The following is a 115,343-nucleotide window of genomic DNA, read 5'->3' as shown; positions in this document are numbered from 1 at the left end:
CGCAGTCCTTGGCGAGCTGGGTGATCGAGGAGGCGGCGGCGCGTTCGGGGTCGTCGACGACCCGCTGGGCCACGCGTTGTTCCGCCGGGGCCAGCGAGGGGAGTAACGACCTGATCCGCAGGACCGTCGTGGGGACCGGCGGTGGAGGGACGTCGCCACGGCCGCCAGACGGCTTCGGGATTTGCGCCATGGAGGAAAGTTTCTTTCGGTCGTGGTGCAGAGTCAACGCACTGAAGGGAAAAACCGGGAGATTCAAGGATTTCAAGGGACGGCCCGTGCGGCAAGTGCCCCTGTTCTGATTGCGATATCCCAGCTCAGACGGCACCCTTGGAGCCGAGGCGGCACGTTCCCACCCAACACACCCGTGTCCGCCTCACAGGGGGGATGGAGCCTTGCCGCTGTACGACCCGCCAGAGGTTCGGGGCGCGGCGCCCGTCGACGCTGCCGTGACGGCCTCCCAGGGACTCCACGTCGGCCTCCTCGGCCGCTTCGGGGTCCAGGTCGACGGCGTCCCGCTGAGCCTGCGCGGCGACCGCCGCCGCGCGCTCCTGGCCACCCTGACGCTCAACGCGGGTCGGACGGTCTCCACCGACGAACTCATCGAACGCGTCTGGGACACACCGGGCCAGGCCGCCAGGGGCGCCCTCCAGGTCCACGTGGCCCGTGCGCGGGCCCTCCTCGAACGGTACCTGGGGGAGCCGCTCATCCAGGGCGCGGACGGCGGCTACCGGATCGACCTCGACGCTCACCGCTCCGACCTCCTGCTCTTCCGTTCCCTGGCCGAACGGGCCGAGCGCGCGGCGGCCCGGGGGGAGACCGACGACCACGCCGACCTGCTGTACCGGGCCCTGAGCCTGTGGCGAGGCCCCGTACTGGCCGACGTCACCGCTCCCGTACTGCACGCCCGGGACGTGGCGCGGCTGAACGAGGAGCTCCTCCGCGTGGCCGAGCGGGGGTTCGACGCGGCCCTGGCCCGGGGCGAGCACCAGCGCGTCGCCGCCCGTATCGGCCCCCTCGTCGCCGACCACCCCGAACACGAACCCCTCATCCGGGCCCAGATGATCGCCCTCTACCGTTCGGGCCGCCAGAGCGAGGCACTGCGCGTCTACGCCAGGACCCGGACGGTGCTCGCGGAGCGTCTGGGGGCCGATCCCGGACGCGAACTCCAGGAGACCTTCCACGGCGTCCTGCGCGGCGACCTCGACTCCCGGATCGGGGCCGGTCCGGCCAAGGCGACTCCACCCACGAGCACCCTCGTGCCGCGCCCGCGTACCCACAACGAGACCCGTCCCTGCGCCGCGCGCCGCGCGACGACCCGGCCGGGCAGGGGCCTCGTGCCCGCCGAGCTCCCGTCCGCGCCCCGCGCGCTGGTCGGTCGCGCCGAGGCCCTGGCCGAGCTCGACCGCCTCGTGGACCCCTGCTCTCCGGTGCCGGGCAGCGTCCTGGTCCGGGGGCCGGCCGGTGCGGGGAGCAGCGCCTTGGCCGTGCGATGGGCGCACTCGGTGGCCGCGCACTTCCCGGACGGTCAGCTGTACGTGAACCTGCGCGGCCCCGACGGCGGCCCGCGTCAGCCGGGGGAGGTGCTGCGGCGCCTGGTCCGCTCGCTCTCCGCCGGGGTCGTGGACGCCGGGGACCCGGACGGTCCGCCGACCGAACCCGACGAGGTAGCGGCCCGGGTCCGATCCCTGTTGGCGGGACGCCGGGTGCTGATCGTGCTGGACAACGCCGCCACGGCGCACCAGGTGCGGCCCCTGCTGCCGGGCGGCCAGGGAAGTTGCGCCGTGGTGGCCAGCCGCACCTGGCTGACCGACCTGTTGGTCAGGGACGGGCTGCGGGCCGTGCCGGTGGGCGCTCTGTCGGAGGAGCACGCGGTCACCCTGCTGCGCACACTGCTGGGCCCGGACCGCTGTCCGCCCGAGGCGCTGCGGCGCGTGGCCGAGCTGGCCGGCTGCCTGCCGCTGTCCCTGCGGATGGCGGTGGCCTGGCTGGACGCCCACCCGGAGCGGCCCGCCTCGGAGCTGGTGGGTCTGGTGGAGCGGGAGGACCCGGCGCACGGCGTCTCGCCCACGGCCAGGATGGCCGCGGTCCTGCGCGCCGGGCCCCTGGGGGCGGGCACGGTCGCAGGGAAGTACCGACCGGGTCCGGAACCCCGGGCCTGAGTCTCCGGGATCCGTCTTACGGTCGGCTTTCATCCAGGCGAAGTCCTCGTGTGCGGCGTGGCCGGGCCGGTGGGAGCCGGAGCCGTGAGGTGACCTGGGACTTCCGGAAAGTCCGGGTATTGGTCAGACCAACAGAGGGTTGTGAGATCGACCGAATCCTTCCCCAGGGGTGCTCAGCGGTCGGATGAGTCGCTAGTGTCAAGGCCATGACGCAGAACAACGATCCCAGCATGGACCCGGCGGGAACCACGCAGCACTTCCGCCGTTTCGTCGACGAGAACCCCGAGCCCGAGGAGGCTCCGCGCCGCCCGATCCTGCCGCTGGTGCTCGCCGGCGTCGGTGTCGCCCTGACCGTCGGCATCATCGTCGCCCTGTTCGTGGCCTTCTTCTAGTCGGAGCGGTACGAGCCGTGCCCGGCGGGTTCACCCCTTCCGGGCCAGGGCGGCGATGTGACGGGGCCGACGCGTGGTCGGATCCGAACCGGTTCGCGGCCACCCCGTGGTCCTGCTAGAGTTAACTCGTTGCCGCAGAGAGCCGGAAGGCGCGAAGCGGAGACCGGCGTCATTAGCTCAGTTGGTTAGAGCAGCTGACTCTTAATCAGCGGGTCCGGGGTTCGAGTCCCTGATGACGCACAGCGAAGGGCCCTGGTGGGTGGAGTTCGTCTCCGTCGGCCAGGGCCCTTTTCCGTGTGCCCGGGGCCTCCGGGTGGGGGTCTCCTTCGTGTTCTGGGGCACATCGGCCCGTTTCCGGCCTCGGGCGCTCCGGAGTTCGGGTAGAGTTAACTCGTTGCCGCAGAGAGCCGGAAGGCGCGAAGCGGAGACCGGCGTCATTAGCTCAGTTGGTCAGAGCAGCTGACTCTTAATCAGCGGGTCCGGGGTTCGAGTCCCTGATGACGCACAGCGAAGGGCCCTGGTGGGTGGAGTCCGTCTCCGTCCGCCGGGGCCCTTTTCCGTGTGCCCGGGGCCCGGTTCGCCCTGGTCAGGACTGACCCGCAGGAGCGAGCTCACGAATCGGTCGAAACCTTCTCGCTCCGGGGCGCGTCTGGATAGGTACGCCGATACCCCTCCCGAGTCGGTGAGCAACCAGATACCCCGTGGAGTCGTCATGTTGTCCGAAGCGCACCGCCCCCTGCTTGGTCGAATGGCCCTCGTGGCCGTGGCCACCGGTGCCGCCCTGTCCCTGTCCGGGTGCGGTCTGCCGCTGCTGCCGCCCGCCCTCACCGGGGGCAGCGACGAGCCCGTCGAGGAGTACGACCCGGAGGCGGCCGAGGAGACCGAGTACGCGGAGGAGACCGAGACCGATCTGGACGTGCCGGTCGGGGCTGAGGACCAGGACGTCAACGAGCTCGCCGTGGGCGACTGCCTGAACGAGATGTCGGCCGAGATCGACGACTCCGTCAGTACGGCGCCCGTCATCGACTGCTCCGAGCCCCACGACATGGAGGTCTACCACGGTGGCTTCCTGGACAGCGCTCTCGACTACCCGGGCCGCGAGGAGCTCATCGAGATGGTCGACGAGCAGTGCCTCGACACCTTCCAGACCTTCGTCGGCACCGCCTACGAGGATTCGGCCCTGGTCTTCCAGACCCTCTTCCCGATGGAGGAGGGCTGGGAGATGGGTGACCGCGAGTACCTCTGCCTGATCAGTCAGATGGACGGATCCCAGACCACCGGCACCCTCGCCCAGTCCCACCTGTAGGCGGCACTCGGACGCCCGGCCGCCCTGACCGCGTCGGCCCCGGAACGTGAACGAGGCCCGTGCCGCGCGAAGGCGCGGGCCTCGTCCGCCGGGCGGTACCGGAGGTCGCCCCGCGCGAGCGTTCCGCGACGGCCCCCGAATGTCACCACCCCGCGAGACGATCAGTGCGGGTCCGGGTCCTTTCCATCGCGGGAAATCCGGGAATCGTCGCCCCATCGACGGTTCCTTTCGTTTTTCACTGCCTTCCTCGTCCCGTCTCACCCGGTGGGAAAAAGAGACTCCGTGGCGTGCTCGTGGTCGTGACATGCCAGGTCAGGAGTGCTGTGTTGCCCGTGTTCGGTTACCTGGAGTATTCGAGTGCCACGCATTCGTGTTCGCCAGAAAACCAGATTGACATCGTGCGCCACCTGGTGAATTCTTTCATCCTCGCCACCACCGTGCCGACGAGAATCCACAAGCAAGAATCCCCGGAGTTCCCTCATGTCTTCTCTCTCCCCCGCCGTCCGTGGAGCCGCCCTCGCGGTCGTCTCCGCCGGTGCCGTCGTCAGCCTGTCCGCCTGTGGCGTGCTCAACTCCGTCATGGGAGGGGGCAACGTGATGGAGATCGGGGTCGGCGACTGCTTCACCGAGAGCGAGATGCAGACGGCCATGGGCAGCGGAGAGGTCGAGGACATCCCCCTCGTCGACTGCTCCGAGTCGCACGACGCCGAGGTCTTCCACGTCGAGGAGCTGCCGGACGGTGACTTCCCGGGCGACGGGTCCGTGCAGTCCTCCATGGACGACATCTGCACCGGTACCGCCTTCGCGGACTTCATCGGTGTCGACTACGCGGATTCGGAGATCTACGTCGGCGGTCTCAGCCCGACCTCCGACACCTGGGAACTGATCGACGACCGCGAGATCGTCTGCTACGTCATCTCCGACGAGGCCGTCACCGAGAGCCTCGCGGGCGCCAGCCGCTGACCCGTCACCGGCCCCTCCGTACGGAAAGGCCCGCGCCGTGCGAACGGCGCGGGCCTTCGTGCCGCGGTGGGTCGGGTCGGCGGGGCCTCCTACCCCAGGGCGATCGGCAGCAGCCACTCCTTCGGGCGCTCGACGTCGGTCAGGACGACCGGCGGGTCCTCGTCGAGGGCCGACACCTCCGGTTCGGCCGGGCGGGGGATGCCACCGCACTCGGTGTCCTCCGGAACCGCGCCGTCGAGCAGGTAGGCGTCCACGACATCGTTCACGCAGGGATAGCCCAGCTCGCCGGTGTACGGATCGGGCAGGAGATAGAACCCGTGGCCGCCCTCGTCCGTGACGGTGAGCAGGGGGCTCTCCAGTCGCTCGGCCATGGCCGGCCCGCCCGCGTAGTGCGTGTTGGCGTCGTGGTCCGCGGCGATCACCAGCGCCTCGGGGTAGCCGTCCCGCTCCAGCTCGACCGCCTTCTCGGTCGGCGCGTTCCGGGTGAAGGTGCACGCCTGCGGGGCGGTCCACAGGGCTCCCGTGCTGTACGGGTGCGCGTCCCGGTACTCACGCGACTGCTGGTGGTACAGGCCGAGCCGGTCGGGCCACTCGGCCTCGCAGACCACGGCGGAGAACAGGTCCATGTTCGTGTCGAAGACGGGGTCGAGCTCGGGCTGCTCCACCTCCTCGCCCGGGACCGGTTCACCCTCGACCAGCAGCTGGAGGAACCAGGCGTTGGCGTCCCAGTAGCCCTGGGCGCGTGAGGCGCCGAAGACCAGGCTGTCGAAGGCGGCCCCGTCGAGCAGCTCGACGTTGGGGACGTCGTCACGCGGTTCCTCGTCGAGCCGGGCCGAGGTCTCGTCGAAGAGGGCGACGATCTCCTCGGGGTCGGTCCCGAACCCGTACACGTCGTCGCGCTCCGCGAGCCAGGCGGTGTAGCGCTCCAGGTTGGCCGTTCCGGCCGGGGCCTGGCCCAGGAACACGTCCCGCCAGATCTCGTCCGGGTGCACGGACGAGTCCAGGACACTGCGGTCGAGCCGCTCCGGGAACAGGGAGCCGTACACCGGGCCCAGGTAGCTGCCGTAGGAGTAGCCGAGGTAGTTGACGGTGTCCTCGCCCGTCGCCGCGCGGAACACGTCCATGTCGCGCGCGGTGTTGGCTGAGGTCATGTGCGGGAACCGGTCGCCCTCGGCGGCGTCGCAGGCCCGGGAGTAGCGGATCTTCTCGCGCGTGTCCGCCGCGATCTGCGCGTCGCTGGCGCGGAAGCGGATCATCGGGAACTCGACACCGCAGTCGAGCGGTGAGGAGGCCCCGGTGCCGCGCGGGTCCATGCCGATGAGGTCGTAGGCACCGTGCGCGGGCGTTCCGGCCAGCACCAGCGGCATGAGGCGGGCAGCGCCGCCGGGGCCTCCGGGGTTGATCATGAGGATGCCGCGGCGCTCCTCGGGGTCGGTGGCGGCGGCGCGGCTGGCGGCGACGGTCAGCCTGGCACCGTCGGGGTCCGCGTAGTCGAGCGGGACCTCGAACTCGGTGCACTCCAGACCGGCGAGTTCGGCCTCGGGGCACTCGGCCCAGAGGATCTCCTGGTCGTGGAAGGCGGCCAGGGCGGAGTCCGGTGGAGAGCCGGGGGAGAGGGGAGCGGTGACGGGGTCGGCCGCGGCCGGGAGCGTCGCCGCCAGGGACAGGGCCAGTCCGGTGGCGGTGGCCACCGCGACGGCGCGGATGGTGTTGCGTGCTCGGGGCACGGGGGGTTCCCTCCGATGTCCTGCCGCCGGGTGGGGGAGCGGGCCCGTTCCGGCAGGCGTGAGTGGTGTCCCGTGACAGTACGAAGCGCCCATGGGGCGGCAAAACCATCAAAAGTAGCGTCTTCTGGCGTCTTCGGAAGAGTGGCCGGATGCGGCCATGGGTGAGTTGGCTATTTGTAGCCCTATGTCATCTTTTGTTCTTTTTGTGATGCCGATCCTGTCGCACAAAAGACGCCGTTTGGTCACGAGGGTGGCGTGAGCCACACCGGTGGCGTTACCGTGCTGTTCTATTAGGAAAGTTTCCTAATTAATACGTGCCTGCCCCCACCCCCCTTCCCCCCACCGCCGTGCCCCCTGCTCGAAGGAGCCTCGTGGCCACCGAAATCGCGGCCTCCCCACCACCTCCGGACACGGGTGACCCCGGGCCCGCCGCCCCCCGGACGACCCAACGCCTCCTGAACCGGATCTGGCGCAACTACGTCTTCGTGAAGCTACGCAAGGCCTTCGTCGTGGTCTTCGTGGTGGCCAACGTGACGTTCTTCCTCGGCCGCGCCATGCCGGGCGACCCCATCGACGTCATGGCGGGCCGCCTCACCCAGGGCGGCATGTCGATGAACGAGGCGCGGGCCATCGCGATCCACTCGCTGGCCTACGACCCGGACGCGCCCCTCTTCCGGCAGTGGTGGGAGTTCATCTCCGGGCTGTTCACGCTCGACCTCGGCGGCACCATCAACCGCCCCGGCTTCAGCGTCACCGACGCCATCGGCGCCTACCTCCCCTGGACGCTCTTCAGCATCGGGGTCGGCACCCTCGTGGCGATCGCCCTCGGCCTCGCCCTGGGCATGATCATGGCCTACCGCCGCAACCAGGTCCTCGACCACGTGCTCAGCGTCCTGGCCTCGGTCCTCGGCGCCATCCCGAACTACCTCATCGCGATGGTGCTGGTCGTCGGCGGCGGCATGTACCTGGGCTGGTTCAACCCCATCGAACTGCGCGGCACGCTCAGCCCCGGCGTCCAACCCGAGTTCACGCTCAGGTTCGTCGGTGACGCGTTCTTCCACGCCGCCCTGCCGATCGGCACCTACGTCCTGGCCATCATCGGCACCTGGATGCTCGTCATGAAGGCCTCCACCACCGAGGTGCTCGGCGAGGACTACGTGACCGTGGCCCGGGCCCGGGGACTGCGCGACGGCCGCATCGCCACCGCCTACGTCGGCCGCAACGCCGTCCTGCCGCTGGTCGCCCAGATCGCGATCTCCTTCGGCACCCTCGTCGGCGGCGCGATCTTCGTCGAACAGGTCCTCGTCTACAAGGGCGTGGGCGGTCTGCTCCTCGACGCGGTCAACTACCGCGACTACCCGCTCCTCCAGGGGCTGCTCATCATCATCACCTCGTGCGTGGTGATCGCCAACCTCGTCGCGGACCTGCTGTACAGCAGGCTCGACCCGCGCATCCGGAAGTAGGGGGACGCACGCATGGCCGTCACCACCGCACCAGCGTCCGCGGGCGTCTGGGGCACCATCTGGCAGGGCCTCACCCGGAGCACCAGCGGCTTCATCGGACTCTGCCTGGTCCTCAGCGTCCTGCTGTTCTCCTTCGTGGGCCCGCTCCTGATCGACCACCACAACCCCACGGACGTCAGCAGGATCTGGGGTCCGATGAGCTCCGAGCACTGGCTCGGCACCAACCACGAGGGCAAGGACACCCTCACGCAGCTGATCCTCGGCGGGCGCGAACCGATCCTGGTCGGCCTCATGGCCGCCGTCATCACCGTCGCCATCGCCGTCGCCCTCGGCGCGGTCGCCGGGTACGTCCGGGGCCGGGTCGACCACTTCCTGCTCCAGCTGACCGACATCACGATGACCATCCCGTTCATCGTGCTGATGCTGGTCATCGCCTCCTTCTACCGCACCTCCTCCCCGCTGGTCGTCTCCCTCATCATCGGTCTGGTCACCTGGCCCTACCTGATGAGGTCCATCCGCGCGCAGGTACTCACCCTGAAGGAGCGCGAGTTCATCGAGGCCGCGCGCCTCCAGGACCTCGGCACTGCCCGCATCCTCTGCGTCGAGGTGCTGCCCAACATGGCGGGCTACATCTTCATCAACTTCATCATCGCCATCACCAACGCGATCTACGCGGTCGTCGGCATGTACCTGCTCGGCCTGCTCCCCAGCACCGCCGAGAACTGGGGCCTGATGATCCAGCAGGCCTGGGACAACAACGCCTTCCTCCTCCCGCAGGCGGCGCCCTTCCTGGTCGCCCCGATGGTGATGATCATGCTCTTCCAGATCGGTCTGGTCACCATGACCCGATCCCTGGAACAGGCCCTCAACCCACGACTCCGGGACAGGTGAGCCCCGTGAACGACCTCCCCACCACCCCGGACGACCCCGGCCCCCTGCTGTCCGTCCGCGGCGTCGACGTCGGCTACCGGACCGGTCGCAGGACCCAGGTCACCGCCGTCCACGACGTCTCCTTCGACCTCCACCCCGGCCAGTCCATGGCCCTGGTCGGTGAGTCCGGCTGCGGCAAGACCACCCTCGGCCTCGGCCTGTTGCGGCTGCTCCCGCGCAGCGGCGTCGTCCCCAAGGGCGAGATCCTCTTCCGCCGCAAGGACGGCACCCGCGTGGACGTGCGCACCCTGGAGAAGGAGAAGCTGCGCCGCTTCCGCTGGAACGAGGCGGCCATGGTCTTCCAGGGCGCCATGAACGCCTTCAACCCGGTGCTGCGGATCGAGGAGCACTTCCTCGACACCTTCCGGGCCCACGAACGCGCCGGGCGGCGCCGCCCCCGCAAGGAGATCCTCGAACGCTCCGCCGAACTGCTGGAGATGGTGCGGCTCGACCCGGCCCGCGTCCTCAGCAGCTACCCGCACGAGCTCTCCGGCGGCATGCGCCAGCGCAGCCTCATCGCCCTGGCCCTCGCGCTCAGGCCCCAGCTGATCATCCTCGACGAGCCCACCACGGCGCTGGACATCCTCACCCAGCGGTCCATCGTGGAACGCCTCGCGGAGCTGCGCGAGGAACTGCGGTTCTCGATGGTCTTCATCACCCACGACCTCGGTCTGGCCGCCGAACTCGCGGACCGGGTGGGCACCATGTACGCCGGACGGCTCATCGAGACCGGGACCACCCGCGACATCTTCTACCGCTCCCGGCACCCCTACACCTCGGCCCTGATCAACGCCGTCCCGCCGGTGGTGGGCGACCTGCACGTTCCCGAGTCCCTGCCCGGCGGGCCGCCCAGCCTCAACGCCCTGCCCCCGGGCTGCTCCTTCGCGCCCCGCTGCGCCCACGCCCTGGACGTCTGCACCACCACGCGTCCCACGCTCGACGTCCTCCAGCACCGCGACGCGGGCCTGAGCCACACCGCGGCCTGCCTGCGCTCCACCGACGCCGAACTCCACGCCGAGGGGGTCTCCCGTGATTGACCGGACCGTCAACCCCGCCCACGCAGAACCGCGCCCCGACGACACCGCGCCGCGTGCCGCCAGCACCGTCGGCCACGCCGGAGCCCCCGCGTCCACCGGCCCGGCACCCGGCAGCGTGCTCGACGCCGCCAGCGCGGCCGAGGCCGTCGGGGCCGACGAGCGGCGCGCCCAGCCCCCCGTGCTGACCCTCAGGGGAGCCCAACAGGTCTTCCGGACGGCCCGGGGCGACGTCCCGGCCGTCGCGGGGGTCGACCTCGACGTCCGGCCCGGCCAGGTGCTCTGCCTGGTGGGGGAGTCCGGCTGCGGCAAGACCACCACGGCGCGCATGGCCGCCGCCCTGTCCAGCCCCACCGCCGGGGAGGTCCTGTTCCGGGGCAGGGACGTGGCCAAGATGGACCGCGGGGAGCGGGCGGCCTTCCGGCGCTCCGTCCAGTACATCCACCAGGACCCCTACGCCTCCCTGAACCCCGTGCGCACCGTCTTCTCCACGGTGTCCGCCGGATTGCGCCGCCACAAGCTGGTGAAGGACCGCCACGAGGCCCGCCGGGTCACCATCGAGCTGCTGGAGCGGGTCGAGCTCACCCCGGCCGAGGACTACCTGGACAAGTACCCCCACCAGATGTCCGGCGGCCAGCGCCAGCGCGTCGCCGTGGCCCGGGCCCTGGCGATGGAACCCGAGGTGATCATCGCGGACGAGTCCACGTCGATGCTGGACGTGTCGATCCGCGTCAGTCTCCTCAACACCCTCGGAAGGCTCCGCGACGACCTCGGCGTGAGCTTCCTGTTCATCACCCACGACCTCGCCGTGGCCAAGTACTTCGCCTGGCGGGGCGAGATCGCGGTCATGTACCTGGGCAAGGTCGTGGAGCACGGTCCCACCCCGCAGGTGGTGAACGACCCCCGGCACCCCTACACGCAGGCGCTCATCTCCGCGGTCTGCGAACCGGACCCGGACCTGGCGCGGACCAAGGAGCGGGTCCGACTGCGCAGCTCGGACATCCCCGACCTCACCGACCTGCCCCCGGGGTGCGACTTCCACCCGCGCTGCCCCCTCTACGCGGAGGGCAGCTGCGACACCGAACGGCCGCCGCTGGTCCGCAGCCACGACCGGTTGCTGGCCTGCCACGTCGTGACCCGGGGGTGAGCTGAGCTGCTGTTGCTCATCGGACGCTTCGGCCTGTTCGTCGGAGCGTTCCTCACCCTCGCCTGCACCCTCATGGTCGTCATCACATCCCCCGGCACAGCCGAGTTCGTCATCAGCGTCGTCACCGTCGGTGTCGGCCTGGCCGTTCTCTCCCTCGGTCTGCTCGCCGTCCTTCTGGAAAGGAAGCGTCAAGAATGACCTCCACCCCCTCGCGCAACGCGATCCTGAACGATCTGAGCAGAAGGCGGCTCCTCAAGGCCGTCGGTTTCAGCACGGTCGGGGTGGCCGGCGCGGGTCTGCTGTCCGCCTGTTCCGCCGACGGCGGCGGGAACTCCGACGCCACTCAGTTCACCGGGGTCTTCGACTACGACCTCGACTCCATGACGCGCAACGTCCACCGCGAGGACGGCGCGCTGCTGCTCAACTCGGTCTACAAGGACCTGTTCCTCTGTCCGGGCGGCGTCTACAACTGGGCCGACCACGAGTGGGACTACCTCCTGCTGGAGGGCCACGAGTGGGACGGCGACGACCTCGTCATGACCCTGCGCTCCGGGCTGAAGTGGAGCGACGGCACCGACCTGAACGCGGACGACATGATCCGCAGCTACGCCATGCGCGTCCTGGAGGCCCCGCCGTGGGGCTTCGGCTTCCCCCAGGTCCAGGACCTGGAGAAGCTGGACGACCTCAGCGTGCGCCTCGGGTTCGAGAACCCCTTCCCCAACATCGAGCGCAGCATCGTCAAGCACCGGATCGTCTCGAAGGTCACCTACGCGGACTTCGGTGAGCGGGCGGTCGAGATGGTCAACGACGGCGTCCGGCAGGGCGACGACGAGCACGCCGAGTGGAACTCCGGGTTCATCGAGTTCAACCCGGACGAGATCGTGTGCAGCGGCCCGTACATGTTCGACGAGGCGCAGATGTCGGACGCGCGCATCACGCTGGTGCGCAACGAGAACGGCTACCAGGGCACCGAGGTGAGGTTCGACGAGGTCGTCGTCCACAAGGGTGACAACCGGCAGTCGGCGCTGCTGGTCCAGCAGGGCGAGGTGGACTACTCCAGCCTGGCCCCCTCCGCCGCCGACCAGCAGGCCTTCCAGAGCGTCGAGGGCTTCCGCTGGGTCGAGCACGCGGGCTACGACGGCTGCGGCATCATGTTCAACCACAAGGCCAAGCCCGAGGTCCAGGACGTGCGCGTGCGCAAGGCGCTGGCCTACGTCCTCGACGGCGACCAGATCGGCCAGGTGGCCCGGGGCGAGGGCTACAGCCGCGTCACCCACTACGCGGGTCTGGCCGACATCCAGGCCGAGGAGATCCTCACGTCGGAGGAGCTGGCGGACTTCGAGACCTTCGACCAGGACCTGGACAAGGCCACGGAGCTGCTGGAGGACGCGGGCTGGACCAAGGAGGGCGGCAGGTGGCTCCTCCCGGACGGCGAGGAGGCCAGCTTCGAGGTCATCGGTGTCGCGGGCTGGGGTGACTTCGAGCTGACCGCCTCACAGGTCGAGGAGGCCTGGAACGCCTTCGGCATCAAGACCGAGGCGCGCAACGTCCCCGAGGACAACCCGTGGGGCATCTGGGGAGCCGGTGACTTCGAGGTGGCCGTGCGCCACTGGGGCAACCCGGAGCAGCCCGACTACTGGGGTGCCTTCCAGATGAACTTCCTGACCGAGAACGCCCGGACCGAGGACTCCCCGGGCCAGGGGTTCGAACTCCAGGTCGAGAGCCCCTCGCAGGGTGACGTGGACATCGAGGAGCTGGTGGACACCGCCCAGCGGGCCGAGACCGAGGAGGAGCAGAAGGAGGCCCTGAAGACACTCGCGATCGTCTTCAACGAGCTCCTGCCGCGCATCCCGATCTGGACCTACAAGTACCTCGCCCCGGCGGTCGAGGGCATCCGCGTGAAGGAGTTCCCGACGGACACCCCCACCTCGCAGAACGAGCAGTACCAGGACAACCACGTCATCCTGGCGCTGATCAAGGGCGAGCTGGAGCCGGTCGAGGGCTGAGCGACGGACGACCCCCGGTGGTGAGCCGGGGGTGACCGGGCCGGTCCCGGGCGGGGGCGGGTGCCTGTGGGCCCCGCCCCCGCCGGTGTGCCCGGACCGCACCGTGTGGTGGCCGACGCGGTGGCCGGAGCGAGCCCGTCCCTGGTGTGACCAAGACCGTACCGCTCGACGAGGCATTACGGCACATCAGTTCTGTCGGCGATCAACCCTTCTGGAAAGGTGTGTCGTCGCTGTTCACGGTAGGTGTGGCGGGGGTCGGGATCGATATCCGGACGTCCCTCCCGGGGTCGACACGGAGTATCCTCCCAAGGAGGTGACACCCGGCAAGAATCAGACATTTCATGACAAAAGCACGTCTTCTGCTCTGGTCCGAGTGGCGTATTTTCGAGTGTTCTCGCACGTCACCAGGGTCGGGCTCGGTGCCCCTTCGTCGGATCTTCGATTCTTCTGTCAAGCTGGGCGTCCTTTGTTAGTCTGACGAACCGAACGACGGTTCCCGGTGGAAGTACGGGAATTGTGCGGAGCGGGGACACTTGTCCCCCGGATCGGCGCCCTCCGCCGACCCCGGCCGCACACCACGATCCCTCTCCCGCGAGAACCGTCGAGGCGTCCCCCCGGCGTTCGGGACGTCTGGTCGTCTCACGGGCCGAAAGGACCGAGAAGCGATTTCCTCCCTGGTCAGGGCGGTGGTGCGGGGCCACCGCCATCCGCCCACCTGATGCGAGGAGACGAGATTGTGGCACAGGCGTCACCGCAGGAACGCGATGACCACTCCCTGGCCAAGATGATGTCGACGGAGGAGGGGCGTGGAGCCAGGCGCGAAGGAAGGTTCCGCCGAGCCATCTCCCGGATGGTCAAGTCCCAGGAACCCCCGTCACCGGAGACCGAGCAAGGAAATCCCGTGCATCAGCCCGTGCATCCGCACTCGCAGAACCCCGACCGAACGTCGGACGGCGAGGAGACAGCCGCGACGGAGCCCCCCACCGGACCCTTCTCCGCGTCCGCCGAGAACGGTTACCGTCCCACCTCGCGGGTGAGCGTCCCCAACCCCTACACGACCCGGAGCCTGGAGATCGACGACGTCGACACCGGTGCCAACCAGGTCGGCCAGTGGCGCGGAGTCGGGCTCAACGAGCCGGAACCGCGCAGCCCACACATCCCCGCCACCACGGACACCATGACCGACAGCCCCACACCTTCAGAGCACGCAGAGCGGCCCGAGGCCCCTGTGTCACCCACGGCACCGGCCACGCCGGACGCCACGGCCGCGCCACGGCACACGCCGGGCCCGCGCGCCGCCCATGAGACCGCGAGGACGGAACCTCCCCGAAGCACGTCAGGGGCGCCCGAGACCGCCAGCGCCCAGCGCTTCACGGCACCCGCCGAGGCGCGCCGGCCCGCGGACGACCCCGCTGAGCCCCGTGCTCAGTGGACGGCCCCTCTGGGCGACCCCGCGCCCGCGCCTTACGAGCAGCGTCGCCCCGCCCCCGCCCACCCCCAGGGGTCGGAGCAGGGACAGGAGTACCGTCCGAGCGCGCAGGACCCCCAGGCCCCGTACGGTTACCAGGGCCACCCGGAGCACGGCGGCCACCCCCAGCACCCGGGCGCACGGAACCACCAGCCCTCCCAGGGGTACCCGGAGCCCTACGGTTACCAGGAGCCCCGTTACCGTCGCGACCACGGCGGCTACCAGGAGCGCCCCGGTCACCCCGAGCAGAGCCCCCAGGGCCAGGGATACCCGGGATACGGCTACGGCCGTCCGGAGGCCGTGCCGCCCGGCTACCAGCCGCCGCACGAGGCCCAGAGCCACCCGCCCGCCCCGTACGCCGGATACGCCGCGCAGCCGCCCGCGCCGCACTACGCGCCCTACCCGCCGCCGATGCCGTACCAGAGCGCCTACCCGCTGCCCTACCAGCCTCCCGGCTACGTCCTTCCGGGCCAGCCGGTGGTCTACCCGGGCCAGTTCCCGCCCTACGGGCAGATGAACCCCTACGGCCAGCCGGTCCAGCACGTGATCGTGCTCGCCGCTGGCCAGCAGCCGCAGGTGATCACCGCCGAGTCGGCCGCCACGCTCTTCTCCGAGCGCGCCGAGCCGTCCGTCTCCCCGGAGATCGGCCAGGACCGGGCGCTCACCCGCTCCGAGACCGGGACGGACGCGGACACCGCCACCGAACCGGCCAAGGAGTCGGCCGAGCCCGAGGCCCCCGCGCGGGAGCAGGGCGGCACGGCCGTCGCCGACGCACCCGCCACGGAGAGCGTCGAGGACACGCCCGCCGAGGCGGTCGGGGCCGTCGCCCCGACCGAGGACGGGCTCCGGGGAGACCTCCTCAACGAGGCGCTGGCAGGTCTGGCCATGCGCGACCTCTCCCTGGTCGACGCCCTGCTGGAGATGGTCGAGGCCCTGGAGACCGGCGCCCAGGACCCGGACCTGCTCGACAAGCTCTTCCAGATCGACAACTTCGCGACCCGTATGCGACGCAACGGCGAGAACTTCCTGGTGCTGACCGGGCACGACGGGGGCGAGTCCGACGCCCACGACGAGATCGTGCCGCTGCTCGACGTCGCCCGCGCCGCGACCTCGGAGATCAAGGACTACCCCAGGGTCAGCCTGGGCAAGATCCCGCAGGCCTCCATCACCGGTCTGGCCGCCGACGACATCAGCCACCTCCTGGCCGAGCTGCTGGACAACGCCACCGCGAACTCGCCCGAGCACTCGCAGGTGGTGATCAGCGCCCGCGAACTGGACGACGGCCGCCTCATGATCGTCGTCGAGGACGAGGGCGTGGGCATCCCCGAGGCCCAGTTGCGGGAACTCAACAGCCGTCTGGACGGCGAGCCCGTCCTGGACGACGAGGTGCCCAAGCACATGGGCCTCTACGTGGCCAGCCGGATCGCGCGGAAGCACAACCTGGAGACCAGGCTGGAGTCCCGCTCCTTCCGAGGGGTCAGCGCCTACACCATCGTTCCCCAGGAACTCCTGCGCGTGGCCACCCCCCGGACGCCCGGGCAGCCCCGCACCGCCACGATTCCCAGCACGAGCGCGCCCGTGACCTCGACCGGCCCGATCCCTCAGCAGCCTTCCGAGAACCGTGCGGTCAAGGGCACCAGTAGCCCCACGGCCCCGCCGAAGCCCGCTCCCGGAGGGAACTCCGCGGTCACCTCGGCGGGTCTGCCCCGGCGCAGCGCCACCCCGCACGGTTCGCCGCTGCGGATGCTGCCGCACCCGGACGCACTGTCCGAGAACCCGCCGCCCCCGCCGAAGGGCCGGGGCGACACGCCGCCCCGACTCACCGGCGAGGCCCGTGCGGAGCAGATCCGTGACGAGCTCGGTGACTTCCTCGACGGGGAACGCGCCGCGCTCGACGGCGAGGAGCTTGAGGACGACAAGGAATGACCCTCCCATCGGGGGCCCGGGAGTCCCGTCCGGGTTCCCGCACCCCAGACCCCCAGCGAACACGACCTTCGGCCGAGGCAGGTAGAGCACAACCATGACTGAATCCACGAACGACAGCGTTGAGAACTTCTCGTGGCTCATCGACCGGTTCGTCCGGGACGTGCGCGGTGTCGAGCACGCCGTCGTGGTGTCCTCGGACGGCCTGGTCCTGACCCACTCCAGTGACTTCCCCGAGGTGCACGCCGAGCAGCTGGCCGCCATCGCGAGCGGGCTGCACAGCCTCGCGGTCGGCGGTGCCAGCCTGTTCCAGCGGGGGGAGTGCGAACAGCTCCTGGTGCGCTTCAACCACGGCCACCTGTTCATCATGGCCATCAGCGACGGTTCCTGCATGGCGGTGCTCACCGCACCCGGTACCGAGCTGAAGATCGTCGGTTTCCAGATGGCGAAGCTCGTGGACAACGTCGCCCACGTGCTCACTCCGCAGTTGCGCTCGCAGCTGCGCGAGGTCATCCAGAACTGACGACGGTGACCCGTAACGGTTCGGCAGGAATGAGGTTGCCGCGGCTATGAGCTTCCGCAGGCGAAGGAGTAACCGTGTTCGCCCGTTCACCTTCACGGGTGGGCGGACGCGGTCACGGCATCCGCTGATGGTGCAGACCCTGGTCTCGACGTCCGAGCCCGGGCAGGAACCTCCTGGCACCCTCATGCCGGAGTCGATCAGTATCTACAAACTGTGCCGGGAGACGCGGTCTCTCGCTGAGGTGTCGGCCGAGTTGAACATCCCCCTGGGTGTGACACAGGTTCTGGTCAGTGACCTGGCCGAGCAGGACCTGGTCTACATCCACCCGACCATCACCGGCAGCAGTCCGTCCGAAAACCAGGTTCTGGAGAGGGCTCTTCGTGGTCTCGAACGACTTTTCCAGTGACAACAGGTCGAATCGCAAGAAGATGTCGAGCAAGATCGTCATCGCCGGTGGCTTCGGTGCCGGCAAGACGACCTTGGTGCGCTCGGTGTCGGAGATTCCGCCGGTCACGACTGAAGCGATCATGACCGAGGCCAGCGTCGGACACGACGACACCTCGGTCACACCCGACAAGACGACGACCACCGTCGCGATGGACTTCGGCCGCATCACCATCGACGACGAACTGGTCATGTACATGTTCGGCACACCGGGACAGGCCCGGTTCTGGTTCATGTGGGACGATCTGGTCCGCGGCGCCGTGGGCGCCGTCGTCGTGGTCGACTGCCGGAGGCTCGCGGACTCCTTCGACGCGGTCGACTACTTCGAGACCAACAAGCGGATCCCCTACATCGTCGCGCTGAACAAGTTCGAGGGCCACCTGGACTACACCGCCGAGCAGGTCCGTGAGGCTCTGGAGGTCAGCCCGGAGGTGCCCATCATCGACTTCGACGCCCGACACAGGATGTCCGGCGGCGACGTGCTCAAGACCCTGTTGCGGTACGCGCTGGAGCACAACCGAGCGAGTGAGCCCGTCGCCTGACAGGCGGGGGGCGTTCGGTCTCCCCCTGACCGATCCTCCCCGCGGCCCCGTAGATTCCCAGGAAAGTTAGCGACACAATGCGCAAGATCCTTATCGTCGGCGCTGGCCACGCCGGCCTGCACCTGGCCCACGGTCTCCTGACCCATGGCTACGACGTCACGGTGATCACGGGGCAGTCCTCCACGGAGATCCGGACGGGGCGGCCGTCAGTCACTCAGTTCACCTTCCCGACCGCCCTGGACTACGAGCGCGAGTACGAACTGGATCTCTGGAGCGCCCTCAGCCCCCAGATCCGGCAACAGCGCATCCACCTGTATCCCGGGGCGGACCGATCGACGCTCTCCCTCAAGGGGCGGACCGGCAAGGCCAACGACTACATGGTGGCCGTGGACCGCAGGGTCAAGATGGCCGACTGGCTGGAGTTCTTCGAGGACCGTGGCGGCAAGGTGGTCATCCACGGTGTCACCGTGACGGATCTCGACTACTTCTCCCGCATGTTCGACCTCATCGTCGTCGCGGTCGGCCACGGGGAACTCGGCCAGCTCTTCGACTACGACGAGAGCCGGTTCACCGGAGCCCGCCCCCGCTCCATCGCGCAGGCCCAGATCTACGACGTCTGGCCGAGTTCCGAGGACGACGACAACGTCGGTTGGGCCTGCTCCGCCCGCGAGGCCGGGAACACCATCTTCATCCCCATGCTGAGCCAGGACGGCCCGTGCCACAACCTGCTCATGGTGGACAAGCGCGGTGGCCCCATGGACGCCTGGCCGGACCGGCCGGGCCCCGAGGAGCAGCTGCGCCGCATGAAGGACCTGCTTCGCCAGTACTCCCCGGAGTACTACGAGCGGGTCAAGGACGCCCAGCTGGTGGAGGGTGGCCGCAGCACCCTGATCGAGGACCTGACCCCGCAGGTGCGCAACCCCGTGGGCACGCTGCCGTCCGGTGGGAAGGTCCTCGGGATGGCGGACGTCGTCGTCACCATGGACCCCTACGTGGGTCAGAGCTGGAACAATTCCACTCGGTGCGCGAAGGCCTACCTGGAGGCCATCATCGAACACGGTGAGCGCCAGTTCGACGAGGACTTCCTGGTGAGGACCTTCGACAGGTTCTGGGAATTCGGTCTGCACAACCAGATGTGGTCCGAGATGAATTCCACGTTGTGGGACCAGGGTGACCTGCCCGCCCACTTCTATGAGCTGGTCGAGACGGCCTCGACGCACGCGGAGGTCGCCGACCGCTGGATCCAGGGCTGGGACTATCCTCCTGACTTCGCGTCTTGGCTCCTCGACCCGGAGGAGTCCAAGAAGTACATGGCCGAGGTCCGGGCGCGCAACGGGGGTTGACCCGTTACGAGCCCGCCTCGCAGTGCCCGATGTCCGCGGACATCGGGCATTTCCTTTTGGTAACAAGATCACGAAGTCCCCATTTTCGTCATGTTCTTAATTCGGTCAAATAAATGACCGAAAATAAGTGTTCCGTTGTCATCTGTCCTGAATCGTCGATACGATCCCCTCTGCGTATGGCTCAAAAGCGCATGTGGGGCGTCTGCTCCAGGCGTTCACGAAGCCGTGTGCGGCCTGCCCGTCCCTTCGGTCGGCCATCCGGGTTCCCGAACGCGGAGCCCGATCGGGGAACTCGTGCTGGTGGCCCACCGATCCGACCTTCGCGGACACGGCGGTGCGACTCCACCCACGCGAGACCGCGGGTCGACCCCGTAACATGCCCCGGGCCAGGACCCGTTCGGGGTGAGGACGTCGAGTTCGACCGGAGGAACGCGATGACCAGGGATGCTGACGGCGGCGACGTCTCCCGCGCGCCCATAGCCGTGGTGGGGCTGGCCTGTCGCCTCCCCGGAGCCTCGACCCCCGACTCCTTCTGGCGGTTGCTGTGCGAGGGGCGGGAGGCCATCTCCCCGCCGCCCGAGCGCCTCGGCTGGACCTCCTCCCAGCGGGACCACCACTGGGGCGGCTACCTGGACCGCGCGGAGGACTTCGACGCCGCGTTCTTCGGGGTCTCCCCACGCGAGGCCGTGGCCATGGACCCCCAGCAGCGGCTCATGCTCGAACTGAGCTGGGAGGCGATCGAGAACTCGCGCACCGCCCCCGACAGCCTGCACGGCTCCCGGACCGGCGTGTTCACCGGAGCGATCTCCTCGGACTACGCGCACCTCCTGCGCGACGTGCCCGCCTCGCACCACAGCCTCACCGGCGGCCAGCGCGGAATGATCGCCAATCGGGTCTCCTACACTCTCGGCCTGCGCGGGCCGAGCATGACCGTGGACAGCGGGCAGTCCTCGTCCCTGGTGAGCGTGCACGCGGCGATGGAGAGCCTCCGCAGCGGTGAGTGCGACCTCGCGCTGGCCGGGGGTGTCAACCTCATCCTCCTGCCCCAGAGCACCGAGTACGTGGAGCAGTTCGGCGGGCTCTCGCCCGACGGACACTGCTACACCTTCGACTCCCGCGCCAATGGTTACGTCCGGGGCGAGGGCGGCGTCGTCATCGCACTCAAGCCGTTCGACCGGGCGCTGGCGGACGGAGACCACGTGCACGCGGTGCTCTCCGGTGGGGCCGTCAACAACTCCGGCTCCACCGCCTTCCTCGCACGACCGGAGGCAGAGGGACAGGCGGAGGTCGTGCGCGCGGCGCACCGCCGGGCCGGGATCGACCCCGCCCATGTGGGCTACGTGGAGCTGCATGGCACGGGCACACCGGCCGGTGACCCGGTCGAGGCCGCCGCTCTCGGCTCGGTCTTCGCCGGGCGCCCCGCACCCGTGCGGGTGGGCTCGGCCAAGACGAACGTCGGGCACCTGGAGGGGGCGGCCGGAATCGTGGGCCTGCTCAAGGTGGTGCTCAGCCTCTCCCACGGACTCCTGCCCCCCACCCGGAACTTCTCCGCACCCAACCCCGCGATCGACCTGGAGGGCCTGGGGCTGCTGCCGCAGACCGCGCGGGAGCCCTGGCCGACCGACACCCCGTTGGCCGGGGTGTCCTCCTTCGGCATGGGCGGCACCAACTGCCACCTCGTCCTGGCGCCGCCTCCGCCTCGGCGCTCCCCCGACACCCCGCGGCAGTCGCCGGGGGAGGGGGCTCTGGACCCCGTGCCGTGGGTCCTGTCCGCGAGCTCGGAGAGTGCCCTGCGCGCCCAGGCGTCGGTCCTGCACTCCTTCGTGTCGAAGCGTCCCGGTCTACGCCCGGAGGACGTCGGCTACTCCCTCGTCAGCACCCGCACCGTGATGGACCACAGGGCGGTCATCCTGGCCGCTGGCGGCAGCGGCACCCGTGAACTGGAGTCGATCCGTCCTTCCGGCGCTCCGACGGCGGTACGGGACGGACGTGGACCGGTCATGGTCTTCCCGGGGCAGGGCGGACAGTGGGAGGGGATGGCGCGCTCGCTCCTGGACGGCGACGGCCGTCTGGCGAGGATCTTCGGTCGGCGGCTGCGTGAGTGCGAGCGCGCGCTGGACCCCCATGTGGAGTGGTCACTCAGCCGTGTGTTGCGCGGCGAGCCGGGGGCGCCGCGCTACGTCGGCCCCGGGGCGCGCGTGGACGTGGTGCAGCCGGTCCTGTGGGCGGTCATGGTCGCCCTGGCCCGGGTGTGGGAGGCCATGGGGGTGCGCCCCGCCGCCGTGATCGGCCACTCCCAGGGGGAGATCGCGGCGGCCCATGTGGCCGGGGTCCTGACCCTGGACGACGCCGCCAAGGTCGTGGCCCTGCGCAGCCAGGCGCTCGTCACCCTCGGCGGCAGCGGCGCCATGGCCTCGCTCGGCGTCTCGCCGGAGCGGGCCGGGGAACTCCTGGAGGACCTGCCCGACCTCCACCTGGCCGCTGTGAACGGGCCCGAGTCCGTGGTGGTCTCGGGATCCCCGACGTCCGTCCGTGCCGCCGTGGACCACTGTGTGGACGCGGGTGTGCACGCGGCCCTGGTGGACGTCGACTACGCCTCGCACTCGGTGCACGTCGAGAGAGTTCGCGAGACCCTCCTGGAACAGTTGGAGGGGATCTCACCACGCGAGGCCCGGACACCGGTGCTGTCGACCCTCACCGGCGGGGAGCTCGGCACTGACGGCCCGATCATGGACGGACAGTACTGGTACGAGGGTCTGCGTCACCCGGTCCGCTTCGCCGAGACCGTCTCGGCGGCCGTCGCCGACGGCCACACGACGTTCATCGAAGTCGGTCCGCACCCCGTGCTGGCTCACGGGATCGAGGGTGTGCTCGCCGCGCACGAGTCGCCGGGCTCGGTCCTGGCGACCCTGCGCCGTGCCCACGGGGACACGGCCCAACTGCTCACCGCCGCCGCTCAGGCCTTCACCTCGGGCCTGGACGTGGACTGGCGAAGCCTGTTCCGGGGGGCGGGAGCCCACCGGATCGACCTGCCCACCTATCCCTTCCAACGGACCAGGTACTGGCCGGAGTCGGTCCCCGCCGTCGAGCCCCGGGAGGCCGTGGTGACCGCCGAGGGCCGGGGAGAGGCCCCGGAGAGCGGTGGGACCGTCGGTCTGGTGACCTCGCTGTGCGCCAGGGTCCTGGAGCTGGACACGCTCACGCCCGCTGACGAACGACGGGCCTTCCGCGACCTCGGCTTCGACTCGATCATGCTGCTGGAACTGGCTGATCTGGTGGAGGACGAGACCGGTGTCCGGTTGGAGGACTCCGTCCTCTTCGAGCTCCCCACCGCGGTGGCCCTGGCCGAGCACGTCGCGAAGGAACTGGGCGAGAGTCCCACGGTCGCCGCGCGCCCCGAAGCCACGACGCGTCCGGCCGCGACCGTCTCCGCGTTCGTGCCCGGGACGGTCGACGACGATCCGATCGCCATCACCGCGATGGCCTGCCGCCTGCCCGGCGGCGTTCGCTCCCCGGAACAGCTGTGGCGACTGGTGGAGGAGGGCACCGACGCCATCGGTCCCTTCCCGGACAACCGGGGCTGGGACCTGGACGCCCTCTACGACCCCGAACCCGGAACCCCGGGACGCACCTACACGCGCAACGGCGGGTTCCTCCACGACGCCGACCTCTTCGACCCCGGCTTCTTCGGGATCAGCCCCCGTGAGGCCGACGCCATGGACCCGCAGCAGCGGTTGCTGCTGGAGACCTCGTGGGAGGCCATCCAACGGGCCGGAATGGATCCCGCCAGCCTGCGCGGAGAACAGGTGGGCGTGTTCGTGGGCGCGATGCCCACCGAGTACGGCGCCCGTCTGGCCGATCCCGCCAACAACGCGGACGGTGGGTACCGACTGACAGGGAGCACCCTGAGTGTGGCGTCCGGCCGCATCGCCTACGTGCTCGGTCTCCACGGACCCGCCCTGACCATCGACACCGCCTGCTCGGGCTCGCTGGTGGCCCTCCACCAGGCGGCCTCCGCCCTGAGGCGGGGGGAGTGCTCCATGGCCCTGGCCGGGGGCGCCACCGTCATGGCCACCCCCGGCATGTTCCTGGAGTTCTCCGCCCAGCGCGGGCTCTCCGCGGACGGTCGCTGCCGTGCGTTCGGCGCCGGGGCCGAGGGGACCGCCTGGGCCGAGGGGGCCGGTGTCCTCCTGCTGGAACGGGCCTCCCAGGCGCGTCGCAACGGTCGGCCGGTGCTGGCGCTGCTGCGCGGCAGTGCGGTCAACTCCGACGGCGCCTCCAACGGACTGACCGCACCCAACCCCGAGGCCCAGGAACGGGTGATCCGCCAGGCCCTCGCAGCCGCGGAACTCGACCCCGGTGAGGTGGACGCGGTCGAGGCACACGGCACGGGAACACGCCTCGGAGACCCCATCGAGGCCACCGCGCTGATGTCGGTGTACGGCGGCGAACGCGAACACGACCTCCTGCTGGGTTCCCTCAAGTCCAACATCGGCCACGCCCAGGCGGCGGCGGGCGTGGCCGGGGTGATCAAGACCGTGGAGGCGCTCCGCCACGGCCGCCTGCCCCGGACCCTGCACGCCGAGGAGCCCACGGACCGCGTGGTGTGGCGTGACAGCGGCGTACGCCTGCTGTCCGAGGAGGTCGCGTGGCCGGACACCGGGCGGCCCCGCCGGGCCGCGGTGTCCTCCTTCGGGATCAGCGGGACCAACGCGCACGTCGTGCTTGAGGGGGTGGCCGACGAGGGTGCCCCGGTCACGGTGCCGGACGACCCCTTCCGACGCTCCCGCCACTGGCTGCTGCCGAGCGGGCCCGAGGCCCCTCCGGTGGAATCGGTGGAGTCCCTGCTCGACGACGGCCTCAGCCTCGCCGACGGGGGAACGGTGTTCCGGGGCAGGGTCTCCGTCTCCCTTCACCCCTGGGCGGCGGACCACCGCGTGCTCGGAAGGGTGATGCTCCCCGGTACGGCGGTGGTGGACCTGGTCTCCGGGGCGGGGGCGGCCGTCGGCGCGGACACCGTCACCGACCTGGTGCTGGAGGCCCCCCTGACCCTGGCGTGGGCCGGAGCCGCCGAGATCCAGATCATCGTCGGTGCTCGCGACCCCCAGGGACACAGCGAGGTCAACGTGTACGCGCGCCGCGAGACGGACGACGCCTCGTGGGTGCGGTACGCCTCCGGCCTCGTCGCAGGACCGAACCCCGGTGGAGTGGCCGAGGTGAACGGTGCCCCGGGCATCGGTACCCTTCCCCCGAAGGGAGCCGAGCGGATTCCGGTCGACTACGCCCACCTGCGGGCTCTGGGCTACGACTACGGTCCGGCCTTCCGCGGATTGAGGTCGGTGCACCGGCACGGGGACGAACTCTTCCTGGAGGTCGAGCTTGCGGACTCCGTGCGCGGGAGCGAAGCCTTTCACGGCCCCCACCCCGCCCTGACCGACGCCGTCCTGCACGCCGCACTGCGGAACCAGGGGACCGAGCGCCACCGGGGGCCCCAGGTGCCGTTCGCCTGGAGCGGGGTCCGGCTGCTTCGGGCCGAGGACGAGCGGACGCCCCGGCGACTGAGGGCCCGGATCACCCCGTTGGGCGACGACCGCTACCGGTTGCTGGCCACCGGTCCTGACGGTGAGGGAACGCTCTGGTCCGTCGACGAGGTGGCCCTGAGGCCCCTGTCCGCGGAAACCCTCCCCGAAGCGGAGCCGGGCGAGGTCGCCGAACTGTACGAGCTCCAGTGGGATCGGGTGGAGCCCACGTCGAGCTCGGCCGCGGAGGTTCCGAGTCCCCACGCCCTGCCCTCACTGGAGGATCTGGAACCGGGGGCCCCGGTTCCCGCGCTCGTCTGTACCGAACTGCCCGCGCACGTCGTCTACGCCGGAAGCGACGCCCTTTCGGACACGGTCCGCCAGGGGCTGGAGTCCGGCCTGGAATCCGTCCGCGCATGGTTGGCGGACGAGCGCACCGCCGACTCCCGCCTGGCTCTGGTCACCTGGAGGGCCGTGGCCACGTTCCCCGGTGAACAGCTCCCCGGTGCTGCCGCCGCTCCGGTCTGGGGCCTGCTCCGAGCCGCCCAGCGCGAGTTCCCCGACCGTCTGGTGCTCGTGGACTCCGACGGCTCCGAGGAGTCCCATCGGATGCTGCCAGCGGCCCTCGGTCTCGACGAACCACAGATCGCCCTGCGTTCGGGCGCCGTCCTCGTTCCCAGGCTGAGGCGGTCCTCGGACACGGGGACGGAGTCGGTGGTCCCCTCCACACGGTCGTGGCGGCTGGACACGAGGAGCCCCGGTTCCCTGGACTCCCTGGAGGCGGTGTCCGCTCCGGAGGCGGAGGACGCGTTGGCTCCTCGGGAGGTGCGCGTGTCCGTACGGGCCGCAGGTGTCAACTTCCGGGACGTGGTGGTCGCCCTGGGGCTGGTCGACGGGGAGACCGGGATCGGTATCGAGGGGGCGGGAGTCGTTCTCGACGTCGGCTCGTCAGTGTCGGACCTGGCGCCCGGCGACCGGGTGGTCGGCATGTTCGACGGTGCCTTCGGCCCCTTCGCCGTGGCCGACCGGGCCCGGTTGGCCCGCATGCCGGAGGGCTGGAGTTTCGAGCAGGCGGCAGCCGTCCCGGTGGCCTTCCTGAGCGCCTACCACGGGCTGGTCGACCTGGCCGCCGTGCGGCCCGGCGAGAGCGTCCTGGTGCACGCGGCCGCAGGGGGGGTCGGGACCGCCGCCGTCCAGCTTGCCCGCCACATGGGCGCGAAGGTGTTCGGCACCGCGAGCCCGCACAAGTGGTCGGCGCTGACGGACCATGGCCTGTCCCCGGATCGGATGGCGTCCTCCCGCTCACTGGAGTTCGAGGGCAGGTTGCGCGAGGCGAACGGTGGCGAGGGAGTCGACGTGGTCCTCAACTCGCTGACCGGCGAGTTCGTGGACGCGTCCCTGCGCCTGCTGCGCTCTCCCAGTGACGGCCGAGGTCCGGGCGGTCGGTTCGTGGAGATGGGCAAGACCGACGTGCGCGACGCCGAAACCGTGGCCGCCGACCACCCCGGTTGCTCCTACACCGCGTTCAGCCTGCCGGACGTGGATCCGGAACGCATCGGTCACATGCTCGCTCGGGTGATGGAGCTGTTCGAGGAGGGTGCCCTGCGTCCACTGCCCACCACCGTGTACGACCTGAGCGAGGTACAGACGGCCCTGCGCGCCCTCCAACGCGGTGAGACCGTCGGCAAGCTGGTCCTTCGTGTCCCCGCTCCCTTCCCCCGGGAAGGAACCGTCCTGGTCACGGGTGGCACCGGGGGGCTGGGCCATCGCCTGGCCCGCCACCTGGTCTCGGGCTACGGAGTCCGGAACCTGCTGTTGCTCGGGCGCCGAGGCCCCGACACGCCCGGGCAGGCCGAGCGCACCGCCCAACTGGAGGCGCTCGGAGCTCGGGTGGAGGTGGTCTCCTGCGACGCGGCCGACCGCGAGGATCTGGCCCGTGTCCTGGACGCGGTCCCCGCTGACCGGCCGTTGCGTGCCGTGGTGCACGCCGCCGGGGCCCTCGACGACGCCACCGTCACGGCCCTGACCTCCGAACAACTGCGCGCGGTGCTGCGGCCCAAGGTGGACGCAGCCTGGAACCTGCACGAACTCACCGAGGACCTGTCGTCCTTCGTCCTGTTCTCCTCGGCCGTGGGCGTCCTGGGCAACCCCGGTCAGGCCAACTACGCCGCGGCCAACGTCTTCTGTGACGCCCTGGCGCACGTGAGGCGCGACGCCGGTCTGCCCGCCACGTCGCTGTCCTGGGGTCTGTGGGAGGGCGGCGGCATGACCGGCCACCTGGACGAGAACGACCTCGCCACCCTCAGCCGGAGCGGGCTCCTGCCGATGCGGCCGGAGGCGGCCCTCGACCTGTTCGACACCGCCATGGCCCGGGACCTGGTGCACGCGGTGCCCGCGTGGCTCTCCCCGGTCCCCGGCCTCAGCGTGCTCCGGGATCTCCTGCCCGACCCCGACTCGGAACGCTCCCCGATCCCGGTCACGGGGAAGGGCGCACCCGGTGAGGCGGGGAGCGGCGGGGAGGAACACGACCCGGCCGCGCGTTTCGCGGCGATGGACCCGGAGGAGCGTTCCCGGTCCCTGCTGCGCGAGGTCCGCGAGCACACCGCCGTGGTGCTCGGCCACCGGGCCGAAGCGGGCTCCGAGGTCGACCCGGACCGGCCCTTCACCGAACAGGGCACGGACTCGCTCACCAGTGTCGAACTGCGGAACAGGCTCAGCGCCGCGGTGGGTGTGCGCGTCCCGGCCACGGCCGTCTTCGACCATCCCAACCCCAGGGCGCTGGCGCGGTTCCTCACCGGACTCCTCACACCGGAGCTCCCGGCGCCGGAGGGGCGGACCGGCCAGGATCGGACCACCACGCCTCCCGGCACGGACGGCGACGGAGACGCCATCGACTCCATGGGCGTCGACGAACTGGTGAACCTCGCTCTGCGAGGCCCGAGTGTATGACGAGGAGGCTTGAGTTGAGCAGTGAAGACGAACGTCTGGTGACGGCTCTCCGGAGCGCGATGAAGGAGAACTCGCGTCTTCGCGCCGAGCTGGACCAGCGGTCCGAACCCGAGCCGATCGCGATCGTGGCGACCGGCTGCCGCCTCCCGGGCGGGGTCGACACCCCCGAACAGCTGTGGGACATGGTCTCCCAGGGGCGTGAGGCCCGGGGGCCCCTGCCGGACGACCGGGGATGGGACCTTCCAGGGCTGCTGGACGGTCTGGACGACGAACGGCGCCTCGCCATGGACCGGGGCTCGTTCCTGCGCGACGTCTTCGACTTCGACCCGGCCTTCTTCGGCATCTCGCCGCGTGAGGCCGAGGCGATGGACCCCCAGCAGCGGATCCTGCTCGAACTGGCCTGGGAGACGCTCGAACGCGCGGGCATCGCCCCGACCTCCCTGGCGGGTACCGACACCGGGGTCTACGTCGGACTCGCCTACCAGGAGTACGGGCCCCCGGTGCACGGGGTGACCTCGGACGGCGTCACCCTGACCGGTATCTCCGCGAGTGTCGCCTCCGGTCGCATCTCCTACTGCCTGGGGCTCGTCGGTCCCGCGCTGACCGTGGACACCGCGTGCTCCTCCTCCCTGGTCGCCCTCCACCTGGCCGTGCGCGCCCTGCGCGACGGCGACTGCTCGCTCGCGCTGGCCGGTGGCGCCACGGTCATGTCCGGGCCCGGCACCCTCACCGAGTTCACCCGCCTGCGAGGGGTGGCGGCCGACGGCCGCTGCAAGGCGTTCTCCGGGGGCGCCGACGGAGCCTCCTTCTCCGAGGGCGCCGGAATGGTCGTCCTGGAACGCCTCTCCGACGCACGCCGCCACGGGCACCCGGTCCTGGCCGTGGTCCGGGGCGGAGCGGTGAACCAGGACGGCGCCTCCAACGGGCTCACCGCGCCGAACGGTCCGTCACAGGCCCGCGTGATCGGCCGGGCGCTGGCCGACGCGGGACTGACCACCTCCGACGTCGACCTGGTCGAGGCGCACGGCACCGGTACGCCGCTGGGTGACCCGATCGAGGCGCAGGCGCTCATCGACACCTACGGTCGTGGTCGTCCCGAGGGGCGGCCCCTCTGGTTGGGATCGCTCAAGTCCAACATCGGGCACCCCCAGGCCGCCGCCGGGGTGGCCGCGGTGGTCAAGACGGTCGAGGCGCTGCGCCACGGCGTCATGCCGCCCACCCTGCACGCGGAGACGCCCAGCACGCACGTGGACTGGGACGGCGGGGTCCGGCTGCTCCACGAGTCCCGCCCGTGGGAGGACACCGGCGGGCCGCGCCGTGCCGGTGTCTCCTCGTTCGGCATGAGCGGTACCAACGCCCACCTGATCCTGGAACAGGCTCCCGAGCCGCAGGCCGTCGAGACGGCGACGGGGGAGCCCGCTCCCGTGGTCGGTGCGTCGGTGACCGGCGCCACCGCCTGGCCCCTCTCCGCCCGGAGCCCCGAGGCGCTCACCGCCCAGGCGGCCCGGCTCCGCGTTCACGTCAGCGAGCGTCCCGATCTCGCGCCGAGCGACGTCGGCCGGTCACTGGCCACCACGCGATCGGCGTTGGAACACCGGGCCGTGGTCGTGGGTCGCGACCGAGCGGAGCTCCTGGCCGCGCTGGCCTCCCTGGAGTCCGGGACTCCGGGCGCGAGCACGGCGACCGGCCGGGCGCGACCCGATCGCCGCCCCGTGCTGGTCTTCCCGGGGCAGGGCGGGCAGTGGGAGGGCATGGCCGTCGACCTGCTCGACTCCTCCGACGAGTTCGCCCACCACGTCGCAGCCTGCGAGAAGGCCCTGGAACCCCACGTCGGGTGGAGTCTCACCGATGTGCTGCGCCGCCGGGAGGGGGCTCCCTCCCTCGACCGGGTCGACGTCGTCCAGCCCGTTCTGTGGGCGGTCATGGTCTCCCTGGCCCGCCTGTGGATGGCGCACGGACTCACCCCGGCCGCGGTGGTCGGTCATTCACAGGGGGAGGTCGCCGCCGCGCACATCGCCGGGGCCCTGTCCCTGGAGGACGCCGCGAAGGTGGTGGCGGTGCGCAGCTCCGCCGTGCTCGACCTGGCCGGAACCGGCGCGATGGCTTCGATCGCCAGTCCTGAGCGGGCCGTGCGCGACCGCCTGGCGTCCTCGCGGGGTCCGGTCTCCGTGGCGGCGGTCAACAGCCCGACGAACACGGTCGTGGCGGGTGCGCCCGACGCCGTGGCACGGGTGGTCGAGGAGTGCGAGGCCGACGGTCTCCGAGCCCGGACGATCGCCGTCGACTACGCCTCCCACACCGCCGCGGTGGACGTCCTGGCGGACCGTGTCACGGCGGGACTCGCGGGCGTCACCCCCGGACGTCCGATGATCCCCTTCTACTCCACCGTGACCGGTGCGGCCGTGGACGACCGTCCCCTGGACGCGGAGTACTGGTTCCGGGGTCTGCGCGAACCCGTGCGCTTCGCCGAGGCCACCCGTGCCCTGGTCGACGCCGGGCACGACGTGTTCGTCGAGGTGGGGCCGCATCCGGTGCTGACTCCGGCGGTCCAGGAGACCTTGGAGGAGGCCGGGGCACGCGACGCCGTGGCGCTGGCGACCCTGCGCCGGGACGAGGGCGGACCGGTCCGGTTCCTGACATCCCTCGGGCAGGCGCACTCCCACGGGGTCGAGCTCGACTGGGCGCCGCTGTTCGACCAGGGTGCCGCGCGGGTCGCCCTGCCCACGTACGCCTTCCAACGCCAGCGCTACTGGCGGCCGGGCCCCGGCTCGGTCCCGGAGCGGGGCACCGGTGCGGCCGACGCGTCGCTCGCTCCGCCCGACGGCTGGACCTACCGCGAGGAGTGGGTGGCCGTCCCGGAGGCGGCCGCGTCCCCCTCTCCCACGGCCGGGGGCACCTGGCTGCTGGTCGGGACCCGGCTCGGGCCCGCCCTCAAGGAGTGCGTGCGGAGCCTGGAGTCGCGCGGCCACCACGTCCGTGTTCTCGACCTGCCGGACGACGCGGATCGGCACGCCGTGAGCACGATGGTCGGTGCCGCGTGCGAGGGTGTCGGGGACGTCGCCGGAGTCCTGTTGGCCACCTCCGTGGGCGCTGGCCCCGGAGTGGTCCGCCCTCCGTCCGCCGCACCCGCCCACCGGGACGCCGTTCTCCTCCTCCAGGCCCTCCTCGACACGGGTGTCGCGGCGCCGCTGTGGTGCCTGACCAGCGGTGCCGTCGAGAGCGGCCGGGGTGTGAGCGACCCCGCCGCCGCGCTGCTGTGGGGCTTCGGCCGCGTGGCGGCCCAGGAACACACTGATCGCTGGGGCGGTCTGGTCGACCTCCCCGATCCGGAGGACTCCCACAGCGGGGACGCGCTGGCCTCGGTCCTGAGCGGCCAGGCCGCCTTCGGCGAGGACCAACTCGCGGTGCACGGGTCCAGGGTGCTTGCCAGGAGGCTCGCGCGTGTGACCGTCGACACTGACGGCGCGCGCGAGTGGCGGCCCGTCGGCACCGTGCTGGTCACCGGGGGGACCGGTGGTCTCGGCGCGCACACCGCACGGTGGCTCGCCGAACAGGGCGCGAAGCACCTCCTGTTGCTCAGCCGCAGGGGTCCTGACGCTCCCGGGGCCGAGGAGCTCACCGCCGAACTTCGCGCGGCCGGCGCCGAGGTCACCCTGCTCGCCTGTGACGTCGGCGACCGCGCGCGGCTCGCCGAGGCGCTGGACGCCGTACCGGCGCACCTGCCCCTGACAGCGGTCTTCCATACGGCGGCGGAACTCGACGACGCCCCCGTGGCCGATCTCGATCCGGAGGGCATCGCCCGTGTCCTGCGCGCGAAGGCGGATGGAGCCGTGCATCTGCACGAGCTCTCGCAAGGGCATGATCTGTCCGCGTTCGTCATGTTCTCCTCGGTGGGAGCGGTCTTCGGCGTGAGCGGGCAGGGCAACTACGCGCCCGCGAACGTCTTCTGTGAGTCCCTCGCCCACCACCGCAGGTCCCTGGGTCTGCCCGCGACATCGATCGCGTGGGGAGCCTGGGAAGGTGCGGGGATGGCCGGTCGGGAGGCCGTGGCCGGGCTCCTGCGCAGGCACGGACTGCCCACCATGAAGCCCTCCCCGGCGGTGGAGGGGCTGCGCCGGGTCCTGGACCACGACCTCACGGCGTTGGCCGTCGCCGACATCGACTGGCCGCGCTTCCGACCGGCCTTCACCGCGAACCGTCCCAGCGCGTTGATCACCGAGGTCGCCCCGAGTGCCTCCGGCGGCACCGTCGCACCCGCCCGCGGACCGGGCGCCGGGTCCGCGTCCGAGCCGCTCGGGGATCTGAGGGCCCGACTGGCCGGGGCCGGGCGCGCCGACCGCGTACGTGCGCTCACCGATCAGGTGTGCCACCACGTCGCGGCCGTCCTCGGGTACGGCTCCGGCGACGTGGTTCCGGTGGACCGTGGACTGAAGGACCTGGGCATGGACTCGGTCACCGCCGTGGAGCTGCGCAACCGGCTCACCGCGCTGACCGGAGCCCGCCTCTCCCCGGCCGTCGCCTTCGACCACCCCACCTGTGACGCGCTCGGCCGTCACCTCGAGGAACGAGTGTTCGGCAGCGCGGAGCAGATCGTCCTGGAGCGCCTCGACGGCCTCGCGGCCGCGCTCGACGAGTACGAGGAGACCGACGGTTCACGTGTCGCGGAACGACTCCGCGCCCTGCTGGGGCGCCTGGAACCGGTGGCGGCGGACCGGGCGGGGCGGGACGCCGACGGCTCCGCGGTGGCGGCGACCTCGCGAGAGGAGCTCTTCGCGCTCATCGACGAGACCCTGGCCGACTGAGCCCGCCAGTTCCCGGCCACAGAGGACGGCCGATGACGGACCCCACCCACCACAGACCATTCCGGCACCAGCGCCGCGACGCGAATCGGCAAGGCCCCACCATGACTGACGACGCACAGGTTCTCGACTACCTCAAACGAGTCACGGCGGACCTTCGCCGCACCCGAGCGGAACTCGACCGACGCCGTGAGCGCGACTCCGAGCCCATCGCCGTGGTGGGCATGGGGTGCCGCCTGCCCGGAGGGGTGGACGGACCCGAGGGGCTCTGGGACCTGTTGGACCGGGAAGCCGACGCCATCGGCGACCTGCCCGAGGACCGGGGCTGGGACATCGAGGATCTGCGGGGGCGCCCCGGTATGTCCTCGGGAGGCGGATTCATCCGGGACGTGGCCGGGTTCGACGCCGCCTTCTTCGGTGTCTCCCCACGTGAGGCCGAGGCGATGGATCCGCAGCAGCGGCTCATGCTGGAGGTGACGTGGGAGTCCCTGGAACGTGCGGGGATCGATCCCCACTCTCTGGCCGAGTCCAGCACGGGTGTCTTCACGGGGATCAGCACCACCGACTACGCCCGGGTCACGACCTCGGGCCGGGTCCCCACCCCCGAGGGAGCCGAGGGCTACCTGATGACCGGCACCGCCGCGAGCGTGGCCTCGGGTCGGATCGCCTACACGCTGGGTCTTCGCGGCCCGGCGTTGACGGTGGACACGGCCTGTTCCTCCTCGTTGGCCTCCGTCCTGCTCGCCGTGCGCTCCCTGCGTCAGGGCGAGTGCACGCTGGCCCTGGCCGGAGGCGCGACCGTGATGTCCGGTCCGTCCCTCTTCCTGGAGTCCGCCAAGCAGGGAGTGCTCTCCCGTGACGGGCGGTGCAGGGCCTTCGGCGACGGGGCCGACGGAACCGGGTTCGCGGAGGGGGCCGCCTCGCTCGTACTGGAACGGCTCTCGGACGCCGAACGCCACGGTCACCCCGTCCTGGCGGTCATCCGGGGCGGCGCGGTCAACCAGGACGGCGCCTCCAGCGGACTGACCGCGCCGAGCGGCCCCGCGCAGAGCCGCGTGATCCGCGCGGCGCTCTCCGACGCCGGAGTGGGGCCCGACGACATCGACGCGGTGGAGGCCCACGGCACCGGGACCGAACTGGGCGACCCGATCGAGTCCGACGCCCTCCTGGAGGTGTTCGGTGCCCGGACCGGCGGCGAGCCCCTGTGGCTGGGGTCGGTCAAGTCGAACGTGGGACACACCCAGGGGGCCGCGGGGGCGGTCGGCGTCGTCAAGATGGTGCTGGCCCTGAACCGGGAACGGCTGCCGAGGACCCTCCACGCCGACCAGCCCACGTCTCTGGTCGACTGGGCCTCCGGCGGGGTCCGGCCGCTGGCCGAGGCACGGGACTGGCCGCGGGGGGATCGCGTGCGCCGCGCGGGGGTGTCGGCCTTCGGTATCAGTGGGACCAACGTCCACCTCGTCCTGGAGGAGGCCCCGGCCCCCGTCTCCGGGACCGACGAGACCGTCCCCCCTGAGACAGCGGCCGCGCGGCCGCTGGTCGAAGGGAGGACCGCGTGGCTGCTGTCCGCGCGCGACGAGTCCGCGCTCCGGGACCAGGCCGCGCGCCTCGCCGCTCGGTTCACCGGCGTCGCCGGTGACGCCCCGTCACCGGAGAGCATCGCTCGCTCCCTGGCCACGACGCGCGCGCGGTTCGCCGAACGCGCGGTCGTCGTCGGCGGACCGGAGTCGCTCGAGCGGGGGCTGCGCGCCCTGGCCGACGGAGAGGTCGCGGAGGGCACGGTCACCGGTGTGGCTCGGCGGTCCGGTCGCGCGGCGCGACCGGTCTTCGTGTTTCCCGGCCAGGGAGGTCAGTGGGCGGGCATGGGCCGGGACCTCATGGCCGACTCACCGGTCTTCGCGGCCTCCGTGGCCGAGTGCGAGCGCGCCCTGGCCCCCCTGGTCGACTGGTCGTTGTCCGCCGTCCTGCGCGAGGAGCCCGGGGCGCCGACGTTCACGGGGAAGGGCGCCGCCGCCGACGTCCTGCAACCCGCCGTCTGGGCGTTCCTGGTCTCCCTGGCCCGGATGTGGCGCGCCGCCGGGGTCGAACCCGCCGCCGTGGTCGGCCACTCCCAGGGCGAGGTGGCGGCCGCGTGCGTGGCCGGGATCCTGTCGATCGAGGACGGCGCCCGGGTGGTCGTCGCTCGCAGCCGTGCGCTGGCGAAGGTCGCGGGTGAGGGCGGCATCGCGGTGGTGGGGCTCGCCCCGGACGTCGTCGCGAGCCTCCTCGACGGAAGGCAGGACCGACTGGTCCTCTCCGGGATCAACGGCCCCACGACGTGCACGGTCGCCGGTACCGCCGAGGCGGTGGACGCCTTCGTCGCGGCCCGGGAGGCGGAGGGGACCTTCGTCCGTCGGCTTCCGATCGACTACGCGTCCCATTCCTTCGCCATCGACCGTGTCGAGGAGGAGGTGCGGTCCGCACTGGCCGAGATCACGCCTCGGCGGGGTACCGTGCCCTTCCACTCCACCGTCGCCCCCGGGCCGCTGTGGCGGGCGGGGGACGAGCCCCCGGCGTCACCCCTGGACGGAACCTCGCTCGACGCCGACTACTGGTACCGGAACCTTCGCCACGGAGTGCTCCTGGAACCGGTGGTGCGTCGTCTGGCCGAGGCCAGCGGGGCTTTCGTCGAGGTGGGGCCGCATCCGGTGCTGTCCGTGCCGATGCGCGAGACCCTGGAGTCCGTCGGAGCCGGAGACCGCCCCCTCGTCCACACCCTGCAGAGGGACCAGGACCCCGGAGACCGGTTCCTCGCCGCCCTCGCCGAGGCCCACTGCCAGGGGGTGGAGGTCGACTGGGGGCGCGTTCTGGGCGGGGGCGGCGGCCACGTCGACCTGCCCACCTACCCCTTCCAGCGTCGCGGGTACTGGTTGAGGGAGTCCGCGCTCTCGGACGACCCCGCGGCGATGGGCCTCAGCTCCGTCGACCACCCCCTGATCGGTGCCTGGACCACGATCGGTACGACCGGACAGACCCTCTTCACCGGTCGGCTGGACAGCGGGCGCGTCCCCTGGCTGTCCGAGCACACGGTCTCCGGCCGAGCGATCCTGCCCGGAACCGCCACGGTGGAGCTGCTCCTCCGGGTCGGGCGGCTGTGCGACCGGCCCGAGATCGTCGAACTCACCCTCACCCATCCACTGGAACTGGACCCCGACGGGCCTGGTCTCCCGATCCAGGTCGTCGTCGAGCCGTCCGAACTGCGCGGCACCCGGGCGTTCCAACTCCTGTCCTCGGCTGACGGTCGGACGTGGACCTCGCACGCCGAGGGTCTCCTGGGCCCCGCGACCAGGACGCCCGCCCCCGTGCTGGTCCCCCCGGGCGCCGAGGCGAGCGAACTCGCGCTCTCCGCCGTCTACCCGCTCTTCGAAGCCCTGGGCCTCCAGTACGGCCCCTCCTTCCGGGGCCTGCGCGAGGTTCGAACCCTCGGTTCCCGTACCTGGGCGGAGGTCGGCCCGGACGCCCTGCCCGCCGACGCCGCCGCCCTGACCGGACCGCACCCGGTTCTGTTGGACTCCGGGCTCCAGTCACTGCTCCTGCAAGAGACGGGCTCGGACGCGTCCCGGCTGCTCATGCCCTTCGAGTGGGGCGGGGTCCGGCGCTACGGGGACCGCGCCCCCGAACGGGTGCGGGTACAGCTCACCCGGACCGGTGACGACACCTACGAGGTCCTGGTCGTCGACCCCGAGGGCGCCCCCGTCCTCAGCGTCGATTCCCTCACGGTCCGGGAAGCGGCGTCGGCGGTCCGCGCGGACCGGGACGCCCTCTTCCACCTGGAGTGGGAGGAGGTCAGCGCACCTGATGCGGCCGTGACCGCCGACCCCGGAACCTGGGCCGTGTCCGGCGGTGCCGCTCTGGGCATCGACCGTCGCCCCGAGGACGGGGACGAGGCGCCCGCCGTGGTGGTCGTCGACGAGGGGCGCACAGGGGGCGCCGCCCCCGAGAGGACACACGAGCGGTTGCTCGGGACGGCCTCCCTGCGCGGCTGGGTCGAGGACGAGCGCTACACGACCACGAGGTTCGTCGTGCTCACCCGCGGCGCCGTGCGCCTGCCCGGGGACACCGAGCCGTCGATGGATCCGTCCGGAGCGGCGCTGTGGGGACTCGTCGCCACCGCGGAGACCGAGAACCCGGGGCGTTTCCTGTTGTTGGACGCCGATCGGGCCGACGTCGATCTGGTCCGGGCCGCCCTGGCCACGGGAGAACCTCGTCTGGCGGCCCGGGGCGGCCGCCTCCACGCACCGCGCCTGGCGCGTAGCCTCACCAAGGCCGACGAGGGTTCCCACCCGCCCGCCCGTAGTCCCGGCTGGCGTCTGGACGCCGACGGGCGGGGCGTCGTTGACGGGCTCACCTACGTTCCCGTGCCCGACCGCCCTCTGGCCCCTCACGAGGTGCGGGTGTCGGTCCGCGCCGCCGGACTGAACTTCCGTGACGTCCTGATGACCGTGGGCATGACCCCGGAGCCGGGTGACATCGGCAACGAGGGGTCCGGTGTGGTGCTGGAGACCGGATCCGGGGTCAGGGACCTGAGGCCGGGTGACCGCGTGATGGGGCTCTTCCCCGGGGCCTTCGGTCCCCTGGCGGTGGCCGACCACCGGTACCTGGCCAGGGTTCCGGAGAGTTGGGACCACGCGGAGGCGGCCGCCGTCCCCGCCGTCTACCTGACCGCCTACCTCGTGCTCGTCGACGAGGTGAAGCTCCGGGCGGGGGAGACCGTGCTCGTCCACTCCGCCGCCGGGGGCGTCGGCCAGGCGGCACTCGGCCTGGCCCGGCACCTGGGAGCTCGCGTGCTCGCGACGGCCAGCCCCGGGAAGTGGGACCTGCTCAGATCCTCGGGGCTGACCGACGACGAGATCGCCCACTCGCGCGAACCCGGTTTCGAGGAGCGCTTCCGCGCGGCCGCCGGAGGCGTGGACGTGGTCCTGAACTCGCTCACGGGTGACGCGATCACCGCCTCCCTCCGCCTGCTCTCGGAGGGCGGCCGGTTCGTGGAACTGGGGCACAACGAGCTGCTGGGCAGGGACGACGTTCCCGAGGACGTCACCTACCTGCACTTCAACGTCATGGAGGTGGGGCCGGAGCGCATCCAGCGGGCCTTCGCGGCACTCCTTCCCCTGTTGGTGGACGGCACCCTGACCCGTGGGCCCCTCACCCGGTACCCGATCGAGGAGGCACCGGAGGCGTTCCAGGTCATGCAACGCGGCCACAACGTCGGCAAGGCGGTATTGGAGCTGTCGACCCGCTTCCGGCCCGGGGGGACCGTCCTGGTCACCGGCGCCATGGGACGTCTCGGCGCCTTGGTCGCCCGGCACCTGGTGCTCCGGCACGGTGTCGAGAACCTGCTCCTCGTCAGCCGCCGGGGCCGGGAGGCCCCGGGCGCCGACGAACTCGTCGCCGAGCTCACCGGTCTCGGGGCGAACGTGCGTGTCGAGGCCTGTGACGTCACCGACGAGCAGCAACTGCGGCTGCTTCTCGACGACGCTCCGATCACCGCCGTCGTGCACACGGCGGCCGTGCTCGACGACTCCACCTTCACTGGTCTGACCGAGCAGGCCCTCGACCGGGTGCTGGCTCCCAAGGTCGCGGGCGCCTGGAACCTGCACCGTCTCACCGCCGACCTCGACCTGGACGCCTTCGTCCTGTTCTCCTCGGCGGCCGGAGTGCTGGGCAGCGCGGGCCAGGCCGCCTACTCGGCCGCCAACGCGTATCTGGACGCGCTCGCCGAGTACCGGAGGGAGCGGGGCCTGCCCGCGCAGTCCCTGGCGTGGGGGCGCTGGCTGGTGGAGACGCGGGAGTTCGCGGAGATGAACGAGGTCAGCGCGAACCGGATGGCCCGCACCTGGGGTGTCGAGGGGATCGGTGACCGGGAGGGGTGTGCCCTCCTCGACGCCGCCATGGCGACGAACCGTCCCCACCTGGTGCCCTCACCCCTCGACCTGGTCGGACTCCGTGCCCGGGCGGTCACCCAGGGGCCCGTTCCGGCCCTGATGCGCGGGCTGGTCCGCACACCCGACCGAACGGGGCCGGACACCGCACCGTTGGCCGCGGCGTCGCCCGGACCCGAGCGCCGGGCACTGATCACGCGCAGGATCAGGGAACGGGCAGCGGAGATCCTGGGCTACCGCGAGTACGGCGCGCGGCAGGAGTTCCCGGAGTCCGGTTTCGACTCGCTGACCTCGGTGGAGCTGCGCAACCACCTCCAGGACCTCACCGGTCTGCCCCTGCCGGTCACCCTCGTGTTCCAGCACAGCAACCCGGAGGTCCTGGCACGGTACCTGGACCAGGAGATGGGCGAACCGGTCGACGGGGGGGACCTCGTCCCGGATCGGGAGAGGCTGGGTCACACGCCCCGGGACACGAGTGCCAGGGACAGTCTGGTGGGTCTGTTCACGGACGCCTGTGTGCGACACCGACCGAAGGAAGCCGTCGGACTCGCCCTGGCCGCCTCGCGCACCCGGACGGTCTTCACCGGTGACTCTCCCCCCGCCACCACCACCCTGGCCACCGGCCCCGAGGAACCCGTCCTGATCTGCCACCCGTCTCTGGTGATGACCTCGGGCCCGCACGAGTTCGCGCGGTTCGCCAGTCGCTGGCAGGGACGCCGCCGCGTCCATGTGGTCTCCGCTCCGGGCTACCTGGAGGGCGAGGACCTCCCCGCCGATCTGGACACCTTCGTGCGGACCCAGGCCGACCAGGTGCTCACCGTCGCCGAGGGGCGCCCGTTCGTCCTGGTCGGACGGTCCTCCGGCGGATGGACGGCGCACGCCGTGGCGGAACGTCTCGCGAGCCGGGGGAGGGCTCCGGAGAAGGTAGTCCTGCTCGACTCGGTGGTGCCCGGGGACGACGAACTCCTGCCCATGGTGTCGGAGTTCGTGACCGATCGGGCCCACCAGTTCGAGCTCCTGGACACCCCCCGGCTCACCGCGATGGGGGCCTACCTCGACCTGTTCTCCGGGTGGCGCCCCTCGGAGTGGCGGGGTACGACGGTTCAGGTGCGGCCCACGGAGGCGGTGGTCACCGCCTCCGGTGCCAAGCTCGGACTGGGCTGGGGCTGGCCGACCGGGCACGTCAGGGTCGAGGTGCCGGGCGACCACTTCACCATGATGGAGGAGTGGGCGCCCCACACCGCGGAGGCCGTCGGACGAGTCGTCTCGGAGGGCGGTGCCACGGACTGACCCGGAGTCGCGGACCCCGGGTGGCCGCACGTCCGGTGTGGGCACCCGCTCCGGAACAACTCCGACATCCCGGGCGTTGCCCCTGAGGCGCGCCCGGGACGTCCGCTTCGGCACGGGCACGTGCCGTCCCGATCCGTGCCCGCCGGGAAAACCGGTTGCCAGCCCTCCTAACCTTGAGTACTGATGAGCACCACCACGCCCGCGCCCGCCACGGACCAGCTCCGTTCCCGGTTGCGCGACCTCATGCCCGCCGACCGGCACCGGCTGCGTCGCCGTATCGACGGTCTGGCCAGAATCCGTGACGAGCGCCGTCGCGCCTCGGTGACCGCCCAGATCTCGGGCGACATCGACCGCGCCGAACTCCGGGTGGGGCTGCGCCGCGAGGCCGTCCCCGAGCTCAGCTACCCCGAGGACCTGCCGGTCAGCGCCCGGCGCGAGGACATCGCGGAGGCCATCCGCGACAACCAGGTCGTGATCGTCGCCGGGGAGACCGGCTCCGGGAAGACCACCCAGCTCCCGAAGATCTGCCTGGAGCTGGGGCGCGGCGTCATGGGCACCGTGGGCCACACCCAGCCCCGCCGCCTGGCCGCCCGCACCGTCGCGGAGCGCATCGCGGACGAGATCGGCACACCCCTGGGCGAGACGGTCGGCTACAAGGTCCGGTTCACCGACTCCTCCAACGACAGCACGCTGGTCAAGCTGATGACCGACGGCATCCTGCTCGCGGAGATCCAGCACGACCGCATGCTGCGGCAGTACGACACGCTCATCATCGACGAGGCGCACGAGCGCAGCCTCAACATCGACTTCCTGCTCGGCTACCTCAAACAGCTCCTGCCCAAGCGGCCGGACCTGAAGGTCGTCATCACCTCCGCGACCATCGACCCCGAACGGTTCTCCCGCCACTTCGACGACGCGCCCATCGTCGAGGTCTCCGGGCGCACCTACCCGGTCGAGGTCCGCTACCGGCCCATCTCCGAGGACATCCTCGACCCGGAAGAGAAGAACCCCGGGCCGGGCACCGACAAGGACCAGACCCAGGCCATCCTGGACGCCGTCGACGAACTCTCCAACGAGGACCCCGGGGACGTCCTGGTCTTCCTCAGCGGAGAGCGCGAGATCCGCGACACCGCCGAGGCCCTGGAGAAGAAGAAAATCCGCGGCCTGGAGGTCCTGCCCCTCTACGCCCGGCTCTCGGTCGGCGAACAGAAACGCGTCTGGTCCCGGCACGGCGGCCGCCGCGTCGTGCTGGCCACCAACGTCGCCGAGACCTCGCTGACGGTCCCCGGCATCAAGTACGTCATCGACCCCGGCACCGCGCGGATCTCCCGGTACTCCCACCGGACCAAGGTGCAGCGCCTGCCCATCGAGGCGGTCTCGCAGGCCTCCGCCAACCAGCGCAAGGGCCGCTGCGGCCGTGTCTCCGACGGCATCTGCATCCGGCTCTACTCCGAAGAGGACTTTCTCTCCCGCCCGGAGTACACCGACCCCGAGATCCTGCGCACCAACCTCGCCTCCGTCATCCTCCAGATGGCCGCGCTGGGCCTGGGCGACGTCGCCGCCTTCCCGTTCGTGGACGGCCCCGACCACCGGCAGATCAAGGACGGCGTCAACCTGCTGGCCGAGCTGGGCGCCCTCCAGCCCGAGTCCAGGGACGAACCGAACCGCCAGCGCCGCCTGACCGCGATCGGCCGCCGCCTCGCCCAGCTGCCCATCGACCCCCGTCTGGGCCGCATGGTCCTGGAGGCCGAGAAGCGCGACTGCCTGGCCGAGGTCATGGTCATCACCTCGGCCCTGTCGATCCAGGACCCCCGCGAGCGCCCCACCGAGAAGCAGCAGCAGGCCCAGCAGGCGCACGCCCGGTTCACCGACAAGGAATCGGACTTCCTCGCCTTCCTGAACCTGTGGAACCACCTGCGCGACAAGCAGCAGGAGCTGTCCGGCAACCAGTTCCGCCGCATGTGCCGCGAGGAGTTCCTCAACTACCTGCGCGTGCGCGAGTGGCAGGACATCCACGGGCAGCTCAAGCAGGTCCTGCGCACGATGGACATCGAGGTCCCACCGCTGCGCGAGGAGGCCGCCGACCCGCGCTCCGTGCACATGTCACTGCTGGCCGGCCTGCTCTCGCACGTCGGTCTCAAGGACCCCGACAAGCACGAGTACCTGGGCGGCCGGGGGGCGCGGTTCGCGATCTTCCCCGGCTCCGCGCTGTTCAAGAAGCAGCCCCGCTTCGTGATGGTCGGCGAACTGGTGGAGACCTCCAAGCTGTGGGGGCGCATGGTCGCCAGGATCGAGCCGGAGTGGGCCGAGGAGCTCGGCGTCGACATCGTCAAGCGCGGCTACAGCGAACCGCACTGGGAGCGCAAGCGCGGCGCCGTCATGGCCTACGAGCGGGTCACCCTCTACGGGGTGCCCATCGTCGTCCAGCGCAAGGTCTCCTACGGGAGGATCGACCCCGAGCTCTCCCGTGAGCTGTTCATCCGCCGTGCCCTCGTCGAGGGCGACTGGGAGACCCGGCACCAGTTCTTCCACGACAACCGCAGGCTGCTCGACGAGGTCGAGGACCTGGAGCACCGGGCCCGTCGCCGCGACATCGTGGTGGACGACGACACGCTGTTCGACTTCTACGACCGCCGCGTGGCCGACTCCGCCGTCTCCGCCGCCCACTTCGACTCGTGGTGGAAGAAGGCCCGGCGCACCGAGCCCGCGCTCCTCGACTTCACCCGTGAGGAGCTCATCAACGACGGGGTGGAGGGCGTCAGCGAGGACGACTACCCGGACGTGTGGCGCCAGGGCGCGTTCGTCTTCCCGCTCACCTACCAGTTCGAGCCCGGGAGCGACTCGGACGGCGTCACCGCGCACGTCCCGGTGAAGTTTCTCAACCAGGTGGAGAACACCGGCTTCGACTGGCAGATCCCCGGCCTGCGCGACGAGCTCATCACCGCGATGATCCGTTCGCTGCCCAAGCCCCTGCGCCGCAACTTCGTGCCCGTCCCGGACCACGCGGCCCGGGCCCGGGCCGGGGTCACCCCCTACGAGGGTTCCCTCACCGAGGCGCTGGCCGCCGAGCTCACCGTGATGGCGCACGGAGAGCGGGTCCGCCCGGAGGACTTCCAGCTGGACCGGGTCCCGGACCACCTGCGGATCACCTTCCGCGCCGTGGACGACCGGAAACGCACCCTGGCCGAGTCCAAGGACCTCGAACAGCTCCGCGCCAAGCTCAAGCCGCGTCTGCGCGAGGCGATCGCCACCGAGGCCAAGGGCGTGGAGAAGAAGGGGATCACCTCCTGGGACTTCGGGCCGCTGGAACAGACCCTGGAACGCAAGGCCCTGGGCCCCAAGGTGAAGGGGTATCCCGCGCTGGTCGACGAGGGCGAGAGCGTCGCGATCCGCATCTTCGACACGCGCCCCGAGCAGCGCGCGGCCATGCGCGCGGGCACCCGGCGCCTGCTCATGCTCACCATCCCGTCCCCGGCGACGGCGGTCAGCAAGGGCCTGAACAACCCGGACAAGCTCGCTCTGGCGGACAACCCGCACGGGTCGATCCGCAGGATGCTGGAGGACGCCGAGGCCGCCGCCGTCGACCACCTGCTCACCCGCGAGGGCGGGCCGGTGTGGAACGCCGACGACTTCGCCCGGCTCTCCGACCGGGTGCGCGCGGACCTGGGTGACACCCTCGCGGAGATCCTGGACCGGACCGCCCGCGTCCTCGTCCTGTGGCGCAAGGTCAGCAAGAAGGTGAAGGGCACCACGTCCCTGGCGGTCCTGCCCTCGCTCAACGACGTCCAGGGACAGCTGGGCGACCTCGTGGGCGACGGGTTCGTCACCCGTGCGGGGCTGGGCCGCCTGGACGACGTGCACCGGTACCTGCGCGGCGTCGAGTACCGGCTGGGCAAGCTCCCCGAGAACCCGCGCCGTGACCAGGTCAACATGTCCAAGGTCGAACAGATGCGCCAGGCCGTGGCGAAGGTCCGCGGGGCGCTTCCCGCGGGCCGGGCCGACGACCCGGACGTGGAGGAGCTGCGCTGGATGCTGGAGGAGTACCGCGTCAGCCTCTTCGCCCAGGAGCTGCGGACCGCCTACCCGGTCTCGGACAAACGCATCATGAAGGCGATCGAGGCCGTCAAGGAAGCGTCGAAGCGGCCCTAGGCCAGGGGGCGGCCCGCACGGGCCGCCCCCGATCCCTACCGGGGGCCGGGTCCGGCGGCGGCGTGCCTTCCGGCCTTCGCCTCGAAGAAGTCGCCGCCCTTGCGCAGGGCGTCGTCGGTGCCCCAGGACTCCTCCGCGCCGACCCGCCGCAGGTGCGGGATGTGCTTGCGGCAGTGGATGTAGGCCTCCTCGACCTGCACCATCATCCACATCTGCGCGCGCTGCCCCGGCACCCGTGCCAGGGGCAGGCCCGGGACGTGCGGGCGCAGGGTCTCGTCCTCCATGATCTTCACCCGGCCGTTCACGTGCAGGCCGATCCGCTCCCGCTCGAAGTCGAGGAACATCAGCCCGATGTGCGGGTTCTCCAGGATGTTGCCCGCGCTGGCGAACACGCCGTTACCCCGGTACTCGGGGTAGGCCAGGGTCCGGTCGTCGATGACGTGGACGAACCCGGGGGGCCCGGCCCGGAAGCTGGAGTCGCACTCGCCCCGGGCGTCCGCCGTGGCGATGAACAGCATCTCCTGGCGGGAGATGAACTCCTTCATGAGCGGGTTCAGGTGGTCCAGCATCTGGTCGTTGTAGAAGCGTTCGGCCCGTTCGGCGGTGCCCATGACCGCCTGCACGTGGCGCTCTCCGTCGGTCCCGGGCGTACGGTCCTGCTGGCTCTGAGTCATGAACGAGGCTTTCGACGGGGGTGAGAGGAGGAGGGGAACGGTGCCCGCGTCAGCGTCGCCGGTGGGACGCGTGCGCGGGCTGGGAGGCCTGTTCGGCCCCGGCGATCATGTTCGCGGTGATCCACTGGTAGACGAGCACCCAGGCCGAACTCATCGAGGACGACCAGGTGGGGGAGACCTCGCTGACGGCGCGGACCAGGGCGCGTCCGACGTGCGGGTAGTGCTCGGGCAGCACCCCCAGCTCGTCGCGGTGCTGACGCCCCAGACGTTGCAGGTAGCGGGCCACGTCGTCCGGGCTGTCCAGGTACCGCACCACGGACAGCAGGGCGTCCGCCATGCGCTGCTGCTGGGGCTTGATGTCCTCCGAGAACATGCTCCGCACCTCGGGGACCATCATGAACAGGTTCTCGTAGAAGGACCTGGCCAGGCGTGTGGAGCCCTCGGGGATGTCCACACAGGACTGACGTACCAGTTCGATGATCTCCTGGTCGGGCAACGGAACTTCGGACAGTGAGCGATGGGTCAAGACGAATCCAGACGTCGGGTGAGCGGGGAACCACGGAACGCGATGGGGGACCCGTGAACCGAGGGCCGGGTTCCTCTGGCGGTGGTCTTCGTCCGCGGGGAATCACTCGATCCCGCGGGTGCAGCGCCGATACGGTATCCGTTCGCGGCCTCGTCGATCCGAGGCCCGGAACCCGGAGATGAACGGGACAGGTCGGTGTGAGGGGGACCTGACCACCGTTAATCGGGCTGTTGTGGAGGAACTGTAACAGAAGGGCTACGTGAGTCAGAGGTTTCTCTTGGTAACCAGTGGGCGGGCCTGGCCGGAGCCCACCTCACGCGTCCTTCCCCACCGACGAAGGGGGCGGTAGCATTCCGGCCGTGGTCTGGACCACGATCCTGCCCGAGGCGACGGAAACGAGGCACCCTGTGGACACACCACGACGGCTCCTGCTCGTGGGGACCTACACCCCCGACTCCGACCCGCCCGGAAAGGGCGAGGGCATCCAGCGGGTCTGGTTCGACCCCGAGACCGGCGAGCTGACCCCGGACGGCGTCGCCGCCCGCACCACGGGACCCTCCTTCCTCGCGTTCCGCCCGGACCCGCCCACGGTGTACGCGGTCAACGAGAGGGCCGAGGGTGCGCTCACCGCGTTCCGGGTGCACGGGGACGCCACCCTCACCGAGCTCGGCTCCGTGCCCACCGGCGGGGGCTCGCCCTGCCACGTCCGCTACCTGGGCCCCGAACGGGTCGCGGTGGCCAACTACGCCAACGGCGTGGTGACCCTCCAGCCCACCGGTGAGGACGGCGCACCCACCGAACCCCGCCGCGAACTCGCGCACCGGGGGCGCGGCCCGGTCACCGACCGCCAGGACGGGCCCCACGCGCACAGCACCGCCGTGGTCCTCGACGCGCACGACCCCCGGCTGCGCTACCTGCTCGCCGCCGACCTCGGCACGGACGAGCTGCGCGTGTACCACTACGCGACCCCGCTCAACGAGGAGAACCAGGGACCGGCGCCCGACATCGACGAAGGCCTGCTGGGCACCGTCCGGCTGCCCTCCGGCACGGGTCCCCGGCACATGGCCGTCAACGGCCGCCACGTGTACGTCACCGGGGAACTGGACTCGCGCGTACACGTCGTGCGCTGGAACCCCCGCAACGGCACGGGGGAGCACCTGGGGTCCGTCCCCGCCGTGGGCGACCCCTTGCCGGACAACTTCCCGGCCGAGATCGCGCTCCACCGCCTCAAGGTCGAGGGCCGCGAGATCGCGGACGGCGACGCCCTCCCGATGACCACCACCTACGAGGGGCGCGTCTACGTCTCCAACCGTGGCGCGGACGCGGTCTCGACCTTCGCCGTCCGTGACGAGGGCGCCCGCCTGGAGCACCTGGCAGACACCCCCGTGGGCGCCTGGCCCCGCCACTTCACCGTGGTCCGGGGACACAACGGGCAGCCCGACCACCTGGTCGTTGCCGCCCAGAACGGGGACTCCCTGATGTCGCTGCGCATCGACCCGGACACGGGCGTCCCCGTCGACACCGGCCACCGCCTGGACGTCCCGGTCCCCGTCTGCGTGCTGCCCGTCCCCATCAAACGCATCCGCAGGGCCGAGGCCCAGGGCTGACCGGGGGCGTCGAACCACCGCGACCTCCCGGCCACCGGCGCCCCGGCGCCTCCGGTGTGATCCCGGTCCTAGGCGAACCCCTACAACAGGTGTGCCCGGGTTCTGTGTGCCCCGCCTCCTGCCGCACGTCCCCGCATAACGGACAATGGACGGTGATCCGCTCCCGACACCTCCCCGAAGGGGACCACGCATGCCCACCACCGTGACGGCCCACGTCCGCTACCGGGGCCTCACCGCGCGCGACCTCGCACTCGTCGCCGTGTTCGCCGCGCTGATCGCCGCGCTCAGCGTCACCGTCGCCATCCCCATCGGGCCGGTGCCGATCACCCTCCAGACCCTGGGCATCATGCTCGCCCCCAGCCTCCTCGGGTGGAAGCGCGGCAGTCTGGCGATCGCCGCCTTCCTGGCCCTCGGCCTGGCCGGGCTTCCCCTCTTCGCGGGCGGGCGCGGCGGCCTCGCCGTCCTGGCCGGGCCCTCGGCCGGGTTCATCGTGAGCTGGATCTTCGCCGCCCTCGTCATCGGCCTCCTCACGGACCTCATGGTGGCGCGCGGGAAGTACGGCTTCTGGCGGGGGCTGCTCATCAACCTGCTGGGCGGGGTCGTCGTCATCTACGCCATCGGCGTCCCCTGGATGGCGGTGGTCCTCGGGGACGGCGTCCTCGCCGGGGCCCTGTCCATGACGGCCTTCCTCCCGGGCGACGTCGTCAAGGCCGTCGTCACCGCCGCGATCGCCAGCGCCGTCTTCCGCGCCTACCCCATCCCCCCGGCGGGCCGACCGGTCATCGACGACCGGGTCGCCCAGGAGAACGACTGATGCTCCGCCTCGCAGGGGTCTCCCACGCCTACGACGGCCGCACGGTGCTGCGGGACGTCACCCTCGACCTCGCCGAGCACCGGATCGGCGTGATCGGGGCCAACGGCTCGGGCAAGTCCACCCTGGCCCGCACGCTGAACGGTCTGGTACTGCCGGACACGGGCCGGGTCTCGCTCGGGGAGTGGGACACCCGACGGCACGCGAAGCAGGTCCGGCGCAGGGTCGGCTTCGTCTTCTCCGACGCCGCCAACCAGATCATCATGCCGACGGTGGCCGAGGACGTGGAGATCGGGCTGCGCTCCCTGAGACTGGGTCGCGAGGAGACCGCCCGCCGTGTGGACGAGGTCCTGGAGCGCTACGGGCTCAGCGACCACCGCGACCACCCCGGACACCTGCTCTCCGGCGGCCAGAAGCAGCTCCTCGCGCTGGCCTCGGTGCTGGTGACCGGTCCCGAGATCCTCGTCTGCGACGAACCAACCACCCTGCTCGACCTGCGCAACACCCGCATGGTGCACCGCACGCTGGCCGGGCTCGACCAGCGGGTCGTCCTGTTCACCCACGACCTGGACCTGCTCCCCGACTTCGACCGCGTCCTGGTCATGGCCGAGGGCCGGGTGGCCTTCGACGGCGCACCCGACGACGCCGTGTCCTTCTACACCAAGCTCATGGACCAGGCGGACGGCGCGTGAGTGCCATCGGGCTGTACGTGGCGGGCACCGGGCCCCTGCACCGGGTCTCCGCCGGACCCAAACTCCTGGGTCTGCTGGTGGTCGGCGTCGCCCTCGTGGCCGCCGCCGACCCGTGGGTGTCCCTGGGCGCGCTCGTCGCGAGCCTGCTCGCGTACCCGCTGGTCGGGCTGCACCCGCGCCGGGCCCTGGGGGTCCTGCGGGCACTGTGGCCGTTCCTGCTGGCCATCGGGGCGTTCCAGGCACTGTTCGGGGCCTGGGAGGAGGGGCTGCGGCTGTGCGCCCAGCTCGCGTCGCTCGTGCTGCTGGCCAACGCCGTCACCCTCACGACCCGGGTCCGCGAGATGCTGGACCTCTTCGAACGCCTCGCCCGTCCGCTGCGCCACGTGGGGGTCAACCCCGACCGCGTCGCGCTGGTGCTCGCCCTGACCGTTCGGTCCATCCCGATGGTCGCCTCCGCCTGGCGCGCCGCCCGGGAGGGCTACCGGGCGCGGGGCCTGTCCGGGCGGCCCCATCTGCTGGTCGTGCCGGTGATCGTCCAGCTGCTCCGGATGGCCGACGCCACCGGTGAGGCGCTGGTGGCCCGGGGGATCGACGAGGACACCCGCGTGCGCGTGGACTGATCCGTACCGATTCGGTATCCGACGGGTGATTCGTGCCGGTCGTCCGGGGATAATGTCCGGCACCAGTTCCCACGGCGCAGAGCCGGTGATCGCGTGACCAGGCGTTCCCCCACCGAGTGGCGGCCCACGGCCGTCCTCGTCGCCCTGCTGGTGGCCGTGTCCCTGCCCGGGGCGTACCCCGCGCTCGACGCGGTCCCCGAGGCCGCGCGGGCCGTCCACACGCCCGCCCCTCCCGTGGCCACCGCACGGGGCGGCACGGCCCTGCCCCCGGGGGAACGGGCCGCCCTGACCGCTCGTGTGGAGGTCCTCGACGCCGAGCACACGGCGGAGTTCGGGATCGCGGTCCAGGACCTGCGGACCGGCACGACCTTCAGCCACGGGGCGGAGCGGCCGTTCCCCACGGCGAGCGTGGCCAAGCTGACCGTCCTCACCATGCTCCTCATGAGTGCCGAGGAGGAGGACCGCGCGCTCACCGCCAGCGAACGCGAGCGGGCCGAACGCATGATCAGGTACAGCGACAACACCGTCGTCGACGACCTCTACGCCCGGCTGGGCTTCACCGACGGGTTCCGCCGCCACGCGGACCGACTGGGGTTCACCGCCACCGAACCCCACCCCGGGGGGAGCTGGGGCGCCACGACGACCACCGCCGCCGACCAGATCCGCCTGCTGCGCGCCCTGTACACGGACGAGGGGCCGCTCTCCGAGGACGACCGCGCCCTCGTCCGCGCGCTCATGGCCGAGGTCGCTCCGGAGCAGGCCTGGGGCGTGTCCGCTGCCGCCGCCCCCGGGGACACCGTGGGGGTCAAGAACGGCTGGACGCCGCGCGAGCCCGACGGACCGTGGATCATCAACAGCGTCGGGCACGTCGGCGGCCCCGACCGCGAGTACCTCGTGGCGGTCCTGTCCGAGGGCCACCCCGACCACGCCTCGGGTGTCGACCTCGTGGAGAAGCTGGTCACCGAGGTCACCGGTGCCATCGAGGGGCGCCCCGCACCGCACGACCACCACGTCCTGGCGGCACGCGCCCTCCCGCCGTCCTGAGCAAAGCGGGGGTGCCCCGGTGCGTGGCGGAGTGCCGATCAGCACGTTGTGCGAGGCTGAGGGGACGAAGGGTCACGATCCACGGGTCCACCACTGGGGAGACGGCGGAACATGGACAGCTACGGGGCGCAGCTCGGGGTGGTTCTGGCCCTCGTCCTGGTCAACGCACTGTTCGCGGGCAGCGAGATCGCCCTGATCACCCTGCGCGAGGGACAGGTCAAGCAGTTGGCCGAGCGCGGGGCGGGCGGCAGGGCCGTGGCCCGCCTGGCCGGGGACCCCAACCGCTACCTCGCCACCATCCAGATCGGCATCACCCTCGCCGGGTTCCTCGCGTCCGCGACCGCCGCCGTGTCCCTGGCACGTCCGCTCGTGGAACCCCTGGGCTTCCTCGGCGCGGCCGCGGCCCCGGTGTCGGTGGTCCTCGTCACGGTCGTCCTCACGTTCGTGACGCTCGTCCTGGGAGAGCTCGCCCCCAAACGCGTCGCGATGCAGCGCGCCGAGACCTGGGCGCTCGTCGTCTCCCGCCCCCTGGACCTGATGGCGACGCTGTCCCGTCCGGTCGTGTGGCTGCTGAGCGCGTCCACCGACCTGTTGGTGAGGCTGACCGGCGGTGACCCGTCGGCGTCCCGGGAGGAGATCTCGGAGGAGGAGCTGCGGGACATGCTCGCCTCCCAGCGCGACATCACCCAGGAGCAGCGCACCATCATCGCGGGCGCCTTCGAGATCGACGACCGGCGGCTGCGCCAGGTGGTGGTGCCGCGCGGGGAGGTGTTCGTCATCCCGGCCGGGACACCGCCCGACGAGGCACTGCGGATGCTCGCGGAGCACGGTCACTCCAGGGCGCCGGTGGTGGCCGAGGGAGACCTGGACGAGGTCCTCGGCGTGGTGCACTGGTCCGACCTCGTGCGGGGGTCCGGAACCGTTCGGGAGGTCGCGCGGGAGCCGATGCTGCTCCCCGACTCGCTGGTGGTGTCCCTGGCCCTGGAGCGCATGACGGAGCAACGCGCGCAGCTCGCCGTGGTGGTCAACGAGATGGGCTGGATCGAGGGGATCGTCAGCCTGGAGGACCTGTTGGAGGAGATCGTCGGGGAGATCTACGACGAGACCGACACCGACGTCCGTGTGGTCCGGCGGCACGAGGACGGGTCGATGTCGCTGCCGGGCACCTACCCGGTCCACGACCTGTCCGACCTCGACCTGGACCTGCCGGACCCGCCGGAGGGCGACTACGTCACCGTGGCCGGGCTGATCCTGTCCGTGTTGGAGCACATCCCGCGGACGCCGGGGGAGCGGGTCGACTTCGGCGGCTGGACGGCCGAGGTGGCGGAGACCAACGGGCGCACGATCACCGAGGTGCTGGTGCGGCCGAAGCCGGACGGCACGTCCTCCTGAGCTCCCGCGCCCCGTGATCCGGTGGCCGGAACCGGCCACCGGATCACGGAGCCCTTCGGCGCTCGACGGCACCGTCCGGGGGCCCGGTCAGTCGAGGGGGCCGCCCGCCACGTAGAGGACCTGACCGGACACGAAACCGGCGTCCTCTCCGGTGAAGAAGGCGACGGCGTTGGCGATGTCCTCCGGGTAGCCGACCCGCTGGACCGGGATCTCGGCCGACTTGAAGGCCTTCATGTCGTCGTAGTCGATACCGATCCGCTCGGCGGTGGCCCGGGTCATCGCGGTCTCGACGAAGCCGGGGGCGACCGCGTTGCAGGTGACGCCGAACTTGCCCAGCTCGATGGCGAGGGTCTTGGTGAATCCCTGGAGCCCGGCCTTGGCCGCCGAGTAGTTGGCCTGGCCCCGGTTGCCCAGGGCGGACGAGCTGGACAGGTTGACGATCCGGCCCCACCCGGCCGAGGTCATGTGCGCCTGGGCGGCCCGGCTCATCAGGAATGATCCGCGCAGGTGGACGCCGAGCACGGTGTCCCAGTCGTCGGCCGACATCCTGAACAGCAGGTTGTCGCGGAGCACGCCCGCGTTGTTGACCAGGATCGCGGGCGGGCCGAGCCGTTCGGCGACGGTGTCCACCGCCGTGGAGACCTGGTCCTCGTCGGAGACGTCGCAGCCCACCGCGACGGCCGTGCCTCCGGCCTCCGTGATCCGGTCCGCGACCCGCTGGGCGTCGGCCTCCCCGAGGTCCAGGACAGCCACGGCGCGGCCCTCACGGGCCAGACGCTCGGCGGTCGCGGCGCCGATGCCGCGGGCCGCGCCGGTCACGATCGCCACACGAGGCGTTGGGGACATGGTGTTACCTCCGTAATTCGTGTGCTGGGCGCGGAGGAATCCTATCCGCATGCCTACCGGTCGGTACGTGCCCGGGTGGTGGTTGCGCCGCACTTGCGAAACGCTCAGGTAACGCTTCCGCGACAGCTGTTCCATACCTCCCACCTGCGTGCCGGTAATCCTTTCGGGTTCGTGTCCGCGTTTGCCTGCACTTTGTCGGGGCGTGGCCTACGATTGCCTGCAACACCGAGATGCACGTGCATTCGGGTCGTGCACCGGCACGGGCCCTCCCTTTCGTCGGCGGCCCGGCGCGCGAAGCGTCAGTGAGGAGTTGAGGGGCATGGAGTGTGCGGAGGCGGTGGCGAAGCCGACCGGCGCCTGGTGGCTCAGGGTCCTGACCCACGGCTCGCGCCGTTGGAACACCCCGGTCTGCGGTGACCGGCACGACGCCGTCACGTGGACCTTCGAGCCCCGTCCCCGGGCGGTCGCGGCCGCCCGGGAGATTTCCGCGGCTCTGCTCCTCGAATGGCGGATGGAGTACTTGTCCGGTGATGTGGCGGTGGTTGTTTCCGAATTGGTCACCAATGCGGTACGCCACGGTGGTCCCCTGGCCTTGACCAGGCAGGGCGAAGCCGGTATTCAGCTGTCCCTCATGCGCAGCGGCGGAGAATTCATCTGTGCCGTTCGTGACGGCGGAGATCGCTTGCCCCGCAGAAGGGAAGCGGAGCCGAGCATGGAGGGGGGCAGAGGGCTTGCCCTGGTGAGCGCTTTCGCGCGAGAGTGGGGAGTGATTCCCACGCCGCCCGGCGGAAAGTTCGTTTGGGCGCAATTCGTGTGAGTCGATGACATGGGCCCCCTTCCCGGGCACCGGCCGCTTGGCTGGCCCCGGAGGGGGCCCACCCAGCGGTCCGTCGTCTCGGAGGGGTCGACGGGACCGGATCCGTGGGTGCCGCGGGGTACGGGCTATATCGTGTACGTGTAGTGTCCGGACCGCGCGGCAAAGGGGTTCGGTCGACCCGATACCCTTGTTCGGAGAATGACAGAGAGGCGGCGAAGGTGGATATCGCTCAATTGCGTCAGGGGAGTGGACCCACCGTGCGTCGCATGCTCCTCGGGCACCAGCTGAGGAAGCATCGGGAGCGCAGCGGTCTCACACGAGAGGCCGCTGGCGAGAAGATTCGCGCCTCCGCCTCCAAGATCAGCCGCATGGAACTCGGCCGGGTCGGATTCAAGACCCGTGATATCGAGGACCTCCTGAAGTTGTACGGCGTCACAGACCGGAAGCTGCTCAAGCAATTCCGCGAACTGGCCGCCGAATCCAACAAGCCCGGTTGGTGGAAGGAGTACGGCGACGCCCTCCACAAGTGGTTCATCCGCTACGTGGGCTTCGAGGAGGCCGCCGACCAGATCAGGATCTACGAGTCACAGTTCGTTCCCGGCCTGCTCCAGACCGAGGAGTACGCCCGCGAGATCATCTCGGGTGGCGTGGACACGGACATGGTGACCGAGCAGCGCATCCAGGCCAGACTCACCAGACAGAAGCACCTGGAAGCCGGGAAGAAGATGTGGATCATCCTCGACGAGGCGGCCGTGCGCCGTCCCATCGGGGGCCGGGAGCGCGGGCCGGAGATCATGGCCGGCCAGCTCCGTCACCTGATCCACCTCTGTGAGAACCACGAGAACGTCACCCTCCAGATCATCCCCTTCGAGGTGGGCGCGCACGCCGCGGAGGCCGGTTCCTTCACGCTGCTGCGCTACTCCGAGTTCGAGCTCTCCGACATCGTCTACCTCGAACAGCTCACCGACGGCGAGGTCATCGACAAGCCCGCCACGGTGGAGGCCTACACCAAGGCCATGACCCGGCTCAGCGTCTCCGCGGCCACTCCCGACGAGACCCTCTCCCTGCTCAAGGACATGTTGAAGGACCTCGAAGGCAACTGACCCCGGGACCACAGCCGTCCCCCGACCGGAGGCGCCCCGCCTGACCGGTCCGCACACGTGTGAAGGGCTCCGTCCACGCCGGACGGAGCCCTTCGGTGTTCATGGAGCCCCTGCGGCCTGGGAGAGAGCAAGGGTGAGGCGAACCAGGCCGTGGTTGACGCACCGCCCCGGGGCGCGCCGATCAGGTGCGGCGGAACACGTCCTAGCTGAGCAGGTTGTCGAAGTCGCCGTCCTTGGCGCCCAGGATGAGGCAGTCGATCTCCTCCTGGGTGTAGACCAGGGCCGGTCCGGTCGGGAAGCGCGAGTTGCGCATGGCGATCGAACCGTCGGTGAGGCGGGCCATCTCCACGCAGGCGCCCTGTGAGTTGCTGCGCTTGGCCTTCTGCCAGGAGGCCTCGATCAGCTCGGTCGCGCGGATGCCGTTGTGTGCGGTCATGTTCGTCTAGCTCCTTGGTCTCTCTGAGGGGGAGTGCGTGCGGATGCACTGCCAGATGCACGTGCAAAAGCACTGACACTCTTCCGAGCATAGCGTGACCATCGCCACTTGTCCGCGCGTTTGTGAGGATGTAAGCGCCATGTAATCGAGATGCGTTTCGGAAACCCCTCCAACCCCCTTCCGTCCCAGGTCAGAGTAGTTTTACTGGCAGATCTGGCCTGTTTTGTGACGATCGAGGAACCGTTGTTGGAAAGGACCCTCCGGCTGGAATGCCCTGTGGTAGCAAAAGGCCCCGTCGGTCATCCGACGGGGCCTGGTTCGGGGGTGTGCTCACCCTCCGGAACTCACTCGCAGGAGAGCGCAGCGGTCAGCGCGTCCAGGTTGCCGAGCATGATCGACGGGTAGTCGTCGCCGGGCGACCGGTCGGTCACGCCCTCCAGCGGATCGAGCACCTCCACCCGGGCGCCGGTCTCGGCCGCGATGGTGTCGGCGGTGGCGGCGGGCATCAGCGGCTCGGTGAAGATGGTCGTGATGTCCCGCTCCCGGACGACGTCGGTGATCGCCGCGATCTGTGCGGGGGAGGGCTCGTTGTCGGGGTCCACGCCGCTGACCCCGATCTGCTCCAGGTCGTACTGCTCGGTCAGGTACGTGAAGGCGGTGTGGCCGACCACCACCTCGCGGTGCTCGCAGGTGGCGAGGCCGGTCTGGTAGGCCTCACCGAGGGTGGAGAGCTCACTGACGACGCGCTCGGCGCCCTCCTGGTAGCGGTCGGCGCCCTCGGGGTCGACCTCGCCCATGCGCTGGGCCAGGGCCTCGGCGGTCTCCTTCATGAGCTCCACGTCCAGCCAGAAGTGCGGGTCGAGGTCACCGTGGTCGTGGCCGTCGTCCTCGGTGTGCCCGTCCTCCTCGTCGTGGTCGTGCCCGTGGTCGTGCCCGTGGTCGTGGCCGTGGTCGTCCTCCGCGTGCTCCTCCTCGCCGCCGGCGGGGCGGAGCTCGACGACGTCGGCCACGTTGAGCGCGGACTCCTTCGCCTCCTGCCCGATCGCCTCGTCCACGGCGGGCTGGAGGCCCTCGACGTAGAAGGCGATGTCGGCCTCGCTGACCTCGCCGATCTGCCGACCGGTCAGCTCCAGGTCGTGGGGTTCGGTGCCCGGTTCGGTGAGCTGGACGACGGCGACGCCGTCACCGCCGATCTCCTGCGCCAGCCACTCCAGGGGGTACACCCCGGTGACGACGGTCAGGTCCGCGTCGGCGGGGGAGGTCTCGTCCCCTCCGCTCCCGCCTCCGTCGGTTCCGCACCCGGTGGCGATCAGGAGTGTGGTGGCGCCGAGGGCGGCGGCTCGCGCGATGGGAGTTCTCATGGACCCATCATCGGGAAAATGAAAACGGTTGTCAATTTGTCTGCAATGTCGAGACCCTCCCGACCTGCCCGAACCCGGCTCAGGTGGACTCCGCGAACCGCTCCACGTCGTCGGTGCGCCCCGCCACCACGATCACGTCGCCCTTGTGCAGGACGGTCTCCTGGGTCGCGTAGGTGAAGGAGGCGCCCACTCGTTTCACCGAGACCACGGTGATCCCGTACTGCTGGCGCACCCGTGTCTCACGCAGGGTCCGACCCAGGAGCGACCTCGGCGCCCGGGTCTTGCCCAGCGCGAAGCCCGCGTCCAGCACCACGTAGTCCAGCATCCGCCCGGACAGGAGGTGGGCCACACGCTCGCCCATGTCGTGCTCGGGCAGCACCACGTGGTCGGCACCGACCTGCTCCAGGATGCGCCCGTGCCTGCGGTTGGTCGCCTTCGCCCAGATCGAGGGCACGCCCATGTCCACCAGGAGCGAGGTGGCCAGGATGCTCTCCTCCAGGTGGCTGCCGATCGCCACCACGGCCCGCGCGTACTGCGCCGCGCCGATCTGCTTCAACGCCTCCTCGTCCGTGACGTCGGCGACCACCGTGTGGGTGAGCGCGTCGGCGTAGGTCTGCACCAGACGGGGGTTGGAGTCCAGACCGAGTACTTCCCAGCCGCGGTTGACCAGTTCCAGCGCGAGCGAGCTCCCGAACCGGCCGAGGCCGATCACGAGCACGCGTTTGTCGTCGGGTCTGTCTCGATGTGGCATGTGCCCTCTCCTCCGAGGAAGTGCTGTGTGCGGCCGCCGCTCAACCGATGATCGGCCGGGCCTCGGCGAGCTCGTAGCGGCGGTGCCGGTCCCGGAAGGCCAGGGCCGTCACGAAGGTGACGGGCCCGATCCGCCCGGCGACCATGAGCACCGCCATCAGGTACTGGTTCCACGGCGCGAGCTCGGGTGTGATCCCAGTGGACAGCCCCACCACGCCGAAGGCGGACACCACCTCGAACAGGACCTGCATGAGGGTGAACCGGGTGGCGTACAGCATGAGTACGGTACTGACGGCGACCACGGTCGCGGACAGGAACACCAGGCTCAGGGCCTGGCGGATCACGTCGTAGGGAAGCTGGCGGCCGAAGACGTGCACGCGGTCGTGGGCGCGGACCTCCGCCAGCACCACCAGGAAGATGACGGCGAGGGTGGCGACCTTGATGCCGCCCGCCGTCCCCGCGCTCCCGTTGCCGACGAACATCAGCATGACGGTCAGCAGCAGCGTGGAGTCCTGCATCTCGCCGGTGGGCACGGAGTTGAGGCCGCCGCTGCGCGGCATCACCCCGGCGAAGAAGCCGTCGGTGAGTCTGGCCCACCAGTGCAGTTGGCCGAGGGTGGCGGGGTTGTTCCACTCCATGATGGTGACCAGCACCGCTCCCGCGACGAACAGCAGGCTGGTGGCGGTGACGGTGAGCTTGGTGTGCAGGGTCCAGCGGCGCGGGGTGCGCAGCTGGCGGCGCAGTTCCAGCAGCACGGGGAAGCCGATGCCGCCGAGCATCGAGGAGAGCGCGATGGGGAGGAGCACGAACGCGTCTCCGGAGAACCGGATGAAGCTGTCGGGGTAGAGGGACAGCCCGGCGTTGTTGAACGACGAGATGGCGTGGAAGAACCCGGAGTAGACCGCCTGGCCGAAGGTGAGGTCGTAGCCGAGCCACATGCGCGGGGTGATCAGGAGGAAGGTGATCCCCTGGCAGACCAGGAAGATGGTCAGGACCCGACTCACCAGGCCGCGCACGTCACCGACCCACAGCGTGCGCACCTCGGCCTGCACGTTCAGCTGCATGCGCAGCCCGAACCGGTGGATCACGGCGGTGCCCAGCAGCGAGGCCAGGGTCATGATGCCCATGCCGCCCGCCTGCATCAGCGCCAGCACCACGCCCTGGCCGAACCCGCTCAGGTCGTCACCGATCGAGACGACGCTGAGGCCGCACACCGAGAGCGCGGAGGTCGCGGTGAACAGGGCCTGCTCGAAGGGGAGTCCCCGGCCGTCCGTGGTGGCCCACGGGGTGCTGAGGAAGGCGGCGCCGACGAGGTCGACGGTCACGAACATCAGCAGGAAGACGCGGGCGGGCTTGAGCCAGACGCGGGACTCGCGTGGGGCACGCCACTCCGACGCGGGGGTCCGGTTCCGCGCCGCCCCCCACATCGAGAACACGCCGCGTACGAACTGACGCAGCGCCCTGGGAGGGCGGTGCGCGGGCGGTGGGTTCACCGCCGACGTGCCTGGCGATCGGCGCTGAGTGACACGGGCACTCCTTGCTCGGGGACCCGAACAATACTGCCAAAGCCCCCCGCTCCGGGCACGTCGCCCCACCGTGTGCCGCGGGAGACCTCAGGGGTGCCGGGCGCCCTCGTGGTCGGCGTGGCCCGGCGGCTCCAGCTGGAGGGTGGAGTGCTCGACGTCGAAGTGTCCGGTCAGGCACTCGTGCAGCTCGTCGAGCATCCTGCCGGAGTCCCGCAGGTCGTCCTCCGCGACCACCACGTGCGCGGACATCACGGGGACCCCGGAGGTGATGGTCCACGCGTGCAGGTCGTGGACGTCGATGACGGCCGGGTGGTTCATGAGGTGCTCGCGGACCTCGCTCAGGTCCATGCCCTTGGGGGTGGCCTCCAGCAGGACGTGGACGGCCTCCTTGAGCAGGGCCCACGCTCGGGGCACGATGATCGCCGCGATGCCGAGCGAGACCAGGGTGTCCGCCTGCTGCCAGCCGGTGAGCCACACGATCAGGCCGCCCACGATCACGCCGACCGAGGCCAGGGCGTCGCTCATGACCTCCAGGTAGGCGCCCTTGACGTTGAGGCTCTCCTTGGCCCCCGAGCGCAGGACGAGCATCGCGACGATGTTCATGACCAGGCCGAAGGCGGCGACCACCACCATGCCGAGCCCGGACACCTCGGCGGGGTCGCGGAGCCGGTCGACCGCCTCCACCACGATGAACGCGCACAGGGCGAACAGCACGATCGCGTTGACGGCGGCGGCGAGGATCTCGGCGCGTTGGAACCCGAAGGTCCGTTTGCTCGTCGCGGGGCGCGCGGCGATCCACACGGCGGCCAGGGCCAGGGCGACCCCGAAGGAGTCGGTGACGGTGTGTCCGGCGTCCGCGAGCAGGGCGAGGCTGCCACTGAAGGTGGCGCCGGTGACCTGGACGACGGCGACGACGAGCATCAGCCCGAGGACCAGTGCCAGTCTCCTGCTGTTGGCGGCTCCGGCGGTGATCGGCCCGTGGTCGTGTCCCGCGCCCATGGGTTGCCTCCTCGGTTCGGCGAGCGGTGGCGTCGCCACGCCTCGCGGTGGTCCGCTGCGGTGGGGCCGCCTGCTGGGGCGGTCCCGGGTGTCCCGGCCAAACAGTTCAGCCTTCACTGTTTATACAGCGAGGGCTGTCTATACAGCAAACGATGTACAATGACTTTCATGTTGACCTCCGAGCAGCGCCTCTCCGCGATCCAGCGTCTCGGCCGCGCCCTGTCCGACCCCACCCGCTGCCGCCTCCTCCTGGCGCTGCTGGAGGGCGCCGACTACCCCGCCGGACTGGCGGACCGGTTGGGCCTCACCAGGCAGAACGTCTCCAACCACCTCGCCTGCCTCCGGGACTGCGGACTCGTGCGGACCCAGGCGCGCGGTCGCCAGGTCAGCTACGAGCTCGTCGACGCGTCCCTGGCTCACGCGCTGGAGGACCTCCTCGGCGTCGTCTGGGGCACCACGCAGCCCCACGCGGCCCTGGACTCCCAGGGAGAACCAGGGGAACAGGCGCCGGTCGTCTGAGTCACCGCGCCGCGCCGTCGGGTGCCGGGCACGAGTCGCCTCCGGGGGGTTTCGGAGGGCCAGAACGTCCCGTGTGATGTCCGTTACAGGGGTGCGTGAGTTCGGAGTGCGCGAAGACCCACTTCGGGGCGGGGGACCTCCGACTTTCTGATGATGTCCCTAACTTTGGTCGGGTGGGACCCTGACAGAAGGCTGACATGTCCCTGAGAGATCCCTGAACCTCCCTCGTTCCGCCCAACTTCCGATATAACGCGACGTATGGTGAGTGGTGCGCCCGGCGGATGCGCAGCCCCTCGCGGGCCTCGTACCAGGCGGACGAACACCCCGCATCCCCCACACCCACGTCCTCGCGGATCGGCACCGAGACCGCACCGGTGAGCGCGCGCTCGACGAGCGAACGCGGCACACCCGGGTCCGGCCGTCCCACACACGGCGAGCTAGGAGCGAGCACCTCTCATGTCCAGACAGGCCCCAACGGCCCTCGGCGCGGAGCACCCCCACACCCGGGGCACCGCCCACCCGGTGGAAGGGACGAACCCGTGAACCGGCTTTCGGTCATGTCGCTCGGCAACCGGGCGCTGGTCCTTCTCATCACCCTGGCCGTCCTGCTCTTCGGCGTCCTCGCCGCGATGTCGGCCAAGCGTGAGCTCTTCCCCGAGATGTCACTGCCGATGGTGATGGTCTCCGCCCAGTACCAGGGCGCCACCCCGCAGGTGGTCGAGGGACAGCTCACCGAACCCCTCGAACAGGCCCTCCAGGGAGTGGAGGGGGTCGACACCATCACCTCGACCTCCACCACCGGGTCCGCGCAGATCATGGCGGAGTTCGACTACGGCCGTGACCAGGACGCCCTGGTCCGCGAGACCCAGGTCGCCGTCGACCAGATCTCCGGCATGCTCCCCGACGACGCCTCCACCTCCGTCATGGCCCTGAGCATGGACATGATGCCGGTGATGATGCTGGCCGCCAGCACCGAGAACGGCGACGAGCAGTCGATGGCCTCCTCCATCGAGAACGTGCTCATCCCCGAGCTGGAGTCGGTCCCCGGCGTCCGCTCGGCCAGCCTCTCCGGCGTTCCCGACCAGCGCGTCGAGGTCACCCCGGACGAGGACGAGCTCTCCGACGCCGGGATCACCACCCAGGACCTGGCCGACGGGCTGGAGGCCAGCGGCCTGCTCATGGCGGGCGGCAGCATCGACGAGGACGGCCGCAGCCTGAGCGTCACCACCGGTGACCAGCTCACCAGCCTCGACGACATCGAGGACGTGTGGATCCGGCCCTCCCAGGGCGCGGACCCGTCGAGCGCCATGCCCGGCGCCCCGCCCGCCCCCGCGCCCTCCCCGGTGCAGCTCTCCGAGGTGGCCGACGTCGAGATGGTGACGGAGGAGTCCTCCTCCATCGCCCGTCTGGACGGCAACCCCAGCGTCGCGCTCATGGTCATGGCGACGCCGGACGGCAACACCGTCGAGATCTCCGACGGGGTCCAGAAGGTCCTCGACGAACAGTCCGACCTGCTCGGTGACGACATCTCCCTGAGCGTCGTCTTCGACCAGGCGCCCTTCATCAACGACTCGATCACCGACATGTTCGAGGCCGGGGCCTACGGCCTGGTCGCCTCGGTCATCGTGATCCTGGTCTTCATGCTGTCCATCCGCTCCACGCTCGTGGTGGCGGTGTCCATCCCGGTGTCGGTCCTGGCGGCCTTCGTCGGCATGCAGGCGTTCGGGTTCACCCTGAACATGCTCACCCTCGCCGCGATCACCATCGCGATCGGCCGGGTGGTGGACGACTCCATCGTGGTGCTGGAGAACATCCGCAGACACATGGACTACGGCAAGGAACGGATGACCGCCGTCAAGGACGGTGTCCGTGAGGTCGCCACCGCCGTGGCCTCCTCGTCCTTCGCCACCATCGCCGTGTTCCTCCCGCTGGCGTTCGTCGGCGGCATGGTCGGCGAGATCTTCATGCCCTTCGCGGTCACCAGCAGCCTGGCCCTGGCCGGCTCCCTGCTCGTGGCCCTGACCATCACACCGGTCCTGTGCTACTGGTTCCTGCGGCCCGCCGAGGTCGGGGACGCCACCCGCGAGGAGATCCAGCGCGCGGCCCACGAGCGTGAGAGGCGCACCCCGCTCCAGCGCGCCTACCTGCCGCTCATCCGGTGGATCACCACCAAGCGCAGGACCGCCACGGTGGTCACGCTCGCCGCCTCGGTGGCGATCTTCGCCGGTACCGCCGTGCTGGCCGCGAACTCCGAGACGGACTGGCTGGGCGAGGCCGAGGAGAACACCTACACGGTCATCCAGGAGCTCGAACCGGGCATGTCCCTGGAGGCCGCCGACGCCGAGGCCGTCAAGGTCGAGCAAGCCCTGGCCGGGATGGCCTGGATCGAGACCTACCAGGTCAACGTCGGAGGCAACCCGATGATGGGCGGCGGTGCCGCCGACCAGATCGACTACACGATCACCGCCGACCCCGACACCGACCAGATCCGCAACCGCGACGTCCTGCGGGACACCTTCGCCGGACTCGACACCGAGTACGAGCCGCGCCTGGACTCCACGGGCGGTATGGGCGGCTCCGGTATCGAGGTCCGCGTGACCGCCGAGGACCAGGACACCCTGGTCGAGGCGGCCGGGATGATCGAGGACGAACTGCGCGGCATCGACGGCGCGGACGACGTCACCAGCGGCATCTCCGAGTCGCAGCCCGCGCTGGAGGTGCACGTCGACGGCGAGGAGGCCGCCGAGTACGGTCTCGACGAGACCATGGTCGGCCAGACCGTCTCCGCTGCCTTCAACGGCCGCGACGTCGGTGACGCCACCATCGAGCACATCCGCCGCGACGTCGTCGTCCTGGTCCAGGACGCGCCGGGCACCGTGGCCGAGCTCAGGGAGCTGCCGATCGTCACGCCCACCGGGCAGGAGATCGAGCTCGCCGACGTGGCCGAGGTCTCCGAGGTCGAGCAGCCGCCGGAGCTCACCCGCATCGACGGCGTCACCAGCACCACGGTGTCGGCCAACCCCACCGCCTCCGACCTCGGCGGGGTCAGCCTCGCGATCACTGAGGCGCTGGACGGCATGGACCTGCCCTCGGGCGCCACCGCCAGCCTAGGCGGCGTCAGCCAGGACCAGACGGAGGGCTTCGCCCAGCTGGGTCTGGCGCTGCTCGCCGCGATCATCATCTGCTACCTGATCATGGTCGCGACGTTCAAGAGCCTGATGCAGCCGCTCATGCTGCTGGTCTCGGTCCCGTTCGCCGCCACCGGTTCGCTGGGTCTGCTGATGCTGACCGGCACCCCGATCGGCGCGGCGGCCCTGATCGGCATGCTGATGCTGATCGGCATCGTGATCACCAACGCCATCGTGCTGATGGACCTGATCAACCAGAACCGGAAGAAGGGGATGGACCTCAGCGAGGCCATCGTCGAGGGCTCCCGGCACCGCCTGCGCCCCATCCTGATGACCGCGGTCGGCACCATCGCCGCGCTCGTCCCGATGGCCACGGGGCTGGCGGGCGGCGGCGCCTTCGTGTCCGCCCCGGTCGCCCTCGTGGTGATCGGCGGCCTGGTCACCTCGACCCTGCTCACCCTGATCCTGGTCCCGGTCCTCTACCAGCTGGTGGAGGTGCGCCGTCAGCGCCGTGAGGACAGGGCGGCGGCCCGCCGGGAGCGGCGCCGTGCCAAGCGCCGGGCCCGGGCCGAGTCCCCGACCGCCGACGACGGCTCGACGACCGAGGGCGACGCGGGCGAGGTCCCGGAGAAGCGGGACACGGTCACCGGAGGCTAGCTCCGGCGCCCGAACCACGGGAGGGTGTCCCGCACGAGCCGTGTGCGGGGCACCCTCCTCCGTGTCCCCGGAGGCACCGGGGGGCGGGTGGGGCCCGAAGTCGTCCACGGACCGGGAAGCCCTGTGAATCAGGGGATCCAGGGCCCTTCCTCTGTGTCACCGGTATGTCGATTTGTGCTATCCGCGCAGTCCAGGCAGGCTTCCTCACATGGATGATTCGAAGAAGAGCCTGGACGACCTCGTCCGCGACGAACTCGGTGACGAGCCCTCCCAGGAGGCCAAGGACTACGCGCGCGAACTCTACGAGCGCTACCGGCTGCCCGCCACGGACACCGGTGCGACCACCGCGGACCCCAAGGGTGCCGCTCCGACCACGGCCGAGGAGTAGGACCGCACACGTCCCCGGCACGGCGACGCACGGACCTCACGACCGGAAACGCCCCGCTCCGGACCGCGTCGGCCCCTCTACCGGGGCTGGTCTGATCCCCGGTCGTCGCCGTCCCACACCAACTCGAACCACACCTGGCGGCCCCGGCCGTCGCGGCGTGGTTCGGTCCCCCACTTACTGGCGAGCGCCTCCACCAGATCCAGACCCCGGCCGTGTTCGGCCGTGTCGTAGGGGTCCCGGTGCTGGGGCGCGGGCGCCTCCGTCGTGCTGCCGAGGTCGCGGACCTCCACCCGGGCCCATCCGGGCGCGTGCCGCACGCACACCTCGAACTTCCCGGTGGCACGCCCCGAGTCGCTGTGCGTGATGGCGTTGGTGGCGAGTTCGCTGGTCAACAGCGTCGCGGTGGTGACCTCCGGCGAGACCGCCAACTGACGTGCGACGAACCTGCGCGCGTAGGCGATCTGACTGGGCAGGCCGGGGAAGCGCCGCCGTACGTGTCGGCACTCGGTGGTGGGCGGGGCGCTGCTGGACTCTTCCATGGGACTGGCCGGGCGTTGGGGACGGTGGAGGGGGGCCGACGCCGTAGGGAGCGGTGGCGTCGGCGCGGAACGAGGGGCTGCGGTCTCACACAAGTGGGTTCACTCCCCGAGGACGTGTGTTCGCGGGCAGGGCCGAAACGGCGCCTGGCCCTGGACGCGTCCATGCCCGGAACGGGTCACGGCGCTGGGTGCAGACACGGGGCGAAGAAGCCCCCGGGGGCAGGGAGGGACACGGCTCGGTGCCGTTGGGGACACGGCACGAGGGCGGCGCGCGGTGGGGGAGAAGCCGCGGGGCTTCACACGGGACGGTGGCGTGGCCGGGGGTCGGCCGTGGCGGATGGTCATGTGTGCGGTGGGGTGTGCCCTACGACACTGAAGGGCCTACTCGCGCTCAGCATACGCTCCGTGCCTCCTTGACGACCCAGCCGACCTGGTCCGGACAGGGTAACCCCCTCTGAGCTGCCCAAAGAGGGTTCCGGTCGAGTGGGTGGGCTCGACGGGGACCGAATATCGACGGGGATGCGTACCCCTGCGCGGGTTCAAGAGTGAATAACGATTTGGTGAAGACCTCCCGAATTTTGCTACTTGCTTCGGTCTTGCGCGTGCCGTGGATCACCCGAGAGGGTGGGAGTCATGGCCTCGCCCATCCCCGATCCCCTGCCCGTGGGCCTCGGCGTCGAGATCGACCGCGCCGTCCGGCTCACGGACGAGGGCCACGTCCTCGTCGGCGGTTCACCGCCCAGTGCCCTGCGCCTTCCCCCCGAGGGCGTCAGCTCGGTCATCCGCTGGCTCAGCGGGGCCGCGCCCGACCGCCACGGTGAGCGTCGGCTCGCCCGGGCGCTGCTGGAGGCCGGACTGGCCCACCCCCGACCCGCCTCCGGCACCCCGGTCCCCGGTGTGCAGGTCGCCGTGGTCGGCGCCGGGGACCACCTCGGACTGGAGGCGACCCTGGACCGGCTCCGGTACGAGCACCCGGACCTGAGGCCGGTGGTCGTCGGAGCGACCTGCCTGGGGGCGCGGGCGGCCGGGGCCCGGGGCCTGCACGTGGTGCCCGGCCCCCTGACCGGGGCCCGGGCCCGGGCGATCGCGCTCAGGGTCTGCGACGCCCCGGTCGTCGCCCTGCTCGACGCCGGTGCCCGACCCGCTCCCGGCTGGCTCGCCACGGCACTCGCCCACTTCGCGGACCCCCGAGTCGCCGCGGTGGTGCCCCGGGTCCTGTCCGAACGCGTACGGAGCGGTCCCCCGGGGATGCTCGTCGCCTCCCTCAACACCCTCCACAGCGATCGGGGGCCGGACCCCGCGCCGATCCCGCCCTGGGGCCACGGCCGTCATGCTCCGGCTCCGACCCACGGCCCGGGGGCGTCCCCGGAACCCGTCCCCGCACTGTTCGTGCGTCGGGGCCTGCTCGACCCCGACCCCTCCCTGGGAGCCGCGGCCGACGTCGACCTGCTGTGGCTTCTGGCCGCGCGGGGGTGGTCGGTGCGGTACGAGCCCCGGTCGCGGGTGCGCGCCACACCGGGCACGGATCTGCGTTCCTACCTGCGCTCCCGGTTCGAGGTCGGTGCCGTGGCCGGGCCGATGGCACGGAGGCACGGGCGGAGGGCCGCCGGTCCCGAACTGACCCTGTCCGGCGCGGTCGGCCTGGGCCTGGCCCTGTCCGGTCGTCCCCTGGCGGGCCTGGCCGTGAGCGCCCTCGGGGGAGTGGTGACCGCGCGGGGGCTCGCGCGGGGCTCCGGCGTCCCGGTGGAGGACACGGTGCGGCCGGTGGTCGTGGACCTCGCCCACACGGCGCGGACCGGGGCACGGTTCGCGCGGACCGCGCACTGGCCGCTGGTGGCGGCGGTGGCGGTCGGCGGGGCGGTGCTCTGGTCGCGGGAGCGGTCGGCCGGCGGGCCCGCCCGGGGCCCACGCGGGGCCGGTTCCCCGAGACGCGGACGTCCGGGGCGTCGAGCGCTGGTGGCCGCCGCGGCGCTGACCCTTCCGCACCTGCTCTCCTGGCGGCGTCACCACGGTGTGGCCCCGGTGGGCCCCCTGGCGTGGACCGGCCTGGCCGTCGCCGGTGACGCGGCGCGCTCACTGGGCACGTGGTGGGGTGTCGTCCGTTCCGGTTCCCCGGCTCCGTTGGTACCGCGTTGCCGTCCGCCGGTGTCGGCCTCATCACTTGAATCGTTGCAGGTGGAAGAGGGTCCGGAGGGCTCGGTTCGTAAGCCCGGACCGGGTGCGGTGCTTAGTCCGTGTTAACGCGTGTTACGTACGGTGACGCGTTCCGCGCCTCCGGGGGGATCTCCGGTTGCCGGAAATCACGATTTTCGTGACTCACGGTAATATGCGGACCTGGCGGTCCGGTCTCGTCCAGGGTGGGAGGGGAAGGTCTTTCTCGGGATCCGGCAAACGCCGTCCGTCACCGTGGTGAATCGTCGAGGAGGGGCGATTTTCTGTAAACGACGTTTACGCATGCGGCGCTCCAGCCTTCCATAGTCCCAGCTCAAGGGGTATTCATGGCACTCTGGAGTTGAACCGCTACTTTGCGTGTCAGACTTGACAATTGCATGCGAACTTGCTGCCCACATTGCCACCGTTGTCCTTTCTTGATGCGGTGGTTACCAGCAAGTGTCTCGTGGTCCCCCACAATCTTGACATTCCGGTCACTGACCGTGAACCGGATGCCAGTGTGTTTCGGCAGTCACTGGGGGTGACCCCCGCGGTGTCGGCAGAGCTTGCGCGCTTACCCGGGCTAACCGGCCGGAGCGCACGAACCTTGCCCGACCCGTGTCACTCCCCGTGCCGGCGACTCGCAACAGATCAAGACAGGTCAAGCGCCGGGCTCGGCTGTGAGGTTCGGAGATAGTTTTGGGCAAGTTCCTGGCCAGGCGGCTGCTGAACTACGTCGTGCTGATTTTCATCGCGACGAGTTTCGCGTACCTGCTCGCGGCCACCAATCTTCAACCGCGCGTCTACTTCGAGCAGATGCAGCCACCGCCGCCGCCCGAGGTCGTCAACACCCAGCTGGACTCACTGAACCTCAACGACCAGACGCCGCTCGCCGAGCGCTACGTCACCTGGATCAGCGGGGTTCTCACCGGTGACTTCGGAAAGAACATCCAGGGCGGTGACGTCACCGCCCAGATGTGGCTGAAGGCCGGGGTCACGCTGAGGCTCATCACCGTCGCCACCCTCCTCGGAAGCGCCCTGGGAATCGCGATCGGCGCCTACGCGGCCGTGCGCCAGTACCGGGCCTTCGACAAGGCGGCCACCGGAGCCTCCTTCTTCGTGCTCTCGATCCCCACCGTCGTGATCGCGATCGTCATCCAGGTCCTCGCGGTGGCGATCAACGACGGCCTCGGGTTCACCTTCCTCAAGTACGTCGGCGAGTACTCGGCGGGCTTCCAGGGGAATCTCTGGGAGACCCTCCTCAACCGCGTGCACCACGCGATCCTGCCGACCCTCGTTCTCGCCCTCGCCCTGTTCGCCGCCTTCGCCCGCTACCAGCGCAACATGATGCTGGACGTGCTCGGCTCGGACTTCGTGCGCACGGCGATGGCCAAGGGGCTCACACGAAGGAAGGCGCTGTTCAAGCACGCCCTCCGGACCGCGCTGATCCCCACCATCACCTACTTCACCTTCACCTTCGGCGCCCTCGTCTCCGGGTCGACCTTCACCGAGAAGATCTACGGATGGCACGGCATGGGCGCCTGGCTGATCGACTCCATCGCGCGCCAGGACGTGCACGTGGTCGCGGCGGTCTCCTGGTTCATGGCCGTCACCATCATGGCGGCGTCGTTCCTCTCGGACATCCTCTACGCCTGGCTCGACCCGAGGGTCCGGGTGTGACGATGCCGAACAGCCCCGCCACCAGCACCAGCGAGCCCTTCCCGGACGCCACCGCAGCAGCCATGTTGGAGACCACGCCATGACCACCGCCACAGAGACGCCCCAGGACGTCCCCACCTCGCCGCCCGCGCCCAGCCGGCTCAAGGACATCGTCCGGCAGCTGATCTCCACCCGGCGCGTCATCGTCGGCATCGTGATCCTCGTGCTGCTGGTCCTGCTGTCCCTCATCGGACCGATGATCAGCCCGTGGAACGTCGGAGAGCGCGACTACGGGGCCCTGCTCAAGGGCATCTCACCCGACCACTGGTTCGGCACCAACCGGACCGGACTGGACATCTTCACCCAGACCACGGCCGGTCTCCAGAAGTCGCTCCTCATCGGCCTCCTCGTGGCCGCGATCTCCACGGTGATGGCGGCGCTCATCGGTGCCTTCGCCGGCTACTTCGGCGGGATCACCGACCGCACCCTCACCTGGATCGCCAACCTGGCCCTGGTCCTGCCCAGCTTCGTCATCCTCGCCATCCTGTCCCGCCACTTCGTCGGTCAGGGCGGATGGCTCATCCTGGTCGTCCTGCTGGCCGCGTTCAGCTGGATGGTCACCTCCAAGATGGTCCGTGGTCTGACCATCTCCCTGCGCGAACGCGAGTACATCCACGCCGCCCGCTTCATGGGCGTGCCCCCCTACAAGATCATCCTCCGCCACATCCTGCCGAACATGTCGTCGCTGCTCATCGCCGACGCCACGATCACGGTCAGCACCGCGATCATCGGTGAGACCGCGCTGAGCTACTTCGGTCTGGGTGTGCAGTCTCCCGACGTCAGCCTCGGTGTCGTCATCGCTGACGGAGCCTCCTTCGCCACCACCGCGCCGTGGGTCTTCGTGTTCCCCACCGCTCTGCTGGTGCTGCTGGTCCTGGCCGTCAACATGATCGGGGACGGGCTGCGCGACGCCCTCGACCCCACCGCCAAGTCGCGTCGGTCCTAGTAGGGGAAGGCCCACCAATGAGTACCGAGACCATCGCGGACACGGAGTCCGAGAACACCGCCACCACGGGACCGACCCCCGTCCTGGAGGTCACCGACCTCACGGTCACCTTCCGTGGCTTCAACAACAATCCCGACGTCAAGGCCGTGCGGGGCGTCAGCTACGCGGTGAACCGGGGCGAGGTCCTCGGCATCGTCGGTGAGTCCGGTTCCGGCAAGTCGGTCTCGTCGATGGCCGCCATGGGGCTGCTCCCCGAACACGCCGAGATCACCGGCTCCGTGCGCCTGCACGGCCAGGAGCTCCTCGGGAAGCCGGACCGGGAGATGGCCCGCATCCGCGGCAAGGTCATCTCCATGGTCTTCCAGGACCCGCTCTCCGGTCTGACCCCCGTGTACACGGTGGGGGACCAGCTGGCCGAGGCGGTCATGGTCCACAGCCCCAGGGGCAGCAGGGACAAGGCGCGGCGGCGCGCGGTCGAGCTCCTCGAACTGGTCGGCATCCCCAACGCCGAGGACCGCTACCGCTCCTTCCCGCACGAGTTCTCCGGCGGTATGCGCCAGCGCGTCATGATCGCCATGGCGATGGCCAACGACCCCGACGTGATCATCTGCGACGAGCCCACCACGGCCCTCGACGTCACCATCCAGGCGCAGATCCTCGACCTGCTGCGTACCGCGCAGCGGGAGACCGGTGCGGCGATCGTCATGATCACGCACGACCTCGGTGTCGTCGCCGGGTTCGTCGACCGCCTCCTGGTCATGTACGCGGGACGGCCGGTGGAGATCGGCACGGTCGACGAGATCTACTACAACAGCCGGATGCCCTACACGATGGGTCTGCTCGGTGCCGTCCCCCGGATGGACCTGGAGGACCAGGGCGCCCTCGTCCCGATCAAGGGCACCCCGCCCTCGCTGACCGACCTGCCCCCCGGGTGCCCCTTCGCTCCCCGGTGCCCCATCGCGCAGGAGGAGTGCGAGGCCGCCGAACCGGACCTGCTCGTGATCGGCTCCCGGCACGACCTCGACGAGGACCCCGTCCGCGTCGAGGACACCGGGGTCCAGCGCGCGGCGTGCATCCGTTCCGGAGAGATCGACGCCAACGACTGGACCGCCAGGGACATCTACCCGGTACCCGAGATCCCCGAGGTCGAGGTCGCCTCGGCGCGCCGAGAGGACCTTCCCGAGGTCCTCCGTGTCCGGGACCTGATCAAGCACCACCCCCTGATGAAGGGGGCGGTCCTCAAACGCCGTGTCGGCACGGTGTACGCGGTGGACGGCCTCGACTTCGACATCCGGGAGGGGGAGACCCTCGCGCTGGTCGGGGAGTCCGGCTGCGGGAAGTCCTCCACCCTCATGGAGATCCTGGGCCTGGAGAAGCCGCAGCGGGGCAGCGTCGAGGTCATGGGCCGAGACGTCTCCACCCTGTCCCGCTCGGAGCGGTTCGCGCTCCGCCGCGACATGCAGATCGTGTTCCAGGACCCGATGAGCTCACTGGATCCGCGCATGCCGGTGTTCGACATCATCGCGGAACCGCTGCGCACGCACAGGGTCCCGACACGGGAGGTCACCGAGCGCGTCTACGAGCTCCTCCAGCTCGTCGGCCTGAACACCGAGCACGCCACACGGTTCCCGGCGGAGTTCTCCGGCGGTCAGCGCCAGCGCATCGGCATCGCCCGTGCCCTGGCCCTCGAACCCAAGCTCCTGGTCCTCGACGAGCCGGTCTCCGCCCTGGACGTGTCCATCCAGGCGGGCGTGATCAACCTGCTGGAGGAACTCCAGGCCAAGCTCGGTCTCGCCTACCTGTTCGTGGCGCACGACCTGTCCGTGGTCCGGCACATCGCCGACCGGGTGGCGGTCATGTACCTCGGGAAGATCGTCGAGGTGGGTGACACCCAGTCGATCTACGGCCACCCGAGCCACCCGTACACCCAAGCCCTGCTGTCCGCCATCCCCGTTCCCGACCCGGAACGCGAGCGGGCACGCACCCACATCGTTCTGGAAGGCGACCTGCCGAGCCCCGCCAACCCGCCCACGGGTTGCAGCTTCCGGACGAGGTGCCAGAAGTTCATCACCCTCTCGGAGTCCGATCAGGAGAGGTGCATGAGCGAAGAACCGGCGATCCTGCCGACCAACGGAGGAGACCAGGCCTCGGCCTGCCACTTCTCGGAGCGGCAGGCGGGTCTTGCCTGACCCACGGTTCACCCAAGGCAAGGCCGACGCCGCCCCGCGCGCCGGTCAGACCACCCCTAGGAGGAAGATCCCCATGCGTATCGGGAAAGCGCGTTATCTCGCGCCCGTGGCCGCACTGGTGCTGATGGCCAGCGCCTGCGCGAGCGATGAAGGTCAGAGCGAGGACGACGCCCGCGAGGAGCAGGCCTCCCTCGCCGCCGAGGACCTCAACCCGGCGGACCGCGACGACCTCCAGGACGGGGGTGACTTCGTCTGGGCTCTGAGTGAGTACGAAGAGCAGCACAACATGAACCACGTGCAGGGCAACAAGGGCGACGTCCGTCGCGTCATCGCCGCCGTCATGCCGTCGGCGAGCCGCTACGACGCCGAGGGCGGGTTCGCTCCGAACGAGGACTACGTCCTCGAGTACGGCGTGAGCGACGACGGCCTCGAGGTCGACTACACGCTCAACCCCGACGCCGTCTGGTCCGACGGTGAGCCCATCACCTGGGAGGACTACGAGGCCACCGTCATCACCCGCAAGGGCGAGCGCGACGGTGACTTCGAGATCCTCTCGACGACCGGCTACGAGTGGATCGACGAGATCGTCCAGGGCGACGACGAGTACTCCTTCACCCTGAAGATGAAGGAGCCGTACGGCGAGTGGCCGACCCTCTTCTCCCCCCTGTACCCGAAGGAGTACATGGAGGACGAGGAGCTCTTCGCGGACGGCTACAACAAGGACATCCCCGTCACCGCCGGTCCGTTCGGTGACGTGGAGTTCGACGACGTCGCCTCCCGTATCACCGTGCACAAGAACGAGGACTGGTGGGGTGACGAGGCCAAGCTCGACCGCATCATCTTCGCGGGCCTCGACACCAGCGCCCAGGCCGGCGCCTTCGCCAACGGTGAGGTCGACGGCTTCTACCTCGGCTACGACGCCGCCGGCTACGAGCGCGTCAAGGACATGGAGGGCGACGGGGCGTACTTCACCCGCGCCGTCAACCACGGTCACCGCTTCACCGCGCTGAACGGCTCCAGCCCGCGACTGGAGGACAAGCGCGTCCGCCAGGCCATCGCCATGACCCTGGACCGCGACACCATGGCCGAGGTCGCCCTCGGCGCCGTCGACTGGCCCATCACGGGCGAGGTCAACCGCCTCCTCCGTTCCAGCCAGAACGGCTACCAGGACAACAGCGGTGACCTGGGCGACCGCGACCTCGACCGGGCCGCCGAGCTGCTCGACGAGGCCGGCTGGACCCTGGAGGAGGGCGAGGAGATCCGGACCAACGAGGACGGCGAGACCCTGACCCTGGCCTACGTGGCCTCCGAGGGCATGGACCTGGCCGTCGACGAGGGCGAGATGGCGCAGCAGATGCTGGCCGAGGTCGGCATCGAGGTCGACGTCCAGCAGGTGCCCGCGAACGCGCTGTTCTCCGAGTACGTCACCCCCGGCAACTTCGAGATGGTGACCTACGTCCTCGTCGGGACCTCGCCCTTCTCCGCCGGTTCCAAGGGCAACTACGGTATGCCGCTGGACGAGGACGGCGAGGACTGGGGCGCCAACAACAGCAAGCACTCCACCCCGGAGATCGAGGAGCTCTTCGACGACCTCTCGATCGAGACCGACCCCGAGCGGTACGCCGAGATCGCCAACGAGATCGACGCGCTCCTCTGGGACGAGGTGCTCACCATCCCGCTGTTCGAGCGTCCGGGCCTCTACGTCGTCAACGAGGACCTGCACAACTGGGGCGAGTACGGTCTCGCCGCCGACTACGTGTACGAGGACATCGGCTGGGCCAAGGAGTAGTCACCCCAGGGTGAACCTCCGGAGTTCCCCGGTGTCCGCGCGGACACCGGGGAACCCATCCGGGTGAGCGTTCGCGAAACGTGACAGACAGGGCGTCGGCCCCCATCGGACGGGGTCGGCGCCCTGCGCCGTGTCCGGAGCCCCTCGGGATCGCACGGGCGGTGTGTCGGGTGTCTCTCGCCTCCTGAGAGAATCGTCGGAGTCCGACATCTCCCCCCGCCCCGCTCGTTGGAAAGTTCCCGATGCGACTCCGCCCTCTTCCCGCCGCGTGCCTGGCGGTCCTGTTGTGTGTGGCCCTCAGTTCCTGCTCCCGTCAGGAGGAGGACGCGGACGGCACCCCCGAACCCCCCGTCGGTGCCGCCGTGGACCCGGACCCCGGGGAGGCGGACGAGTCCAGTCCGCCCCCGGAGACCGCTGAGGAGGAGCGGCCCTTCGGCACGCCCGTCGGCTGGGCGAGCCAGCCCCTGGCCCTGCCCGCTCCGGAGGACGAGGAGACCGAGGACGGCGCGGACGAGGACGCGGTGGACGAGGACACGGACACGGAGGACGCACCCGTCGAACACCCCGGAGTGACCGGAGGGGAGGCGGGGGAGACCGTGACCGCGGCCGACGTCGAGCAGCTCACCGCGTACCTGGAGGCCGAGGAGCCCCTGGTGGTGGAGGTGGAGGGCGACTTCGACCTCGACGGCACCGTGCGGGTCGCCTCGGACAAGACCCTCGTGGGCATGGGGGAGGGCGCCGAGTTCACCGGCGGTGGCCTGCTCGTGGACGGCGCGGAGAACGTCGTCCTCGCCAACCTGGGCATGGTCTCCGAGGGTCCCGCCGTCGAGATCCGGGGCGGCGCCCACCACGTGTGGGTGGACGGTTCGACCTTCTCCGGTGGTGAGGACGACTCGCTCATCACCGTGGCCGACGGTGCCGACCACGTCACCCTCTCCTGGAACCACTTCACCGACGCGGAGTCGGCGGTCACGATCGGCGGCGGCGACGAGGAGCCCGGCGCGCTGCGGGTGACCGTGCACCACAACTTCTTCGACGGCACCTCCGAGCGCCATCCGCGTGCCCACAACGCCGAGCACGTCCACGTGTTCAACAACTACTTCCGCGCCAACCCGGAGTACGGGGTCCGGTCCGCCCACGGTTCGCAGGTGCTGGTCGAGGGCAACTACTTCGAGAACACCCCGGTCTCGGTGTCCACCGAGTCCGAGGAGCCGGGGAACGTGGTCACGCGCGACAACCTGTTGGTCGACTCCGAACAGCCCGAACCGCGCGGTACCGTGCCCGACCCTCCCTACGCCTACGAACTCGACGACACCGTCAACGTCCCCGAACTCGTGATGGGCCGCGCCGGAAGCGACTGAGCCGCCGGAACCCTAGGTGGCCACGGGGTGGTAGTCGTAGGTCTCGCCGAACCCGTTCGGGGTGGTGTAGCCGAGTCTTCGGGGGTGACCGGCCTCGTCCACCCAGAGGTCGAACCGGGCCTCGGGTATCCGGACCAGGTCGTTGCGGCCGACGTCGGAGAGGTAGTCGCCCGCCTCCGTCGCGAAGGTGCCCGTGTACCGGTAGGCGGTGTGGGTGCTGGCCGGAACCCCGCGTGTGCTCTCGGGGAGGTCGATCTCCTCCGATCCCACGAGCTCCAGGTCGGTCGCGGTCTCCTCCAGGTCCTCCAGGACCGCGAGCACGAACTCCTCGGAGCACAGGCGGCGGTCGGCCTCCGTGGGCCGGTCCAGCACGGTCATGCCGGGCAGGCCCTTCTCCGCGGTCATCATGAATCCGGTGCCGGGCAGGTCGTAGCGGTGGACCCGCACCCCTTCGGAGGTCTCGAAGTAGTGCTCGAAGACGGTGTCGGAGCCGGGTTCGTGGCGGGCCCACCCCCGGGCGGGTGCCGCACCCTCGACGGTCCGCGTGTAGCTCACGTGGAAGGAGGGGGCGTCCCGGACGGCCTGGACGGCGGACTCCAGGAACACCTCCGGGTCCGAGGGATCGGCGTCCACGGCCCGCACCATCGGGGACTCCACCCCGCCGGGGTCCACCACCGGCGGGGCGGCGCTGCCTCCGTCCAGCGTCAGCCGGGCTACGGTCCAACCACTGGCGACCACGGCCAGGCTCGCCAGGGCCACCAACAGGCTGAGCAACCAGTGAGGTCCTGGGGCGGCGTCCTCCAGCTCCTGCTCCATGGACGGCATCGACGTCGACACGGACAACGCCTCGATTCTGCGGTTCGGTGTTCGGGGGGTGCCGCTTACACGGAGTACGACGCGGTAACTCACCGCTCCGTTCGGGGGTCGGGTGAACATCATCGTCGCGGCCACCGACGAACGGCCGGTCCCCGGGGCTCCCGGGCCCAGGCACGGCCGTCCCCGGCCACGGGGATCTCCCTCCGGCCCCGTCGCGTTCGACCAGGGTGCGGCACGCGCCCGGGGACGTCGCGGGGCTCCCGAGCGCGGCCTTCGGAGGCGGATCCGCCACGGTGCGCGTCCGTGCCGTGGCCGCATGTGGCCGCCCGGGCGCCACGGGGACGGAGCTGTCGAGACGGTGGCACCCCTGTCTCCCCTCCCGGGTCGGAGGGTCGACGGTGGCGGCCGTGGACCCGGGGCCGTCACCTGGGCCCCCGACCCCCCCTGGCGCCCGACCACGAGCAGGCGGGGCGGGGGCGGACGTGACGGCGGAACCGACGCACGGCACGGCCTAACCCAACGTCGGGGGACGGCGCTCGACGCGGTGGATGGACCGCCAGACCCTCACCGTCCGTTCCGGCGACCCCGACCAGCCCCGGTCGGTGAGCGCCGCCAGCACCTGCCGCAGGAAACCGGCTGGACGTGAGCACAGGTCGTACACCCCGATCGAGATCACGATCCACTCCGCCTCCGCCATGGCCCGGTACCGCAGTCGGTCGCGGGCGCGGTCGATCGGGAGGGAGTGGTGCTCGGCGCTGTCGTACTCCACCGCCACCCGGTACGCGGGCCAGCCCAGATCGACCCTGAACTCCCCCTCCACGGTGGAGACGGGGCACTGCGGCAGCGGCCGGGGCAGACCCACCTGGTGTAACAGGACCCGGGTCCAGCTCTCGGCGGGGGACTGGCTGCGCCCGTCAGCGAGGCCCAGCGCACGCCTCAGATGCCCCCGCGCCCGCAGGGGGTGGGTCAGGGCGGCCGCGCGCAACCTCTCCCGGGAGGTGAGGCGGAGCGCGAGGAAGCGGTCCAGGGCGGCGGTCGCCGCGTACAGGGTGCCCGACTGAGCGGCGGCGTCCAGCGCGGTCCGCGCGCTCGTCGTCACCCGCACCCCGCTCACCCGCGTGCGTTCGGACTCCGGAACGCACTCGCGGTGCGCGATCACCCCCGAGCGGGCGGCTCCCTCGACGCCGGGAGGCACCGCCACGTGCAGCCGACGACGGGTGACGGAGGTCCCCCGGGGGTACAGGTCGACCCCCCACACGTAGGCTGCGGTCCGACCGAACGCCACCGCCCGCGGGGACAGCTGGGCCAGCACCGGCCGCAGCGTCCGGAGCAGGAGGTCGTGGTCGGGGGGTGGGCCGCCGAGCAGGGACGGCTGGCCGGGGCGGGCTTCGGTACGGGCTTCGGTACGGGCCGCCCGGGTCGAGGGTGCGGGGCGGGGGAGCGGGAAGAGCGGGGAACAACCAGGGGGAACACGGTGGTCTCGCGTCATGCTTCCAGGTTCGGCCGACGGACCACCCGGGACAAGCCCCGACGTGGATCTGTGGACAACGCGCCTGCGGTCCGGCGGAGTGGGGGCACACGGCCGGGGGAACCGGCCGCGCGCCCTCGGCCGAGCCCGACCGACGCTCCCCGGGCACGGGGAGCCACGGGCGGGCGGCTACCGGAAGGGCGGTGGACCGGCGGACAGATGGATGTGGTCCACGTGGTCCAGGGTCGGGTTGCCGTACACCCTGTTCGCGGGTCGCCTGACCTCCATCCAGGGCCCCGTGCTATCACGGCTGGGACTCCAGATGTGGTAGTTGTAGATGATTCCCTTGACATTGAGGTCCTGGGCGTTCGCGATGAGGAAGTCGATCACCTCGATGGCGGTCGCGTCCATCTCCGGGGTCGGCGTCGCGCCCAGGTCGGCCATCATGTAGTCCACCGCCTGGCCGTAGCCGTGGTCACTGCCCGCCTCGTCGCGGTAGCCGCCGGCGCTCAGGTAGAAGCCGGGGAACTCCTGGTTGAGTGCCTCGTGCGCCGCGCACATCTGCGGGTGCAGCCCGCCCAGGGATCCGCAGTCGGTGATCGCTCCTCCACCGAAGACCGAGTTCGGGTCGAACTTGAACCGGCCCTCCTGGTCGATGAGGTGCACGTCGAAGAACTCCCTCGCCTGGTCCTGGTCGGTGACGTCCTGTCCGCCGCACACCAGTCCGTCGGACTCCCGGCCGCACTCCGCCGAGAGGTCGATGATCGCGATCGCGGCGGCGGTGCCCTCGAAGGACCCGGAGGCGTCCTCCTCGCCGTCGCACACCACGTCGTTCCAGGCCCGGGACCCGTCCTCCGTCAGCTCCTTCTGACAGAGGGCGCCGCGCACCTCCACCCGGACGATGTTGCCGAAGCGCCCCATGGCGTTGTCGCTGGCCCGGATGTCCGTGAGCACGCCACCGTTGTTGCGCGCGTACGTCTCGGCGCGGGACCGCGCGATCTCCTCGTCGTACCGGGGCATGGGGTGCACACCGTCGGAGAGCTGTCGTGCCGCGTGGTCCCTCAGCCCCGCCACGGCCGCCAGCACCGAGGCGTCGGCGGCCGTCTGCGCCTGCGAACGCATGTCATTGGCCGCGCCGACGCGTACGAACAGCACGGTGAGCGCGAGCAGGCTCAGGGTCAGGCCGAACAGGAGGAGGACGTTGGCCTGTCCGTCGTCGCGGCGTCCCTGGAGACGACGTCTGCGTACCGAGGAGGAGGGGGGCCTTCGCATGGCGGTCCGGGGGTTCGGTCCCCGCGCTCGGGGCGGGGAGACGGGAGCGGAAGCGGTCGGTGGGGCGGAAGGGACGGACCGGGGCGCGTGGACACCGCGAAACCCCTGTCCGGCGCAGCTTAACCCGGCCGGGCTCGAGAGGGAAAGGGAACGCCGACGGCCCTGTGGACGACCACCCGGTCACCCCAGGTGACGACGGTGACACGCCGGGGACGCGGTCACCGCCCCCCACCCGGTCCTCGGGGCGGGCGACCGGGAACCGGCCGCCCGCCCCGAGGACCGATCACCTAGAGCAGGGTCGTCCAGTAGCTCCAGAAGGCCTCCGCCACCGCGCCCACGATCACCACGCCCCACACGGTGAGCACCACCGTGTGGTTGCGGACCAGCACACCGGTCGGCCCCCGCAGAACCCCCGGAACCGGAAGGTGCCCTGCGCGGAGGTTGTGCAGCGTGACGTACCAGAAGATCGGGATCGTCACGGCCCACACCACCATGCAGTAGGGGCACAACGCCCCGATCCGGTACAGGCTCTGGAAGATCAGCCAGTGCACGAGGAGCACACCGAACAGGCACCCCGCCTGGAGGCCCAGCCAGAACCAGCGCCGGAAGCCCGGGTCCGCCCCGGTACCCGACCCGTCGCCCGGACCGGTCCGCGCGAGCAGGGCAGCTCCCACCGCCGTCACCACCGCGAAGCAGGCCACCCCCACGAGCGGGTTGGGCACCCCGAACACCTCGGCCTGCGGGGTCACCATCACCGTCCCGCAGGACAGCACGGGATTGATGCTGCACGCGGGCACGTGGTCCGGGTCGGCCAGGACCCGGATCCTCTCCACGAGGAGGGCGGCGGCCGCGACCAGGCCGACCAGTCCACCCAGCACCAGCAGCCACGGCAGGGCCCGGCTGACGATCGGGACGTCCGCGCCGGGGAACGGGTCCGGGGCGTGGGCGGTGTCGTGCCGCACGGGGGCCGCCATCACTCCAGCTCCGAGTCGATCATGGCGGACAGGACCTCGTGACTCGGCATGCTCGGCGCGGGACGGCCGTTGACGAAGATGGTCGGGGTGCCCTGCACGCCCAGCAGGAGCCCGTCGTCGAAGTCCGCCTGGACCCGCGCCTCGGTCTCCTCGGACTCCATGGTCTCCACGAACTCGTCCATGTCCAGACCGAGGTCCTCCGCGAAGCCCACGAACACCTCGCTCTGGTCCTCCCGGGACTCGCCCCACTCGCCCTGGGTCTCGAACATCCGCTGGTACATCTCGTCCAGGGCGTCCTGCCGCGCGGCGGCCTCCACCGCGGCAGCGGACGGCCCGGAGTTAAGGTGACCGGGGAGCGGGAAGTAGCGGATCACCATGTTGATCCGACCGTCGTAGTCCTCGCGGAGCCGCTCCATGACGGGGTACTGGGCACGGCAGGCCTCGCACTCGAAGTCGAGGAACTCCACCACCGTGACCTGGGCGTCCTCCACCTGGTCGAGGTAGCGGCTGTTCTCCCGTACGAGCACGTCGGCGGGGGCGGTGGGCTGCTCCTCGGGGCCGTCCCCGGGGGCGGTCGGTCTGGCGGCGCCCTGCGCCGTCGTGGCCTCGTCCCCGTCCAGGTAGACGAGCAGGCCGATCCCCAAGGCGGCGACGACGAGGAGACAGAGGGTGATGATCAGGTTCTTGCTCATGTGAGGGTTCCAAGGGTCCGTGGCGAACGAGGGCACGCGTGCGAGCCCCGCGCGTGGGGGCGGGGCTCCTGAGTGCTCCTAGACCCGCTGGACGCAGAGGAGGGTGAGCAGGCGGTGGCCGTGGGGACCGGCGGGGTCGCCGCGCGTACGGCGGGGAGAGCGGCCGACCCGAGGCGGCACGGGCACACACAGCACCAGGGCCGCCCCGAGGGCGAGCATCGGCTGCGCGGTCAACAGCCCGCGCTCGTCCGGCGTGGGGCAGGCGTGCGAGAACCCGGGGTCCTCAGCGGAGTCGGAGGCCGCCGACCACTCCGCGGCGACACGGGAACCGGCCTCACCCGAGGCGCCCACGCCGGGATAACAGAGCGCGCAGAGGAAGCACAGCACGACGACGGCGACCAGGGGCACCACCAGGGTGCCCCACCGCCAGGTCGAGGTGTGACCGCTCATGAGGGGAACTGTAGCGGTGTGTTCACGATTGTCGAGGCCGGGGTGGCTGACCTGCCCCGACCTCGGAGCCTCCCCGCGTGCCTCAGTGGATGCGGCGGTTGATGGCCGCCACCACGTGGACGTCGGCCACGGTGACCCGGAGGTCCCCCGACCCCGTCGGGGAGACCGTCGCGGAGCGCACGTAGGCGCCGTGGCTCCACCTCCGCGCCGTCTGGTCCGGCACGGCCCCCGCCCCCAGCTTGGCCAGCGCCCCCGCGGGCCCCGCCTTCAACCTGAGCTGCCACGAGGTGCGCGACAGCGACCTCCCCCGGAAGTCCTCGTGATCGAGCAACGGCAGGGTCCCCACCAGCCGTCCCCCCTGGCTGCCGGGTTGGGCGGGCATCACCTCCAACGGGTACCGCTGCCCCGCCCCGGCGCCCCGCACCACCTCCAGCGCGAAGCTCGTGTCCTCGGGCAGCGGCGTCCCCAGCACCACCTCGACGTACAACAGGTCGCCGTGGCGGCCCATCGGCCGAGCCCGGACCCGGTCCACCGGCAGCGACGGCGCGAGCGGCGCGGTCAGCAGCCCCAGCCGGTCGTTGACCGTGTAGTACGGGCGCACCCTGGTGCCCAGACCACGCTCGGGCCGCACCTTCAGGGGCGCGTACCGGATGATCTTCTTGTACCCGACCACCCCGGACAGGTGCCGCCCCACCGTGTGCTCGGTGCCGTCCGACAGGATCACGCGCATCTCCCACTTCTCGGAGTCGCCCTCCCGCCCCCGCACCACCAGCTCGGGGTCGATCACGGCGGTGAACTCGCCTCCGGTCGCGACCGCCGAGGGGAACTCGCGTCGGGTCTGGGGCGAGGTCCGCAGACGCACCACCAGCCGGGCACGCGCGTCCGGGCGGTGCCGACCGAGCAGCCGTCCCTGCACGGTGACCAGTCCGTCCGCGACCTCCACGTGCGAGATCTCCGCGTGGTGCTCCGCACGCCGTACGTGCAGCACCAGGCGTCCCTTCGCGGACCGGGTGGGGATGACCAGGGAGAGTTCCCGGGTCCGCGCGGGCGACAACGGGAAGCCGTGCTGGTGGATCTCCACGTCGCGCACCGGCGCCTCCATGCCCTCGTCCACCCGGAGCACCTGCCACACTCCGGTGACCAGCCCTCTCGGCCGGTCCTCGCGGGGCCCCTCCGTCCCCGTGCGGGCGGCGTCCACCAGGAACCGACCGTCGGACTCGGGGAGCACCTCGACTTTCCTGCCCGGCTTGGTCAGCACCACCCGCTCCGGGATCCGCCCGACCACGTGTCCCTCGGGTGAACCGAAGGACAGCACCGTGACCCCGTCGGGACCGGCCTCCACCCGGCACGAGGCGGCCTGCTCCGGACGCGGCACGGGCAGGACGGGCGCCGGTGAGGGCGGCGCCCCCACCCCGGCGAGGTCGAAGAACAGCTCCTCGTGCAGCCGCACCACGTTGGCCGGATCGAAGCGCTCGGAGTCGGTGAGCGCGGCCGCTGACATACGCCGCCGCAGCTCGTCGTCTCCCATGAGCTGGGCCAGACCCTCAGCGATCCCCGAGACGGACCTGTTCGGAACCAGCAGACCGTCCTCCCGGTCCCGGATGATGGACGCGGGTCCGTGGGGGCAGTCGGTGCTCACCACCGGCAGGCCGGAGCGCATGGCCTCCACGATGGTCATCCCGAAGGGCTCCTCGCTGGAGGTCACCGCGGCGAAAGCCCCCTGGGCCCACGCCTCCTCGACCCTGGGATGCGGCCCCATCAGCCACACCTGGTCCTGGAGCCCCAGGGAACCCACCAGCCTCCCCAGCGCACCGCGTCGGCTGCCCCGGCCGTAGATCCGCAGCGTCCAGTCCGGGAACTCCTCGCTGACCATGGAGAACGCCTGGACGAGCAGGTCGTGCCGCTTGCTGGGGGCCAGCCTGCCCGCGGAGACGATCGTGCGCGTGTCGTGCCCGTTCACGGTGAAGGGAGGCGCGGGTACCGAGTTGGGAATGGAGAGCAGCCGTACCCCCGGCAGCGGCATCCGCGCCGCGTAGGTGCGCGCGTCCGCCTCGGTGACGGTGACGAAGGCGTCGAGGTTGGGGTACTCGGCCGCCATGACCCGGCGCAGCTCCTCGGAGTGCTGCTCGTAGGTGAGGTGCTCCTGGCCGACCTTGAGGACCCGGCCGGGCGCGGCCCGCGCGATCACCACGTTCAGACCGGGCCGTGTACCCACGACCACGTCGGCGTCGGTGGTGGCCAGGTACTCCTCCAACCGGTCGTCGGTGAGGCGGCTGTGGGTGTCCCCCCGGCCGTCCTCCACGGGGAAGAGCAGCGGCGGCAGCCCGGCCCGTTCCGATCCCTCGTACAGCGGGCGCCCGTCCACGCCGGTCGGACGGTCGTCCTGCTGACGGATGTCGACCAGCGGACGCAGGCTGACCTGCGCGGGGACGGGGAGGACGGGTTCGGCGCGGTGCCGGAACACCGAGACGATCTCCACCTCGTGCCGGGCGGACAGGGCCGCCGCCTGGTTGGCGACCGTGCGCACGGTGCCACCGATGCCGTACATGTCGTTGATCAGATAGGCGATCCTCATCGAGCCCCCATGTCCTCGGTACCGCCCGCGCGGTGTGCGTGCGGGGGCGGCCCCGGCCCCGTCCCCCTCACCGAACCGGGCCCACGGCCAGGGACTCGGTGGGGATTGAGGCATCAGGTTATGGGCGAAATGGCCTCAAAAGTCCTAATCTGACCCGAGCTGTCCAAAGGTTTGCCGCCATCTGTGGGTGTTTTGCGGCGGTTCCACACGAACGTGGGAGATCCGCTCCCCCGCCCCCGGCAAGGGGAGCCGTTGACGGGGCGGAGGAGCGGTGGTGGGAGACGGCACGGGTCGGTTCCGGGGAACTCGTCGGGCGGGTGCTCGGAGACCCTCCAGGCCCGAGCACCACCCCGACCGACCCAAACCGGGCGGGGCCCGCCCCCCGCGTCGGTGCCGTCTCCTGGTCCGTGGGTGCCGGAGGGGGCGCACCACCCTCGGCGCCGAACGTGGGATTCGACGACCACCGCTCGGTGGTCGGCCCACCCACGACGTCGCGTCAGGAGCAACGCGACGTTGGTTGTGAAGGACACTCTGCCGGAAGATCGCGGGGCTCCGGCGGGCTTCCGGTGGCCGAATCCGGCCACCGTGAGGAAACGGCAGGTCGCGCAGGGTGAGAAATCCCAGGGAAGCACGCCCGGCCCACGGGCGTGCGTTCGTCTAGTACGTGCCGGTGCTCTGCCAGTACCGCCAGGCCGTGCACGGGGATCCGTACTGCTCCTGGATGTGCCCCAGGCCCCAACTGATCTGCGCGGACGCGCTCTGGTCGAACCCCGAGGGCAGAGACCCGTGCTGCGCGGCGTTGAAGCCGACGATCCCGCGCGCCCCCGTCGTCGGGTCGACCAGTCCCGGGTCCCAGTTGGACATCGATCCCCAGAGACTGTCCAGGCAGGTCCACTCCTGGTCGGTCCAGTTGTACGGCTCGGCGGCCGCCGCCTGCATGCCGAGGTTCTTGTTGTCACTGGCGTTGGAGTTGCCCGAGCCCCACTCGAACTGCTCCGGCTCCTCGGGGCGGTCCTCGTCCACCCACGTCCGGTCGCCGCAGCCGGGGCCGTTCACGACGCACACCATCTGCCGGACGCCCTCGTTGAAGGTGGAGCTCATCCCGGAGGCGTAGACCGTGGTGATGATCAGCGCGGCCAGGACGATCGTCGCCCCCATCTCCACGAAGGCCGCTCCCTGGTCCCTGCGGCCCTCCCGGGCGGGCCCGGCCCAGCGCGGGAGCCCCGGTCGCCGAGCGGACATCCGAGGCGGGCGGTCACGCCCGTCCGAACGGTTGGGGGGCCGGCTGGAGGAGGGACGGCGCGTGTCCCCGAGCTCGGGACGGTGAGGGGTGGTCAACTCCGCCTCCAGAAGAGTCCAGGAGCGAACGTGGGGGCAGTTCTCAGGATAGGGGAGTCCCTGTGACCCGACGCGAAATCGATTCCCCGCTTCCGGGAACGGGAAGGTCGCGCTGATCAGGAGACGGGGATTCCCTCGATGGCGTCGAAGCCCGGTATCTCCAGGTCGATCTCGTCCACGTCGACGGGAACGGAGTACATCGACCAGTAGGCGACCTTCTCACCCGGATCAATGGTGGCCTTGAAATCCAGTGAGACGTTCCCCGAACAGAGGCAGTCACCCTCACTGTCCATGAGCGGGTGGAATCTCCGGCGCTCGTCGGTCGAGGTGATGGTCACACCGGAGAACGAGCTCGGGTCGTCGTACATGTAGGACGTTCCGGAGGGCCAACTGAACGTGGTGGGAGCGTCCCCTTCGTTCTCGATGCTCCAGGTGACGGAGAGAAGGTTCCCGGACTCGTTCCTCTCGACGGTGTGCGCCTCAGCCGAGAGGCCAGCGCTGATCGCCTCGTTGGAATCCGCCGTTCCGTGGGAGTCCAGGCTTTCGGTCAGCGGGGCCGGAGAAGCGAGGACGCTCGAAGCAGTGGTGAGGGGAAGGGTCAGTACCAGTGCGGAGATCGCTGTGGTTCGAAGTTGCCGGTTCATCGGTCCCCCTACTTCTCGAACGTGACACTGACTCGGCGGTTGCGTTCGCGGCCCTCTTCAGTGGTGTTGTCGGCGATGGGGTCGGCGGAACCGTGCCCCTCAACCGCGAAAGTGACACCCTGTCGAGTGACCAGGTCGTTCAGCGCGGACTCCACACTTTCCGCCCGTTCCTTGGAAAGCGGCAGATTGACCGAGTCGTCTCCGGTGTTGTCGGCGAAACCGTCGACCGAGACCTCCGCGGAATCCGCGTCGTCGATCTCCTGGGCCACCTGCTCCAGGATCTCCTGTGCCTCGTCGCTGAGATCGGCGCTTCCAGTTCCGAACAGGACGTCCGAGGAGAGAATGATGCTGACTTCGTCCCCGCTTTCCGTACGTCCGGTCTGGTCCTCTTCGAGACTGTCGGAGATCAGGGTGAGATCAAGGATGCGAGGTTCACCCAGATTGCTCTGCTCGACTGACTCCGAGACATCGCTGATGGGGATGTCGAAGAACGGGGACGTCAGGGGTGTGGTGACGGTCATGCTGTCCAGTTCGCCCTGGTCACTGGGGAACATCACCCAGAGAGTCTCCGTGGATCCGCTCTCGATGGGTCCGGACAGGGTGTCGCAGAAACAGCTTCCGTCGCTTTGATCATGACTGAGGTAGCGCTGCTGGTTCGCGGAGTCCAGGAGGCTGATCTTGCTGCCGGTGCGCCGGTCGAGGTCCTCAGCCAGGCCGAACCCGACGTCGAAGCTCTCCTCGGACTTGTTGGTGATGCTGAGCCGTAGGCGCAGGAGCTCGTTGTCCAGTCTCTCCAGCGCGTTGACGTCGATCTGGAGATCCGAACCGATCCCGGTTGACGTCGTCACGGAACTCGCGAGAATCTCGGGTTGACCGTTCTCGCCTTCCGGCTGAGAGGGTGGACCTCCGCCCGCCTCAGCGGGATCCCCTTCGCCGCCATTCGGTGACTCCTCCGACGAGACGACACAACCCGAGGAGACGAGCAGGAGCAGAGCCGTGCCCAAGGCTGCCCAGGCGGGAGTCCTCGCCTTGGGCGACTGGCTGCTGGGGGACAAGGTCTTCCCGTCTCTCTCTCGCCTGCGTCGCGTCGTGCTCGTGGTGTCGACTGCTGTTGAGTCTGCAAGCCCTGTCTACGGCGGCGGCCCCGCGAAGATTCCGTCGATGGTGGTGATCACACCCTGCGCGATGCGGTTGCCGATCCCGGCGTTCATGATGACCACGGCCACGAGTGCGACGAACACCAGGATCGCCCCGTACTCGACGAAGCCAGCGCCTCGGTCGCTGCTCCGCTCGGCCCTGGGCAGGGCGAGGGAGCTGAGCTTGACCCAGACCTGGTGCGTGAGGTTCACGGGGTGACTCCTTGGGGAACAGGGGCTGCGACTTCGGTGCTGCCGACGCGTTCGCCTGGTTCGTGGGGCGGGGGAGGGGTGGCGTTGACGGCCCGCTCGTCCACGACTGCTTCGAACGTGGTCATCGCGAACACCTCCTCACGGGTCTGACGGATCCGGGTCCGCGCATGGCGGTGCCCTGAACCTGTGCCCCTCCACTATCGGACATCACGCGGTGTCCTACCCCAGAGTCTGGCCGGATGTGGCCAGATCGTTTCCGGGTGCGTTTCGGGCGCTGAGCTCTGCCCACAACCCCTTCACGGAGGAACGCACAGGTGAGGGGTGATCCCCAGGGGTTCCCTCGCATCACTGGGGGCATCGGTTGCCACCCGTCGCTCGCCTTGCGCCCCTTGACAGGGGGTCGGACAGTGTGCGTCTGCGGCCGAACTCCCCCTGAGGAAGGAAGGCCCAGGCCAGGGGCCGTGTCGGCGCCATGGTGTTGAATTGTCCAGTTCTCGAATGCCCTACCCCCGGATTCGCCCCCTGCCCCCCAGTGACCCCTCACCGCCGCACCCCCCGCTTCAGCTGATCCTCCCGGCCGGTCCTCGGCCGACCCGTCAGAAAGGCCCGAACCTTGGACGCCACGGTGCTCATCCCCATCCTCGGGGCCCTGCTCGGCCTGGCCATCGGTGTGTTCCCCCTCGTCAAGGTGTTCCACGCGTACCGTTCGATCGGCGCCGCGATCGCGTCCGTTCCCGTTCCGACTCGACGGCCGCGACCGGAGGAGCTCACCCCGAGCGAGCTCGCCCACCTCGTGGGTGGGGCCACCCGAGTCGGCGAGGTCGTCCTCATGGACCTCTTCCTCTCGGGTCGCGTCCGGCGTCAGACCAGGGGCGGGTTCTTCACTCTGGTGGGTCCCTCCAACGCCTACGTCACCGAGAAGGACCAGGTCCGCCGGGACATCGTCAAGGCCTTCAAGGACCGCACCGGCCTGACCGCGCGGGGAATGATCCGGACCGCCACCTTCAGCCGGGGCATCGACCGGGTCCGGGAACGGCTCGCGGAACGGCGTCTGATCGCCCACTCCGGCGAGCTCACCAAGGCTCTCGCGGACTTCCACGACGGCGGCTGGATCGCCCAGAAGCTCTCCCTCGTGAGCGCCGGGCTGCTGATCGGCGGGGTGGTGCTGGTGACCGCCTACGAACAGAACGGGTGGACGGTCGCGATGATCGTGCTCGGCGGGGTCCTCTCGGTGCTGAACGGGCTCACCTCCGGGCTGTACCTGGCGCGCGGCGGTCGGAACGTCACCACCAGGACCCCCGCCGGTACGGAAGTGCTCGTGGAAGCGGAGCGGACCTACTCCGCCGGCCGGGTCGAGGAGCGTTCGATGGTGCGTGAGGTCGCGCTGCGGCACGTCGCGGTGATCGGACTCGGCCGGATGGGCCGCGAGGGCGGGCAGCGCGGGCGCGGAGTGGACGGCTCCGGCGGCGACGCGGTGCGGGTCGTGACGGACTCTGGTTCGGCGCGGCTGGTCGAGGAGCCCGCGGGGAGGGTCGGGGAGCGGACCCCGGAGCCCAGGGAGGGGTTCGAACTGGACTGGGGCAGCCTGTGCGAGTTCGCCGGACTCTGCTCGGTGGGTGGTCACTCCGTCAGCTCGGACGGTTCCGGCTCCCACGGTGGTTCCCCGAGCGGCGGCCTCTTCGACGGGGGTTCCGGTGACGCCTCCGGCGGTGGTGACTCCGGGGGCGGTGACGGAGGCGGTGGTGGCGGCGGGGACTGACGTCCGGACAGGCCCCTACACCGCCGACGGTCGCTCCGCATCCGCTTCCCAGGAAAGGGGTGAACCGCCGGAGTGGGGGTCCGGCGTAAGAGAATGCAGGGGGAAGCGAGGTGTGTGGGGTGCCACGACGGTGTGCCTGGCTCGGGGGCCCGAGGGGACGGTCCCGGCGCCCCGATTCCCGAGTCCGCCCCGGCCCTGTTCCCGCCTGGATGATCCCTACCGATGGCCTCCGAACCGACCCGGCTCACCCCAGTAAGGAGTTCCATGACTCCGGCACCAGCGGAACCAGAGGCGGGAGAGTGGTTTCGCCGCTACTTCGCCCCCGAGGAGCTGGACCGGCTCGAGCAGTTCCCGGTCCGCATCCCCACAGGCCACGAGTTCGGACTGCTGGGCCTGCTCGGCGCCTGGCACACCCACGTCCGAAGACTGCGGGAGGATCTGCCCCTCCCGGACGCGGCCCCCTCCGCGTGCGGTGTCCACGACCTCGTCACCGCGCTCGTCCTGCGTGACTTCGTGGACCGGGGGGTCGCCACCCTGGGCTCGGAACGTACCGCCAGCGTGGACGCCGCCCTGGCCGACATCGACGCGCGTTTCCGTTCCCTCACGGAGGAGGACGACGCCGGTCTGCTGGCCCTGGCCGAACCCGAGGCGGAGGTCCGGACCGACGAGCAGTGGTGGTGGAGGCGCATCCCGTTGAGCGGCCCCGCGCGCAGGGAGCTGGACCGCGCGGCCGCCCGTGAACAGGACGGCCGTGGACAGGACGGCCGTGAACGCGCCGAGAGGGGTTGACCGAACGCGTGGGCGGCCCGGGCACCGATGCCCGGGCGTGATGTGGGGCGGGGTCCTGACGACCCCGCCCCACCCCTGTCACCGGAGGAAACGGTTCCGGATCCTGCCTGATCCGGTCCCGCACCCTTGACCAGTACCCCCGGTCAGGGTTCCGTGCCGACCTCAGCTCCCGTCGGGCGCCGCCAGGCCGCACGCGTCGGCCAGCAGTTCGTAGGAGCGGAAGCGGGCGGTCTTGTCGTAGATCATCGAGGAGATCATCAGCTCGTCCACACCGGTGTCGGCGACGAACTGGTCGATCCTGCTCCGCACGGTCTCCTGGGAACCGACGAAGGAGTAGCGGAGCATCGCGCTCGTCTGCTCCTTCTCGCCGGGACGCCACATCGTGTCCATGGCCGAGCTCCGGACCGGGGGCTGGAGCAGTCCGCGCGCGTTGCGCATGATGCCCAGGAAGGCCTGCTGCTGCGAGGTGAACAGGTCCTTCGCCTCCTCGTCCGTGTCCGCGACGACCACGTTGATCCCGGCCATGGCGTAGGGCTTCGAGGCCTGTTCCGAGGGGGCGAAGTCCTCCCGGTAGGCGGCGAGCGCGTCGTAGAGCGCACTCGGTGCGAAGTGCGACGCGAAGGCGTACGGCAGCCCCAGGTGCGCGGCGAGCTGGGCCCCGAACAGGCTGGACCCGAGGATCCACAGGGGCACCCGCAGGCCCTCGCCCGGAACGGCGCGCACCGGCTGTCCGGGGCTCGCGGGCTCGAAGAGGGACCGGAGCTCCTGGACGTCCTGCGGGAAGGTCGAGGAAGCGGAGTGGTCACGGCGCATCGCCCGCATGGTGCGCGGGTCCGTTCCGGGAGCACGTCCCAGACCGAGGTCGACGCGTCCCGGGTAGAGGGACTCCAGCGTGCCGAACTGCTCCGCGATCACCAGCGGGGAGTGGTTCGGGAGCATCACGCCGCCCGAACCCACCCGGATGGTGGAGGTGCCCTCCGCGATGAAGCCGAGCGAGACCGAGGTGGCGGCGCTGGCGATGGCCCGCATGTTGTGGTGCTCGGACAGCCAGAAGCGGGTGTAGCCCCACCGCTCCAGGTTCTGGGCGAGTTCACGGGCGTCACGCAGGGCCTCGCCGGGGGTGGAGCCCTCGACGATGCTGGCGTGGTCCAGGACGGACAGGGCGGGCCCCGCCCCCGATGCCCCGGTCTTCGTGGCCCCGGTGTTTTCCGTCATCTCAGTTACCCCCACTGGCCTGAATCGTTCGATGATCGACGAACATCGAACAGTGACGGTACACTCGCCGCTGAACGCACACCAAATCCTGATCGCGGATGGGCTCGGCCGCGGGGCGGGGTCGGGTGGGACGGTGCGGCCCCCGGGCGGACGCGCGGAACGGCTGTGTGGCAGAGGAAGCGGAGGTGGGGTCTTGGTTCCCAAGGGGACGGCGAAGGGGCGCGAGCATCCGGCCCTGTCCGAAGTGGATCTGGTCACGGTGCTCTCCGCGCTGGCCGAACCCACCCGGATGCGGATCGTGTGCATGCTCGCGGAGTTCGAGGGTGAGCGGGCCTGGAAGGACATCGACCTGCCGATCGCGCAGTCGACCCTGAGCCACCACCTGAAGATCCTCCGCAACGCAGGGCTGATCCAGAACCGGACCGAGGGCACGCGCTGCTTCGTCTCGCTGCGCGACCAGGAGCTCGACGGGCGCTTCCCCGGCTTGCTGGAGACCGTGCTGAGCTGTCGGGACGCGCACTAGGGCGGGCTTCCCGCAGGCCTTCGCCGGTGACGACGGAGTCGCCGTCGGCACGATCGGCGGCAGGGAGCGTCTCCGGCGCGACGACGCGCCGGGGTCGGGCCCGTGGCCGTTCGAGCTCCACGGGTTCGGCGAGGGACGGCCTGGTGGTCGCGAGCGCCCCATGATCCGGAGGACACGCCTCGCCGCGGCCCGGCGGCGCGAACACCTCATGTCTTCACTCACGCAGGCGCAACGAAGCCCGGTCACGCCGAGTTCCCGTCCGGGTTCGGTTTCTGGGCGGAACGCCTCCGCCAGCGGAGCGGCGACGACCACCCGGGGGTCGTATGCGGGATCCGGGTGAGGGCTCGACACCGGGCCGCTTTCGTGGGATGAGCTCGGCTGTGGAGCGGTCGTCACGAGTCGCGGCCCCGGTCGCCGTCGGCTCCCTGTGAGCCGACACGATCCGGGGCCGCGCCTGAGGTTGGCCTCCGCTCCCGTGTCTCCCCCTGACACCGGGAGGGGAGAGTGCCCCCCTTTTTTCCTCATGGTTCGGGGCCGCGATCCCTCTGTTCCCCTTTTCCCCCCGGTGGCTTTGTCGCCCGGAGGCAACAGAGGGCTGGGGCCCCTTGGTGGCGAAGGGAGCATTCACGTGCTCGGTGAACGTGAATTCCCCCGAATCCCCTGCCACCTGGGCGGGTGAGAGTGTTTCTTGGCGGAAGTTCCCCCTAGATCGCAACTTCCACGAAGTCACTCCCCATCGAACTCGCGCCTCTCCCGTGTGACGAACGGGAGAAAGCGAGATCCCGCAGGTGCACTCTATCGCTTCGCGCAACCATTCTGTCCATCCCCGGGAGCCTCGTTCTGTGGTGAACGAGAACCCACCCACGGGCCCCGGGAACGAAAGGACGCACGGAACGTCGAGTGCATGGCGCGGACGCCAGGACACGCGCTGGCATCGGGCTCGAAGCCAGCGCCGACCGGGCGACCGACGGTCTGAGTATGCCTGAGATCGAGGGTGCTCCGCAGCCGTTCCGCGGCAATTTCTCGAACTGATTCTCCGACCTGGCTGAGTGGCGCACTCAGGGTGGTCATTGGCGGGGTCCGGATTGGTTCGGGTCGGAGCCGCGTGCCGTCTTTTGTAGGCGGTTTGGTGTCTAAAGTCATCGCTTGGCGGAAACCGGACACCCTCGTAACAACGGTTTCGGGGGTGTCCGCTCCCTGGGAGCCCTTGTGGATTCAGGAGGCCCCGTGGCGCGAGGACGGGGCCTCGGCCGCCACGGGGTCGGCCGCGCGACGGCCGGGGCTCCTGGTGGCCGCTGGGGGCCTCGGGGGCGTTCTTCGACCTGAAGGGAGACATCGACTGTTGTCTCGTTCGGTGGGTCGACTGTCCGGTTTTCCCTCGTGGGGGCGTGGGACTGGCTGAGGAGGGCGGGGCTGCCGGGGGGATCCGCTGGGTCACGCGACGGTGGGGCGGAGGGGACCCCAGGGTGAAGGATGCCCGGGGCGGGCTGGGCGGGGCGGTCCTCCCTGGAGGCGAGGACGAGTCGGTACGACTGCCGCCCTCCCGCTGCTCCGGAAGGTGGGGTGGCGGTGGGGGGAATTCCCGCCCTGCGGACGGGCCGTTGGTGGCGCGTGGCGGGAGGCGACGACCGGAGGGATGCCGACGGGGTGCCGCCGTGCTTTCCCGTGTGTTTCTCCGGAGGAATGCGAATGGACGATTCCAGGAAATGGAGCGTCGTTTCGCAGGGGAATGGAGTGGCCTCGGCGGTCGGTGCGGGACTCCGCCGAGGCCGCTGGTGGTGGGGGTGTGGCAGGGGAGGGCGGGACGGGCTCGGGGCGTCACTCCGGTGCGAAATCATGAGTTCTATGCGAGTCGCGCATGAAGTGGACCGTTCCGGAACCGTCGGCCCCGAATACCCCGGACGGTGCCTCCTCCGGAACGGGGGTTCATCGGTCAGTTCCGGTCCCGGGTGAGTCGGAGGAAGCCACCACCCTGTCCCACCACCAGTCCGAGGTTGGCCAGAGCGTAGGTCCACCACAGCCAGGCGAGGCCACCCGCCGAGGCCACGGGGAACGCGGCCAGGGCCAGCAGCCCGAAGCACACCGCGAAGGTGTACAGGGTCGGGGCGGTGCGTCTGAGGGCGAGCAGCCCCATCCCGGGCACGGCCTGCACGCCGTCCGCGAGAACGACCACGAAGACGACCGGTACCAACCCGATGACCAGCGCGGAGACGGCCCGGTCGGGGGTGAGGACGCCGACGGTCGGGCCCGCCGCGACCCAGAGCAGAAGCATGCTGAGGGCGATCACCGGCAGGGCCAGCGTCAGTCCCGCGACCAGTGCTCTGCGGACCTCGCCGAACCCCGAGGCACTCTCCCCGGGAGACTCGGCCGCCCGCGCGGCACGGGCCATGAAGGGGACCGCGGCCTGGCCGACAGCGGTCGCGGGGAGGAAGACGAAGGTCACCAGGGTCACCATCACCTGGTGGGCGGCGGCCTCGGTGGTGCCGATCCGTGCCACCGCCATGGCGAGCAGGCCCAGCACGCCGAACTTGATCAGCATCGTCGACCCCATGGGGAGTCCGACCCGGGCGATACGCCAGACGCCGGACCAGTCCGGTCTCCACGCTCCGGGAGACCGGGTGGTCAACGCGGTGCCGCGTCTCAGCAGGACGTGGGCCAGCGCGGTGGTCGTCAGGGCGGTCAGGAGCATGGCGAGGCCGGCGCCGGCGATGTCCAGACCGAGGGCCAGCACCAGTGTGGGGATCAGGACCACGGACGAGGCGGTTCCGACGAGGCCCACGGCCATGGCCTGTTTCGACCGCCCCAGGCCGATCAACAGGACCGTGGCGCAGGACTGGAAGGCGTTGGCGAGCAGCGCCAGCGCCATCAGCTGGGGGAAGGGGCCGAAGGCCGCCACGGTCTCGGCGGGTGCTCCGATCAACCGGGCGACCAGGGGAACCGACGCCACCACGGAACCGCCGACCAGGCCCAGGCACAGGGACAGCCAGAGGGAGTCACGCAGGACCGGGGCGAGGGCGGCGGGGTCCTCGGTGTTCCGCGCGACGAACGGCATCGAACCGCGCAGCGCGCCCTGGACGACCATCGAGGCGGGGTTGTACAGGGCGATGGTCAGGGAGTAGGCGGCCAGGACCGTGGTGCCGGTGTGCCCCAGCACCCCCGCCGTGACGAGGGTGCCGAACACCGTGGCGACCATGGAGAGGTAGAGGGGGAGGGCCTTTCCCGCGATGGCGCCGACCAGCCGGGAGAAGGAGGGGCGGGGCTCCCGTGGGTGCTCGTTCGTGGTCGCGTCCCTCGGCGGGTCCGCCGAGGGCGGGGACGTGCCGCCGGACTCGGGGGTGTGGTCGGCGGGGTGCTGCGCGGTGTTCCTGGCGTCGTCGGCCATCGTCTTCTCCGCGGGGAAGTGGGGGCGTCGAGCTGTCAGCGGGAGTTCGTGACGATTCTGCGGGACCCTCCGCACCCTCCGCGTGGCCGGGCCAGAGGGTGGAGCTGCCCCGGGGTCGTGGCCGGGGTGGTTGACGGTGGATTGCACCGATTTCCTCTCCTTCCCATAACGTCCTCACCCACCGTGTCCGCCACCGGTGCCCCTCGGGGTGGTGGCGTCGGGCGGCGCAAGGACGTCCCGACGACCGCCACGATCCTTGGTGAACAGGGCTTACCGACCCGCGCTCCAAGGTGCGGGCGCGTGATCGCGCAGGGCGGGGCATGCGTTGTGAGCGGGTCCCGTTCGCGCGGAGAACGGGGGGATCACTGTGTCGGCTCCCTCACGAATTAGGTAGGTTCGCAGAACAACGGGATCGAATGTGCTATCCCGGCACAGCCCACCACAACCGTCCCTGATGTGTGGAAAGCTGCCCCCAATGGACTTCTCCCTCCCTGATCCGCCGCCGAACGTCAACCCCCTGACCGACGGTGACCCGCTCCAGGTGGGCGGCTACCGCGTCATCGGACGTCTGGGCGCCGACGGTGTGAGCACCCTGTTCGCCGCCGTCTCCCCCGACCACGAACCGACCGCCCTCCGGATCGCGGGCCCCGGGTGGGACGCCCTCGCCGTCGATGGGACCCCGACCGCCGAGCGGAGCGACGGCGTGTGCGCGGTGGGCGTACGCGACCTCGGGACACACGAGGGACGGCCGTGGTCCGCTATCGAGTACCTTCCCGGACTCGGTCTGCGTGAGCACGTGCGGCTGCACGGCCCCGTCGGCGGCGACGCCCTGCTGGCGCTGGCGGCCGGCATGGCCGAGGCGCTCGCCACCACCCACGCCACGGGTGCCGTGCACGGTGACCTGCGCCCGGAGAGCGTGGTGTCCTCGGCGCGCGGGCCCCGCGTGCTCGACTTCGGGATCGCCCGCCGGATCGACGACACGGCCTCCGTACAGAGCGGGACGAGCCTGGGCTGGCTGTCCCCGGAGCGCTACGACGGCGCACCCGCCACACAACGGTCCGACGTGCACGCCTGGGCCTGCCTCGTGGTGTTCGCCGCCACCGGGGAGCCGCCGTTCGGGGCCTCCCCGGCCGGGCACACCCCGGGACGGGTGCCGGGACAGATCCTCTGGGAGATGGCCCGCCGCACCCGCGAGGCGCGAGTCGATCTCAGGGCGCTTCCGGAGGAGCTGCGTTCGCTGCTCCTGCGCGCCTTCTCCCCGGATCCGGAGTTGCGTCCCTCCGCCGAGGACGCCTACCTGGAGTGCCTGCTGATGCTCGGCATCGACGAGCAGTCGACCGCCGACACCTGGCCCGACCAGCTCCGCGCGCTCATCGCGCGGCACTGGCCGATCCCCGACCTGAGCTGGCACGACCCCGAGCGCTGGGTCCGGTCCGCGCACGCCTTGGCCCAGGCTGCGGCGGGGACCGGTGACGGGGGAGCGGAGACCGGAGCGGTCGCGTCGGTCGACGGAGCCACCGCCTCCGAGGGGGCCGCGGTCGGCCCCGGAACCCTCCGGGATGACACGACCCTCGGAGGCGGCGCCGAGACGGGTGCCGACGACGAGGAGTGGGGGCCGGAGGCCGCCGCGGAGGCGTACGGGCACGCCCTCCCCGCTCCGACGGCTGACGGCCCCGGGGCCCCGCCCGGGGCGCGCGGCGCGGGCACGGCCGGGAGGGGCGGCGCGGACTACCTGTTCGGGCCCTCACAGACCGGAGGCCACGACCTGTCGGGCGTGGACAGCGGCGGGATCGACCTCGACGAGGACGACGGCGCCGGTTCCCGGGGCAGGGTCGGCCTCTGGCTCGCGGTGGGGGCCGCCGGAATGGTCGCGGTGCTCGGGGGCGGTTACCTGCTGGTCAACGCCCTGAGCGAGTCGCCCGCCGACACCGTGGTCTCGGAGGGAGCCGCCGAGGAACCGGCCGCGTCCGAGGACGAGGAGGAGACCGAGGAGGGGGCGGCGGCCCCCACCGAGCTGCCCTGCGACGACGCCGAGCGGAGGGGAGCCCAGAGCGAACACGCTCCCTGGCGCCCCTTCACCACGGACACCGTCTCGCCGGACTCGTACGCCCCGCTCCTCGTCCCGGGCCCCGAGGGCGAGCCGAACACGAGTCCCGACGTCTGGCCGTTCGTCTCGCCGCTGGACCACGACACGATGGACTTCGGTCTGGTCACCCCCAGTCTGGAGGCTTTCCCGGTGATGAGCGTGTGCATGACCGGCGCACGGGACACCGGCGCGGGGGTCGAGTTCACGGCGGAGCTCACCTACCACCCCACCGTGGGCAGCCACCGTGTGTACGAGGAGGACTTCCTGGCCCTGACGCCCCTGGACCCCGAACTGAACGGGGGGATCGACAAGGAGACCGTCAGGGGCGGGAGCGGCAGTGAGCTGGGACAGCCGATGACCACGCTCACGGAACTCAGCCCGCAGCACCCGTTCGCCGAGATCACCGTGCTGCTCCCGGGAGCCCCCGAGCGGGCGGGTGTCGCCTACCGTCCGTCCGAGTACGCGGGAGCCCTGGTGCACGACCTCAGCGGGCACTGCTACGACGTGGACGGCACGGAGGAGTGGCGGGACGGGAGTCGGCTGGGGTCGGGCTACTTCGCCCTGCCGAGCACCGTCCCCGGGGAGAGCGACATGACCCTGTGCCCGGTGGACGGGGCCCCCGGACAGGGCTGACCTCCGAGCTCCCGACCCCGCCTCACCGCCGCCCCTCCGGGGAGCCGGGCAGACGGGTGCGGGCGTAGGTGAGCCGGCGCAACAGCACCTCGGCCGGTCCGCGCAGGCCGCGACGGCGCGAGATCTCCGCGAGGGCCACGGTCAGCCCCCAGGTGAGTACGGCGACCAGAACCGCGCCGGAGGCGCTCGCGGTGGCGCCCAGGCCCAGGCCGTAGGGAGCGAACACCACGGTGAACACGACCGCCTGGGCCAGGTAGCAGCTCAGAGAACGCTCTCCCACGGCCGCGATCGCCGTGGCGATCGCGCCAGGGGAGCCGTCGCCGTCCCCGCGCGAGGTGGCCCGCTCGGTCAGCCACAGGGCGACCAGGGTGATCAGCGCCGCCCAGCCGGGCCCGCCCGCCCAGCCCGCGAGGTCGTGCACGATCCACAACGAGACCAGGACCTGAGGCTCCGGCTCCGGCAGGAACTCGGCGGTGACCAGGGCGTCCGGCAGCCCCGCGACCACCGCGACGCCCAGGCCCACGACGGCGGTGCGCACCAACAGGGTGAGGTGCTCCCGAGGGCGCTCCAGGATGCCCCGGCGGCCCGCCCACATCCCCACGAGCAACGGCGGCATCACCACCAGCACCAGGGTCACCGGCGTGTACAGGGTCCACTCCGCGAACCGTTCGGCACTGGCGGCGAGGAAGCCCGACTCCACGAGCGAGGGCACCGCCGACGCCGGATCAGTGTCTTTGGGGGAGGTGCCGAACGCGTCACCCAGGCCGAGCACGGTGTTCAGCGCGGCGGAGGCCAGGGCGACGGCGCCCGCGGTCCAGAGCAGGACGGCGTCCCGTGCGCGCAGGAATCCCACGAACAGCAGCAGACCGAGCCCGTACGCCCCGACGATGTCCACCGGCAGCAGCAGGACCCCGTGCGCCAGCCCGATCACCAGCATCCACAGTCCGCGACGGCGCAACACCACGCGGGCGTGCACCCACCCGCCGCCGGCGTCGAGGACCCGGCGCATGATCCACACGGTGCCGTAGCCGAAGAGCAGGGAGAAGAGCGGGATCGCCCGCCCGTTCACCAGCGTGCTCTGGACGAACGTCAGCACCTGGTCGGCGAGGGTGCGAACGGTGTCCGGATGGGTGAGGAAGAACTGGGCGTTGACCAGCGCGATGAACAGCAGCATGAAGCCCCGCGCGAGGTCGGGGGCGAGGGAGCGCCCGGGCCCGAGCACGGGCGGGGCGACGGCCGAGGGAGGACGGCGGGACGGGCTCATGTCGGTTCCTTCACGGGCGGAGACAGGGGGCGGGGCCGGTTCGGGGCCCGTCCACGAAGGTACGGAGCCGTGGACGCCGTTCCGATGGGGCCCTCCCGACTCTTCGGGTGGGTCCGTCCCCACCCGAACGAGCGCCTATGATGGTCGGGCGTCGCGTGTTTCCGGCCAAGAGCAGTGGGCCGGCCGGAGTACATGGAGGCGCCATGACCTGTTCGGGGAGCCATCGTGAGCACACACGTCGCGTACCGAATCTGATCGGCTGAGCCGTTCGCGGCGCCGGTGTGACGCCGCTGTCGAGACCCTTCCCCCTCGGGCCCGGTGAGAGACCGGGCCGTAGGAGTCCGAGCCGCTGCCCCGCCCCGACCCGGCCGTACACCCGCCGAACCGGTGCACCTGGCACCACCTTCCGGCGGACTCCCCGAGCCCCTTCCGGCCTGACGGCCACCCGGTGCCCTGCCCTGACCGCACCCGGAACCGAGCGCGACATCCGCGCCCTCGGGGACGTCCGCCTCCACGACCAGTGAGAGGACCGTCCCTTGACGGAGATCGACGACAGGAACACGAACGAGGAGAACACCGGCGGCCCGGACCAGCCGCCGGCCGGGCCCCACCAGAGCCCCGAGCCCAGGGTGAGCCCCCTGAACGCACCGGTGGTGGCGGAGTTCCGCGCCAACGGCGGCCGTGTGGGCGGCCCGTTCGCCGGCGGGGACCTGCTGCTGCTCACGACCACGGGGGCACGCTCGGGTCAGCGGTACACGAATCCGCTCGGCTTCGTGCGGATCGAGGACCGCGTCCACGTGGTGGGCTCGGCCGGGGGCTCTCCGAAGGACCCCGACTGGTACCGCAACCTGCTCGCCCACCCCATGGTGACCGTCGAGATGCCCGGAGACGAGGCCCGCGAGTCCATCGCGGTCCCCTTGGCGGGCGACGAGCGCGACCGGATCTTCCGGGAGATCGTCAGCCGCCATCCGGGGTACGGCGACTACCAGGACCAGGTGGAGCGCCGTATCCCGGTGGTGGAGCTCCAGCCCTCGCCCGAGCTCGGCTCCGGTGAGGTGCGCGACCTCGCGGACAAGCTGCTCCAGATCCACGCGTGGTTGCGGGGTCAGCTCACCAACGTGCGCGCGGAGGCCGAGCGGTACCTGGCCGAACGCGACGCCGCGTCGACCGCTCCGCCGGTCGGTCTCAACCTCCAGATCCGGCAGCACTGCCTGGCCTTCTGCGAGTCCCTGCACTTCCACCACACCAGCGAGGACTCGATGTTCCCGGCGCTCGCCGAGGGGTACCCGCACCTGAGGGAACCGGTCGAGCGCCTGGTGGAGGAGCACCGGGTGGTCGACCGGGTCCGGGCCGAGCTGGAGGGCCTGCTCGCTGACGTGCGCACCGCCGACCCGGTGCGGTTCATGGCGGAGCTCGACCGGCTGACCGAGGAACTCGAGGCCCACCTGGACTTCGAGGAGGAGGCCCTGATCCCGACGCTGTCCGGGATCCCCTTCCCGCCCGCCTGAGCCCGAGGACGTGCGGCGCCCCGGGGACCGCCCGCCGGTCCCCGGGGCGCCGCGCCACCAGCCGCGACACGGTCCGGGAGGCCGGTGGCCCTACCCTCCGAGGAGGGTGCTCAGTTCGATCTCGGTACCCAGGAACATCGAGCCGATGATGAGGATCAGCAGACCCGGGAGCAGGGTCGCGGCGGTCACCATCGTCACCCTCGGATTCAGACGCTGGGCCTTGCGGCGCATGTACTGGGCGTCGGCCAGGCGCATGTCCCTGCTGATGTCCACCAGGGTGTCGCTCAGCGGCGCGCCCAGTTCCTCGGCCTGCTGGATGGCGGTGACGAACTTGCTGAGCGACTCGTTGCGGTTGCGGCGGCGCAGCGACTCGAAGGCCTCCCGGCGGGAGGTGCCCAGCTCCATCTGGTGGAGCGCGATGGTGAACTCGTCCGCCAGGACCCCCGGCATCGACACCGCCACCCGGGCGACGGCGGCGCGGAAGGACATGCCCGCGCTCACCGTCACCGCGAGCACGTCCAGGAAGTCCGGCAGCTGTGTCTGCACCTCGTCGGCGCGTTCCTGGGTCTGCACGTACAGGTTCAGGTCGGTCAGTCCCGCGAAGGCCAGTGCGAGGAGGGCGAGCAGCGGGCTGGAACCGGCCAGCAGCACCACGACCGTGAGGGTCCCGTAGATGGCGACCTCACCGACCTTGCGCCGCACGTAGCGTTCCGTGGTCAGGCCGTCCGGTCGCCCGGCCGCCTCGATCCGGGAGGAGACGGACGCCTTCGCCTTCTCGCTCATCGATCCCATCAGCGCCCTGGAGAAGGGGCGACCGATCCGCTCCGTGATCCGGTGCAGGAAGAAGGTGTCGTCGCTCTTGGTGGTCACCGGGGCGTTGACCGGATCGTCCACCGTCACCCGGGTCTGGGACTGGGTCAGGTGCAGGCCGTAGACACCGAGCAGCACGACCAGGGCCGAGGCGAGGCCGGCCGCCAGGGGGATCAGGAGCGGGAGGTTCATGGGGGTGTCCTTCGAGGTGCGGGCGGGGACGTGACGTGGGGGCGCTACATCTTGAACCGGGTGATGCGGGCGACCAGCACGAATCCGGTCGTGTACAGCGCGGCCACGACCAAGAGCACGGCGACCCCGGAGGCGGAGCTGGTCATCGTGCGCATGATCCCCGGTTCGATGCCGTTGATCAGGAACAGGGCACCCACCGACATGAACCCGAGCGCCCACACGGTGGAGGTCGTCTCACTGAGGATGGTGCTCACCTCACGCCGGGTCTCCTTGCGGCTCTCCAACGTGGAGGAGATGTTGCGCAGAGCCGTCACCAGCGATCCGCCGGACCGGGACGACACCAGCAGCGTGGACAACAGCACGCCCAGTTCACGGGAGGGCATGCGCTGGCGCAGGTCCGCGATGGCCTCCTCGAAGCTCGCGCCCAGCTTCATGGACTCCGCCATCCGGCCGAGCTCCTCCCCGGCCGGGCCGTCCAGCTCGTCGGCGGCGATGGCCACCGCCGTCGGCAGCGCGAGCCCGGCGGAGGTCGCGTTGCCCAGTACCCGTGCCAGGTCGGGCAGCTGGTTGGTGAACTCCTCCCGGCGCTTGGACTCGGCCCGGCGCAGATAGGAGAAGAACAGGAACGCCACGCCCGCGGCGGCCAGCAGGCCGAAGAACGGCGCGAGGACCTGCCACACGATCAGGACGGCCAGCAGCGCGCCGGACGCCAGCGCCACGACGAAGGTGGCCGGGCGCATGTCCGTGCCCGACCGCGCCATACGGCGAGCCAGCCGAGCGCCCCACTGGGTGCGCCGAAGCCAGGCGTCGAACCTGGCCATGGGCGTGGAGGCGGCGTACTCCGCCTGGTCCAGGGCACTGCGCGCGGCGATCAGCCGCCGTTGCTCGGCGCTGGCCACGAACTCCCACAGCGCCCACAGCGCCAGGATCAGAACCAGGGCGAGACCGCCGAGGATCGCCGGAATCTGCCAGTTCACCCGGTCTCCCTTCGGGCCGGTGCCGTCGGTCGGCCCGGCGTCGTACCTCGCGGGGGGAACGCCGTCGCGGACGTGGTGCGGGCCCTCAACGGCTGTCCCGGACGGGGTCGTCGGACACGACCCCGAACACCGCGGGGACGCTCTCCCCGACGTGGTGGATGCGACCGGCGACGTGGCGTGGCAGCGGGTGGTGCCGGAACCGCCCCTCGACGGTGCGGTCGGGGGTGGCCGGGAGCGCCGCGAACTCCATGAGCCGGTCCAGCCGGAACTCCTCGCGGCGACGCGAGGACACCACGGCGATCTCGTTGATCCGGCGGGAACCGTCCGGCCAGCGGCCCAGGTGGACGACCGCGTCCACCGCGTTGTTGATCTGGTCGCGGATCGCGTCGTAGGGGATGTTCCCGTCGCCCAGGGTGGCCAGGGTCTGCAGCCGGTGGATGGCGTCCTCGGCGGAGTTGGCGTGCACCGTCACCAGGGACCCGTCGTGGCCGGTGTTCATCGCCTGGAGCATGTCGACGGTCTCGGGGCCGCGGACCTCGCCGACGATGATGCGGTCCGGACGCATCCTCAGCGCGTTGCGCACCAGGTCACGGATGGCGATGCCGCCCCGGCCCTCGATGTTGGCGGGCCGCGACTCCAGCCGCACCACGTGCTCCTGCATCAGCTGGAGCTCGGCGGAGTCCTCGATCGTGACGATCCGCTCCTGGCTGGGCACGAAGGCCGACAGCGCGTTCAGGAAGGTCGTCTTCCCGGTGCCGGTTCCGCCGGAGACGACGATGTTGAACCGGGCGCGCACCATCGCGGACAGCAGAACCCCGGTCGCCTGGTCCAGGCTGCCCATCCGCACCAGTTCCTCGATGGGGTAGGGCTTGGGGAAGCGCCGGATGGTCAGGACCGGACCGGACAGGGACAGCGGCGGGATGATCACGTTGACGCGCTCGCCGCTGGGCAGCCGGGCGTCCACCATCGGTGAGGACTCGTCCACGCGCCGGTTGACCAGGGAGACGATCCGGTCGATGGTCTGGTAGAGCTGCTCCTCGCCGTTGAAGGCGGCGTCGATCCGCTCCATGCGGCCACCGCGTTCCACGAACACGTTGTCGGGGCCGTTGACCATGATCTCGGTGATGCTCTCGTCGGCCAGCAGCGGCTCCAGCACGCCCAGCCCCAGGGCCTCGTCCACGACCCGGCGGATCAGGACCGACCGTTCGCGGTCCGACAGCACCGGGCCCTCACGGGACAGGATGTGCCCGACGACCCTCTCCAGGCGGACGCGGCGCTGGGCGAGCGTCAGCTGGGTCAGGTCCTCCAGGTTGATCTCCTCCAGGAGGCGCCGACGCCAGTGCGTCACGCTGCCGCGGTCCGCGCGTTCCTCGACGCCGCGGTCCTCCTCCAGCCGGTCCTTCAGCCCCATGTCCCTCGTGTCCTCCCTAGCCGATGCCGTCCTGGTCGCGCGGGTTCCGCCCGCCTCACACGTTCGGCATGTCCACCCGTCGAGTCAGTGTCAGGTTCAGGTCCACCGACGAGAACACGATCGGCAGCGGGTGGGAGACCTCCACGAAGTACCCGTCGCTGTCGTTGGTCCCACTGGTGATGGTGGCGTCGTCCAGCCAGCCGGGCAGGGCCGTGCGGGCGGTTTCCTCGGCCCCGGTCAGCTGCTGGGTTCCGGCGGCCCGGGCACCCGCCCTGGCGGCGGACTCGATGCGTTCGACAGCGGTGAAGGCCAGGAAGACCTCCATAGCCACCACCACCGTGAACAGCAGGATCGGCAGGGTCGCGGCGAACTCCAGGATGGGTCCGCCCCGGTCCGAACGCGGGTGGTCGCCGAACAGCAGCCTCCGGAGGACGGGGGCCCGTGTACCGGGCTCCGTCCCCGCTCCGCGAGTGACCGGGCGGCCCGTCCCGGGAGCCCGGGATCCACGGCCGCGCGCGGTGGGAGTGCCGCTCAGGGGGACTCCACCCCCTCGGGTTCGGTGCCCCCGCGCGGGCGCACCTCCGTGACCACCCTGGCCTCCCCGGTGATCGGCCACGGAGCCGTCACACCCGGAAGGAACACCGGCATGTCCAGGCTCACCCGCGCGAACCGGTCGCCGTCGCGCTCGACGATCTCCGTGGTCAGCACGTCCTCACCGTCCCAGGGCGCCCGCACCCGCTTGCGCGCCTCCTCGTCGATGCGGGCCATGTCGTCCGGCGTGACGGAGGCCTGCCGGGCCGCCTCGGCGGCCCCGTGGGAGGCGTACATGGAGGTGACTCCGACCAGCAGCACCTGCCACACCAGGGCCAGTGCCAGCATCATGAACGGAACCATGGCCGCGAACTCCACGAAGATCGCGCCGCGGTCGTCTCCGGTGCCCCGTCTCCTCCCGGACTCCCGGTGGTCGTCAGCCACCGATCCCCCCTCCCGGGTGCTGGGGGCCCGGACCCCAGGGGGAGGGCCCGACCGGCCGGGGCTGGTGCCCGGAGGCCGGGTCCTGGCCCATGGCGTTGAGGAACCCGGACACGTCCCGGGTGGTCGGGCCGCCCGGCGGCTGCGGACGCGAGGCCAGCCCGGCCAGCCCCTGGGGGAGCCCGCCCGACGGGGTGGTGTGACCGCCCGGCCCGGTTCCCCCCGAGAGTGCGGTGGGGGGGACGAGCAGGTCCAGTTCCGACGCGAGCCGCGCGAAGGCCTTGCGCAGTCCCTCGTCGGTCACCTTCGTGGGGTCCCCGTTGTTCTCCCCGGGTTCCAGCGCCCGGTAGGCCGCCGGGACCGGTGTGCGCAGCACCTTGGTGCCCAGCAGCTGCTGGAGGAAGTCCGGCTGGATCTCGTTCTTGCGGCTGTGCCGGGTGACCAGGGAGTAGACGTCCTCGTGCGAGCGGATCTGGAGGCGCTCCCACATGGCCATCAGCCGCTGGGCGCCCCGCAGCGCGGGCACGTCCGGGGTCACCGTCACCACGGACCTGTCGGCCACCTCCACCGCCATCGCGGTCGCCTCGTTCATGGTGGAGCCGCAGTCCACGATCACCAGTTCGTAGCGGGACCGCAGGGCGCTCAGGATGCGGCGGGTGGCCCGGGCGGTGACGTCCTCGCCGCGCTCGCCGTGCTGGGGGGCCAGGAGCACGTGGGGGCCGCGCGGGTCCACGTAGAGGGTCTCCGCGAGCATCCCGGGGCTGATGTCGTCGGCGGCGTCCACGAGGTCCGTGATGGACCTGCGGTGCTGGAGGTTGAGGTAGGAGGGCAGGTCACCGGCTTGGAGGTCGAGGTCGACCAGGCACACCAGCCGGTCCCGCCGGGCCGCGGCCATCGCCAGGTGCACGGTGCAGGTGGTGGTGCCCACGCCGCCCTTGGCCCCGCTGAGGGTGACGATCCGGCCCCGCACCCCGGAGGCGGGCAGTTCCAGCGACGCCGACTCCAGGTGCCGGCGCAGGGTCCGCGACCACTCGGCGGCCTTGGCGACCCGGGTCTCCAGTTCGGTCGCCCCGGAGTCGGCCGGGACCACGCCCCGCGCTCCGGCCTCCATCGCGGCGGTGAAGGTGTCCGGGTCCATCGACGGCGAGACCAGCAGGATCGCCAGCTGCGGATGCCGGTGCGACAGGTCCCGGATGGTGTCGAAGACCGGGGCGGGGCCCAGTTCCCGGTGCACGAGGACCACGTCGAGGTCGGAGTACTCGCCCGCGGCGTTGATCAGGTCCGTGCTGGTGAGGCGGGACGAGACGAGGTCGGCCCCGGCCAGCTCCTCGAAGCGCGCCGCGATCACCATCTCCGTCTCGGAGCTGGGCATCCCCGCCAGGACTCGGAAGTTCACTGGTACTTACCCCTCATGCGGCGTGCGCCGCTGGTCGCTCTGGTCGCCCTGGCCGGTTCCGCCGGAGGCGTTCTCGAAGATCCCCTCGAAGTCACCGCTGCACACCTGGGTGTCACCGGGATCGCCGCCGTCCGCCGCGCTCACCAGCGCCATACGGAGCTTGGTCGCGAACTCCTCGGCGTAGGCGAGCTGGAGCGCGGTCTGCGGGTCGAGTCGGAAGGTCACCGGGACGACGCCCGTCACCCCGCCCGCGTCGGACTCCTGGCTGCGCAGTTCCCCGATGTCCAGGACCTCCACCTCGGTGACGATCCGTGTCGCGCAGGCCTCACCGTGGTCGCGAGCCTGGAAGGTGCCGTAGATGTCCACGACCGACCCCCGCTGGATCCTGCCGGCGATCCCGGTCTCGGCGCTGACCATGATCGCGATCTCGCGCTCGCCGGCGGTCAGGGTCGGCTGGGGCTTGACCATGCCGTGCTGGAGGATGGCCCCCTCGGTCAGGTGGCTGGCGGCCACCAGCTCCTGGCCCTCGGGGGTGTCGATCTCCTCGAGGTCGGAGATGAAGACCTCCGGGTCGAAGTACGACGCGGGTACCTCGACCGGGGCGTACGAGTCCTGGCCCAGGGGCTGGTTGGCGTCGACGTCCTCGACGAGTCTCAGGACGGTGGCGACCCTGCCCCCCTGGTCCTGCTGGCCGTTGACGTAGGTGAAGACGGAGGCGAACACGGCGACGGCGCCGATAGCGGCCACGACCATGAGAAGTACGCCGCGTCGCTGACGGGGGTTCATAGGGGGTGGTATCCGTTTCCGTGTCGTCGGGGGCCGTCCGTCCGGGCGTCGGAGCGGCGGACCCTAGCGGGAGAAGGTCCTGGGGGATTCCGGGCTCGGCATCGTGTCCGGGTTCGCGGTGCCCGGTGGCGGGCTCGGCGGGACGGGCGGCCTGTGCCCGTTCGCTGGTACGGGGGGTCGGTCGGTGTACGGGCCCGAGGGGGGAGCGCCGGTCCCGTTGAGGGGGTTCGGCCCGGTCCGGTGGGGCTCGGCGCCCCGCGGCACGACGGTGGGCTGAGGGGCCGGGGCCGCCTGTGTGGCACGCGGGTCGGAGTGGTCGGGGTTCCCGTGGGGGCCCGGGGTCGCTCGTGGCACGGTGTCGGGCCGCGACACGGGGGAGTCGGGTGCGCCCGGGGGTGCGGGGGAGACGGGGGCCTGGGCTCCGGAGGGGCCCCGGTACGCGCGGGCGTCCCGCGCGACACCGTTCCGGGACGCGGGGGCCGGGGCGGCGGGGCCGGTGTGGTGGGTCCTGGTGGGGGTACCGCTGCTGGCACCCCCGCAGAACGGACAGGAGGTGGCGGTGACGGGCTCACCGCACCAGGTGCACTCCGCTGCCCGGAGCGCCCCGGCGGCGTAGGCGAGGGCCTGGGGGTGCGCGCTCAACGCCACGAACTCCACGTACTTGCTGGTGCCCCAGTAGGTGCTGCCGAGGGGTTGGACGGGCAGGGTCCGGGTGGCCACCGGCTGGATGGCCTGGGGCAGGTTCTCGTCGAACGCCCGGGTGATGCTGGGGTCCGGGGTGGAGCACAGCAGCTGCACCGGCTGGACCGGGCGGAAGGGCAGCTCACTGATCACGTCCGAGGGCCGTAGGCGGCCCACCTGGGCGGAGGGGGCGCAGTAGGCGAGGAAGGAGACCGTGGGCGCGTACGAACCCATGTGCTGGCGCAGGCTCGTGGGGAGGGTGGACAGACCGGACACCGTTCTCAGCCAGGCCCCGGCCAACAGGTGTTTGGGCAGCTCCGCGCTGAGCGCCGCCACCATGCCCGGCGGCAGGTAGGGGGCGAGGTAGGCGAGCTGGTCCGCGATGAGGGAGAGTGCGAGGGGGGACAGATCGACGCCGATCCCCGCGATGTGGTCGGTGCGCAGGGCGCCCCGCGCGAAGTTGACCGCCTTCTGGGCGTCGGTGGACCGCCAGGCGGGGTAGAGCGCCACGACCCGGCGACCCGCGCGTACCTCCTCCATGGCGAAGGCGACGAAGGCGGCGCTGCGCGCGCCCACGTCGTCGCCGGTCATGGCGAACCGCCGTGCTCCGGTCTCGCCCACGTGGCCCGTGCTGGGGATGTCCGCCAACAGGGCTACGGTCGTCTCCGACCGCGGTAGGGCATTGGACACTGGAAAGGCTCCATCGGTTCTGCGCGCTCGGGCGATGTCGGTTGCTTCGGAGGCGCCCCGCGTCTCAGGTGCCACTCGCACGCATCGTAACGAATGGGTGCGGTGCAGCGGGAGGCCCGGTATTCACCACCTTGGGGCACGGGTTGCGCCATGTGGTGGGTTTTCGTCAATGAGGCCAAGGTGACCTGCATAACGGGTCGGGTCACCGGGGTCGGTCGGGGCGGGTCGGCCGGTCGTGTGTCCGGAGTGCTGCGGACCGGTTCGGGACGTGTGGGCCGTATGCGGGAGATCCTATGTCCTGCGTGTTCCTTGTCCCCTTGGTCCTCCGGCGTCGTCGCGGCTGGCCCCGGGACGACCTCCGTCGGCCGGTGGCGCCACCGGTGGGAGGTCGCGCGGGTGGGTTCGGTGACGAGCGGCGGCGGTGTGCTGGCGAGTGGGGGCAGAGGCGCCGTCACCTCCAGCATGCCCCTCCTGCTCCGGGCCCACCAGTGCCACCGGTCCCCCCTGTGGACAACTCGGGGTTCGAGGAGTGGGGCGCGCGGGGTGTCGCGTCGGTCTCGTTCGGGGTTGTCCTCCGTGCCAGGGGGAACGAACAAGGGAGACTTCGCGTCATATCTTGAGAAGTCACGTGCCCCCTGAGGAGACGAACACGATGCGCAAGGCAAACCGGGCCGCGGCCGGTGCGGCCGCTTGGCAGGTCATCCAGAACTCGGACAGCAAGGTCTCGCTGTGGGAGCGGGTCCGGGCGATCCCGCGCATGCTCGGCGCGAAGCTGCGCGGACGCTACCCGGAGCTCGGTGGCGGCAAGCTCTTCATGATGCTGGTCCTGGTCGGCTACATCATCTCTCCGATCGACTTCGTCCCCGAGCTGATCTTCTCGGTGTTCGGCCTGGTCGACGACGTCGCCGTCGCCGTCTGGCTCACCACCATGGCGCTGGGGGAGAGCGAACGCTTCGTCGTCTGGGAGCGCGGGCAGCACGCGCAGGAGGCCTTCGCCCGGGCCAACCAGGAGGGCGGGCACCCGGGCGGCCACCAGAGCCAGAGCCCCGGCCAAAGTGAGAACGGACCCGCGGGTCACCACCCCGGCCCGGAGCGGGCGGCCGCCCACCAGAGACAGCGCCGCTGACCGGATCCCCCGGTCCCTCGGGACCCGGGGAGTCCGAGGCCGCACCATCATCCCCAAGGAAATCGTGTACACATCCCCCAGAAGGCCCGGGCGTCTCCGGACCCCGCTGATCGTCGGGGCCACGGTACTTTCGGTCGCCCTGTTCGGGGGCGCCCTGCACTGGGCGCTCCCCGGGCTCGTCGGCCGATCCGAACCCGTGCACGTGGACGAGGACGCGGACACGCCCTCCTACGCCGGCGACTACCTGGTCGGCGAGGCCGCCTGGGGTCTGTCGACCTCGCGCCTGGCCCGGACGATCTGTGAGACGTGGACCGAGGAGGTCGACGGGGTCACCTTCTCCGAGCAGGTCGCCAGCGACCATCTGGACCCGGGCGCCGAGTTCCTGGCCCTGGAGAGGGAGATCGACGCGCCCAGGAACGGCGCGTCCTACCGCAACGACGTCGTCCTCACACACAACACCTGGTACACCCGGCTCCGGGAGGGAACCCTCGACGTGCTCGACGGGGATCCGGTCCGGGAACCCGAGAACGTCATGGTCCTGGGCAACGTCTCGCCGTTGACCCTCCAGTACGTCGTCGGGGCCGACTCCGACATCCACACCCTGGAGGATCTGGCCGGTACCACGGCGCTCATCGCCTGGGAGGACCCCGAGACCCTGGAACTGAGCGACCTGGTCCTGCTCGCCGCCGGGCTGGACCCGCTCGCCATGGACGTCACCTCCGGGTACGACTTCGACACCCACACCCCGCAGCAGGTCCTCATCGACGGTGACGTCGACGTCTACGTCCTCCTGGACGAGGTCGGCAACGCGGAGCTCGACCACTTCGAGCGACAGGGGATGGACCCGCGTGTCCTGGAGATCCCGGAGGAGGTGGTGGCGACGGTCGGTCGCGTCGACCCCTCCTACACGAGCCTCACCGTCGAGGCGGGGACGCTGCCCGGTCACGACGGGGAGGTCAACATGATGGCCTCCTGGGAGACCCTCTACGCCCACGCCGACCTCGACGAGGACCTGGCTTACGAGCTGGTCGGCGCCGTGTACGAGGACCTCGGAGACCGCGTGCCCGGCCAGGTGACCGCCACCGTCGAACAGGCGCTGAGCGGGGTCGCCGCCGACCGGGTCCATCCCGGTGCCGCCCGCTACTTCAGCGAGCGGGGCGTGCTCTGAAGGGACCCCTCGGCGGCGTGCCGCCGATCCCGGACGGCCGGTGTGACTCCCACGCACTCACGCGCGCAGCACGGCGTGGGCGGCGCGCAGGCGGGACTCCTCGGTGTCCGCGCCGGTCTCCACGGACCCGCCCGAGACTTCGTCGGCCCACGTGAGCAGCTGTTCGAGACGAGCCCCGGCACCGCCCGTGGTGACGCGGGCGCGGCCCAGGACCAGTTCACCGCCGGTGCCGTCGACGGTCACCAGTGTGCCCTCGGCGACGCGGTGTCCCCCCACGTGGATCGCTTCGGGCCCGACGGTCAGGTCTCCCACACCCACCACGGCGGGCGTGCCGAGTGACCGGGCGACCACGGCTGCGTGGCTGGCCGGGCCGCCCCGTGCGGTGACGATGCCCGCCGACGCGGCCAGGCCACGCATGTCCAGCGGGGAGGTCTCCGGGCGGAACAGGACCACCGGTTCCCGCGCGGCCATCCGGACCGCCCGTTCCGCGCTGGTCGCCACCCGGCCGACCGCCACCCCCGGGCAGGCGCCCACGCCCCGTGCGAGCGGGGGACGTCCGTCGGGCAGGACGAGGCGCGGGGTGCGCACGTGCCGCAGGTGGGGAGGGGCGACCCGTGACAGGGCCTCCTCGCGGGTGATCACACCGGCCTGCGCGAGGTCGACCGCCACGCGGACGGCGGCGGCTCCGACCAGGCGGGCGGGGCGCAGCTGGAGTATCCACAGCCGCCCGGACTCGTGGGTGAACTCGACGTAGCAGGCGTCGCGGTGGTGCTCCTCCACCCGGTCCAGGGCGGTCAGCAGGTCCGTCCAGACGGCCGGTTGGCGGTCGGCGAGCTCGCCGAGGGGGCTGGTCAGGGTGGTGCCCGAGACGACCGCGTCCCCCTGGCGGCCGAACAGCACCTCACCGAAGGGGCCGTGTTCACCGGTGTTGGGGTCGTGGGTGAAGGCGACCCCGCTGCCGCTGTGCTCGTCCCGGTCCCCGCGCACCATCACCTGCACGGTCACGGCGGTGCCGAGGTCGTCGGGCACACCGTGCAGTGCGCGGTAGGTCCTGGCGCGCGGGGTGTCCCAGGAGGAGAACACCTCCGTGATCGCCCGGTGCAGCGCCTCCAGCGGGTCCGTGCCGTCCGCGTCGTGGGACGGGTCGAGGTTGAGGATCGTCGTCATCATCCCGGGCATGGAGACGCTGGCGCCGGAGCGTACGGACACGGTCAGAGGAGAGCGCGGATCACCGAACCGGCGTCCGGTCTCGGCCTCCAGGGCGGTGACGGCCGCGGCGACCTCACCGCGCAGACCACGGGGGACCCGTCCCTCGCGGAGGAAGGAGCGGCAGGCCTCGGTGGTGACGACGAACCCCGCCGGTACCGGCAGGCCCAGGCGTCTCAGGGTGAGGAGTCCGTGGGCCTTGCCGCCCAACAGGTCCGGGCCGTGCTCGACCCGCGCGGAGAGAGGGTGCGTCCACGCCATCGCGACCGCCTTTCGTGGTCCGTCAGTACCGGGGGAGACCCAGGGTGACCAGCAGGTCCTCGTGCAGTTGGGCCCACACCGCGTGATAGGAGGCGGTGTCGTCCGTGACCTGGCCCGGGGTCCCGGCTCGGGCCTTCGCCAGGGCACCGGAGAGCCGGACCCGGTAGCGGTCGAAGCGGAGGAGCCGCTCGGACAGGCCGTCACAGACGGTCGCCAGACGTCGGTCGAGGTCGGAGAACAGCCCCAGGACCCGGGCGTCGTGGTCGGGGTCGGTGTGGTCGTTCACGGTCGGTACGCCGTCCACGGTCCGTAGCTGCCAGGCCGTGCAGAGGTCCAGCAGCTCCGGGTTGAGATCGAGGAAGCCTCCGTAGGCGTGTTCGACGAGGGAACGGGTTCCGGTGGCGTCCAGTTCGGCGCTGATCCGCGCGAAGCCCTCCGTGCGACCCGCCTCGCTCAGGCCCCAACCGCCGAAGGACCCCGAGGTGCGGGTGACCAGTCCTGAGACGGCGAGGTCGATCAGCGTGGACTCGGTCTCCGACTCGCCCAGACCGGTCACCTCGGACAACCGCGCGGTGCCGGAGAACCCGGCGCAGCGCAGGGCGTGCAGGACCGACAGGTCCGGCTCGGTGGCGTGCGGTGTGCTCGCTGGCTCCATGGACCCCCCTCCGCGTTCCGCATCAAGATACTGCAATCATCTGAATGATGTGAACATGCGAAAGGGGAGGCGGAGTGAACCCCCGGAGGTGACGGGCCCGCCCCTCCCCGGGCCCGTCACCGAGGGTCGAGGCTCAGAACTCCTGGGCGAGCGGGCCCAGGACGGGGATCCACTCCCGCGCCGAGACGTCGGTGACCAGGCCCTCCAGACGGAACGGGTCGGGCTCGGTGTGGCCCAGAGCCTCCTGGGCGGAGTCCGCCCGGAAGAGCAGCAGGGCACCGGGGGCGTCGTCGGGGCCGAAGGGGCCCGAGCAGAGGTTGATGTTCCGCTGGGAGAGTTCGTCCAGGTAGGCGCGGTGCGCCGGGCGGTGCTGGTCGCGCGCCTCGGTGCTGTTCTCCGCGTAGGTGTAGGTGACGGCGTAGACGGCCATGGTGGGTGCCTCCTGTTCGGGCTGCCCGGGGGCAGGGGTGGTCGGTCCGGAGCCAGGATGCCAGGTCGGAGGAGGGGCGTCCCCGTCCGGGCCGCCGCCCGCGTGCCCGGTACTCCGTTCGGTGCGAGCCGACCCGACTTCTCGCCCTCCGCCCCGAAGGCACCCCTGGGTGAGCTCAGGAACCGCCCAGGACCTTGTCGATCCTCGTGCCCATGTCGTCCGAGAGCAGGCGTGCGTAGGTTTCGGTGAGGTGGTGCGAGTCCCGGTAGACGACCACGTTCCCGACCACCGCCGGACAGGTGTGGTCCGTGCAGATGAGGTCGTTGAGATCGACCATCGCGGCCCCCTCGACCTCACGTACCGCCAGCTCCTGGGGGTCGTCCCGTTCCAGGGCGTCCGCCACCGGGCGGTCACAGGACGAGGGGTCGTCGGCGTTCTTGGCCAGGCAGTCGAGCACGTCGGACGTGGTGCGCGGCGTGTCCCGGATCGCGACGAGGGGGATGCCGGACGCGGTGACCTCCTCCCACAGTTCGACCATCCCCTCCGCCATGGCGTCGCGCGCCTCCGGCCCCGGCTGGAGGCCGTGGGGGAGTCCGGCCACCGAGGAGCTGCTGATGACCAGGTCGGGTTCCATGTCCTCGATCTCCTCGACGACCGCCTGGTTCCACGCTTGGCACTCCTCGTACGGTTCACCCTCACGGCCCACCTCGGCGGCGGTGAACGCGCAGGCCGACTTGTTGAACACCGCGAGCCGCCAGCCCCGGTCCTTCGCGACCTCGTTCAGGGCGGGGAACCACTGGGTGCTGTGCGAGTCCCCGGTGAGCGCCACCGTGGTCTCCGCGTCGTCGGGGCCGTAGAAGCACGGATCCGAGGGGTCCCGTCGGTCGAAACCCGCGTGGCAGCCGTCGTCGTACGCCTCGGGGGTGTCGTCCTCCGCGCCGATCGGTGAGGGATACATCGAGGCTCCCTCGGGGGAGGGCAGGCCGAGGGCCTTCGGACCCACGTGCAGTTCCGGGTCGAAGTCGCTCACCTGGAACCGCTCCACCCGCACCAGTGCCGTGGCGGAGACCGCGGCCACGGCCAGGAGGCCCACCAGGGCCACGGACAGGGCGCCGCGCCCGGTGCGCACCAGGCCGTGCCGGGCCACCGGGTCCTCCACCCACAGCTTGGTCAGCCACGCCAGCAGGAGCGACGTCGCCGCGACCGCCACCGTCCCGAGCGGCCCCAGGGTGTCCCGTTCGAGCAGGACCAGCGCGAACACGATCAGGGGCCAGTGCCACAGGTACAGCGCGTAGGAGATGTCACCGACGAACCTGGCCGGTCCGGTGCTCAGCACCGTGGCGGCGGAGGGGCCCTCGGAACGCTCGGCGGCGATCACCGCCACACAACCCAGCACCGGGAGCAGCGCCGCGTACCCCGGGAAGGGGGTACCGGAGTCGTAGAACACGGCGGAGGCCACGACCGCGGCGAGTCCCGCCCACCCCAACAGCGGACGCAGGGGGCGCGGCAGTTCTCGGTCGGCCAGGAACACCGCCAGGAGTCCGCCCGCCGCCAGTTCCCAGGCCCGGGTGGTGGGCAGGAAGTACGCGGAGGGATCCCCGCTCCCGGTCAGGATCACCGAGCAGACCAACGACGCGGCGAACACCGAGGTCAGCGCCATGGTGAGCACGCGGAGCCGTCCACGCGCGAAGAGCGCCCACAGGACGAACAGCTGAGGCCAGACCAGGTAGAACTGCTCCTCCACCGACAGCGACCAGAAGTGCTGGACCGGGCTCGGCGCGGTCTCCGCCGCCAGGTAGTCCATCGTCTGGTCGGCCAGGTACAGGTTCTCCACGTACGCCGCGGAGGCCAGCATCTGCCAGGCGGTGTCTCCCAGCCGGGTGACGGGCAGCAGCACCAGGGAGGCGGCTCCGGTCGTCAGGAGCACCACGGTGGCGGCCGGCAGCAGGCGTCGGACCCGGCGGACGTAGAACCCGGCCAGCGACACCCGGCCGTGCTCACGCACCTCACGCAGGAGCAGCGAGGTGATGAGGAAGCCGGAGATCACGAAGAAGACGTCGACGCCCACGTACCCGCCCGGCAGGAGCTCCGGGTTCAGGTGGTAGACGAGCACGAGCAGCACGGCGACGGCGCGCAGCCCCTGGACCTCGGGGCGGAAGCGGCTCCCACGGCCCCTGGACCGGGCCCGCTCCGGATCGGCCCCGGCCTGCGGCGATGTGAAGTCGGGTGATCGCATGCAGTCATACTGTGCCCCGCCGCGGCCTTTGTGGAGCGAACGCGGAAGCCTTTCGCCAGTGTTTCCTGAGTCTTCGCCTGCCCGAGGGACGGCGCTCCACCCCCGTGCCCCGGGACCCTCCGGTGGCGGTGCCCCCGACGCCCTCGGAGTCGAATACCCGGGCGGATTTCCCGTTTCCCCTGGCCCGGGCGGAGGGAAACAAGCCCATTGGCCTTTCTGAATCAGCTGTTGGGGCACATTATCGGAGCGCTGGCAAAAGGCGGATCACGGCGATATCAGACATCGTCGCCAATGCTGCCCATGGTCCAGGGAAGTTCGTTCGAATGACGTGTTTCAGTGTGGAGGAAATCCGTGACCAGCTGTTTCATCAACTACCGGACCGGAGATGGCGAGCAGGTCGCCACGCACCTCGGGCGGGAACTTTCTCAGCGTTTCGGTGAGAGTGAGGTGTTTCGTGCCAGTGACTCGATTCCGGCCGGTGTCGACTTCGAGCGGCGGCTCAAAAAGGCGGTCCGTGGTTGTGAGGTCCTCCTGGCGGTGGTTGGCACCCGCTGGTTGGAGAAGCGGGAGAGTGACGGCCTGAGGGCGATCGACGACGCGGACGACTGGACACGGTGGGAGATCGCGGCGGCCTTCCAGGCCGGAGCCACGGTGATCCCCGTCCTGATCGACTCGACGCCCCGCCTGCGCGCCGCCGAGCTTCCCGACGAGATCGCGGCCCTGGCTCGCTGCCAGTACCGGCGGCTCCGACACCGGACCGTGGGCCCCGATCTCGACGAGATCGCCGAGGCGGTCCTGATCGCGGCCCCCGAGCTGGAGGAGAGGGTGCGGTCGAAAGAGGAGGCGGTTGCGGCGGAACGGGCCGAGGCCGGTACGGGCAACACCATGGGAAACGTCGAGGGAACCGCGATCCAGGCCAGGGACTTCAGCAACGACGGCGTGGTCGTCAACGGCGACCACGCGACCACCAGTACCGGCTCGGGTGACATCAACCAGAACTCCACCGTGAACCACGTGTCCGG

Annotated in this window: 81 protein-coding genes and 2 tRNA genes (2 of these 83 running past the window's edge); 46 read left to right on the top strand and 37 right to left on the bottom strand. The window is 70.8% G+C overall.

Annotation, left to right across the window (positions count from 1 at the left end; all coding sequences use genetic code 11):
* Window positions 1-190: the 5' end (the start) of a MurR/RpiR family transcriptional regulator gene (locus ACFW3L_RS07485; protein ID WP_378737449.1), read on the bottom strand. 791 nt of this gene lie to the left of the window's left edge; the window shows 190 of its 981 coding nt (coding positions 1-190); it begins with the start codon at window positions 188-190; its stop codon lies off the left edge, out of view.
* A 202-nt stretch (window positions 191-392) separates the two neighbouring features.
* On the opposite strand from ACFW3L_RS07485, the gene ACFW3L_RS07480 reads away from it, so the two are divergent.
* The 6 genes from ACFW3L_RS07480 (at window position 393) to ACFW3L_RS07455 (ending at window position 4,820) form a co-directional block, all read left to right on the top strand.
* Window positions 393-2,159, top strand: a complete 1,767-nt coding sequence (locus ACFW3L_RS07480; protein ID WP_378737447.1) for a BTAD domain-containing putative transcriptional regulator — start codon at window positions 393-395, stop codon at window positions 2,157-2,159.
* Window positions 2,160-2,365: 206 nt separating this feature from the next.
* A complete protein-coding gene (locus tag ACFW3L_RS07475; protein ID WP_378737445.1) occupies window positions 2,366-2,551 on the top strand; it encodes a hypothetical protein in 186 nt (61 codons plus the stop codon).
* Window positions 2,552-2,717: 166 nt separating this feature from the next.
* Window positions 2,718-2,791, top strand: a tRNA-Lys gene (locus tag ACFW3L_RS07470).
* Between the two features lie 191 nt (window positions 2,792-2,982).
* Window positions 2,983-3,056: transfer RNA gene (locus ACFW3L_RS07465), tRNA-Lys, on the top strand.
* A gap of 207 nt (window positions 3,057-3,263) precedes the next feature.
* Window positions 3,264-3,857 (top strand): septum formation family protein, encoded by a 594-nt coding sequence (locus tag ACFW3L_RS07460; RefSeq protein WP_378737443.1) that lies wholly within the window; start codon window positions 3,264-3,266, stop codon window positions 3,855-3,857.
* Between the two features lie 480 nt (window positions 3,858-4,337).
* Complete coding sequence (locus ACFW3L_RS07455; protein ID WP_378737441.1) at window positions 4,338-4,820, top strand: septum formation family protein; 483 nt, start codon at window positions 4,338-4,340, stop codon at window positions 4,818-4,820.
* An 89-nt stretch (window positions 4,821-4,909) separates the two neighbouring features.
* Here ACFW3L_RS07455 and ACFW3L_RS07450 read toward each other — a convergent pair whose 3' ends face one another.
* A complete protein-coding gene (locus ACFW3L_RS07450) occupies window positions 4,910-6,547 on the bottom strand; it encodes an alpha/beta fold hydrolase (protein ID WP_378737439.1) in 1,638 nt (545 codons plus the stop codon).
* Between the two features lie 371 nt (window positions 6,548-6,918).
* Here ACFW3L_RS07450 and ACFW3L_RS07445 point away from each other — a divergent pair, with 371 nt between their 5' ends.
* The 15 genes from ACFW3L_RS07445 (at window position 6,919) to hrpA (ending at window position 43,997) form a co-directional block, all read left to right on the top strand.
* Window positions 6,919-8,010 (top strand): ABC transporter permease, encoded by a 1,092-nt coding sequence (locus tag ACFW3L_RS07445; protein WP_378737437.1) that lies wholly within the window; start codon window positions 6,919-6,921, stop codon window positions 8,008-8,010.
* Between the two features lie 12 nt (window positions 8,011-8,022).
* Window positions 8,023-8,901, top strand: coding sequence for an ABC transporter permease (locus ACFW3L_RS07440; RefSeq protein WP_378737435.1), 879 nt, complete (start codon window positions 8,023-8,025; stop codon window positions 8,899-8,901).
* Between the two features lie 5 nt (window positions 8,902-8,906).
* Entirely contained in the window at window positions 8,907-9,977 is a 1,071-nt protein-coding gene (locus ACFW3L_RS07435; protein ID WP_378737433.1) for an ABC transporter ATP-binding protein, read from the top strand.
* Window positions 9,970-11,121: an ABC transporter ATP-binding protein gene (locus ACFW3L_RS07430; RefSeq protein WP_378737431.1), complete on the top strand. Its 1,152-nt coding sequence runs from the start codon at window positions 9,970-9,972 to the stop codon at window positions 11,119-11,121. The genes ACFW3L_RS07435 and ACFW3L_RS07430 overlap by 8 nt, the downstream gene beginning before the upstream one ends.
* Window positions 11,122-11,127: 6 nt before the next feature.
* Entirely contained in the window at window positions 11,128-11,319 is a 192-nt protein-coding gene (locus ACFW3L_RS07425; RefSeq protein ID WP_378737636.1) for a hypothetical protein, read from the top strand.
* The gene (locus tag ACFW3L_RS07420; protein ID WP_378737429.1) at window positions 11,316-13,127 is read left to right on the top strand and encodes an ABC transporter substrate-binding protein; all 1,812 of its coding nucleotides are present in this window, start codon (window positions 11,316-11,318) and stop codon (window positions 13,125-13,127) included. Before ACFW3L_RS07425 ends, ACFW3L_RS07420 begins: the two co-directional genes overlap by 4 nt.
* Before the next feature lie 901 nt (window positions 13,128-14,028).
* Window positions 14,029-16,521 carry an ATP-binding protein gene (locus tag ACFW3L_RS07415; RefSeq protein WP_378737427.1) on the top strand — a complete coding sequence of 831 codons (2,493 nt, stop codon included), beginning with the start codon at window positions 14,029-14,031 and terminating at the stop codon, window positions 16,519-16,521.
* Window positions 16,522-16,615: 94 nt separating this feature from the next.
* Window positions 16,616-17,041, top strand: a complete 426-nt coding sequence (locus ACFW3L_RS07410; RefSeq protein WP_017543700.1) for a roadblock/LC7 domain-containing protein — start codon at window positions 16,616-16,618, stop codon at window positions 17,039-17,041.
* Between the two features lie 46 nt (window positions 17,042-17,087).
* Entirely contained in the window at window positions 17,088-17,447 is a 360-nt protein-coding gene (locus tag ACFW3L_RS07405) for a DUF742 domain-containing protein (RefSeq protein WP_013151545.1), read from the top strand.
* A 22-nt stretch (window positions 17,448-17,469) separates the two neighbouring features.
* Window positions 17,470-18,027: an ATP/GTP-binding protein gene (locus tag ACFW3L_RS07400; protein ID WP_110048007.1), complete on the top strand. Its 558-nt coding sequence runs from the start codon at window positions 17,470-17,472 to the stop codon at window positions 18,025-18,027.
* A gap of 77 nt (window positions 18,028-18,104) precedes the next feature.
* Window positions 18,105-19,370, top strand: coding sequence for a styrene monooxygenase/indole monooxygenase family protein (locus tag ACFW3L_RS07395; protein ID WP_378737424.1), 1,266 nt, complete (start codon window positions 18,105-18,107; stop codon window positions 19,368-19,370).
* A gap of 434 nt (window positions 19,371-19,804) precedes the next feature.
* On the top strand, window positions 19,805-27,838 hold the full coding sequence (locus ACFW3L_RS07390; RefSeq protein ID WP_378737422.1) for an SDR family NAD(P)-dependent oxidoreductase: 8,034 nt from the start codon (window positions 19,805-19,807) through the stop codon (window positions 27,836-27,838).
* Window positions 27,839-27,852: 14 nt separating this feature from the next.
* Window positions 27,853-32,640, top strand: a complete 4,788-nt coding sequence (locus ACFW3L_RS07385) for an SDR family NAD(P)-dependent oxidoreductase (RefSeq protein WP_378737420.1) — start codon at window positions 27,853-27,855, stop codon at window positions 32,638-32,640.
* 101 nt (window positions 32,641-32,741) lie between these two features.
* Entirely contained in the window at window positions 32,742-39,848 is a 7,107-nt protein-coding gene (locus ACFW3L_RS07380) for an SDR family NAD(P)-dependent oxidoreductase (RefSeq protein ID WP_378737418.1), read from the top strand.
* 183 nt (window positions 39,849-40,031) lie between these two features.
* Complete coding sequence (gene hrpA, locus ACFW3L_RS07375; RefSeq protein WP_378737416.1) at window positions 40,032-43,997, top strand: ATP-dependent RNA helicase HrpA; 3,966 nt, start codon at window positions 40,032-40,034, stop codon at window positions 43,995-43,997.
* A 35-nt stretch (window positions 43,998-44,032) separates the two neighbouring features.
* Here hrpA and ACFW3L_RS07370 read toward each other — a convergent pair whose 3' ends face one another.
* Window positions 44,033-44,671, bottom strand: a complete 639-nt coding sequence (locus ACFW3L_RS07370) for a pyridoxamine 5'-phosphate oxidase family protein (protein WP_378737414.1) — start codon at window positions 44,669-44,671, stop codon at window positions 44,033-44,035.
* A 49-nt stretch (window positions 44,672-44,720) separates the two neighbouring features.
* The gene (locus ACFW3L_RS07365) at window positions 44,721-45,197 is read right to left on the bottom strand and encodes a globin domain-containing protein (protein WP_378737412.1); all 477 of its coding nucleotides are present in this window, start codon (window positions 45,195-45,197) and stop codon (window positions 44,721-44,723) included.
* A 407-nt stretch (window positions 45,198-45,604) separates the two neighbouring features.
* Between ACFW3L_RS07365 and ACFW3L_RS07360 the strand changes: the two genes are divergently transcribed.
* From ACFW3L_RS07360 to ACFW3L_RS07335, 6 genes are all read left to right on the top strand, one after another.
* Entirely contained in the window at window positions 45,605-46,804 is a 1,200-nt protein-coding gene (locus tag ACFW3L_RS07360) for a lactonase family protein (RefSeq protein WP_378737634.1), read from the top strand.
* Window positions 46,805-46,994: 190 nt separating this feature from the next.
* Window positions 46,995-47,618, top strand: a complete 624-nt coding sequence (locus tag ACFW3L_RS07355) for a biotin transporter BioY (protein ID WP_378737410.1) — start codon at window positions 46,995-46,997, stop codon at window positions 47,616-47,618.
* Window positions 47,618-48,307 (top strand): energy-coupling factor ABC transporter ATP-binding protein, encoded by a 690-nt coding sequence (locus ACFW3L_RS07350; protein ID WP_378737408.1) that lies wholly within the window; start codon window positions 47,618-47,620, stop codon window positions 48,305-48,307. Before ACFW3L_RS07355 ends, ACFW3L_RS07350 begins: the two co-directional genes overlap by 1 nt.
* A complete protein-coding gene (locus ACFW3L_RS07345; protein WP_378737406.1) occupies window positions 48,304-48,927 on the top strand; it encodes an energy-coupling factor transporter transmembrane component T family protein in 624 nt (207 codons plus the stop codon). The genes ACFW3L_RS07350 and ACFW3L_RS07345 overlap by 4 nt, the downstream gene beginning before the upstream one ends.
* Window positions 48,928-49,020: 93 nt before the next feature.
* Window positions 49,021-49,971: a serine hydrolase gene (locus tag ACFW3L_RS07340; protein ID WP_378737404.1), complete on the top strand. Its 951-nt coding sequence runs from the start codon at window positions 49,021-49,023 to the stop codon at window positions 49,969-49,971.
* Between the two features lie 111 nt (window positions 49,972-50,082).
* Window positions 50,083-51,363: a hemolysin family protein gene (locus ACFW3L_RS07335; protein WP_378737402.1), complete on the top strand. Its 1,281-nt coding sequence runs from the start codon at window positions 50,083-50,085 to the stop codon at window positions 51,361-51,363.
* 87 nt (window positions 51,364-51,450) lie between these two features.
* Here the strand turns inward: ACFW3L_RS07335 and ACFW3L_RS07330 are convergent, their stop codons facing one another.
* The gene (locus tag ACFW3L_RS07330) at window positions 51,451-52,209 is read right to left on the bottom strand and encodes an SDR family oxidoreductase (RefSeq protein WP_378737400.1); all 759 of its coding nucleotides are present in this window, start codon (window positions 52,207-52,209) and stop codon (window positions 51,451-51,453) included.
* A gap of 319 nt (window positions 52,210-52,528) precedes the next feature.
* Here ACFW3L_RS07330 and ACFW3L_RS07325 point away from each other — a divergent pair, with 319 nt between their 5' ends.
* On the top strand, window positions 52,529-53,026 hold the full coding sequence (locus ACFW3L_RS07325; RefSeq protein WP_378737398.1) for an ATP-binding protein: 498 nt from the start codon (window positions 52,529-52,531) through the stop codon (window positions 53,024-53,026).
* A 266-nt stretch (window positions 53,027-53,292) separates the two neighbouring features.
* A complete protein-coding gene (locus tag ACFW3L_RS07320) occupies window positions 53,293-54,129 on the top strand; it encodes a helix-turn-helix domain-containing protein (protein ID WP_378737632.1) in 837 nt (278 codons plus the stop codon).
* Window positions 54,130-54,331: 202 nt separating this feature from the next.
* Here ACFW3L_RS07320 and ACFW3L_RS07315 read toward each other — a convergent pair whose 3' ends face one another.
* From ACFW3L_RS07315 to ACFW3L_RS07295, 5 genes are all read right to left on the bottom strand, one after another.
* The gene (locus ACFW3L_RS07315; RefSeq protein ID WP_378737396.1) at window positions 54,332-54,565 is read right to left on the bottom strand and encodes a DUF397 domain-containing protein; all 234 of its coding nucleotides are present in this window, start codon (window positions 54,563-54,565) and stop codon (window positions 54,332-54,334) included.
* A gap of 344 nt (window positions 54,566-54,909) precedes the next feature.
* Complete coding sequence (locus ACFW3L_RS07310) at window positions 54,910-55,926, bottom strand: metal ABC transporter substrate-binding protein (RefSeq protein WP_378737394.1); 1,017 nt, start codon at window positions 55,924-55,926, stop codon at window positions 54,910-54,912.
* A gap of 79 nt (window positions 55,927-56,005) precedes the next feature.
* The gene (locus ACFW3L_RS07305) at window positions 56,006-56,677 is read right to left on the bottom strand and encodes a potassium channel family protein (RefSeq protein ID WP_378737392.1); all 672 of its coding nucleotides are present in this window, start codon (window positions 56,675-56,677) and stop codon (window positions 56,006-56,008) included.
* A 40-nt stretch (window positions 56,678-56,717) separates the two neighbouring features.
* The gene (locus tag ACFW3L_RS07300; protein ID WP_378737630.1) at window positions 56,718-58,007 is read right to left on the bottom strand and encodes a TrkH family potassium uptake protein; all 1,290 of its coding nucleotides are present in this window, start codon (window positions 58,005-58,007) and stop codon (window positions 56,718-56,720) included.
* Window positions 58,008-58,289: 282 nt separating this feature from the next.
* Window positions 58,290-59,201 (bottom strand): cation diffusion facilitator family transporter, encoded by a 912-nt coding sequence (locus ACFW3L_RS07295; RefSeq protein WP_378737390.1) that lies wholly within the window; start codon window positions 59,199-59,201, stop codon window positions 58,290-58,292.
* Window positions 59,202-59,369: 168 nt separating this feature from the next.
* Between ACFW3L_RS07295 and ACFW3L_RS07290 the strand changes: the two genes are divergently transcribed.
* The 3 genes from ACFW3L_RS07290 to ACFW3L_RS07280 all read left to right on the top strand — a co-directional run bounded on the left by ACFW3L_RS07290 (window position 59,370) and on the right by ACFW3L_RS07280 (window position 63,893).
* The gene (locus ACFW3L_RS07290; protein WP_378737388.1) at window positions 59,370-59,720 is read left to right on the top strand and encodes an ArsR/SmtB family transcription factor; all 351 of its coding nucleotides are present in this window, start codon (window positions 59,370-59,372) and stop codon (window positions 59,718-59,720) included.
* Between the two features lie 557 nt (window positions 59,721-60,277).
* The gene (locus tag ACFW3L_RS07285) at window positions 60,278-63,505 is read left to right on the top strand and encodes an efflux RND transporter permease subunit (RefSeq protein WP_378737628.1); all 3,228 of its coding nucleotides are present in this window, start codon (window positions 60,278-60,280) and stop codon (window positions 63,503-63,505) included.
* A gap of 208 nt (window positions 63,506-63,713) precedes the next feature.
* Window positions 63,714-63,893 (top strand): hypothetical protein, encoded by a 180-nt coding sequence (locus ACFW3L_RS07280; RefSeq protein WP_378737386.1) that lies wholly within the window; start codon window positions 63,714-63,716, stop codon window positions 63,891-63,893.
* A 77-nt stretch (window positions 63,894-63,970) separates the two neighbouring features.
* On the opposite strand, the gene ACFW3L_RS07275 is transcribed toward ACFW3L_RS07280, so the two are convergent.
* A complete protein-coding gene (locus tag ACFW3L_RS07275; RefSeq protein WP_378737384.1) occupies window positions 63,971-64,525 on the bottom strand; it encodes an ATP-binding protein in 555 nt (184 codons plus the stop codon).
* A 540-nt stretch (window positions 64,526-65,065) separates the two neighbouring features.
* Here ACFW3L_RS07275 and ACFW3L_RS07270 point away from each other — a divergent pair.
* From ACFW3L_RS07270 to ACFW3L_RS07245, 6 genes are all read left to right on the top strand, one after another.
* Entirely contained in the window at window positions 65,066-66,673 is a 1,608-nt protein-coding gene (locus ACFW3L_RS07270) for a family 2 glycosyl transferase (protein ID WP_378737382.1), read from the top strand.
* A 609-nt stretch (window positions 66,674-67,282) separates the two neighbouring features.
* A complete protein-coding gene (locus ACFW3L_RS07265; protein WP_378737380.1) occupies window positions 67,283-68,263 on the top strand; it encodes an ABC transporter permease in 981 nt (326 codons plus the stop codon).
* A 79-nt stretch (window positions 68,264-68,342) separates the two neighbouring features.
* Entirely contained in the window at window positions 68,343-69,248 is a 906-nt protein-coding gene (locus ACFW3L_RS07260; RefSeq protein WP_378737378.1) for an ABC transporter permease, read from the top strand.
* A gap of 17 nt (window positions 69,249-69,265) precedes the next feature.
* Window positions 69,266-71,437 (top strand): dipeptide ABC transporter ATP-binding protein, encoded by a 2,172-nt coding sequence (locus ACFW3L_RS07255; protein ID WP_378737376.1) that lies wholly within the window; start codon window positions 69,266-69,268, stop codon window positions 71,435-71,437.
* A gap of 73 nt (window positions 71,438-71,510) precedes the next feature.
* The gene (locus ACFW3L_RS07250) at window positions 71,511-73,226 is read left to right on the top strand and encodes an ABC transporter family substrate-binding protein (RefSeq protein WP_378737374.1); all 1,716 of its coding nucleotides are present in this window, start codon (window positions 71,511-71,513) and stop codon (window positions 73,224-73,226) included.
* 242 nt (window positions 73,227-73,468) lie between these two features.
* A complete protein-coding gene (locus ACFW3L_RS07245; RefSeq protein WP_378737372.1) occupies window positions 73,469-74,587 on the top strand; it encodes a pectate lyase in 1,119 nt (372 codons plus the stop codon).
* A 12-nt stretch (window positions 74,588-74,599) separates the two neighbouring features.
* Here ACFW3L_RS07245 and ACFW3L_RS07240 read toward each other — a convergent pair whose 3' ends face one another.
* The 11 genes from ACFW3L_RS07240 to ACFW3L_RS07190 all read right to left on the bottom strand — a co-directional run bounded on the left by ACFW3L_RS07240 (window position 74,600) and on the right by ACFW3L_RS07190 (window position 86,165).
* On the bottom strand, window positions 74,600-75,424 hold the full coding sequence (locus tag ACFW3L_RS07240) for a hypothetical protein (protein WP_378737626.1): 825 nt from the start codon (window positions 75,422-75,424) through the stop codon (window positions 74,600-74,602).
* Between the two features lie 490 nt (window positions 75,425-75,914).
* Window positions 75,915-76,892, bottom strand: a complete 978-nt coding sequence (locus ACFW3L_RS07235; RefSeq protein WP_378737370.1) for an endonuclease domain-containing protein — start codon at window positions 76,890-76,892, stop codon at window positions 75,915-75,917.
* Between the two features lie 168 nt (window positions 76,893-77,060).
* Entirely contained in the window at window positions 77,061-78,143 is a 1,083-nt protein-coding gene (locus tag ACFW3L_RS07230; protein ID WP_378737368.1) for a pilus assembly protein TadG-related protein, read from the bottom strand.
* 287 nt (window positions 78,144-78,430) lie between these two features.
* On the bottom strand, window positions 78,431-79,117 hold the full coding sequence (locus ACFW3L_RS07225; RefSeq protein ID WP_378737366.1) for a vitamin K epoxide reductase family protein: 687 nt from the start codon (window positions 79,115-79,117) through the stop codon (window positions 78,431-78,433).
* On the bottom strand, window positions 79,117-79,809 hold the full coding sequence (locus ACFW3L_RS07220) for a DsbA family protein (RefSeq protein ID WP_378737364.1): 693 nt from the start codon (window positions 79,807-79,809) through the stop codon (window positions 79,117-79,119). Before ACFW3L_RS07220 ends, ACFW3L_RS07225 begins: the two co-directional genes overlap by 1 nt.
* A 78-nt stretch (window positions 79,810-79,887) precedes the next feature.
* Window positions 79,888-80,259, bottom strand: coding sequence for a hypothetical protein (locus ACFW3L_RS07215; RefSeq protein WP_378737362.1), 372 nt, complete (start codon window positions 80,257-80,259; stop codon window positions 79,888-79,890).
* A gap of 82 nt (window positions 80,260-80,341) precedes the next feature.
* Window positions 80,342-82,834, bottom strand: coding sequence for a glycosyltransferase family 4 protein (locus ACFW3L_RS07210; RefSeq protein WP_378737360.1), 2,493 nt, complete (start codon window positions 82,832-82,834; stop codon window positions 80,342-80,344).
* 657 nt (window positions 82,835-83,491) lie between these two features.
* A complete protein-coding gene (locus tag ACFW3L_RS07205; protein WP_378737358.1) occupies window positions 83,492-84,076 on the bottom strand; it encodes a hypothetical protein in 585 nt (194 codons plus the stop codon).
* A 212-nt stretch (window positions 84,077-84,288) separates the two neighbouring features.
* Entirely contained in the window at window positions 84,289-84,816 is a 528-nt protein-coding gene (locus ACFW3L_RS07200; protein ID WP_378737356.1) for a hypothetical protein, read from the bottom strand.
* A gap of 8 nt (window positions 84,817-84,824) precedes the next feature.
* A complete protein-coding gene (locus ACFW3L_RS07195) occupies window positions 84,825-85,664 on the bottom strand; it encodes an OmpA family protein (protein WP_378737354.1) in 840 nt (279 codons plus the stop codon).
* Window positions 85,665-85,946: 282 nt separating this feature from the next.
* Window positions 85,947-86,165: a hypothetical protein gene (locus ACFW3L_RS07190; protein WP_378737352.1), complete on the bottom strand. Its 219-nt coding sequence runs from the start codon at window positions 86,163-86,165 to the stop codon at window positions 85,947-85,949.
* 613 nt (window positions 86,166-86,778) lie between these two features.
* Here ACFW3L_RS07190 and ACFW3L_RS07185 point away from each other — a divergent pair.
* A complete protein-coding gene (locus ACFW3L_RS07185; protein WP_378737350.1) occupies window positions 86,779-87,924 on the top strand; it encodes a TIGR04222 domain-containing membrane protein in 1,146 nt (381 codons plus the stop codon).
* 264 nt (window positions 87,925-88,188) lie between these two features.
* Window positions 88,189-88,713, top strand: a complete 525-nt coding sequence (locus ACFW3L_RS07180) for a hypothetical protein (RefSeq protein ID WP_378737348.1) — start codon at window positions 88,189-88,191, stop codon at window positions 88,711-88,713.
* 162 nt (window positions 88,714-88,875) lie between these two features.
* Here ACFW3L_RS07180 and ACFW3L_RS07175 read toward each other — a convergent pair whose 3' ends face one another.
* Window positions 88,876-89,928, bottom strand: coding sequence for an LLM class flavin-dependent oxidoreductase (locus tag ACFW3L_RS07175; protein ID WP_378737346.1), 1,053 nt, complete (start codon window positions 89,926-89,928; stop codon window positions 88,876-88,878).
* 244 nt (window positions 89,929-90,172) lie between these two features.
* On the opposite strand from ACFW3L_RS07175, the gene ACFW3L_RS07170 reads away from it, so the two are divergent.
* On the top strand, window positions 90,173-90,451 hold the full coding sequence (locus ACFW3L_RS07170) for an ArsR/SmtB family transcription factor (RefSeq protein WP_378737624.1): 279 nt from the start codon (window positions 90,173-90,175) through the stop codon (window positions 90,449-90,451).
* Between the two features lie 1,933 nt (window positions 90,452-92,384).
* Here the strand turns inward: ACFW3L_RS07170 and ACFW3L_RS07165 are convergent.
* Window positions 92,385-93,833 carry an MATE family efflux transporter gene (locus ACFW3L_RS07165; protein ID WP_378737344.1) on the bottom strand — a complete coding sequence of 483 codons (1,449 nt, stop codon included), beginning with the start codon at window positions 93,831-93,833 and terminating at the stop codon, window positions 92,385-92,387.
* Between the two features lie 475 nt (window positions 93,834-94,308).
* Between ACFW3L_RS07165 and ACFW3L_RS07160 the strand changes: the two genes are divergently transcribed.
* Window positions 94,309-96,552 (top strand): serine/threonine protein kinase, encoded by a 2,244-nt coding sequence (locus tag ACFW3L_RS07160; RefSeq protein ID WP_378737342.1) that lies wholly within the window; start codon window positions 94,309-94,311, stop codon window positions 96,550-96,552.
* Window positions 96,553-96,574: 22 nt separating this feature from the next.
* On the opposite strand, the gene ACFW3L_RS07155 is transcribed toward ACFW3L_RS07160, so the two are convergent.
* Window positions 96,575-97,816, bottom strand: a complete 1,242-nt coding sequence (locus ACFW3L_RS07155) for a DUF418 domain-containing protein (protein ID WP_378737340.1) — start codon at window positions 97,814-97,816, stop codon at window positions 96,575-96,577.
* Window positions 97,817-98,361: 545 nt separating this feature from the next.
* On the opposite strand from ACFW3L_RS07155, the gene ACFW3L_RS07150 reads away from it, so the two are divergent.
* Window positions 98,362-99,324, top strand: coding sequence for a nitroreductase/quinone reductase family protein (locus tag ACFW3L_RS07150; protein ID WP_378737622.1), 963 nt, complete (start codon window positions 98,362-98,364; stop codon window positions 99,322-99,324).
* Window positions 99,325-99,414: 90 nt separating this feature from the next.
* On the opposite strand, the gene ACFW3L_RS07145 is transcribed toward ACFW3L_RS07150, so the two are convergent.
* The 8 genes from ACFW3L_RS07145 to ACFW3L_RS07110 all read right to left on the bottom strand — a co-directional run bounded on the left by ACFW3L_RS07145 (window position 99,415) and on the right by ACFW3L_RS07110 (window position 107,197).
* A complete protein-coding gene (locus ACFW3L_RS07145) occupies window positions 99,415-100,326 on the bottom strand; it encodes a type II secretion system F family protein (protein ID WP_378737338.1) in 912 nt (303 codons plus the stop codon).
* 44 nt (window positions 100,327-100,370) lie between these two features.
* Entirely contained in the window at window positions 100,371-101,303 is a 933-nt protein-coding gene (locus ACFW3L_RS07140; RefSeq protein ID WP_378737336.1) for a type II secretion system F family protein, read from the bottom strand.
* An 85-nt stretch (window positions 101,304-101,388) separates the two neighbouring features.
* Window positions 101,389-102,714 (bottom strand): CpaF family protein, encoded by a 1,326-nt coding sequence (locus ACFW3L_RS07135; protein WP_378737334.1) that lies wholly within the window; start codon window positions 102,712-102,714, stop codon window positions 101,389-101,391.
* Window positions 102,715-102,769: 55 nt separating this feature from the next.
* A complete protein-coding gene (locus ACFW3L_RS07130; protein ID WP_378737620.1) occupies window positions 102,770-103,135 on the bottom strand; it encodes a TadE/TadG family type IV pilus assembly protein in 366 nt (121 codons plus the stop codon).
* A 110-nt stretch (window positions 103,136-103,245) separates the two neighbouring features.
* On the bottom strand, window positions 103,246-103,623 hold the full coding sequence (locus ACFW3L_RS07125) for a pilus assembly protein (protein ID WP_378737617.1): 378 nt from the start codon (window positions 103,621-103,623) through the stop codon (window positions 103,246-103,248).
* A 58-nt stretch (window positions 103,624-103,681) separates the two neighbouring features.
* Window positions 103,682-105,082, bottom strand: coding sequence for a CpaE family protein (locus tag ACFW3L_RS07120; protein WP_378737332.1), 1,401 nt, complete (start codon window positions 105,080-105,082; stop codon window positions 103,682-103,684).
* A gap of 6 nt (window positions 105,083-105,088) precedes the next feature.
* The gene (gene cpaB, locus ACFW3L_RS07115; protein ID WP_378737330.1) at window positions 105,089-105,868 is read right to left on the bottom strand and encodes a Flp pilus assembly protein CpaB; all 780 of its coding nucleotides are present in this window, start codon (window positions 105,866-105,868) and stop codon (window positions 105,089-105,091) included.
* Window positions 105,869-105,931: 63 nt separating this feature from the next.
* Window positions 105,932-107,197, bottom strand: a complete 1,266-nt coding sequence (locus ACFW3L_RS07110; RefSeq protein WP_378737328.1) for a hypothetical protein — start codon at window positions 107,195-107,197, stop codon at window positions 105,932-105,934.
* Between the two features lie 694 nt (window positions 107,198-107,891).
* Between ACFW3L_RS07110 and ACFW3L_RS07105 the strand changes: the two genes are divergently transcribed.
* Window positions 107,892-108,365, top strand: coding sequence for a YkvA family protein (locus ACFW3L_RS07105; RefSeq protein ID WP_378737326.1), 474 nt, complete (start codon window positions 107,892-107,894; stop codon window positions 108,363-108,365).
* 64 nt (window positions 108,366-108,429) lie between these two features.
* A complete protein-coding gene (locus ACFW3L_RS07100) occupies window positions 108,430-109,533 on the top strand; it encodes a TAXI family TRAP transporter solute-binding subunit (RefSeq protein WP_378737324.1) in 1,104 nt (367 codons plus the stop codon).
* A gap of 57 nt (window positions 109,534-109,590) precedes the next feature.
* Here ACFW3L_RS07100 and ACFW3L_RS07095 read toward each other — a convergent pair whose 3' ends face one another.
* From ACFW3L_RS07095 to ACFW3L_RS07080, 4 genes are all read right to left on the bottom strand, one after another.
* A complete protein-coding gene (locus ACFW3L_RS07095) occupies window positions 109,591-111,000 on the bottom strand; it encodes a PEP/pyruvate-binding domain-containing protein (protein WP_378737322.1) in 1,410 nt (469 codons plus the stop codon).
* 22 nt (window positions 111,001-111,022) lie between these two features.
* Window positions 111,023-111,655 carry a transcriptional regulator gene (locus ACFW3L_RS07090; protein WP_378737320.1) on the bottom strand — a complete coding sequence of 211 codons (633 nt, stop codon included), beginning with the start codon at window positions 111,653-111,655 and terminating at the stop codon, window positions 111,023-111,025.
* 133 nt (window positions 111,656-111,788) lie between these two features.
* Entirely contained in the window at window positions 111,789-112,085 is a 297-nt protein-coding gene (locus ACFW3L_RS07085) for a YciI family protein (protein WP_378737318.1), read from the bottom strand.
* 175 nt (window positions 112,086-112,260) lie between these two features.
* Complete coding sequence (locus ACFW3L_RS07080) at window positions 112,261-114,321, bottom strand: acyltransferase family protein (RefSeq protein WP_378737316.1); 2,061 nt, start codon at window positions 114,319-114,321, stop codon at window positions 112,261-112,263.
* Window positions 114,322-114,672: 351 nt separating this feature from the next.
* Here ACFW3L_RS07080 and ACFW3L_RS07075 point away from each other — a divergent pair, with 351 nt between their 5' ends.
* Window positions 114,673-115,343 carry the 5' portion of a toll/interleukin-1 receptor domain-containing protein gene (locus tag ACFW3L_RS07075; RefSeq protein WP_378737314.1) on the top strand. Its footprint extends 124 nt past the window's final position, so 671 of the gene's 795 nt are visible here — the first part of the coding sequence; the start codon lies at window positions 114,673-114,675; its stop codon lies beyond the right edge, outside the window.

The sequence above is a fragment of the Nocardiopsis sp. NPDC058789 genome, assembly GCF_042745575.1.
Classification (GTDB): Bacteria; Actinomycetota; Actinomycetes; order Streptosporangiales; family Streptosporangiaceae; genus Nocardiopsis; species Nocardiopsis eucommiae.
The sequence above is the reverse complement of the archived record's forward strand: the minus strand, read 5'-3'. Positions and strand labels throughout refer to the sequence as shown.

What these genes read in the sequence shown, in the direction of transcription:
- ACFW3L_RS07255 (WP_378737376.1), top strand. Translation starts at nt 69,266, where the DNA reads ATGAGTACCGAGACCATCGCGGACACGGAGTCCGAGAACACCGCCACC.
- ACFW3L_RS07245 (WP_378737372.1), top strand. Translation starts at nt 73,469, where the DNA reads ATGCGACTCCGCCCTCTTCCCGCCGCGTGCCTGGCGGTCCTGTTGTGT.
- ACFW3L_RS07350 (WP_378737408.1), top strand. Translation starts at nt 47,618, where the DNA reads ATGCTCCGCCTCGCAGGGGTCTCCCACGCCTACGACGGCCGCACGGTG.
- ACFW3L_RS07160 (WP_378737342.1), top strand. Translation starts at nt 94,309, where the DNA reads ATGGACTTCTCCCTCCCTGATCCGCCGCCGAACGTCAACCCCCTGACC.
- ACFW3L_RS07310 (WP_378737394.1), bottom strand. Translation starts at nt 55,926, where the DNA reads ATGAGAACTCCCATCGCGCGAGCCGCCGCCCTCGGCGCCACCACACTC.
- ACFW3L_RS07410 (WP_017543700.1), top strand. Translation starts at nt 16,616, where the DNA reads ATGACTGAATCCACGAACGACAGCGTTGAGAACTTCTCGTGGCTCATC.
- ACFW3L_RS07105 (WP_378737326.1), top strand. Translation starts at nt 107,892, where the DNA reads ATGCGCAAGGCAAACCGGGCCGCGGCCGGTGCGGCCGCTTGGCAGGTC.
- ACFW3L_RS07315 (WP_378737396.1), bottom strand. Translation starts at nt 54,565, where the DNA reads ATGACCGCACACAACGGCATCCGCGCGACCGAGCTGATCGAGGCCTCC.
- ACFW3L_RS07080 (WP_378737316.1), bottom strand. Translation starts at nt 114,321, where the DNA reads ATGCGATCACCCGACTTCACATCGCCGCAGGCCGGGGCCGATCCGGAG.
- ACFW3L_RS07220 (WP_378737364.1), bottom strand. Translation starts at nt 79,809, where the DNA reads ATGAGCAAGAACCTGATCATCACCCTCTGTCTCCTCGTCGTCGCCGCC.
- ACFW3L_RS07295 (WP_378737390.1), bottom strand. Translation starts at nt 59,201, where the DNA reads ATGGGCGCGGGACACGACCACGGGCCGATCACCGCCGGAGCCGCCAAC.
- ACFW3L_RS07180 (WP_378737348.1), top strand. Translation starts at nt 88,189, where the DNA reads ATGACTCCGGCACCAGCGGAACCAGAGGCGGGAGAGTGGTTTCGCCGC.
- ACFW3L_RS07260 (WP_378737378.1), top strand. Translation starts at nt 68,343, where the DNA reads ATGACCACCGCCACAGAGACGCCCCAGGACGTCCCCACCTCGCCGCCC.
- ACFW3L_RS07320 (WP_378737632.1), top strand. Translation starts at nt 53,293, where the DNA reads ATGCTCCTCGGGCACCAGCTGAGGAAGCATCGGGAGCGCAGCGGTCTC.
- ACFW3L_RS07250 (WP_378737374.1), top strand. Translation starts at nt 71,511, where the DNA reads ATGCGTATCGGGAAAGCGCGTTATCTCGCGCCCGTGGCCGCACTGGTG.
- ACFW3L_RS07095 (WP_378737322.1), bottom strand. Translation starts at nt 111,000, where the DNA reads ATGGCGTGGACGCACCCTCTCTCCGCGCGGGTCGAGCACGGCCCGGAC.
- ACFW3L_RS07155 (WP_378737340.1), bottom strand. Translation starts at nt 97,816, where the DNA reads ATGAGCCCGTCCCGCCGTCCTCCCTCGGCCGTCGCCCCGCCCGTGCTC.
- ACFW3L_RS07325 (WP_378737398.1), top strand. Translation starts at nt 52,529, where the DNA reads ATGGAGTGTGCGGAGGCGGTGGCGAAGCCGACCGGCGCCTGGTGGCTC.
- ACFW3L_RS07395 (WP_378737424.1), top strand. Translation starts at nt 18,105, where the DNA reads ATGCGCAAGATCCTTATCGTCGGCGCTGGCCACGCCGGCCTGCACCTG.
- ACFW3L_RS07205 (WP_378737358.1), bottom strand. Translation starts at nt 84,076, where the DNA reads ATGTCCGCTCGGCGACCGGGGCTCCCGCGCTGGGCCGGGCCCGCCCGG.
- ACFW3L_RS07380 (WP_378737418.1), top strand. Translation starts at nt 32,742, where the DNA reads ATGACTGACGACGCACAGGTTCTCGACTACCTCAAACGAGTCACGGCG.
- ACFW3L_RS07370 (WP_378737414.1), bottom strand. Translation starts at nt 44,671, where the DNA reads ATGACTCAGAGCCAGCAGGACCGTACGCCCGGGACCGACGGAGAGCGC.
- ACFW3L_RS07305 (WP_378737392.1), bottom strand. Translation starts at nt 56,677, where the DNA reads ATGCCACATCGAGACAGACCCGACGACAAACGCGTGCTCGTGATCGGC.
- ACFW3L_RS07400 (WP_110048007.1), top strand. Translation starts at nt 17,470, where the DNA reads ATGTCGAGCAAGATCGTCATCGCCGGTGGCTTCGGTGCCGGCAAGACG.
- ACFW3L_RS07230 (WP_378737368.1), bottom strand. Translation starts at nt 78,143, where the DNA reads ATGCGAAGGCCCCCCTCCTCCTCGGTACGCAGACGTCGTCTCCAGGGA.
- ACFW3L_RS07280 (WP_378737386.1), top strand. Translation starts at nt 63,714, where the DNA reads ATGGATGATTCGAAGAAGAGCCTGGACGACCTCGTCCGCGACGAACTC.
- cpaB (WP_378737330.1), bottom strand. Translation starts at nt 105,868, where the DNA reads ATGAACCCCCGTCAGCGACGCGGCGTACTTCTCATGGTCGTGGCCGCT.
- ACFW3L_RS07455 (WP_378737441.1), top strand. Translation starts at nt 4,338, where the DNA reads ATGTCTTCTCTCTCCCCCGCCGTCCGTGGAGCCGCCCTCGCGGTCGTC.
- ACFW3L_RS07290 (WP_378737388.1), top strand. Translation starts at nt 59,370, where the DNA reads ATGTTGACCTCCGAGCAGCGCCTCTCCGCGATCCAGCGTCTCGGCCGC.
- ACFW3L_RS07390 (WP_378737422.1), top strand. Translation starts at nt 19,805, where the DNA reads ATGACCAGGGATGCTGACGGCGGCGACGTCTCCCGCGCGCCCATAGCC.
- ACFW3L_RS07355 (WP_378737410.1), top strand. Translation starts at nt 46,995, where the DNA reads ATGCCCACCACCGTGACGGCCCACGTCCGCTACCGGGGCCTCACCGCG.
- ACFW3L_RS07235 (WP_378737370.1), bottom strand. Translation starts at nt 76,892, where the DNA reads ATGACGCGAGACCACCGTGTTCCCCCTGGTTGTTCCCCGCTCTTCCCG.
- ACFW3L_RS07215 (WP_378737362.1), bottom strand. Translation starts at nt 80,259, where the DNA reads ATGAGCGGTCACACCTCGACCTGGCGGTGGGGCACCCTGGTGGTGCCC.
- ACFW3L_RS07405 (WP_013151545.1), top strand. Translation starts at nt 17,088, where the DNA reads ATGAGCTTCCGCAGGCGAAGGAGTAACCGTGTTCGCCCGTTCACCTTC.
- ACFW3L_RS07145 (WP_378737338.1), bottom strand. Translation starts at nt 100,326, where the DNA reads ATGAACCTCCCGCTCCTGATCCCCCTGGCGGCCGGCCTCGCCTCGGCC.
- ACFW3L_RS07165 (WP_378737344.1), bottom strand. Translation starts at nt 93,833, where the DNA reads ATGGCCGACGACGCCAGGAACACCGCGCAGCACCCCGCCGACCACACC.
- ACFW3L_RS07335 (WP_378737402.1), top strand. Translation starts at nt 50,083, where the DNA reads ATGGACAGCTACGGGGCGCAGCTCGGGGTGGTTCTGGCCCTCGTCCTG.
- ACFW3L_RS07225 (WP_378737366.1), bottom strand. Translation starts at nt 79,117, where the DNA reads ATGGCGGCCCCCGTGCGGCACGACACCGCCCACGCCCCGGACCCGTTC.
- ACFW3L_RS07420 (WP_378737429.1), top strand. Translation starts at nt 11,316, where the DNA reads ATGACCTCCACCCCCTCGCGCAACGCGATCCTGAACGATCTGAGCAGA.
- ACFW3L_RS07200 (WP_378737356.1), bottom strand. Translation starts at nt 84,816, where the DNA reads ATGAACCGGCAACTTCGAACCACAGCGATCTCCGCACTGGTACTGACC.
- ACFW3L_RS07300 (WP_378737630.1), bottom strand. Translation starts at nt 58,007, where the DNA reads ATGTTCGTGACCGTCGACCTCGTCGGCGCCGCCTTCCTCAGCACCCCG.
- ACFW3L_RS07460 (WP_378737443.1), top strand. Translation starts at nt 3,264, where the DNA reads ATGTTGTCCGAAGCGCACCGCCCCCTGCTTGGTCGAATGGCCCTCGTG.
- ACFW3L_RS07085 (WP_378737318.1), bottom strand. Translation starts at nt 112,085, where the DNA reads ATGGCCGTCTACGCCGTCACCTACACCTACGCGGAGAACAGCACCGAG.
- ACFW3L_RS07090 (WP_378737320.1), bottom strand. Translation starts at nt 111,655, where the DNA reads ATGGAGCCAGCGAGCACACCGCACGCCACCGAGCCGGACCTGTCGGTC.
- ACFW3L_RS07475 (WP_378737445.1), top strand. Translation starts at nt 2,366, where the DNA reads ATGACGCAGAACAACGATCCCAGCATGGACCCGGCGGGAACCACGCAG.
- ACFW3L_RS07330 (WP_378737400.1), bottom strand. Translation starts at nt 52,209, where the DNA reads ATGTCCCCAACGCCTCGTGTGGCGATCGTGACCGGCGCGGCCCGCGGC.
- ACFW3L_RS07175 (WP_378737346.1), bottom strand. Translation starts at nt 89,928, where the DNA reads ATGACGGAAAACACCGGGGCCACGAAGACCGGGGCATCGGGGGCGGGG.
- ACFW3L_RS07440 (WP_378737435.1), top strand. Translation starts at nt 8,023, where the DNA reads ATGGCCGTCACCACCGCACCAGCGTCCGCGGGCGTCTGGGGCACCATC.
- hrpA (WP_378737416.1), top strand. Translation starts at nt 40,032, where the DNA reads ATGAGCACCACCACGCCCGCGCCCGCCACGGACCAGCTCCGTTCCCGG.
- ACFW3L_RS07135 (WP_378737334.1), bottom strand. Translation starts at nt 102,714, where the DNA reads ATGGGGCTGAAGGACCGGCTGGAGGAGGACCGCGGCGTCGAGGAACGC.
- ACFW3L_RS07285 (WP_378737628.1), top strand. Translation starts at nt 60,278, where the DNA reads ATGTCGCTCGGCAACCGGGCGCTGGTCCTTCTCATCACCCTGGCCGTC.
- ACFW3L_RS07210 (WP_378737360.1), bottom strand. Translation starts at nt 82,834, where the DNA reads ATGAGGATCGCCTATCTGATCAACGACATGTACGGCATCGGTGGCACC.
- ACFW3L_RS07270 (WP_378737382.1), top strand. Translation starts at nt 65,066, where the DNA reads ATGGCCTCGCCCATCCCCGATCCCCTGCCCGTGGGCCTCGGCGTCGAG.